Genomic DNA, 115,343 nt, shown 5'->3' with positions numbered 1-115,343 from the left:
CGGCGGACCAGGAGACCCTCATGAGACTGATGACCGGAACGGAGGGGGCCGCATGAACGACATCACCCCCCTGTCTCGATTCCCCGGGGCCGTGGTCACCCTGATACGGAACAACGCCCGTCAGTACGGCATGGTCATCGCTCTGGTGGCGATCGTGGTGCTGTTCGGGATCCTGACCGGTGGACTGCTCCTCACACCGCTCAACATCACCAACCTGATCATGCAGAACTCCTACGTCGTGATCCTCGCGATCGGGATGATGATGGTCATCATCACCGGCCACATCGACCTGTCCGTCGGGTCGGTCGTGGCCTTCACCGGCGCCGTCTCGGCGGTGATGCTGACCTCCTGGGGACTGCCGACCCCGGTCGTGGTGCCTCTGGCCCTGTTGCTCGGTGCGCTCATCGGCGCCTGGCAGGGTTTCTGGATCGCTTATGTGCGGGTGCCCGCCTTCATCGTCACCCTCGCGGGGATGCTCGCCTTCCGCGGGGCGACACTGGCGGTCCTGGGCGGTGAATCCATCGCCCCGCTCCCGGAGTCCCTGCGCACCATGGCCAGCGGTTTCTTGCCCGGACCCGAGGCCATGGGGTTGCACCTGCCCACGCTGGCGCTGAGTGCGGCCGGTGCGGCCGCACTCGTGTGGATCCAGTGGCGGCAGCGGGCCCGCTCGCGCAGCCATGGGTTGCCGGTCTCCTCGACCGGCGCAGCAGTGGCCGTTTCCGCCGTTCACGTCGGGGTGATCATGGTCTTCGCCCACGTGCTCGCCGGTTACAACGGCCTGCCCCTGGTCGGACTCATGCTCATCACCCTCATCGTCGGCTACTCCTTCCTGATGCGCTCGACCACCACCGGGCGCCGTGTCTACGCGGTCGGCGGCAGCGAACAGGCCGCCGCGCTGTCGGGAATCGGCACGCAGCGCACCACGTTCTGGGTCTTCGTCAACATGGGTGCGCTCTCGGCCCTGGCAGGGTTGGTCTTCGCCGCTCGGCTCAACTCCGCCACCCCCGGGGCCGGAACGATGTTCGAGCTCGACGCGATCGCCGCGGCCTTCATCGGCGGCGCCTCCGCTGCGGGAGGGGTCGGAACGATCGTCGGTGCTGTGATCGGAGCCCTGGTCATGGGTGTGCTCAACAACGGCATGTCCCTCATCGGACTGGGCGTGGACTGGCAGCAGCTCATCAAGGGTCTGGTACTGCTCCTGGCGGTCGCCTTCGACGTCCACAATAAGCGCCGAGCGCAGTCGGCCGGCGCCGCCGTGTCCCCCGTGAAGCGCCGGTGGGGGAGAGGCCCCTCACCGGAACGTCCCAGGCAATGACCGCAGTTCGGCGCAGCCGCAGGGGTGCCGCCCGGCCGTCGGGAGACGGCCGGGCGGCACGAATGCCTCCCGGGAGAACTACCCTGAGACCGTGGCCGGCAGGATCAAGGACGAAGACATCGCACTGGTGCGCGAGCGCGCCCCCATCGCCGACGTGGTCGGTGAGTACCTCCAATTGCGCAACGCGGGGGGCGGCTCGCTCAAGGGGCTGTGCCCTTTCCACGACGAGAAGTCGCCCTCGTTCAACGTCACCCCCTCGAAAAACCTCTGGTACTGCTTCGGTTGCTCCGAGGGCGGGGACGTCATCTCCTTCGTGCAGCAGATCGACAGCCTCAGCTTCACCGAGGCGGTCGAGTCGCTGGCACGCCAGAGCGGCATCCAGCTGCGTTACGAGTCCTCCGAGGGACGCAGTACCCGGCGCGACGAGAACAAGCGGCAACGGCTGCTGGAGGCACACAAGGCGGCCGCCGAGTTCTACGCGCACCAGCTCTTCCGCTCGGCCGAGGGGGTCGTCGCACGTCGTTTCCTCGACGACCGGGGGTTCGCGGGTTCCCACGCCGAACACTTCGGACTCGGCTATGCCCCTCCCGGCTGGGAGAACCTGGTCGGTCACCTGCGCCGGAAGGGTTTCAGCGACCAGGAACTCGTCGAGGGCGGACTCGCCAGCCAGGGGCGGCGAGGGGCCTACGACCGGTTCCGCAACCGTGTGCTCTGGCCCATCCGGGAGGTCACCGGCGAGGTCGTCGGCTTCGGTGCGCGCAAACTGAACCCCGACGAGGACGGTCCCAAGTACCTCAACTCCCCGGAGAGTCCCATCTTCCACAAGGGGCGCATCCTCTACGGGCTCGACCTCGCCAAACGCCAGATCTCCCGCGAGAGCAAGGCCATCGTCGTCGAGGGTTACACCGACGTGATGGCCTGCCACCTGGCAGGGGAGGCCACCGCGGTCGCCACGTGCGGAACCTCTTTCGGGGAGGACCACGTCAAGATCCTGCGCCGGATGCTCCTGGGCCGCTCCAACCAGGGCGGCAAGGTCGTTTTCACGTTCGACGGTGACAAGGCGGGGCAGAAGGCAGCGGCCCGGGCCTTCTCCGAGGAACACGCCTTCTCCTCGGAGACGTACGTGGCCATCCAGCCCGACGGGCTCGACCCCGGGGACCTCTGGCTGCAACAGGGCGGGCAGTCGATCAGCGACCTGGTCGATACCGCCGTTCCCATGTACGAGTTCAAGATCAAGGACGTCATCGACAACTACGACCTGGAGACCCCCGAGAGCCGCATGGCCGCGCTCGAGGCGGCCGCCCCCGTGGTCGCGAGCATCCGCCACGAGGGTGTGCGCAGGGGATGGGGCAAGAACCTCGACCGCTGGATCGGGCTCATGGACGAGGGCTACGTCCTGCAGCGGGTCAACCAGCACATGCGCAGCCACGGGGCCGGGCGCGACCGGGGCCGGGCGCGCCCGGCGCACACCCCGGACACCGACCGGGTCCCCTACGACCTCAACGACCCCTCGGTCCAGCGCGAACGCCAGGCCTTCAAGCTGGCCCTGAAGTATCCGAACCTGGCCCACATCTTCGACCGGTTCACCGAGGAGGACTTCACCGTCCCCCAGCACCGCGAGCTCCTGAACCTCATCGAACGGCACGGTGGTGTCGGGGCAGCCGTCCAGGATCCCCAGGGGTGGATCCACCGGTTGCGCGACGGCGCACCCGGCGATGCGCAGCGCAACCTCCTCGAGAACCTGACTGCCGAACCCCTCGAGTTCTATGGAGAACTCGACGACCATTCAGCGCGGCAAATTCTCGGCACAATCAGGACTCATTCCATCAATCGGCGTGAGGCAAACCTGAAATCGAAGCTCGCCCGTCTCGACGCGGCCGCCTCCCCCGAGGAACACAACCGCGTCTTCACCGAACTTCTCGCCCTTGGCCAGCAGAAACGTACTCTGCAGGAGGAGCTGGCCGCAGGGGGGTAGCGTAAAGGTGACAATAATGAGTCTCCCTTTACCGGGGTGATCCCGGGCACAATGTAGGTGTGGTTCCCACAGTTGTGACCCAGGAAATGCCTCCCGTCCGACAGGTACTCAGGGCGTTACCCGATGAGGGTCGGAGAACGGTCACGCGGGACGAGGTCGCCGCGGCCCTGGAACGCCTGGGCTCGTCCTCGCAGGCCCTGGACCGCGCAGTGGTCCACCTCATCCGCGCGGGGACCCAGGTCACCGACGCCGAGGAGACCGAAACACCACCGGAGACCGGCAGGCGCACCGGATCGGACCTGGTGCGCCTCTACCTCCGAGAGATCGGCCGCGTCCCGCTGCTGAGCGCCCAGGAGGAGGTCGACCTGGCCAAAGCCATCGAAGCCGGACTCTACGCCTCCCACCGCACCTCCGGCCCCGGCCACGCCACCGGGGAACTCGGCGCACTCGTGGAGGAGGGCCGCCGCGCCAAACGCCGGCTCATCGAGGCCAACCTCCGTCTGGTCGTCTCCATCGCCAAGCGATACATGGGGCGCGGGATCCTCTTCCTGGACCTCATCCAGGAAGGCAACCTCGGCCTGATCCGCGCGGTGGAGAAGTTCGACTACACCAAAGGTTTCAAGTTCTCCACCTACGCCACGTGGTGGATCCGCCAGGCCATCACCCGTGCCATCGCCGACCAGGCCCGCACCATCCGGATCCCCGTGCACATGGTCGAGACCATCAACCGCCTGGTGCGCCTGCAACACCAGCTCCATCAGCAGCTGGGCCGCGAGCCCAACACCGAGGAGCTGTCCTCGGCCACGGGCTACGGCGACGAACGGATCCTGGAGATCCAGCGCATCGCCCGCGAGCCGGTCTCCCTGCACACCCCCATCGGGGACGAGGAGTCCGACTTCGGCGAGTTCATCGAGGACTCCGACGCGATCATGCCGGTGGAGGCGGCCGCCTTCACCCTGTTGCAGGAGCGCCTGCGCAGCCTCCTGGGCGACCTCTCCGACCGGGAGCAGCGGGTCATCCGGCTCCGCTTCGGCATGGTCGACGGAAACCCGCGCACCTTGGAGGAGGTGGGGCGCGAGTTCGGGGTGACCCGCGAACGCATCCGCCAGATCGAGGCCAAGACCCTGGCCAAACTGCGCCACCCCTCCCGTGCCGGTCCCCTGCGTGACTTCTTGAACGGCGGCTGATCCCGGGCCGGGGCAGGTCCGGGAACGTATGGGGACCGCCCGGGGTTCCCATGCGGACCGATCGGCCTCATGTGGCCGTCGCGGGCAGGGGCCGGGCGCCCGGCGGCGTTTCCCCCTACGGTCGTGAGGGTGAACGCCACCCCTCAGTCGCCACCGCCGTCCCGCTCGGGACGGCGGCCACTCCTGCTCGCCCTGGGTGCGGCCGCCGCCGCGACCCTGTTGATCACCGGGTATCTGCTCGTCGGCGACGACCGTGAACCCGAGCGCCTCGGGTACTTCGCCGACTGGAACGTCGCCAACCGGAGCTTCACCGTCAAGGACCTCGAGGACAACGGTGCTGCCGCTCACCTCACCCGCCTCATGTGGGCGTTCGGCGACATCAGCCCGGAAGGCACGTGCCACATCCCCGAGGACAACCACGATCAGCCCTGGGAGCTCTACCAGCGCCGCTACGAGGCCGACGAGAGTGTGGACGGGCAGGCCGACACCTACCAACAGGACCTCGCCGGGGGCCTGAACCAGCTGCGTCTGCTGCGCGAACGCCACCCGCGTCTGGGGGCCAGCCTGTCCCTGGGCGGATGGAACTGGTCCACGCACTTCTCCGACGCCGCGCGCACCCCCGACTCGCGCGCGGCCTTCGTCTCCTCGTGCCTGGACCTGTGGCTTCGCGGCGACCTGCCCGAGTACGGGAGCGAGCCCCAAGGCGGGCCGGGATCGGCACGCGGGGTCTTCGACGGCATCGATCTGGACTGGGAATGGCCGGGCGGACAGGGCCGCGAGGACAACGTCGAGCACCCCGACGACGCCGCGAACTTCACGCTGCTGGTCGCCGAGTTCCGCGAGCAGCTCGACGCACTCTCCGTAGAGACCGGGCAGGACTACACACTCTCGGTCTCTCTGCCGGCGGGGGAGGAGCACGCCCGCGCCTACGACGGTGAGATCTTCGATCTGGTCGACCTCGCCACGGTGCAGGGGTACGACTTCTCCGGGCCCTGGAGCGAGACCACCGCGTTCCACTCCAACCTGTACGCGCCCGAGCATGCCCCCGACGCCAACAGTGCCGACGCGGCCGTACGGCGCTACCTCGACATGGGAGCCGAACCCGAGCACTTGGTCCTGGGCCTGCCCGCGTTCGGCCGAGGCTGGCAGGGGATCGACCACGCGGAAGCCGGGCCGGGACAGCAGGCGGACGGCCCGGCCGAGGACGCCTACGACGGGCCCACCGAGACCTTCACCGAACTCGAGGAACTGGGCGGGCAGCGCCACTTCGACGAGGAGGCCGGCGCCTACTGGGTCCACGACGGCGACGAGTGGTGGACCTACGACAACACCGACGTCGTCGGGCTCAAGGGCGAGTACGTACGCGAGGAAGAGCTGGGCGGCCTCATGGTCTGGAACCTGGACATGGACACCGACGGCACCTTCGTCCGCGCCATGGACGAGTCCCTGCGCGACTGACCCGCCAGAGCGCCCCTGATGCGGGGCGCGGCGGGGTTGCGGTGCCCTGACCACGCCCGGCACGCTGTGCAGCATGGCCGACTCGCTGAGCATGACCTCCCGTTCGAGCGTCGCCGAACTGCGGCACGCCCTGGAGACACGGGTGCGGGGAACCGTCTCCTTCGACCCCGGAACCCGCGCCCTGTACACCTCCGACGCCTCCAACTACCGCCGTGCCCCCCTGGCCGTCGTCCTGCCCGAGACCGTGGAGGACTGTGTGGCGGCCGTGCGCGTCTGCGCCGAACACGGGACCCCGGTGGTGCCCCGCGGCGGCGGCACCTCCATCGCCGGCAACGCCATCGGCACCGGCGTCGTCGTGGACACCTCCCGCCACCTGCGCGCCATCGAGGAGATCGACCCCCGCGCCCGCACCGCCACCGTGCAGCCCGGGGTGATCCTCGACGACCTGCGCAAGGCCACCGCGGCCCACGGGCTCACCTTCGCACCCGACCCCTCCACGCACAGCCGCTGCACCATCGGCGGCATGGTCGGCAACAACGCGTGCGGCTCGCACTCGGTGGCCTGGGGCACCACCGCCGACAACATCCTCGCCCTGGACGTGCTGTTGGCCGACGGCACCCGTATGAGGGTCGGCTCCAGCGACACCGACCAGGACTTCGCCGAACTCGCGCGCCGCCCCGGGCGCGAGGGCAAGGTCTACGCGGCCCTGGCCTCACTCGTGGAACGCCACCGCGCCGAGATGCGCACCGACATGCCCCAGTTCCGCCGCCGGGTCTCCGGCTACGCCCTGGACCGCCTGCTGCCGGAGAAGGGGCGCGACGTGGCCGCCGCCTTGGTCGGAACCGAGGGCACGTGTGTGTTCGTGCTCGGGGCGACCGTGCGGCTGGTGGAGTCGCCCCCGGCCCGGGCGCTGGCCGTGGTCGGTTACCCCGACGCCCCAGCGGCCGCCGACGCGGTCCCGGCGCTGTTGGAACACGCCCCGCTCACGGTCGAGGGCATCAACCACCGCATGGTGGCCGCTCTGGACAGCCACGGTGCCTCCGCGCGGGTACCGCTGCCCGAGGGCGGGGCGTGGATGCTGGTGGAGGTGGCCGGCGCCGACCCGGAGGAGGCCACCGCCGCGGCCGAACGGATGCTCGCGGCACTGCCGGAGCACTCCCGTCCCCAGGACTCGGCGGTGGTGACCGACACCGGGCACCAGAAAGCCCTGTGGCGCATCCGCGAGGAGGGCGCCGGCATCACCCAGCGCACCCCCGACGGCCGCGACGCCTGGTCGGGGTGGGAGGACGCCGCCGTCCCTCCGGAGAACCTCGGCGGGTATCTGCGCGACTTCGAGGCCCTCATGGAACGCCACGGCCGGTTCGGTGTCGTCTACGGCCACTTCGGTGACGGCTGCCTGCACGTGCGCATCGATTTCGAGCTCACCACCGAGGAGGGCCGCCGCGACTACCGGGCCTTCATGGAGGAGGCCGCCGAGACCGTCGTCCAGCACGGGGGCTCGCTCTCGGGTGAGCACGGCGACGGCCAGGCCCGCTCCGAACTGCTGGAACGCATGTACCCGGCCTCGCTCGTGCGCGCCTTCGGGGAGTTCAAGCGCGCCTTCGACCCGGACGGCCTCATGAACCCCGGCATCATCGTCGACCCGCTCCCGATGGACGAGGGCATCCGCGTCTCGGCCGGCAACCGCCCGCACCTGCCGCTGTTGGACGACGTGACCATGGACTACCCCGAGGACGGCGGTGACTTCGGCGCGACCCTGCGCCGCTGCACGGGCATCGGCAAGTGCCGCCGCCAGGACGGGCCCGGGGTCATGTGCCCCAGCTACCAGGTGACCCAGGACGAGAAGCACTCCACCCGCGGCCGCGCCCACCTGCTGTACGAGATGGCCAACGGTGACCTGATCACCGACGGCTGGCGGTCGGAGGAGGTGCGCGAGAGCCTGGACCTGTGCCTGTCCTGCAAGGGCTGCCTGAGCGACTGCCCGGTCAACGTGGACATGGCCACCTACAAGGCCGAGTTCCTGCACCAGCACTACCGGGGCCGGGTGCGCCCGCCCGCGCACTACTCCATGGGATGGCTGCCGGTCTGGGCCCGCCTGGCCGCGGCCGCGCCCGCCGAGATCAACCGCGCCGCGCGCCTGCCCGGGCTCTCGGCCCTGGCCAAGAAGGCTGCCGGGGTGGCGGGAGAACGCGACCTTCCCGCGTTCTCCCGTACCTCCTTCACCCGGGCGTTCCGGCGCCGCGAGGCCAAGGGGCACGGGCGTCCGGAGGGCCCGCGGGTGGTGTTGTGGCCCGACACCTTCGGCAACTACATGCACCCGCAGGTACCCGCTGCGGCTGTGAGGGTGCTGGAGGACGCCGGTTTCAGCGTGGTGCTGCCCCAGGGCCAGGTGTGCTGCGGCTTGACATGGGTCTCCACCGGCCAGCTGGACGTGGCGCGTACCGTCATGCGGCGTGCGGTCGCCGCACTGGCGCCGTTCGTGGCCGAGGGCGTGCCGGTGGTGGGTCTGGAACCCAGCTGCACGGCCGCGCTCAAGCACGACCTCCTGGAGTTGCTGCCCGGACCGGAGAGTGAGGAGGTGGCGGCCTCGGTGCACACCCTGGCCTCGTTCCTCAACCGCCACGCCCCCGACTGGCAGCCGCCGCGGGTCCCGGCCTCGGCGCTGGCGCAGGTGCACTGCCACCAGCACGCGGTGATGGGCTTCGACGACGACCGCGACCTCATCGCACGCGCGGGTGTGGACGGGGAGGTCCTGGACTCGGGCTGCTGCGGCCTGGCCGGCGACTTCGGGTTCACCGAGGGCCACTACGAGGTCTCCAGCGCCATCGGTGAGCGCGAGTTGCTGCCGCGTGTGCGCGAAGCCGACCCGGACACCCTCGTACTGGCCGACGGTTACAGTTGCCGGACCCAGATCGAGCAGGGGACCGGGCGCGGGTCGCTGCACCTGGCCCAGGTGCTCGCGCGGGGTCTCGACGCGCGCTGAGTGTTGCTCCGCGGAGCCGGCCGGCCTCAGACCCCCATCTGTTCACGCAGGGACGCCAAGGCTCGTGAGACGGCGTCGGTGAGGTGGGGGTCGGCCGCGTCCGTGCCCTCGCCCAGATGCGCCCGCCAGTGCACGTCCGTGCCGCCGGGGCTGCGACGGGCGACGAGGCGGAAACCCGAGCCCGAGTCCTCCTCCGGGTAGGGGACGAAACGGTTGACTAGGATCGTGGAGGTGACCCGCTCGGAGACGGTCTCGGCGAGCCGCCGGTAGTCGACGGCGCCGTCGGGGGACTCGGGGGAACACAGGGGGATGCTGTGGCTTCCCGCGCCCTCCTCCACGAAGGTCAGAGTGTCGGTGCTCCACCGGGCCTGGTCGATGTCGGACCAGGGAACACGGTGGCCGTCGGGAAGGTACAGGGCCTCGGTGGTGGCGGTGAGGGTCCGGTCGCCCCCGGCGCCGGCGGCCACGGGCGCGTGCGCGAGCACGCGCTCGCCCCGGCCGAGCCGGGAGCGGACGGACGCGGGGGCTCCCCGCTTGAACAGGGCCACTACTCTGCCCGGCCCTCGGGGGCCTCTCCCCGGCCGGGGCCCCCGCCGGGGGCGGAGCCGTTGGCCATGTGGGACTCCCAACGGAGGAGGTCGAGCTCCTCATCGGTGGGGCGGGCCAGGAAGTCACGCACGGACGTGACCGGCATACGCTCGACCGCTTTGTCGTAGACGGTGCGGCCCGCGTTGCCCACCTGAGCCCCGACCACCCCGGCGGCCTCTTGGACGACCGGGCTGTCGGCGACCTTGCGCGCGGTACGGACGAGCTGGTCGTAGCGTGTCCTGCCCGCCTTCGTGCCCAGGACGTATCCGATGGCGAGTCCGGCGGCGAATGTGATCCGGTAACGCATGGGTCCCTCTTTACAGGCCTCGGCGGCGATGGGCGTGATCTGTGCCCGACGTTACCCGCTCGTGTCAGGGGCCACACGGGTCGACACCGTCACGAGCACTCCGCGAACACGCTAAACTGGAGGCGTCGCCGAGGGCCGCAGGAGCGGAACCAGGCGATCTTGTGATCCCACATAGCTCAATCGGCAGAGCAATCGGCTGTTAACCGATAGGTTACTGGTTCGAGTCCAGTTGTGGGAGCGCTCGAGGGGGCCGCGCGGGTTGCCGTGAGGCCTCCGGCCCCGGGTCCGGGGCGGTGCCGGAAACGGCGTCGCGAGAACCCCGGAAAAGCGGTAGGCTGGGGCCAGCCCGGGCAGGACCGCTCGTAGGTCCGGCGGGGTACAACCATCCCACATAGCTCAATCGGCAGAGCAATCGGCTGTTAACCGATAGGTTACTGGTTCGAGTCCAGTTGTGGGAGCAGAAGGAACGAGGGTCCTTCCCGTGAGGGGAGGGCCCTCGTTTTTCGTCTCTGGGGGCGCAGGCGTCTGCAGGGAGCACCCACGGCCCCACCCGCGTCCGGCCATGGCTGCTGCCGGGGCGGTGTGGGGCGTGCGCGGTTCAAACGGATGCGAGACCGCCGAGGAGCAGGCGGCGGTTGCGTGCGGGCATCTGGTAACTGCCGTGCACCGGCGGCGTGGAGGGCAGCGGCCGCCAGTGCTGGACCTCGATGATCCCGGGTTCGTTCGGCTGCCAGCCCTGGAAGAGCCCTTCGATCTCGGCGCGCGTGCGCCAGCGCCCGGAGCCGAGCTGGTCGAGGAAGGTGCGTTCGAGCTGCTGTGCGCGCAGGGCGTCACGGGGATGGGTGCCGGGATCGGGGCGGCAGAAGTGGCTCAGGGCCATGCGGCTGCCGGGGGCCAGTGCCTCGCGCAGTACCGCGGTGCAGTGGGCGGGGAGGTCGTTGTCGTGTACGTGGGACAGGGTTCCGGCCAGCAGCAGGCCCACGGGGCGGTCCAGGTCGAGGAAGCGGCGTAGTTCCGGGTCGCGCAGCAGCGCCTCGGGGCGGGCGGGGGAGCCGTGCGCCACGGCGGTGGTCTCGCCGTCGGTGAGCATGGCCCGGTCGTGGGCGACCACGGCGGGGTCGTCGCTGATGTAGAGGACGCGGGCGTCGGGAAGGGCCTCGCGGGCGATCTGGTGGGGATCGCCGGGGGTGGGCAGGCCGGCGCCGAGCTGGAGGAACTGGTCGATGCCGTGGTCCTGGGCCAGGTGGCGCACAGCGCGCTGGAGGAAGGCCCGTTCGCCCAGGGCCAGGTCCTTGAAGCCGTGCGCGGCCCTGTCGGCGCGCAGGGCCAGGTCGCGGTCGACGTCGAAGTGGTCCTTGCCCCCGAGGTGGAAGGACGTGAGCCGGGCCAGCGTGGGGCGGCTCAGGTCCACCATGGGCGGTGGTTCGGCCCGTGCGTGGATTCCCCCTGTCGGCTTCAGGAAATCTGGGGAGGTGAAACGAGGCATCGCCGTCCTCTTGTCGTGAGGTGGGGAATCATGGTCGACCACTGGATTATATTCATCGTGGGCGGGGTTGTTAACAGAAGCGGAAAGATCAGTGGCAAAAATCCCGCGGACCTCTGTCCCCCACGTGTTTTCTCGTCTGTGTTGGGTGCACCTCGGGCGCGCTAAGGTGTATAAGTTGTATGTCCCTTATGGGTGGATTGTCGCCTGGTTCCCCTGCGAGCACGGGGGAGCGGGGGTCCTGAGCGCGGCAAGAGGAGGCGTCCCGAGCGGTGGGAGGACCCGAACACAGGTTCCGGATCCCGTTTTCCGGTGCCCGATGCCAGGAACAGGAAAATACTCGACGTAAAGCAATTACTCGGCTTTCATCACGGAGTCGCTGGTAATGGCGCCGGGGTGTCGGGAAAAGGAAGGCGGCCGGTGCCGAAATCCTTCACGGGAACGGGTCCGCGCAACACGTTCCCACGTGTGCGCCGGGACGCGCACGACCCCGCTAGCCTGGTGGGCATGGAGCGTCCCTACACCATCCTGAGCTGCGCGGCTTCGGTCGACGGCCGCATCGACGACACCACACCCGAGCGGTTGCGCCTGTCCAACGAGGCCGACTTCGCCGAGGTCGACGAACTCCGTGCCGGCTGCGACGCCATCCTCGTCGGTGCCCGGACCGTGCGGGCGGACGACCCGCGCCTGCTCGTGCGCTCGCAGCTGCTGCGTGAACGCCGCCGCGGCCAAGGACGCACCGAACACCTCCTCAAGGCCGTGGTCACCCGCACCGGGGACATCGATCCCGGTGCGCGCCTGTTCTCCACCGGTGACGCCGGGGCCGTGNNNNTCGCCGCCGGGGCCCCGCCGACCGTCGAGGCGATCCTGGCCGACCTGGCCGCCCGCGGGGTCCAACGGCTCGTCGTGGAGGGCGGCGGCCACGTGCACACGATGTTCCTGACCTCCGGTCTGGCCGACGAGCTGCGCCTGGCCGTGGCCCCCTTCTTCATCGGGGAGGAGAGCGCCCCGAACTTCGTCATGCCGGGTGCCTACCCTCACAACCCCACCGCGCCCATGAGCCTGGTCGAGGCTCGCTCCCTGGGTGACGTGGCCGTGCTGCGCTACTGCCTGAAGGCACGGACATGAAAGGCACGGACATGAGCTGCCGCTCCGGGCCCGTTCCCGGCGAGGGCGAGGCCGACGCGTACTGGCTGCGGCGCACCGTCGAACTCTCCGGGCACTGCCCGCCCTCGGAGACCGCCTTCTCCGTCGGCGCGGTCGTGGTCGCCGCCGACGGCACCGTGCTCGGGCAGGGGTACTCGCGCCGGGACGACCCGCACGACCACGCCGAGGAGGTGGCCCTGCGCGAGATCGAGGCGGACGATCCGCGCCTGGTGGAGGCCACGATCTACACCTCGCTGGAGCCGTGCAGCTTCCGATCCTCGCGCCCGCGTGCGTGCAGCACCCTGATCCTGACCACACCCGTTCCCCGGGTGGTCTTCGCCTGGCGCGAGCCGGAGCTGTTCGTCGACTGCGACGGCGCCGAACGCCTGCGCGCGGCCGGCCGTACCGTCATCGAGCGCCCCGACCTGGCCGGGGGCGTGCGCGCTGCCAACGCCCACCTGCTGGGCACGCTCTGAGCGCGGAGGGCGAAGCGCACACGCGCGCGGGGTGCGGCCGGACCCACGTCCGGGCCGGACCCCGTCGCGCTCTCAGAGCCGGTTGAGGTCCAGTACCCGTACGACCGCACGCCCTTCGGCATCGGAGGCGGGCAGGTCCACCTCGGCGTCGATGCCCCAGTCGTGGTCGCCCTCGGGATCGGCGAGGGTCTGGCGGACCTTCCACACGCCCTGGCCCTCCTCGATCCGGAGCAGGTTCGGGCCGCGCGCGTCCGGGCCGATGCCGATGACGTCGTGGTCCTCGAAGTAGGCGTCCAGCGCCTCCTCCCAGTCCTCGGCGTCCCAGTCGCCCTCGGGCTCGAGTCTGCTCAGCTCGGTGTGGGCCCCGCGTGCAGCCAGCTCCACCCGGCGGAACATCTCGTTGCGCACCATGATGCGGAAAGCCCGGGTGTTGGCGGTCACCGGGCGCACCCGTTCCTCCAGCTCCTCGGTCCTGCCCGCCTCGTCGGCGGCCTCGGGCTCGGGGTTGGTGAGCTGCTCCCATTCGTCGAGCAGGCTCGAGTCGACCTGGCGCACCAGCTCGCCCAGCCACTCGATGAGGTCGCGCAGCTCCTCGGTCTTGGCGTCGTCGGGCACCGTCTGGTTCAGCGCCTTGTACGCGCCGGCCAGGTACCGCAGGACCAGGCCCTCCGAACGTGCCAGGTCGTAGTGGCCCACGAACTCGGTGAAGGTCATCGCGCGCTCGAGCATGTCCCGCACCACCGACTTGGGCTGGAGCGGGTGGTCGCCCACCCACGGGTGGCCCTGGCGGTAGACCTCGTAGGCGTGGTCCAGGAGCTCCACGAGCGGCTTGGGGTACTCGACCTCCTCCAGCCGCTCCATGCGTTCCTCGTACTCGATGCCGTCGGCCTTCATCTGCGCGACCGCCTCGCCCCGGGCCTTGTTGAGCTGGGCGCCCAGGATCTTGCGCGGGTCGTCGAGCGTGGACTCCACGACGCTGAGCACGTCCAGGGGGTAGGTCGGGGACTCCGCGTCCAGCAGTTCCAGCGCCGCCAGGGCGAAGGTCGACAACGGTTGGTTGAGCGCGAAGTCGGCCTGCAGGTCCACGGTGAGGCGGGCGGTGCGGCCCAACTCGTCCGGTTCCTCCAGCGTCTCCACGATGCCGCCGTCCAGCAGGGACCGGTAGATCGCGATCGCCTCGCTGATGTGGCGGCGCTGCGTCCTGCGGTCGTCGTGGTTCTGGGTGAGCAGGTGCTTCATCGCGGTGAAGCAGTTGCCGGGGCGGGCGATGACGCTGAGCAACATCGCGTTGCTGACCTTGAACCGGGAGTTCAACGGCTCGGGCTCGGCCTCCACGAGTTTGCCGAAGGTCGCCTCGTCCCAGGCCACGAACCCGTCCGGTGCCTTCTTGCGCACGACCTTGCGGCGCTTCTTCGTGTCGTCGCCCGCCTTGGCCAGCGCCTTCTCGTTCTCGATGACGTGCTCGGGCGCCTGGACGACCACGTTGCCGACGGTGTCGTAGCCGGCCCGGCCCGCGCGCCCCGCGATCTGGTGGAACTCACGCGCCCGCAGACGCCGCACCCGCACACCGTCGTACTTGCTCAGCGCCGTGAACAGCACCGTGCGGATGGGCACGTTCACTCCCACACCGAGGGTGTCGGTGCCGCAGATGACCTTGAGCAGACCTGCTTGGGCCAGGCGTTCCACCAGGCGGCGGTACTTGGGCAGCATGCCCGCGTGGTGCACACCGATGCCGTGGCGCACGTACCGCGACAGGTTGCGCCCGAACTTCGTGGTGAAGCGGAAGGCACCGATCTCCTCGGCGATCTTCGCCTTCTCCTCCTTGGTGCACATGTTGATGCTGGTCAGCGACTGGGCGCGCTCGACCGCCTGCGCCTGGGTGAAGTGCACGATGTAGACCGGGGCCCCGCCGCTGCCCAACAGGTCCTCGAGCGTCTCGTGCAGCGGGGTGGTCCGGTAGTCGTAGTACAGCGGCACGGGGCGCTCGGCGGAGGAGACCACAGCGGTCGAACGGCCAGTGCGCGCGGTGAGGTCCTCCTCGAACCGGCTCACGTCACCGAGCGTGGCCGACATCAGGAGGAACTGCGCCTGCGGCATCTCCAGCAGCGGTACCTGCCACGCCCAGCCGCGGTCGGGCTCGGCGTAGAAGTGGAACTCGTCCATGACGACGGTGTTGATGTCGGCGTCCTTGCCCTCGGCCAGGGCGATCTGGGCCAGGACCTCCGCCGTGCAGCACACAATGGGCGCATCGGCGTTGACGCTGGCGTCGCCGGTCATCATGCCGACGTTCTCGGTGCCGAAGATCTTGCACAGGTCGAAGAACTTCTCCGAGACCAGGGCCTTGATCGGGGCGGTGTAGAACGCGCACTCGTCCCGGGCCAGCGCGGCGAACAGGGCACCGGTGGCGACCATGCTCTTGCCCGAGCCGGTCGGGGTGTTGAGGATGACGTTGGCCCCGGAGACGACCTCGATGAGGGCCTCCTCCTGGTGGGGATAGAGGGTGAGGCCCTGCTCCTCGGCCCACAGGGCGAACGCCTCGTAGAGGGAATCGGGTTCTGGTTCGGCCGGAAGCGCATCAATGAGACTCACGCATTCCATACTGCCTGCTCCGGCACCCACTTGGTGACGGGAGCGGGTACGGCAGTGGGCACGTCCCCTGCTGAGGGCGTGCCCACTGTGGTGCGCTCGTGCGCGTTCCGCCCGTCGGTCGGTTACTTGACCAGGCCGAGTTCGCGGACGGTGTCGCGCTCCTCGGAGAGCTCCTGGACGGAGGCGTCGATACGGCCGCGGGAGAACTCGTCGATCTCCAGGCCCTGCACGATCTTCCACGCACCGTTCTCGGACACGGCCGGGAAGGAGGAGATGAGGCCCTCGGGCACGCCGTAGGAGCCGTCGGACGGGATGGCCGCGGAGGTCCAGTCGCCCTCGGGGGTACCGTTGACCCAGTCGTGGACGTGGTCGATGGCGGCGTTGGCGGCGGAAGCGGCCGAGGAGGCGCCCCGGGCCTCGATGATCGCGGCGCCGCGCTTGGCGACGGTCGGGATGAAGTCGTCCTCGATCCAGGTCTGGTCGTTGACGGCCTTGGCGGCGTTCTTGCCACCGACCTCGGCGTGGAAGATGTCGGGGTACTGGGTGGCGGAGTGGTTGCCCCAGATCGTGAGCTTCTCGATGTCGTTGATCGACACGTTCAGCTTCTTGGCGAGCTGGGTCAACGCACGGTTGTGGTCCAGGCGGGTCATGGCGTTGAAACGCTCGGCCGGGACGTCGGGTGCGTGGTTCTGCGCGATGAGGGCGTTGGTGTTGGCGGGGTTGCCCACGGCCAGCACGCGGATGTCGTCCGCGGCGCCGGCGTTGATGGCCTCGCCCTGGGGCTTGAAGATGCCGCCGTTGGCCTCGAGCAGGTCACCGCGCTCCATGCCCTTGCCGCGGGGGCGCGCGCCCACGAGCAGGGCCACGTTGGCGCCCTGGAAGGCCGTGGTGGCCTCGTCGAAGATGTCGATGCCCTGCAGCAGGGGGAAAGCGCAGTCGTCCAGCTCCATCGCGGTGCCCTCGGCGGCCTTGACGGCCTGAGGGATCTCCAGCAGGCGCAGCTTCACCGGGGTGTCGGCTCCGAGAAGCTGCCCGGAAGCGATCCGGAAGAGCAGAGCGTAGCCGATTTGGCCGGCGGCGCCGGTGACGGTGACGTTGACGGGTGCTTTGGACATGAAATGGATCTCCTGACGACGTTGTGCGACCCGAGATGTTACCAACGGGTTCGACGCGGCGTCGGGTGCCGTCCCGCTGGGATCCGACCAGGCGCGCGCCGCACTTCACCACCCTAGACCGCAGTCGTGCGCGGACTGGGACCGAGGTCCCCCGCCAAGAGTGCCCCGAGCGCCGAGTACCCTCTCTCCACAACGGATTTACGGCGAGGAAACGCAGGAGGCACCCTGTTAGGATGACTTCGCCTTCCACGGCGGGCCGGTAGCTCAGTCGGTCAGAGCAGAGGACTCATAATCCTTGGGTCGCGGGTTCGAGTCCCGCCCGGCCTACCCCCCTTGAACAGGCGAAACCCTCCGAAGTTGAGAACTTCGGCGTCTTGTTCGCGCATTTCGGGTGTGCCCTTTCCGTGGCCTTCGGTGGCTCCTGCGCGGAATCCGGCCTCTCCGAGGGCAGTCGAATTACCGTGCTTTCTGTTCCGCCCGGCGTGCTGGGAGCCACGCTTCTGGCCGGACGGCCACGGTGAATACACGCCGGAGATATCCGGGAGCGGCCCCGGGGCCAGGTATCGGTCCCGGGGCCGACGGTGTTCCTTCCCCTGTAATGAGCGGCTTGTCGGTTTCGGGTTGCTATGGCGTACCCTCTTCGGGAACGGGGGCTCTCACGACCCGTCGGCACCGTCCCGGCGCGTGAGATGAGGATCCCGAGTCCCTGCGCACCGCGCGGGCGCGCCACCGTGCAGCCACAGCGACCGCGACGGTGCCGGTCCCCGGGATCAACGCCGTGAGCGGGAGCGGCCCGAGGCCGGCCTCGGGCCCGGTAGAGCGCAGCAATCCTTTTGTGTCGCCCCGAGGCGGTCGACGCGTTCCTCGGCTCGGGCGCGATCCCCCACACGTCGTCACTGCACCGGTCCACCTTCGACCGGCGACCTCATCGACGGTCCCGACGGGTTCCCACGACCGGACGGACGGGCGGGCGCGGGCGGTAGTGGGACGGCGACGGTCGAGACCAGTGAGTTGGAGGACGGGATGCAGAGGGGGATCCTTCTCCCGGAGGACGTCACTCCACGGCCGAGGGGCAAGGTGTTCCATCTCTCGGCAACCTCCGGTCACCCGACATCGTCCGACACGTGGCTGGAGGATCCGAGAGCCGGGGGAAGTGATTGGTGAACGGCGGCGAGACACGTGGGCCGGTACTGCCCGATGCGTGGCGACAGTTGTGGCACGGCCATCCCCGCAGAGTTCTGGCGGGGATGACCGCCCTCGTACTCGTGGTCGGGCTGCTCGCCGCGGTCACCCGAGACAGCGGGACGCAGACCCTGGCGGAGGAGGCCGAGGCGCCGATGCCCCGGTCCCATCCCTTCGAGCACCACCTCGACGAGTTCGGTGTCTCCCGTGTCGGCTCACCCACGGGCGACATCGACGGCGAGGGCAACAGTCTGCCCGCCGAGGCCCTGGCCGCGGCCGGATGGCGCCCGGGGATCCCTGTCACCCTCCTGGGCACGCAGATGCAGCTGCCCGACTACGGTCCCGGCCGGCCCGACCACCTGCTCTCCGACGGGCAGCGGGTCTCTGTCACCGAGGACGCCTACAGCAGCATGACCTTCCTGACCACCGCCACCCGCACCGACGGCGCACCCACCGGCGCGCAAGGGCGGGGCCGCATCGTCTACACCGACGGGAGCGAGGACACCTTCGACGTCGAGGTCCCCGACTGGACCGAGGGCCCGGCCGGTGACGCCGCGCTCAACCTGCCCTACGCCAACTCCGAGGACCAGGAGGAGCCCAGCGAGATCGGGGCGGTACGCCTGTACGCCCGCTCGATCCCGGTCGACCCCAACCGCGAGGTCGACCACGTGGTCCTGCCGCGTGTGCACGACGCGTCCGCCCGCATACACGTCTTCGCGATGGGCGGGCGCGCCGCCGATCACCCCTGGACGGCCACGTGGGGCCGCGCGACCTCCAGCTACGTCGAGGTCGGACCGTGGGAGGACCAGACGGTGCGCCTGAACGCGCGCACCACGGCCGGCGGCACCAACGCCCGTGTACGTCTGGCGAACACCTTCGCCCACGAGTCGGTGCGTATCGGTGCGGCCTCCATCGCCCTGCGCGGTGAGGGCGCGGGTGTGGAGGGCGCCACGGTTCCGCTCGAGTTCGGGGGCGAGAGCGAGACCGCCGTCCCCGCGGGCGGGCAGGTCTTCAGCGATCCGGTCGAGATCACCCTGCCCCCGCACAGCGACATCGCCGTGAGCCTGTACCTGCCCGAGGAGGTCTCGGCGGCACCGGTGCACTCCGCGGCCGTCGACACCAATTACGCCACGGTCGCGGGCGGGGGAGACCAGACCCAGGACACCTCGGGAGCCCCCTTCACCGAGGGCCTGTTCCAGTGGCCGTTCCTGACCGGTGTGGAGGTGAGGGAAGGCTCCGGGGCGATCGTCACGCTGGGCGACTCCATCACGGACGGCGTACGCACCACCCGCGACGCGCACGCCCGCTGGCCCGACGTGCTCAGCCGCCGCCTGGACGCGCGGGAAGGGGTCCCCAACCCCGGTGTGATCAACGCGGGGGTCGGCGGCAACCACGTGGTGCGCGACGGGTACCCGGGCGAGGGCGTCTCCAGGAACTCCACGGGTGTGGCCCTGGCGCACCGGGCCCCCAGGGACGCCTACTCCCAGGCCGGAGCCGAGACACTGGTGGTGTGGGCCGGCATCAACGACCTGCGGTGGGGCACGAGCCCAGCAGAGGTCGTGGAGGGGCTGGAAGCGGTCGGCGGCCGGGCGCGCGAGCACGGGATGCGGGTTTTCGTGGCGACCTTGGGCCCGTGCCTCGGTGAACTGCGGTGCACCGACGAGGTGGAGGCGGGCCGCCAGTACGTCAACTCGTGGATGCGCGAGCAGGCCCGCGACCCGGATTCGGTCTTCGACTCGGTGTGGGACTTCGACCAGGTGCTGCGGGATCCGGAGGAGCCGAGGCGCTTGCTGCCCGAGTACGACTCCGGAGACCACATCCACCCGGGCGATGCCGGGATGGAAGCGCTGGCCGAATCGGTGGACCTGGCACAGCTCATCGGCTGAACGCCCGGTCAGCGCGGGTGGCCGAGCTGGTGGTGCAGGACGAGGTCGGCGTAGACCCCGGCGAGGTCGTCGAGGCCGAGCACCTCGTCCGGTTCGTACCATTCCAGGGAATCGCAGGTACTGAGTACCGACCGGGTGGCGAGCTCCACAGAGTCCACGTGGAAGCTGCCCTCGCGCACCCCGTCGTCGATGATCGTGCGCACGTGGTTGCGGTAGTCGCGGTGGAGCAGGGCGAACTCGCGGTAGCGCTCTTGGCGGGCCGCGCGCAGGGACGGCAGCAGCTCACGGGCGAGTTCGAGGGCGGACCGGTGCTTCCAGGAGAGCCGCACGTGGTGCCGCACGAGCGCGCACACCCGTTCTGCGGCCGGGGCGGAGGGCCGGTCGGCCTCGAGCCGTCCCTCGACCCGTTCCCGGACGGCACGCAGTACCACCGCGTGGGCCAGGTCCAGGCGAGTGGGGAAGGCCCGGCTCAGGGCGTCCTCGTCGGTTCCTGTCTCCTCGGCGATCCGATGGGTCAGCGTGGACATGGCGAGAGAGCGCGGTCCGTGCTCGGCGAACAGGCGGGTCGCGCAGTCCAGGACGGGGCCGGTGGTCCGGAGGACATCTGGGGAGAGATCGGCTGTCATGGGTGACTGTCTTGTCGCTCGGTGCGCCGCGGGGCGGGGTGACGCGAGGGTGCTGGGATCGCTCGGTGGGAAACGGTTTCGAGGATAGCCCCGAGCGGTTGCGAATTCGGGCGGAACAGTAGAACTCATCGAAGAAATCGGGCGTGCGGGAAACCCGGTCAGGCCGGTTCCACCTGGGGCTCTTCCCTGTTGCCGCGGGTGATGGGGACCAAATCTCCCACCCGCTCGGTGGCCACGGCGTCCACGCCCATTTCCACCAGCCGTGCCATCTCCGTGAACTCGTTGGCCGCCCAAGCGGCCACAGCGAACCCCGAACCACGCATTTCGGTGATCAGTTCCCGAGTGAGCAAGGAATGGTGGATCCCGAGAAAATCGGGGCGCAAAGCGCGCACGACGTCGTCGGGCGGTGGCCCGGACTGCTCCCAGGGCATGAGCAGACGTGCCCGGCCGCTGCGCCTGCGCAGGGCGTCCAGGGTCTGGTAAGGGCCGGTGAAGACCAGCTGATCGGCGAGTCCGCGCTCGCGCAACAGGGTGTCGGCGGCCAACGCGGCCCGGGGTTCCGCGGCCTCCACGAGCAGGTTCGGCACGTCCTGCGCACGGAACTCGGCCAGGACCTCCATGAGGGTGGGCACACGGTTCTCCACGTCCTGTCGTGCTGCGGCCAGTTCCGCCAGGGACATCTCGTCCACGGGCCGCGGGGCGGCGCCGGGGGTGGCGACCAGGCGGTCGTCCGCCAGCACCGGATAGTCGTCACGGCTCAGATGGACGTCGACCTTGACCAGGTCGGTCCCGGAGCGCCAGGCTGAGCGCAGGGTCGGAAGCGTGTTGCCCGGGTGTCTTGCGGTGTCTCCGCGTAGTGCGATGGACAGCGTCATGCTCACAAGGGTCGCAAAAAGTGCGCCCGCACGTGGCGCAAACAGGAAGAACGGCGTCCCGGCCCGGCCCGACCGGCTCTGCGGGGTGGCGAGCGCGACCGGAGGGTGCGAGAGGACTCACGTTCTCTGTGCTCGGTCCGGTGGCCCCGAGCTGGGAAACTCTGTTAACGGGTGTCGTGAGAACACGGCGCCCTTGGCCGGCCCCCGACCGTGAGGCGAACGATGATCCCGGATCAGCGACGAGAGCACATCCTCAAGCTCCTCCAGGAGCGGCACGTGCTGAGTATCAACGAGCTCACCTCGATGCTGTCCGTGTCCCACATGACGGTGCGGCGCGATATCCAGTCCCTGGAGAACGACGGCAAGGTCCTGTCGGTGACCGGCGGCGTGCGCCTGGCGGCCCGGCTCAAGAGCGAGCCCTCCTACATGGCCAAGGCCCAGTTGGAGGTCCCGGCCAAGCGCAGCATCGCACGGGCCGCCGCCGACCTGGTCCGGGAGAACTTCACCATCTACCTGGACGCGGGCACCACCACACTGCAGATGGTGCCGCTGCTGACCGACAAGGTGGGCCTGACCGTCATCACCAGTGATTTCAACGTGGTCGGCCACCTCATGGAGTATCCGGGCATCGAGCTCATCCACACCGGTGGCCTGGTCTCGCACTCCGACCACTCCTCGGTGGGACGTTTCACCGCCGAGTTCCTGCGCCAGGTCAACGTCGACCTGGCCTTCATAGCGAGCAGCTCCTGGGACGCCGATCGCGGGTCGACGACGCCCTCCGAGGCCAAGGTGATCGCAAAGCAGGAGCTGCTGCGGATCGCTTCCAAGAGTGTCCTGGTCGTCGACAGCACCAAGTACGGCAAGTTCGGCACGTTCCGGGTCGCGAGCCTGGAGGAGTTCGACCTCATCATCAGCGACGACCGGCTGCCCGCCTCGGCGGTGGAGGAGCTCTCCGAACGCGACGTGCGTTTCGAGCTCGTGGGGTCCGACACGGCCTGACCCGGCCCGGCGGCCCCGCCCCTCAGGCGGGGCCGGTGCCCGTGGCGGTCTCCGGTGCGGGCTCGCCGCGCCGGTACCAGCGGGCGCGCAGGACCAGTGTGGTCGTTGCGAGCGAGACCAGACCGCCCATGGTCGCCAGGGCGAAGGCGCCCTGGTGTCCGAGGAGGTCGGCGAGCGACCCGGCCGTCATCGACCCCAGCGCCTGTCCCAGGATCAGGCAGCTGAGCACCACCGACATCGCCTGTGACATCCGCGCCGGCGGGGACGAGCGCTCCACCAGCCCGAACAGGCTCACGATGTGTGGGCCGATCGCCCATCCCAGCACGAACATCGCCACCGCCAGAGTCACGGCGGTGTGCGGCAGGTACAGGGGCAGCGTCAGCAGGAACAGGCCCCCGGAGGCCCAGCGCACCCGCGCGGTCAGCGCGAACGTCACCGGGACCGAGGCCATGAGCAGCCCGCCCATGGCGCTGCTGGTGCCCATCACCGCATACATCAGCCCCGACAGGTCGCCGTACCCGGAGGCGGAGGCGAAGGCGGTCACACCCGTGGACATCCCGCCGAAGAACAGCCCCTGGGCGAACATCGGGACCGCCGGCACCAACAGCGCGGGTGTGACCACCCGGCCGCCCCGGCCCGCCGACGGCGCACTGCCGGGAGGTGCCGTGGGGTGCAGCGCGAAGACCGCGCCGAACACACAGATGAGCACTGCGGCTCCCAGCACACTCGCCGAGGGCGACAGGGTCACCGTGAGCACACCCACCAGCGCCGGGCCGAGTACGAACGCGGTCTCGTCGAGCACTCCCTCCACCGACATGGCCGCGCCGACCGAACGTTCGCGCTCCAGGCCCCGGTCCGGTCCGCGGTCGATCAGCCCGACCCACCGGGTACGTGCCATCGGTCCCACCTGCGGCAGGCACATGCCGGCCAGGACCGCCAGGACCACGAGGGCCGGAAGGGGCGCGCCGGCGTTCACCGCGGACACCAGCGCCGCCATGAGCACGGCGTCCACCAGTGACATCACCAGTACCGGGTGACGCTGTCCGTACCGGTCGGCGAAGCGGGCGATGATTGGGCCGCCGACCACCTGGCCCATCGCGAACACCCCGCTGAGCAGGCCGGCCGTAGCGACACTCCCACTCTGGACCGTGACCAGGGTCAGCATCCCGATCAGCGACATCGACACGGGCAGACGCGCCAGGAACGCGGCCGTCAGCAGTGGCCACCCTGCGATCCGATGCATGCGTCGCAGGGTTTCCAGGGGTGACATACGCTCCTCGTCCTCGTCCTCGGCGGTGGTCTCCGTGGTTCTCCCGGACGATGGCGCACCGCAGTGGGGGGCGCGGGCGAATCGGGAGGAGAACCGTCCCATGGTAGGGCCACTCCGAGACCGCGGTCGCGTGGGGAACACTCGTGGCCTGGCCGGCTCCCACGGTGCTGACGGTCTCACCGGGAACGAGGAGGGAGAGCGCCGTGGTCGCCGACCGGATCCCTTCCCTCATGGGCACTCGCGCGAGCAGATCGCCGAGAGGGAGCGCCTCAGCGGGGGCGCCCGCCCGAAGCGCCGAGTGCGGCCTTGGGGCGGCGCAGCCCCGCCGCGCGCAGGCGTGTCACCAGCTCCCGCGAGCAGACGTGTTCGGCCCCCATCCGCAGAGCCCGTGCGTGCAGGTGTTCGGGCAGGTCGTAGTGGTCGCGGTCGAAGGCACGCGGGTCCAGGCCCAGCCGCCGGGCGAAGACGTGCAGCTCTTCGTAGGAGGTGTCACCGGCCAGGTGGGCGAACAGCCAACCGCGCGGGCCGGGCCACAGGGGGGTGTCCACGATGATGCTCATGAGTGCTCCGGGACGTGTACAGGGCGCCAGGGCACCGGGCTGGACAGGATCATCGTGCTGGAGGGGCGTCCGTGCTCGGCCAGGCGGTCGATGATCTCCTCGAAGGCTTCCATGGACCGCACCGCGATGAGCAGGACGCAGCAGTCGTCGCCGGTGACCCGGTGCACCTGCAGGATCTCCGGTAGTTCCAGGGAGGAGCGTTCGCGCAGCAGGCAGTGTGCACCGAAACACTCCATCCGGACCAGCGCGGTCACCGGGAGCCCGGCCGCGGCCGGATCGACGTGTGCGTGGTAACCGGTGATGACCCCGCGATCGGTCAGGCGCCGTACCCGTTCGGCAACGGCCGGTGCCGACAGGTTCACCCGCCGGGACAGCTCGTTGAAGGAGAGCCGCCCGTCGTGTTGGAGCTCGGCGAGGATGCGCCGGTCGACACCGTCCAGCGGCGTGTGCAGTGGTGGGGCCATGCTTTGTGTTCCCAAGGTCGATGAGCTCTTCGCCTTGTGAATCCTAGGCCAAGAGCCGGATCGGGGCGCTCGCGGCCATTCCGTGAGTGGTGTCGGTTGTTCGATCATGTGACCTGTCCGCGCACGTTCGCCGCCGAGGGGTCCGCCATGTCCACCACCGCACAGCAGTGTCCGTACTTCCCGCAGGGGGAGGAGACCGAGGCCCGGGAGCAGGGAGAGGAGGAGGGCGCGCCCTCCCTGGATTTCGAGCGCGCCACCCCTTACGTGGACTACGTGGGTGTGGACACTCTGCTCGACCTCAAACGCCCGCGTACCGACGAACCGGCCGAGTCCGCGTTCATCCTCACCACACAGGTCATGGAGCTGCTCTTCACTCTCGTGGCCGAACACTGGGAGGCCGCCCGCGACGCCCTGGAGGCCGATGACGTGCCCGGCGCGCTGGCCTGGTTGCGCCGCTCCCGCAACGCCCAGGACGTGCTCACCGGCTCCTGGGACCTGCTCGCCGACATGACCCCGAGACAGTTCAACCGGTTCCGCGACGCCTTCGGCGAGGCCTCGGGGTTTCAGTCCTACACCTACCGCCACCTGGAGTTCCTGCTGGGCAACAAGTCCGGTCCCATGGTGCGCCCGCACAAGGGCATGCCACGAGTGGCCGAACGGTTGGACTCCGTGCTGGAACACCCCGGTCTCTACGACGCGGCCCTGCGCCTGCTGGCCCGCCGCGGTCTGCCGGTGCCCGGCGGCGCGGTCGAACGCGACTGGACGCAGCCCTACGAGGAGGACCCCGGCGTCGTCGAGGCCTGGGCCCGGGTCTACGCCGACGAGCGCGACGACAACGAACTGCTGCTCCTGGCCGAGGCGCTGATGGACGTGGCCGAACGGGTCACACGGTGGCGCCACCGCCACCTCATGGCCGTCAAGCGCACGATGGGCGGCAAACCCGGCAGCGGCGGCTCCAACGGCCTCACCTGGTTGGCCCGCAACGCCGAGAAGGACGTCTTCCCCGAACTGTGGCGTCTGCGCGACACTCTGTGAGGCCCCGCCCACGCCCGGAACCGCGCAGTGGCCCCGGGGGAGCACGCATACCGCCCCGCCCCGACCCCAGGAAGCAGGACCGATGACGCCCACCACTCGCGAGGAGTGCGCCGCACTCGACGCCACCGACCCGCTGGCCCGGATGCGGGAGGAGTTCGTCCTGCCCGAGGACGTGATCTACCTCGACGGCAACTCCCTGGGCGCCTTGCCGCGCTCGACCCCCGCACGCGTGGCCGACCTGGTCGAACGTGAGTGGGGCCAGGGGCTGGTCCGCAGTTGGAACACGGCCGGATGGTGGGACAAACCCCGGACCCTGGGCGCCGCCATCGCGCCCCTGGTCGGTGCGGGTACCGACGAGGTCGTGGTCGGGGACGGCACCTCCGCCAATCTGTTCAAGACCGTGGTGGCGGCCTTGCGCATGTCCGAGCGGGACGTGGTGCTGGGCGAGGCCGGCAACTTTCCCACCGACCTCTACGTCACCGAGGGTGCCGCGGGTCTGACCGGCGCGACCCAGCGCCGTGTGGATCCCGACGGTCCCGGGTTGGCCGCCGAACTGGCCCGGGGCGACGTCGCCGTCCTGCTGCTCAGCCACGTCGACTACCGCACCGGTGTCCTGCGTGACATGCAAGCCCTGACCCGCCTGGCCCACGACCACGGGGCACTCGTGGTCTGGGACTTGTGCCACAGCGTCGGCGCCGTCCCCGTGGACCTGTCGGGCAGCGGCGCCGACTTCGCGGTCGGGTGCACCTACAAGTACCTCAACGCCGGCCCTGGCGCCCCCGCGTTCCTGTACGCCGCCCGGCGCCACCATGCCCGCGCCGACCAACCTCTGAGCGGCTGGCACGGGCATGCGCGCCCCTTCGATTTCGCCCCCGCCTACGAGCCCGCGCCCGGGGTCTCACGTTTCCTCAGCGGCTCGCAGCCGCTGGTGGCCGATGCGGCTCTGGAGGCGAGCCTGGAGGTGTGGGCCGAGGCCGACCTGGGCCAGGTACGCACCAAGAGCCTGGCCCTGAGCGACCTGTTCCTGTCCCGGGCCGCCGAGGTGGGGGTGGGGTCGCTGACACCCGCCGAACATGCCCGGCGCGGCAGCCAGGTCTCACTCGTGGAACCGGAGGAGGGCGCCGGGTACGCGATCGTGCAGGCCCTCATCGCCCGCGGGGTCATCGGGGACTTCCGCGCGCCCGACGTGATGCGGTTCGGGTTCACACCCCTGTACCTGTCCTACACCGAGGTCTTCGACGCCGGTCAGGCCCTGGTGGAGGTCGTGCGTGAGGGCGAGTGGCGCCAGGAACGTTTCCGCGCGCGTTCGCAGGTGACCTGACCGCCTGCGGGAGGTGACCCTGCTTTATCTTTCTTTTGCATGATCCGGGGTCGCGTAAATCATGTCGTCCTGTGACCTGATCATCCCTTCCGCGGGAATTTCAGGGGTGGTCGAGCGATATCGCGCCTTATGACGAGTGCCACGAAACCCCCTCGGGGTGAGTGTCGATGATGAGCGGAACCCTCTGCGGCCAGGGGGTTCCGCTGCTTGCGGGGATGGATGCGGACATTCCTCCCCGTGTGCGGGCAGACACGCCGAGTTATTTTACTTCTATGCCTGTACGCGCTTGACGAAAAGGTGGGTTAGGGTCCCTCGTGATCGGTCCGTTATTGATCCTTTGGCGAACCGATGCCGAGCCCTTGAACGTCCCGAGCGTTCCGAGGGAGTTCAGACCCCACGGGGGTCGGCCACGCGCATCCCATGCGCCTGAGCCGGAGGACCGCCGGAAACATCCGGCGCGATCATGTCCCACCCCCGCCCGCCGTCCGCAGCCAGCGACGCGGATCCCATGTCACGGCACCACAGTCCAGGTGCTCTCCACACCCGTGTTGCGTCCTGCCCTGGGTGTGCCGTGTCCACGGTCTTCTCGGCCCTGTCGTCAACCTGGCTTCCATCTCATGAGCAACGAGAACGACACACCCATCCAGTACGGCAAAGTCGACGCGACCTACTTCTGGGACGACGGTTCCGGCATGCAAGGCGACACCGGACTCCCCGCGGGCGGCGAGCCGATGCAGAAGGGCCTTTTCTCCAGTCCCAGCTGGCCCCTGGGAACCGAGGGTTACATCGAGTACGAGGGGCAGACCGCCGATTTCTTCATCGGCGACCGCGGCCCCGGAGCCCCCTCCAACGGCTGCGACGTCCTGATGGACCTCGACGGCAAGACCTTCGCCGAACTGACCGGCCAGACCTGGGACGCGGAGAACTACGTCGTCACCGGCGGCAACGGTCACCTCTACGACGTGGAGTACTACATCACCGAGTGGGGTGACGGTGCCGGCGAGGAAGGCGCGCCGCACCCTTTCCAACAGCCTGGGAACAAGTGTGAGGGCGCCGTCTCCGAGATCCCCGAGGACAAGCTCGAGGAGGAGAGCTCGGAGGAGGAGACGGCCGGCGAGAACGCCCGGAGCGAGAACGCCGAGGGTGGGGGCACCCAGGGTGAGGACGGCGGGGAAGAGGAAACCGAGGCCTCCGAGGAGGAAGGTGCCGAGGAGAAGTCCGCCGGCTCCGAGAGCTCCGATGAGTCTGCTGCCGCCGAGGAGGATGGGCCCGAGGAAGAGGAGGAGAGCGGGGTCACGGCCGAGACCGCGGCCAACGACGTCTCCGGTTTCCAGCTCACCGGTGCCGACGGCGACCTTGCGGGCGGCGGCATCCTGGTCCTGGCGATCATCCCCGCGATCCTGCTCGCGCTGGGCTTCGCCTGGTTCCGCCGCCCCGCCGGCGCCCATGCCGGCGACGCCGACACCGAAGGCAGGGGCCTCATGGCCGGCAGCGAGGGCAAGCACGGTTTCGGCTCCCTGCTGGACCGTTTCCGCGGCGGAAGGGACAACTGACCCGCCACCGTTTCCCGGGCCCGTTTCTTCCCCGGTATGCATGCGCGGCGGACCTTCCCGAGTGTCCACCGAACATGCTCTCGCGGGAGTCCGAGAAGCCAGGTGTTCCTCCCGCGCGGGCGGCCGGGACGGTTCCCACGCGGGGCCGGCCGGCACACGCCGGAAGGGTCGTGGTCGATGGTGCCCACGGCCCTTCCGTCATACCGGGTTCCGGCGGAACGGGGAGAACACGGCCCCGTACCGGCCCCGGGCGGGCCGGTACGGGGCCGGACAGGGGAGGAGCGCGGATCGCCGTTGACCCGGGCACCCTGTCCGCCCCTCAGGCACGCCGAGTACGCGTCCCCGACGCCGGCCTGATGGGCGGAGTCCGGTACCGGGGCCCCGGCCGCGCCCCAGGGGGCAGGGGTCGGAGAGCCGTTGGGCCCCGGCGAGGAACTCCATGTCTTGAATATGAAGTGAATAACCCCATATTGTCGAGATCGCAGCCCCAACGCTGGACGAACTGTTCAGTACAACAACCCCCGATCCCGAACATCCACCGCGCCCACCATGCGGACGGTATGAGGTAAGACACATGGCCGTGCGCCTGGACGACATCGATCGGCGCATCATCGACCTGCTGCGGGCCGACGGACGCATGTCCATCAGGGCCGTCGCGGAGCGCGCCCACATCTCCCGTGCCAACGCCTATTCGCGTCTGGAACGCCTGCGCAACCAGGGCGTCATCCGGGGCTTCACCGCCGTCGTCGACCCCGAGAAGTACGGCACGGCGCTGTCCGCGTACGTGTCGGTGCGCATCGAACAGCACTCCTGGGAGAGATTCCGCAGTTATCTGCGCGACATCCCCGAGGTCGATCACGCGGCCCTGGTCTCCGGCGACGTGGACCTGCTGCTCCTGGTGCGGGTGGCCGACGCCTCGGCCCTGCGCACCTTCGTCCTCGAACGCCTGCAGCGCATCCCCGAGGTCAAGAGCACCCAGACCATGTTCATCCTCGACGAGCCCCATCTGGAAGGACCGCTCCCACGGGATGCTTGACAGGACCTGCTCGGCGGAGACCTGATTACCTGCTCGCGACGGAAAGCATCCACCAAACAGGCCTTAATCTGTGAACATGCCTGAGTACCGCGTGGTCGACGCGTTCACCGACCGCCCCTTGGCGGGCAACCCCGCCGCCGTCCTCGTCCTGGAGGACCCCTACCCCGAGGTCTGGGCGCAGGGGATCGCGGCCGAGTTCAACCTCTCCGAGACCGCCTTCGCGCGCCGGGTCGGGGAGCAGGACGCCGAGTTCGAACTGCGCTGGTTCACCCCCGTCGCCGAGATCGAGCTGTGCGGCCACGCGACCCTGGCCACCTCCCACGCCCTGGCCGAACTCGGTGAACCGGCCCCGTACCGCTTCACCACGCGCAGCGGGATCCTCACCGTCGAACACCGCGACGGCCGGCTGTGGATGGACTTCCCCGCCCGCCCCGCCACCGCGGCGCCCGCCCCCGACGGACTCGCCGACGCCCTCGGCGCCCGGCCCCTGTGGACCGGGATCGGCGGCAACAACGACCTGCTCGTGGAACTGGCCGACGAGGACACCGTGCGCTCCCTGGCCCCCGATCCCGAGGCGATCCGCGCCCTGCCCGCCCGCGGGGTCATCGTGACCGCCCGCGGGGAGGAGGCCTACGACCTCGTTTCGCGTTTCTTCGCGCCGAGCATGGGCGTGCCCGAGGATCCCGTCACCGGTGCGGCCCACACCGTGGTCGCCCCCTTCTGGGCCGAACGTCTGGGGCGGAGCGATTTCCTGGCGCACCAGGCCTCCAGCCGTGGCGGGGACCTACACCTGCGCCTGCGCGGAGACCGGGTCCTCATCGGCGGCGACGCCGTGACGGTGGCCACCGGCCACCTCGACCTCTAGCACCTGTGTGACAGATGTCTTCCGCCGTTTCGACCAGTGCTGCGCTCTCGGACGGCCGTGACCGGGTGGTACCGCGCCGCATCTCCTTCGGGGGTGGCGGGCGGGGCCGGGGCCGGCGTCGCCCGGACAGGCCCGGGGCCGGCCCGGCGGAGACCATGAGCATCGACCGAACACGCCCTGGAAAGGAGGCCCCGATGGAACAGTGGGACACCAAGGAGAAGATCGCCGCCGCACGGGAGCGGCTGGAGGAGAGCCACCACGACTGGCGCCGCCCCGCCGCCTACGGGATCGGTGTGTACCGGGAGGGGACCACCGAGTTCACCCACGTCAACCAGAACGGCAGCTACCTTCCCGCGGTCGTCCTGGCGCGCGTGAGCGGACACACCCGCGGCACGTTCTCCCACCCGATGTCGGTCGGACAGCTGGAGGCGGCCGTGGAGGAGCTGAGCCCCGCCGAGGCGTGCACCGAACTGGACCACCCCAACCTGCGCCACTGGCGCGAGGTTCTGGCCGACGTGCGGGAGAACGGCGGCCAGATCGTCGCGGTCTTCGTCGGAAGCCTGTCCGACCCGCCGGCCGACGAACACGACTCCGTGCTGCGGGCCGCCCTGCGTTGAACACCGAGGCGGCGGCGAAAGTTTCTTCTCCCCCGGGTGGTCCCCTTTTCCGTGCGGTCCTCACCAGGCGGACGTGCCCGGACCCTCAGAAGTCAATTCTTCAACATTCCTACGGGTGTTACCGGTAGGAGTATGAGATTTCATCGGGTGGCTCTCGGAGAACGGCGGGCGTGCAATCCCCGTTCCGAACCGAGGAAGGTTCTTCCCCGGTTTTCCCACGCGCCTCCCGGACTTCCTGTAGAAAAGGAGGCGTGCACCACCTCTCCCCTCGAGGGAGAACGCGCGAGCCGCCGCGGCCCCGCTCTGCGAGGCCGCTTCGGGTCGGCGCCGCGATCCTGGCCGCCGGCGCCGGACCGCTCGCGCGGGATCTCCGAGAGCTCGGTGCACGGGCCGACCCCGGCCCGACGGCCGCGCGTGAGCGCGGGCCCGGTGGCGCGCGGTCGCGATGCCTCCCTTCCCCCTCCCGGGGAGGGATCGCGACCCCCGCCGCGGCCCCTGCCGACGGGCCGGCGAGGTCGGTGCGGACCGGCCCCGCCTCCCCGACCACAGCGGGGCCGGTCCGCCCTCCCCGGGGCCCGGCGCCACGGCACCGGCCCGCACACGGGAGAGCCGGTGTGCCGGAGGAACCGCCTGCCGGCGGAGTGACGGGTCACCGTCGCCCACAGTCGTTCTGCACCGGCCCGGCCGAGGTCCTAACCTGGGCGGGACAGCCAACAGACTCGAGGGGGAACCGATGGCGGAACGGCACGGCGGAGGACGCCGACACGGCGGCGGGGGCGGCGGCAAGGGCCGCAAGCCCGAGCCCGAGCCGATCCGCGGGGTCCGCGACGACGCACGCCTGGCACAGGAGCTGCTCAAGATGGACGGCGCCTCCTACGGGCGCTACAAGTCCCTCAAGGGCGACTGGGACTTCGGCGACTTCACCCTGACCGTGCAGCGCGTACAGGCCGACCCGTTCGCGCCGCCGTCGCGTATCCGGGTCCTGCGCCCCGACGCCGGTATCCCCGAGAGCGCTTGGAAGGATCCGATCCGGCGCCGGGCCACCGCCGACTACCTCGGCCGGCGGGCCCGCAAGCAACTGCGCGGGTCGCTGCTCAAGATCGACACCGGCGGCCAGGAGGTCATCGCCCGTTCCTCGCTGCAGGTCACCGAGGGCGGCGGAGTGGACCTGCGCATCGGCCTCGACATGCCCGGCCACGGCCGCCGCATCGACGGGCGTTCCGCCGAGCGTGAGCTGTGCCGGACCCTGCCCGAGCTGGTGGACGACCTCGACTGGGACGAGATCGACCAGAAGGAAGCGGTCGCCTTCGCCGACAGCGTGGCCGACACCGTCGCCCTGCGCGACCAGCTCGCCGGGCTCGACCTGGTCTCCTTCGTGGCCGACGGCGCGATCCTGCCCCGGCGCAGCGGTATCAGCGACGAGCCGATGAGCGACGGTGCGGTGCCCTTCGACTCCCCGGAGTCCCTGCGGGTGAGCGTCGACCTGCCCCACCGGGGCACCATCACCGGTATGGGGGTGGCCGAGGGCATCACGCTCATCGTCGGCGGCGGGTTCCACGGCAAGTCCACGCTGCTGCACGCCCTGGAACGCGGGGTCTACGACCACGTCCCGGGCGACGGGCGCGAGCTCGTGGTCACCCGGCCGGACGCGGTCAAGATCCGGGCGGAGGAAGGCCGCGGGGTCGAGCGCACCGACGTGAGCCCGTTCGTGCGCAACCTGCCCACGGGGGCCGACACCAGCGATTTCCGTACCGAGAACGCCTCGGGATCGACCTCCCAGGCCGCCAACATCTGCGAGGCCGTGGAAAGCGGTGCGAGCACGCTGCTCGTGGACGAGGACTCCACCGCCACCAACCTCATGATCCGGGACGAGCGGATGCAGCGCCTGGTCCACGGCGACCGTGAACCCCTGGTGCCCTTCATCGACCTGGTACGCCCGCTCAACCGCGACCACAAGGTCTCCACCGTCCTGGTCATGGGCGGCAGCGGGGACTACTTCGACGTCGCCGACCAGGTGATCATGCTCGACGCCTACCACCCGCACGACGTCACCGAGCAGGCCCGCGAGCTCGCCCACGAGCGCAACGACGCCGAGTTCCGCCTGCCGCGTGCCCGTGTGGTCGACCCCGACTCGGTCGACGACAGCGGTAACAAGGGCCGGAGCCGCATCAAGCGCCGTGACATGGACGTGCTCACCTTCGGTGAGAGCGACGTCGACGTGCGCGGGGTCGAACAGTTCGTCGACCCGGGCCAGATCATCGGCGCCGGACTGGCCCTGCGCCGACTGGTCCGGGGGCGGCACCTGGACGGCAAGCGCACCTTGCGTGAGGCGCTGGACTCCCTCGACGCGGAGCTGGCCGAGCACGGGGTCACCCTGCTCGGTGAGGACTTCGGCGGTGACTACACACTGCCGCGCCGAGCGGAGGTCGCCGCGGTCCTCAACCGCCTGCGTGCGATGCGTGTGGCCGAGATGCGCTGACCGCTTCTTCCCGCGGGCGCGCGCACGTTCCCGCGCAGCGCGCCCGCGTCTGAGGCCTCGTGCGCGGGGGTGCCACGCACGGGCGTATCGGTGGGGGAGAGGCTCCTGGAGAGTTCCCGGCGCGCGGGCGGGAACAAGCGCGTCAGGGACACGTGTTGGCATCAACGGGGCCTGCAACTGGGCCCCCGACCCCGGCCGGTGCCCCGGCCCGACGGCCCGCACACAGGGCGTCCCGGGCCGATTCGTACCGGGACACGGGGTCGGTATTGTGGACGAGCAGGGCAGGAATGCCCGAAGGGCCCCGGTTCCGTCCGCGGTGGCCATCCCCTGCCTCCCCGACCAGATGTGGAGACGAGTACCCGGTGCGTGACCCAGCAGATCTGTACGAGATCCATCCCGGTTTCGACGACGTCAAGGGTCTGGCGATGCTGGTCTGCCTGGACGGCTTCGTCGACGCGGGGCAGACCGGGACCCAGATGTCCACGGTCCTCTTCGACTCCCTCAGCGGCGAAGAGATAGCGACATTCGATATCGACCGCCTCGTCGATTACCGTTCCCGCCGCCCGAAGATGACCTTCGTCGAGAACACCTGGACCGACTACACCCCGCCCAAGATCGCCCTGTACCGGTTCCACGACCTCGACCGGCAGCCGTTCCTGGTGCTGCACGGCCCCGAACCCGACCTGGAGTGGGAGGCGTTCGGCGCAGCCGTGCAGCAGCTCGTGGAGCACTTCCGCATCACACTCGCGGTGAGCGCGAGCGGGGTGCCCATGGCGGTGCCGCACACGCGCCCGATCACCGTGACCCCGCACGCCACCCGGGAGGAGCTCGTCTCCGGGCACACCCCGTGGATCGGCCGCGTCGAAGTGCCCGCGAGCGTGAGCGCGATGCTGGAGTACCGTTTCGGCGAGAGCGACCACGACTTCGTGGGGTACTCGGTCCACGTGCCCAGCTACCTGGCGCAGTCCCAGTACCCGCGCGCGGCCATGGCCGCCATGGGGTTCGTGGCGGGCGCCACCGGTCTGGCCCTGCCGACCGACCAGCTGGAGGAGGCCGCCGGAACCACCGACGTGGAGATCGCCGAGCAGGTCGCCGAGTCCGAGGAGATCCAGCGTGTCGTGGCCAATCTCGAGCGCCAGTACGACGACATCATGACCTCGCGGGGCGACGACCCCGGGGGCCGCACGATTCTGCCCCTGGCCGACGACGAGGCGGGGCTGCCCACCGCCGACGAACTCGGTGACGAACTCGAACGCTTCCTCGCCGAGCGCGAGGGCGACGGAAACGGATGAGCGTGTTCTACCAGATTCTCTTCCGCTCGGCCCTGCGCCACCTGGACGCGGAGACGGTCCATCACCTCAGCTTCACGGCGCTTCGTGCGGCCACCGCAGTCCCCGGGATCGCCCCCGCCATGCAGCACCTGCTGGGGCCCCGTGAACCGGAACTGACCGTGCACGCGCTCGGGCGGGAGTTCCCCGGTCCGCTGGGGTTGGCCGCCGGCTTCGACAAGAACGCGGAGAGCCCGCAGGGGCTGGCCGCGCTCGGGTTCGGGTTCGTGGAGATCGGTACCGTCACCGCCCACCCGCAGACCGGCAACCCGCAGCCGCGCCTGTTCCGCCTGGTCGAGGACCGCGCGATCCTCAACCGCATGGGCTTCAACAACGAGGGTTCCGCGCTGGTGGCCGAACGCCTGCACCACCTCCAGGGCCGCCCGAGCCCGCTATTGGGCGTCAACATCGGCAAGACCAAGGTCACCCCCGAGGAGGAGGCCCCGGCCGACTACGCCCTCAGCGCCCACCGGCTGGCCGAGTACGCCGACTACATGGTCGTCAACGTCAGCTCGCCCAACACCCCGGGCCTGCGCGACCTGCAGAGCGTGGAACGGCTGCGCCCGCTGCTGCGCTCGGTGCGGCAGGCGCTGGCCGAGTCCGGGCACGCGGACCTGCCGCTGCTGGTCAAGATCGCGCCCGATCTCGCCGACGAGGACGTCGACGCCGTCGCCGACCTCGCGCTCTCGGAGAACCTCGCCGGGGTCATCGCGACCAACACCACGATCTCCCGCGAAGGGCTGGCCACCGACCCCGACGCGGTGGCCGGACTCGGGGCGGGCGGGCTCTCCGGCGCGCCGCTCAAGGAGCGCTCACTGGAGGTGCTGCGCCGCCTGCGCGAGCGCGCAGGCGACCGGCTGACCCTCGTCGCGGTCGGCGGGATCGAGACCGCGGACGACGCCTGGGCGCGTATCCGTGCCGGGGCCACCCTCGTGCAGGGGTACACCGGTCTGATCTACGGCGGTCCGCTGTGGCCGCGCCGTCTGCACCGCGGACTCGCGCGGCTGGTGCGCTCGGCCGGCTACCGGTCGGTCGCCGACGCGGTCGGCGCGGACACCGACGGGGACGCCCCGCGTGCCCGGGCGACGGCTCACACCGCGGGCGCGCCCAGGCCCCCGGGCGGATAGCTCTCGCCGGCCTCGGCGCCGCCGAGCGCCTGCGAGACCGAGACGAACTCGTAGTCCAGGGCCTTCAGCTCCTCGATGATCTGCGGCGCCGCTTCCATCGTCGTCTCCAGTGGGTCGTGCAGGAGCACGATCGTGTTCGGTGCGGCCCCGGAGACCACGTTGGCCACGATCTGCTCGGCGGGCACGCCCTGCCAGTCGTCGCTGTCCACGTTCCACAGGATCTCGGCCATGCCCTGCTCGCCGATCTCCTCCAGCACCGCGTCCGTACCGGCGCCGAAGGGCGGCCGGAACAACTCCACCGAGTGCCCGGTCTGGCGCCGCACCATCGAACTCACCGCCGCGATCTGCGCGGGGAGCTCCTCACCCTCGAACTCCTCGGGCATGTTCTCGTGCAGGTCGTTGTGGCTGGCCACCTCGTGCCCCTCGGCGTAGGTGCGCCGGATCGTCCCGGGCCGGGACAGAGCCGGGTTCCCGTTGAGGAAGAAGGAAGCGGTCACGTCCTCCTCCGCCAGGAGGTCCAGCAGCTCCGGTGTGTGCTCGTGCGGACCGTCGTCGAAGGTCAGCGCGATGCAGCGCGTCCCGTCCTCGTAGCAGTCCACGTCAGGGTCCTGGGCGCTGACCACACCGGGCACGGGCTCCGGATCCTCGGTGTCGGGGGCGGCCTCGGCCACGGTGACCTGATCCTCCTCCGACAGCGACGCGTCCCGGGCCCGCCGTCCCAGGTCGGACAGCAGTGGTTCGACCTCCTCGGCATCCAGTACCGCGGTCTTGCGCCCCGGTTCGGAGGAGGGCACGTGCCCCTCCTCGACGGGGGAGAGGTGACCGTCGTCGAACTCCACGAGCAGGTCGCCGGCGTCGTTGAACCCCATGGAGTCGTAGGTGCGCAGCACCGGGTGCAGGGTCGAGGTGTCCACGTCCTCGTCGTCGGCCAGCTGTTCGCGCACCAGGCCGTTGACGGTCTCCAGCGCTTCGTGGTCGGCCAGCAGCTCCGTGGAGTAGGCGGTGCGCCCGGCTGCGGCGTCGTACCAGTGGGTGCTGTAGCCCTCCCGGAGTCCGTGCATGTCCTCCTCGGTGCGTACCAGGCGCACGCCCAGCACGCCGGGGTCCACGGCGGTGATCTGCCAGTCGATGGTCAGTGCCACCGGGTCGCGGGTTCCGGCGCGGAAGTCCTCCACCTCGGTGTCGACCCGCTCGGCCAGCCCCTCGGAGAAGGGCTCGGCCCCCTCGAACTCGGGGTAGGCGACGGAGATGTCCACCCCCTCGGGTACGTGCGGGTGGTCCTCGAAGGAGTCGGCGTCCCCGGTCCGCACGGTCACACCTTCGCGGTCCGCGGAGCCGGAACCCTCCCCGGTGCCGTCGACCAGGACCGCCATGGCATCGGGCTCGCCCGAGGACGAGCCCTCCGTGCCGCACCCGGCCAAGGGCATCAGCAGCACCATGGCGGCCACACCGGGCAACCAGGGTCGCCCCGCCCGGCGTCCGGGTTCGGGCACGGCCTCGTTCTGGTGGGCTCTGGTCGACGACAAAACCGGACTCCTCATCCCTCGGAGCGGGCGCTCGCGCAGCTGCTGGCAGCAACATAGTGGACCCGGTCACGCGGCCCCGGGCACTGTCCACATGTGGTCAGATAACCCGGGACCGTCCGCGCCGCCCACTCACCCGTCACTGGCGTCAGCGCCCTCATCAGCATTCTCCTCATCCCCCTCTTCCGGGTCGGGGACACCGTCCATGTAGCTTTCCCCGGGCTCGGTGGAACCGAGGAGCTGAGTCACGGTGACCATCTCGACCCCGCTCGATTCCAGCTCCCTGACGATCTCCTCTGCGGCAGTGATCGTCGTGGAGTGGATGTCGTGCATGAGGATGATCGCGCCGTCATCGGCCCCGTCCAGCGCCGTGTCGGCGACCTTGTCGGCGTCCCGATGGCGCCAGTCGTTGGTGTCCACGCTCCACAGGATCTGGGCCAGCCCCATGTCCTGGGTCACGGTCGCCACACCGCCGTCGGTGGCGCCGTAGGGGGGACGCATCAGGTCCATCTCGTAGCCGGTCTCACGCAGCACCAGCGCCTGTGTGGAACTGAGGTCCATGGTGGCGTCGCCGGCGCCGATGGAGGTCAGGTCCGGGTGGTTGAGGGTGTGGTTGGCGATCTCGTGCCCCTCGGCGTAGGCGCGGCGCAGGGTCTCGGGGTGCTCCTGCACAGGGTGGCCGGTGACGAAGAAGGTCGCGCGGGCGTCGTGCTCGTCGAGGGTGTCGAGCAGCTGCGGTGTGCCGCCTCCGGGGCCGTCGTCGAAGGTCAGGGCCACACAGGTGGTCTCGGTGTCCGTGCAGTCCACACTGTCGTCGTCGGGGGAGATGGTGCCGGGCGCGGTACCGAGGGGGTCGTCCCCGGCGGTGTCGGGGGCTTCGGCGATCTCGAAGGTGTCCACACCCACCGTCGCGGCCTCGTGCGCCCGGGTGCCCAGGTCCGACAGCAACGGCTCGATCTCGGAGTGGTCGAGCACTGCATGCATCCGGTCCTGGGCGGCCGGGGCGACCTGGCCGGCGTCGAACTCCACGACCAGGTCGCCGTCGGGGCCGAATCCGATCGAGTCGTACAGGGCCGAGATCGGGTACATCCCCGAGGTGTCGGCGTCCTCGCCGACCTCTTCGCGTGCCAGCGTGTCGAGGGCCGTCAGTGCCTCCTGGTCGTCGAACAGGTGCGTGGACCCGTACACCTGCCCCTGCTCGGTGTCGTACCAGTAGGTGGAGAAGCGCTCGCGTTCTCCCCCGGAGCCGCTCTCGGTGGCCGCGATCCGTACCCCGACCAGGCCCTGCCGGGCGGCGGTCAGGTTCCAGTCGGCCTCGTAGGAGTCCGCCCCGTGGTCGGCGTCCTCGAACGCGGCCACCTCGGCGGACAGTTCCCTCTCCAGGTACTCGGTCAGCGGGTCGGCGTTGGGCAGCACCGGATAGGTCACCGATGTGTCCACCGGGCCGTCGTAGGAGAGCTTCTCCTCCTGCAACCCGGCGACCGCACCGGGGTCGACGACCGTCTGGCCGCCGGGCCCACCTTCGGCCGGTGGGAGGGCCTCCTCTTGTTCGCTTCCGGAGAGTTCGTCGGTGCTCTGAGCACTGTCGGCTGTGAGCAGGCCGGGTGGCCGGGTCGCCATGAGCAGGAGTCCCAGCAGAACCGCGAAGGCCAACGCAGCGGTGATGAGGGGGCGGTCGGGGGCCATGTTCGGAAGGGACCGCTTGTTCACCAGGAAAAACTCCACGTTCTTTGTCCTGCGTGCGCCGGGTGGAAGGGGGGACGGGTCTCCCGTGCGCGACGCTCACTTCTCGGTGCGCGGCCCGGTCCGGGCAGAGGGATCGGACGGGCTCTCGGGGTAAGTGCACACCGGGTTGTAGGGGCTGTCGGGGTCTTTCCTATACTCGCAGCCGTGGAAGGTACACATGCTGTTCCCACGTCGGCGTAGCCGGGATTTCGTGGACGGTGTGTGTCGCAAGAGGGAACCCGGTGTGAATCCGGGACTGCCCCGCAGCGGTGTATGGGAACGAAAATCGTCAACAGCACTGGGGAACGGCCCGACAGGGCACGGGAACCGGGAAGCGGCGACCAGTAGGCCGTCCGGTGTCGAGTACCGGAGATGCCCATGAGTCCGAAGACCTGCCTCCACCCGGTGGCGCAGACGCGCCTCCGGTGGTTCCGTGCCTCGAGGGAGGGCCGACGGATCGTGGGTGGCATGTGGTTCCCCTCGAGGGGGCCGTGTGCGAGGCATCCACGTTTCGCTGTCGCTTCCTCGTGGCCGGTACCCGGCTTTCGACGAGGGAGAGAAGCTTTCATGAGCAGCAATACGACCTCCTCCGGCCCGTCGGTGCGTTCGACGGTGCATGGTTACCCGAGGATCGGTCCGCGGCGTGAGCTCAAGCGCGCGAGCGAGGGGCACTGGGACGGCACCGTGAGCGCCCGGGAACTGGACGCCGTCGCCGCCGAACTGCGCGCAGGGGTGCTCGACCAGCTCCGGGAGGCCGGGGTCGACGACCTGCCCTCCAACACCTTCTCCTTCTACGACGGTGTCCTGGACACAGCGGTCCTGTTCGACCTGGTCCCGTCCCGGTTCGCCTCGCCCGCAGCGGCCGGGGACCGGCAGGAGCACCTGCGCCGCTACTTCGCGCTGGCCCGCGGCGAACAGGGCGCGCCGCCGTTGGAGATGACCAAGTGGTTCGACACGAACTACCACTACCTGGTGCCCGAACTGTCGCCGAACGTGCGCCCGCGCCTGGTCGGAGACAAGCCCCTCGCGGAGTTCCGCGAGGCCCTGGCCGCCGGTCACCACACCCGTCCGGTCCTGGTCGGACCCCTCACGTTCCTGCTCCTGTCCAAGGCCGCCGAGGAGGCACCCCAGGGGTGGCGGCCCCTGGAGCTGCTCGACCAGCTCGTGGAGGCCTACGCCCAGCTGCTGGGTGACCTGGCCGCCGCGGGTGCCACCGAGGTCCAGCTCGACGAGCCGATCCTGGCCACGGACGAGGGCCGCGCCCACGTGGCCGAGCTCGACCGGGTCTACCGTCACCTGGGCGGACTGACCGAGCGCCCGTCGCTGCTGGTGTCGGCCTACTTCGGTTCCATCGGTCCGGACGCACTGCGCGTACTCAAGGAGTCCCCGGTCGAGGCCGTGGGTCTGGACCTGGTCACCGACGACGAGGGCGTGGAGGACCTCGTCAAGATCTCCGGGTTCGGTTCCACCCGCCTGGTCGCCGGCGTGGTCGAGGGCCGCAACGTCTGGCGCACCGACGTGCCCGCCACCCTGGCCGAGTTGGGGACCGTCCTCGGCCTCACCGACGAGCTGTCGGTGAGCACCTCCTGCTCGCTGTTGCACGTGCCCCTCGACCTGGACGCCGAGACCGGCCTCGATCCGAATCTGCGCGGGGCTCTGGCCTTCGCCAAGCAGAAGGCAGCGGAGACCGCGCTGCTGGGCCGCGCCCTGTCGCAGGGCACCGTCACCGGGATGGCCGGTGGCGGAGCGGAGATCCCCTCCTTCACCGACAGCCGTGTGCGTGCCCGCCTGGAGGCCCTGGGGCCGGACGCCGTCCGGCGTCCGGAGAACCGTGGCTCCACCACCGGGGCGAAGCTGAACACCACGACCATCGGTTCGTTCCCGCAGACCCCGGAACTGCGCAGGGCCCGCGCCGCGCACCGCCGCGGCGAGCTGCCCACCGACGAGTACGAGGCGCTTCTGCGCAAGGAGATCGACCGGGTCATCGCGCTCCAGGAGGAGATCGGTCTGGACGTGCTCGTGCACGGTGAGCCCGAGCGCAACGACATGGTCCAGTACTTCGCCGAGCAGTTGGAGGGCTATGCCACCACCCAGAACGGCTGGGTGCAGTCCTACGGCTCGCGGTGTGTGCGTCCGCCCGTCCTGTACGGGGACGTCTCCCGTCCCGAGCCGATGACGGTCGAGTGGATCACCTACGCCCGGTCGCGCACCGACAAGCCGGTCAAGGGCATGCTCACCGGGCCGGTGACCATGCTGGCGTGGTCGTTCGTGCGCACCGACCAGCCGCTGGGTGAGACCGCCCGTCAGGTGGGGCTGGCCCTGCGCGACGAGGTCGCCGACCTCGAGCGCGCCGGTATCCGCCACATCCAGGTGGACGAGGCGGCCCTGCGCGAGTTGCTGCCCCTGCGCGAGGAACAGCAGCAGGCCTACCTGGACTGGGCGGTGGAGTCCTTCCGGTTGGCCACGTCCGGGGCCGCACCGACCACGACGATCCACACGCACATGTGCTACTCGGAGTTCGCCACGGTCGTGGACGGGATCGAGGCCCTCGACGCCGACGTCACGAGTGTGGAGGCGGCGCGCTCCCGAATGGAGCTCGTCCGCGACCTGGGGGAGCGGGGGTACCGCCGTTCCATCGGACCGGGCGTGTACGACATCCACTCACCGCGGGTGCCCTCGGCCGACGAGATCGAGGCCTCGTTGCGCCTGGCGGTCGATCACGTCGACGCCGCCCACCTGTGGGTCAACCCCGACTGCGGTCTGAAGACCCGCGGGTACGCCGAGGTGGAGCAGTCCCTGCGCAACATGGTCGAGGCCGCACGCCGGGTGCGGGCCGATCTGGGCTGAGCCGGACGGGCTCCGTGCCCGGTGGCCGGTGACACGGGCCCGGTACACGTGAGGGGGCCGCGGCAGTGCCGCGGCCCCCTTCCGCCGTGTGTGCGTCCCGGTCAGCTGCCGACCTGGGCGAGGGCGTCCTCGCCGGCGGCGACCATCAGGTCCTGGACGTCCTCGGGCATCGTGAAGTCCTCCAGCTCGGTCTCCTGGTCGTAGGCGCCGTGGAGCTGGTACTCGAGGCGGATGTTGAGGTTGGCCGTGCGCACCAGGAGGGTGGCCACGGGGATGTCCTCACCGGCGAAGTCGTATCCGTTGACGACGAAGTAGGCCTCGTCGCCCAGGTCGACCTCGGTCTCCTCCATGACCTCGTCGAGGTAGAGGCCGTAGTCGGACTGGCCGGTGACCTCCTCGACCCCGCGCTCGTACTCCACCGAGGCCTCGGCATCGGACTCGTTGTTGCTGTAGGGCACGGAGTAGCTGATGTCGAAGCTTCCGTAGGCATCGGAGTCGTTGCCCTCGGGCGGGTCCGCCATGCTGCTGGAGCAGGTCGAGGTGTTGTCCTGCACCGACTTGTTGCCCTCGTCGACGAGGAGGAAGTTGCTCTCCACGTCGCCGGTGAGGGCCTCGCAGGGCTCGGTCGGCACGCTGTAGGGGGCTTCGCCGGAGGCGTTGGTGGTGCCCTCGGGCTCCTCCTCCCCGCCGGTGTCGTCGGCCTGGTCGGGGTCCGTGGTGGACTCCGACGCTTCCTCGGTGGGCTCTGTGGCGACCTCGTCGCCCCCGCTGTTGTTGATGAGGGTGACGATCACCGCGACCACCAGGACGATGATGACCGCGCCACCGCCCAGTACGACCCAGAGGCTGGCCTTGCTGCCGCCCTTGCCCCCGCCGTTCTGTGGTGGGGGCACGGGGCCGCCGGGGCCGCCGTAGGGAGGCTGTCCGCCCCCGTACATCGGCTGGCCGGGCGGGCCCTGCGGGCCGTAGCCGGGCTGCCCGCCGGTTCCGTAACCGGGGGGTGCACCGGCGCCGTACCCGGGCTGTCCGGGCATGCCGCCGGGCTGGCCCGGCGGCATGGGGGGTTGTCCGCCGCTGGGGTCGCCACCCGGAGGCGGGCCGTAGGGCGGCTGCCCCTCACCGCCACCATAGGGGTTCTGCGGTGGCTGGTTGTGAGGTCCGTTATCGCTCATGGCTCCCCTCGCCCGGTATCGCTGTGACCGTTGATGACTGTCTCGCCGTCTTGTGTGGGATGTGTGGGCCCGCGTATCGGTTCCACGGGATTCCGCGTCCTCCACGTGCACGGGCGAGCGGCCGGTGTGGGGGACGGTGCGGGGCGCACGCCACGGGGTTCCGTGGCGATCCGATGGTGCACGGGGGTGCCCCCGCAACTCGGGGCCCGGTCGCCGATCACCCGCTGGCCGGCGGATGGCCGCAGGCCGGGGTCGGGGCGGGTGGACCGGGACGCTCTGCATCCTAACGCCGCGGTGGGGGTAGGGGGGTGGCCGGACCAGGAGAGATAGCCAAAATGTCGCCTATTTGTGCCATTCGTCCCGAATGACGGGACTGGCGTGACGCGATCGTGATAGGCGAGTGGCTGTGCAAGTTCCCGAGGGGCGATATCGCATCCTGCCCGATTGTATGGGCCGCCCTCGCCGGTCAGGGCGCCGGACGCCACGATGCTCACCGTAGGTGTCCATCCTGTCGGGCAGGGTCATGGTGCGCCGGCGGTGTGGCCGGAAGCGGCCAACCAGGGACGTCCTCCCGATCAGAACATCGAGATGTGCACGTGATCGAAGTGGTTCTCGGTGATGCTGCCCCGGTCGGCCATGTCGCGCCAGCCGGTGTCGCCGCGCCGCACGTCCCAGATCTGCTGGCGGTAGATGACGTACATGACCCCGAGGTCGTCGGCGTTGTCACGCGCCCACTCGGCGATCTCCCAGCCGCGGTCGATCTGTTCCTGGCTCGGCATCTGGCCATTGCCGTCGACCATGAAGTCGCAGGCGCGACCCTTGGGGTGCTCGCCCACGACCCAGCCGCCTTCCTCGCGGAAGCAGCCCACGCCGCCCACGTCGTTGCCGCGCCCGAACTTCTCGATGCCGAGGTCGCGCATCTGCTCCGTACGCGGGGTGATGTTGTCCGGCGGCTCCATGGGCTGGTCGGGGTGGTCGGCGATGAGCTGGTGGACCTCGTCGCGCCGCCCCTCCAACTCCTCCAGGTCCTCCTCGGCCGTGGCCAGGCGCTCCTCGGCGTGCTCCTGCGCCACCTCGTCGCGGCTCAGGGCCTGCTCGAGTTCGTCGATCTTGTCCTGATTGGAGCCGGACAGGTAGTCGATGACCACCGCGCGGTCCATCACCACGTCCGGTTCGGCCTCCACGAACAATGACAGTGCCGGGTCGATGCCGCCGGCGGTGTAGGTGGCCACGGCCAGCGAACGCACCTGCTCCTCGGCTTCGGCGACCTCCTCGCGTGTGCCCTCGGCACGCGTCTCGGCCCGCTCGGCCTCCTCCATGACACCCTCCATGTCACGGAGTTCGCCGTCGTACTCCTCCGCCAGGCTGTCGGAACGGTCGCGCAGCGTCTCCATGTCCTCGGTGTCCATGGGCAGCGACGCCGAGACCGGGGCCTGCGGTGCGGCGACCAGCGCGGCCCCCATCGCCACGCTGAGAGCCCCGGCACGCAGACGCCCCGGGCTCCTCGACCCGCGCAGGGCGGAGGAGACCAGTTCGCTCCAGGTCCGTTCGGGAGGGTCGGGTGCCCAGAAATCGGCGTAGGGGTCCCCGTCCGGATGGGCGGTCCGGGGACCGAACGCTCGGTCGAGGTCGTCGGACTGCACGGTGTGGTCGCTCCTTGTACCTGACCGGACCCCCGGTGGGCAGGGGTGGTGCGGGTGCGGCATCGGGTCGGCCCCCGCGCCCTCGACCTGGGGCCGTGTCTTCGCCGGAGGGCTTGCGGGCCCGGTGAGCGGGTCGTGCGCACACCCCGTGTCCCGCACGGGGCGAAGGGCGCGGGATGCAACCGAGTGTAGGCACTCCGTCGGACCGGGAGGGGAGGGAGTGGCCGAATCGGCCGGGGACACAAACTGACAATGTGTCTCAAATAACCCACACGAATGGTCGGGATCAGATGAAGTGACCGGTGTATTCGTGATTGTCTGGAAGGGTGAAGGCTCTCAGGTACATCACCATCGCACCCCACGCGGCCCCGGCGCCCCTCGCGCGCTCCGGCGGCTGTTGTCGCGGCGCGTCCTGACGAGCCCCGGGGCCGAACCCCCGGGCCTGCCCGAGCCCGTCCCACCATGGGCGGTGAGCTCGCTCTCCGGCTCCGCAGCCATCCGCGCCGCACACCAGTGCCCGCCGAGGCCGTGGGCACGGCGCGCCGCAGACGTCCGTTCCCGGCCGCTCCGTACGCTCGGGTGCGGGCGTCAACCCCATGCTGTGAGCCCCGACCCCGAGACATCCCTTTCTGGACCGGGGCCGTGGCACCACCGCTGAGATGTCGATGGGAAAACCGTGATTGACGCAGTGGGCCTGCAAAAGGTCTACAGATTGAAGAAGAAGCAGGTCACCGCACTGAACGGCGTCGACCTGCATGTACGTTCCGGCGAGATCTACGGGGTGGTGGGCCAGAGCGGTGCGGGCAAGAGCACGCTCCTGCGCTCGGTGAATCTCCTGGAGCGCCCCGATCAGGGAACGGTCGAGGTCGACGGCGAGGCACTGACCTCGCTGCACGGCGCCGGTCTGCGCGGGGCCCGCCGCCGCATCGGAATGGTCCACCAGCACTTCGCGCTGCTGTCCTCGCGCACCGTCGCCGGCAACGTGGCCTTCCCGCTGGAGGTCTCGGGGGTCGGGCGCGCACAGCGCAACGCCAAGGTCGGTGAGCTCCTGGACCTCGTGGGCCTGAACGACAAGGCCCGTGCCTATCCCTCCCAGCTCTCCGGCGGTCAGAAGCAGCGCGTGGGCATCGCCCGCGCGCTGGCCTCCGACCCCAAGGTCCTGCTCAGCGACGAGGCGACCTCGGCGCTGGATCCCGAGACCACCGAGGCGATCCTGAGCCTGTTGCGCCGCCTCCGCGACGAGCTGGGGCTGACGATCCTGCTCATCACCCACGAGATGGACGTCATCAAGCGCATCTGCGACTCGGCCGCGATCATGTCCGACGGCGAGTTCCTGGAGTCGGGCCGGGTGCTGGACCTCATCGGTACCCCCGGTTCCCTGCTGGCCCGGTCGCTCTTCCCGCTGCCCGACAACGGCGGCCCGGACACCGTGGTGGTGACCTACCCGCGCTCCTTCGACCAGCCGTTCATGTCGGAACTCACCCGCCGTTTCGACGTCGACGTGAACATTCTCGGCGGAGGAGTGGAAGAGGTCGCCGGGCAGTCCGTGGGCCGCCTGAGCGTGGACCTGATGGGCGGCCGCCGGACCGAGGCGATCGACTACCTGACCCAGCAGGGCCTGCTGGTCGAGGAGGCCGGACAGTGATGACCAACCCCGCCGATCTGCTGCTCCTCGCCTCCACGGCCGGGGTCGACCCGATCGTGGACTTCGTCCGTGAGTGGCCCGTCATGTGGCCGGATCTGTGGCTGAGCACCCAGGACACCCTCTACATGGTGTGGTGGGCGAGTTTCTTCAGCGTGCTCTTCGGCCTGCCGTTGGGTGTGCTGCTGGTGACCACCGATCGGGGCGGCCTGACCCCGGCGCCGGTCGTACGCGCGGTGCTGAGCACCGTCGTCAACATCGGGCGTTCACTGCCCTTCATCGTGCTGATGGTGGCGGTGCTGGCCCTGACCCGTCTGCTGGTGGGCACGACCCTGGGACCGACGGCCGCGATCGTGCCGCTGAGCATCGGCGCGATCCCCTTCTTCGCCCGTCTGGTGGAGACTTCCCTGCGCGAGGTGGACCGCGGTGTGATCGAGGCCGCCCACGCCATGGGTACGCGCAAGGTCAGCATCGTCGGCAAGGTGATGCTGCCCGAGGCACTGGCCGGCCTCATCGCGGGTCTGGTGATGACCGTGGTCACACTGATCTCCTACTCGGCCATGGCCGGGGCGATCGGTGGCGGCGGCCTGGGTGATCTGGCCATCCGCGAGGGGTACCAACGATTCAACGACCAGTACCTGTGGGCGACGGTCATCCTGCTGGTGATCATCGTCCAGATCGTGCAGAGCCTGGGTGACCTGGTGGTGCGCCGCCTGGCGAGCCGCTGACCCGGGCCCGTTCCCCCGCCCCTCACGAGTGCCGCCGTCGACCGGTAGGGGCCTGTCGGCGGGGCGGCGGATCGGTGCGGGTGGATGGTGGGCCGGGGCCTGTGGGTGGTGTTCGACGCTCCGACGAACACCACCCCCGGGGCCACGAGAAACCCCCCTGCCCCCGATCCCGGTCCCCTCTCCGAGGGCCTCTCTCACTGTTGACACCGGGGGAGTGGTCTGCTTCCTTGGTTGGGAGCGCTCCCAAACCCCCCACCCGGAAGGTGCGTCCGAGCAGTGAACGACAGCAACGCATTCCCCGACGATTTCCTCTGGGGCGCGGCCACCGCCTCCTTCCAGATCGAAGGCGCCACCACCGCCGACGGCCGTGGCCGCAGCATCTGGGACACCTTTGCCGAGATCCCGGGAAAGATCCTGGGCGGTGACACCGGCGACCCGGCCGATGACCACTACCACCGCTACCCCTCCGACATCGCCCTGATGCGCGACCTGAACCTGGGCGCCTACCGGTTCTCCGTGGCCTGGCCGCGTGTCTTTCCCGAGGGCCGGGGCAAGGTCAACCAGGCCGGGCTCGACTTCTACGACCGGCTCGTGGACACCCTCCTGGAAGCCGGGATCCAGCCCTGGGCCACCCTCTACCACTGGGACCTGCCCCAGGCCCTGGAGGACGCCGGCGGCTGGCCCGCCCGCGACACCGCCCACCACTTCGCCGAGTACGCCCGCACCGTTGGTGAGGCCCTCGGGGACCGTGTCACCCACTGGATGACGGTCAACGAACCCTGGTGCTCGGCCTTCCTCGGCCACCTCGAGGGGGTCCACGCCCCAGGGCGGCGCGATGCCGGCGACACCCTGGCCGCTACCCACCACCTGCTGCTGGGCCACGGCCTGGCCGCACAGGCCCTGCGCTCGACCGGGGGTCCCACGCGTGTCGGTCTCGCTCACAACCAGGCCGTCATCCGCCCCCATGGGCCCAGCGCCGAGGACGTACGCGCCGCACGCAGGGCCGACGGCGTGCGCAACCGCCTGTTCACCGACCCCGTCCTGAAGGGGCGCTACCCGGCCGACGTCGTGCGCGACCTTTCCGAGGTCAGCGACTTCTCCTTCGTGCGCGACGGCGACCTGGAGACGATGTCCACTCCCCTGGACTTCCTCGGCGTCAACTTCTACTCCCCGGAGTTCGTCGCCGCCTCCGCCGACGGCCTCGACCCCGCCCGGGTCAGCGGGGCGGGCGACGTCTGGCTCGGGGCCGGGCCCGAGGAGGTGCACGTCTCCCAGGGGCTGCCGGTCACCCACATGGGCTGGGAGGTCGACCCCACAGGCCTCTACGACGTGCTGTTGCGGCTGGCCGGGGACAGCGGCGGCATCGACCTCTACGTCACCGAGAACGGGTGTGCCTTCGAGGACACCGTCACCGCTGACGGCCGGGTGCACGACCACGACCGCCGCGACTACTACGAGGCCCACCTGAGGGCGGCCCGCGAGGCCGTCGACGCCGGAGTGCCCCTTCGCGGTTATTTCGCCTGGTCGCTTCTGGATAACTTCGAATGGGCGTGGGGATACTCCCGCAGGTTCGGGCTCGTGCACGTGGACTACGCCACCCAGGAGCGCGTGGTCAAGGACAGCGGCCTCTGGTACGCCGAGCTCGCCCGCACGGGACGTTTTCCCTGACGGTGCTCCCGGAGCCGCGAACCCCTTCCGCGGTGCGCCCCGTCACAGCAGACGAGACCGCCCCGGTCACCGCACCGGGGCGGCCTCGTCCCGTCTTCGTGTGGAGAGGAAGCCCTCAAGTGGCCAAGAGCGGCGGTCGGCAGCGCCCGACCCTGGAGATGGTGGCCGAACGCGCCGGAGTGGGGCGCGGTACCGTCTCGCGTGTCATCAACGGTTCGGCACAGGTCAGTCCACGGACCCGGGACGCGGTGCACACCGCGATCACCGAGCTGGGATACAGCCCCAACCACGCGGCCCGGACCCTGGTGACACGGCGCACCGACACCATCGCCCTCGTGGTCTCCGAACCCCGTGACCGCCTGTTCGCCGACCCCTTCTTCGCCGACATCATCCGCGGGGTCAGCTCCGTCCTGCACGAACGGGACCTGCAGCTGATGCTGACCACTGCCCGCAGCGAGGCCGAGCACCAGCGTGTGGGCGACTACCTCGCCGGGTTCCACGTGGACGGTGCCCTGTTGGTGTCCCTGCACCGCGACGACCCGCTGCCTTCCCGGCTCACCGAAGCCGGTGTGCCCGTGGTCCAGGGGGGTCTGCCGCACACCAACACCCGCGTCACCCCCTACTACGTCGAGGTCGACAACGCCTGCGGCGGACGCGAGGCCACGCGGCGCCTGTACGAGACCGGTCACCGCCGTATCGCCACCGTCAGCGGACCGTTGGACATGAACGCCGGGGTCGAACGGCTGCGCGGTTACCGGCAGGTCGTCGAGGAGACCGGTCTGCCCGACGACGACGGCCTCGTCGTGGAGGGCGACTTCAGCGCCGAGGGCGGGGCCGCGGGCATGGAACGCCTCCTGGACTCGGGAGAGCGCCCCGACGCGGTCTTCGTGGCCTCGGACATGATGGCCCTGGGCGCCATGCGGGTCCTGCGCGAACGCGGCCTGAGAGTGCCCGGCGACCTGGCCCTGGTCGGTTTCGACGACACCCTCATGGCCGAGCACAGCGACCCGCCGTTGACCACCGTCCACCAGCCCACCGTCCGCATGGGGTACGAGATGGCGACCCTGCTCACCGACGTGGCGATCCCGCGCACCGAGGCGAGCGCGAGCGTGGTCCTGGATACCCACCTGGTCGTGCGCGAGTCCGGATGAGCCCCTGCCGAGCCGGTTGGACCCCTGTGCACGCGTTGTGCCAGGCTTGCCGGAGACGGCCGAGGCGGAGCGAGGAGACACGATGCGCTGGGTGACCTACCTCTCCCCGAGCGGGGGCGGCGAACGCGCCGGTGCCCTCGACGACGGCGACGTGCTGGGCACACCCGACCAGCGTGGGTTGGCCGACCTCCTGGCAGCCGGACCGCAGGAACTGAACCGGGCACACGAGCGCGCCGTCGACGCCCCGATCGAGATCATCGTCGAACTCGAAGCGCGCATGTGCCCTCCCGTGCGCCCCACCGCCCTGGTCCCGGTCCGGGCCGGTGAGCGCCTGTGGGAGATCCCGCCGGAACAAGTCACCGGGGTCGACGACCCCGTGCTGCGCACCGCACGCGTGGCGCAGGTGGGCGTGGCCGCCGTTGCAGGCGCCGAGGACGGAAGCGCCGCCTTCACCCCCGCGTGCCTGTGGACCGACACCGATGGGCTGCCGGTGCAGTTGAGCTTGGGACCGGTACTGACCACCGCCGACGAGCTCGACGGCGCGGCGGTCGAGGTGGCGGCCTTCGTCGCCGACGACGAGGTCGCCCATGGAACGGTCGAGCCGGATCAGGGGTGGTTGGCTTCCGGGCCGGGCCGGTTGCGTGCCCTGCTGCCGCTGTCCACCCCGCCCCTGGAGGAGAACGACGAGCTCTTCGTGGAGTTCGGCCCGCTGGGGGAGTTCGAGGTCAGGGTCGGCGCCCAGGCCTGAGGAGCGGTCGGCCTCACCCGCTGTACTCCCAGTGCCAGGGCTCGAACCCTCCGCGCGCCCACTCGGGGTTGCCCCAGCCGTGGCCGGGGGCGTTGTCGAGCATCCATTCGTGTTCGGCGGCCCCGAGCTGTTCGACGCCCCCGCACAGGTCCACGGCCACACCGAGCCCGTGCCGGCTGGTGCCTGGTTCGGCTGCCATGCCCGGGCTCATCTCCTGGAACAGCCGGGCCTGCTCGTGGTACGGGCGGTAGGAGTCGGTGACGCACACGGGCCGCCCGAACTCCTCACGGAAGGCGCCGTCGAGCTCCAAGAAGGCCACGGCGGCATCGGCGCGCAGTTTCTCGCCGGCCTGGGGCAACGGGCACAGGGCGGCGTCGNCACCCGTGCCCGCCGCTGTCCACGGGTGAGAACGTCCCCGCGCCCTCCTGGCCGGGGTCCTGAGCGGAGCGGGCGGCGTCCAGGGCGTTCTCGCGGGCCTCGTCGTCGGCCTCGGGATCACGCCCCTCGGACAGCTGCTCCTCCAATCGGGTCTGTTCGGCCATGAGTTCCTGAGCGCGTTCCTCCTGTTCCTGGACGGCCTCCTCGGCGCGTGTGCGGGCGCCCTCGGCCTCCTCGGCCGCCTTCTCCCGGGCGGTCTCGGCACTCGCCGCGGCCGAGGCCAGGGTCTCGGAGACCACCCGGGAGGCCTCGGCCCGGTCCAGGTCGTCGGAACGGTGCCCGCCGAGCAGGTTCAGGTAGGCGCCGCGCTCGAGCACCTCGGCCGGGCCGCGGGGGCCGGTCCACGCGTGCACGGCGCTCAGGTCACTGCCCTTGTAGGCGGCCGCGGCCTGGCGCGCAGCGGACAGGCGGGTCCGCTCGGCGTTCTCGCCGGCCGACTCGGCTTGGCTCTCGGCGCCTTCACGGCGTTCGGTGGCCTCCTCCAGACGCTCGTGCTCGGCCATGTACTCCTGGATGAGTTCGGTGGCCTTCTCGCGGGTCTCCTCGAGTTGCGTGTTCAGTTCGGCCAGTTCCACACGGACGTCGGAGAGGTCGGCCCCGGTCCCGGTGCCTCCGTCCGGTGGGGTGGTGCTCCCTTCGGCGGCGAGGACGGGGGCAGGGGAGAGGGCCAGGGCCGCGGCCAGGCCGAGAGGGACCACAACGGTGACCGAAAAGACGCGCCCCTTCAGGGGGTTGAATGGACCGAAAAGGCCACCGTGAGAGGCGCGATCTTTACCCAAAGTAGTCACATGTGGGCATGCCGGTGGACGCATCTTTGCTCCCGGGTCGGGGCTGCATATACGTCTTGTCACGATGTCATGTCGACCGGGGGCTCCTGGGGGAAGTACTCGGTGTGTCCAAAAAGTTACCTATGCGTCCCGTGGGTTTCGGACTTGCAGTCTGACCAGGAAAATTGGTCATAATGCCGCTAAACGGGGCATGATGAGCGTTTCGTGGCGAGTGAGGGCGCCTCAGGAGGCGCAGGGCGGTCGAGGCGAGGGCTTCCCGTGCATTGGTACGCTATGGACCGCATGAGCACCGATATCCGTGCACGGTGCGATGCTCACCTCCCCAGGCGAGTCCGGTGGACAGTCTTCACATCTCCCCACATTCCACACCGCTTCCCGGTCTGGTGGGCCACGTGGCCGAACCGATGCTCCTGATCCGGTGTCGGCCCGAGCGGTAGGTAGCTCCCGGTGTTCCACAACCGCGCTCAAGCGGTGACACGAAAGGTTGCGAGGGTCCGTGTCGACACGAGCGACGAAGAACGGGGCCGGCGCGAAGAGCGAGGCAGCGCAGGCCGAAACTGCCGATGCCCCGCGGCGTCCGGCCCAATGGTGGAGGCCAAGTAACTGGCGGGTGCGCTCGCGACTGGTGGCCCTCATCGTCATCCCCACCGCTGTCGCCTTGGTGCTCGGCGGACTGCGGGTCTACGAGGGCGCGGTCGCCACTGTGACCCACGCCCACATCGTGGACCGAGCCGAGGTGGGTGTCCTCGCCGTGCAGCTGGCCAACCAGCTCGGCCGGGAACGTACCACCAGCGCCGTCTACATCTCCGACGACGCCGACCCGGATCAGCGCGCTTCGGAGCTGCGCCAGGTCATGGAGGAGGAGCGTGACAACTCCCGCGATCTCCTCAACACCCTGAACGCCAGCCTGGACGAGATGGGCGAGGCCGACGGAGAGCTCGCGCAGAACCGCCTCCAGACGATGCAGAACCAGCTCGAGAGCCTGGACTCGCTGCGCACCGAGGTCGACAGCACGCGTATCACCGTGCTGCCCGTCGTGACCAAGTACCGCACCATCACGCGGGCAATGGCCGACTTCAACCAGACCATCGCGGACGAGACCGAGGACACCGCCCTGCGCGAGAGCGTGCGGTCCCTGACCGCGCTGTCCAACGCGCGTGACCAGCTCTCCTACGAGTCCGCGCTCATGGCGCACTCCCTGGCGCGAAACTCGATGAGCGGCGGTATCTCCGAGGCCATCGACTCCAGCCGCGCCCGGTACGAGAACGAGATCGCCAACTTCACCCAGTCCGCCTCGGCGGGCCAACGCGAGATCTTCGACGAGAACTTCACCGGTCTCGAGGTCAGCCAGATCTCCACCATGCGCATGCGCGTGATGTACCGCGCCGAGCGCGGGGACAACCTGACCGGTGTGACCGCCAACGACGGTCCCGCCGAGTACCAGGAGACCGCCAACACCGCCCTGGACCGCCTGCAGTCGGTCGAGGAGGAGATCGCCGAGGGTGTGGCCGCCGACTCCGAGAACCTGCGCGACGCCGCCATGGGCCGGGCCCTCTTCGACACCGTCGTGGTCGCGGGCCTGCTCCTTGCCGTCTTCCTGCTCACCTCGTTGGTCGTGCGCTCCCTGGTGCGCCCGCTGCGCATCCTGGAGGACGGCGCCCGCCGCGTCGCCGAACGCGACCTGCCCGAGTCCATCACCCGGATGCAGGAGGGCGGTACTTCCCCCGACGACCCCGTCAAGGTCGACCCCATCGAGGTCCGGAGCAAGGACGAGATCGGTGAGGTCGCCCGCGCGTTCGACGACGTCCACCGCGTGGCCCTGACACTTGCCTCCGACGAAGCGGCCCTGCGCAGCAACGTCAACGCGATGTTCGTCAACCTCTCGCGCCGGAGCCAGACCCTGGTCGAGCGCCAGCTGCGTCTCATCGACGGCCTGGAACAGTCCGAGCAGGATTCCGACCGCCTCTCGGACCTGTTCCAGCTCGACCACCTGGCCACGCGTATGCGCCGCAACAACGAGAACCTCCTCGTTCTGTCCGGCCAGGACAACACACGCAAGTGGGCCCAACCCGTGCCGCTGGTCGACGTCCTGCGCGGTGCCGTCTCCGAGGTCGAGCAGTACGAGCGCGTCAACGTGCGCGCCCCCTCCCACATCTCGGTGCTGGGGCGCCCGGTCAACGACGTCATCCACCTCGTCGCCGAGCTGGTGGAGAACGCCACGGCCTTCTCCCCGCACGACACCGAGGTCCTGGTCAGCGCCAAGACCCTCGACAGCGGCGCCGTCCGTGTCGACGTCACCGACAGCGGCATCGGCATGGCGGCCGACGACCTCGCTGCGGTCAATGCCCGCCTGGCCGCCCCGCCCGTCATCGACGTCGCGGTCTCGCGCCGCATGGGTCTGTTCGTGGTCTCGCGCCTGGCCCACCGCCACGGCATCCGGCTCGAACTCAGCGAGGCGCACGGCGGCGGAACCACCGCCGGTGTCCTGTTCCCGCCGGACCTGCTCATCACCCCGGTCGAGGACCAGAGCGCCCTCGGCGGCAGCGGGGCCCGGCCGGAACTCACCGCGGGCGCACCGGACACCTTCGCCGATGCGGAGGCGGCCTTCGCCGCCACCCCGGCCGCGGAGGAGCCCGACTCCTGGCAGCACCAGGAGGGCGGCGAAGGTTCGGGCGACCTCAGCGGTCTGCCCAAGCGCCGTCCCGGCGGCAACCATGCCGACGAGCACCCGCCCAGCGGCCAGGACCTGTGGAACAACGCCCCGGACGAGCCCGAGCAGCCCACGTGGGAGACCACACGCGGCAGCGGTGCCACCAGTGCCGTGGACCCGCAGCAGGATCAGAACGTCGTCGACCCCTACGACTACGGCGTGGAGGAGGACGACAGCCGGCAGGAGAACACCGGCGGCAGCCTGTTCGACCCGCCCGTGCACCGTGGCAACGGCGCTGGAGAACACGGCAACCCCGTGGACTCCGGAACGTTCCGCCGGGTCGAGGAGGCCGGGACCTTCGGCTCCGACGGCGACACCTACGACGCGTTCGGCGGGCAGGGCAGCACCGGCGGTCCGGACCGGCCCGAAACGGGTCACCAGGACACCGGGACCCACCGGATGCCCGAGCCCTCCACCGGAGGTTTCCCGGCCGTCTCCGGCTGGGAGAGCCCCGAGCAGCAGGATCCGCAGTACCAGCAGCCCTCCCAGGAAGCTCCGCAGGCCGACCAGGGTGCCCGCGACGGTTACGGTTCCACCGCCTACCTCTCGCGCCGCTACGGCGGGGCCCAGGGCGCCGACAGCACCGTCGTGCCCCCCACCCCGGGCGGACAGGGCATCGACGACTCGCTGCCGATCTTCGATGCCATCGAGTCCAACTGGTTCAAGCGCCGCGCCGGCGGACCGACCGTGGACGCGACCGAGACCGGCCCGATGCCCCAGGTCGATCCCGTCGCCCAGGAACAGCCCTCCGAGAGCCGCCCCGCCCCGGAGGCACAGGGCAGCTCGGAAGAGGAGTGGGACTCCGCGGCCGACCGCGGATGGAAGGCCGCGCGTACCGCGGCCGAGCCTCTCGCGGGCGGTCTCACGACCTCGGGCTTGCCAAAACGCGTTCCGAAGGCAAACCTGGTGCCGGGGACCGCCCCGAAACCGGAGAACGTCCGGCAAGTGCCCACACGGAGCGCGGACCGGGTCCGTAACCGCTTTTCCGGGTTCCAGCGCGGGGTTCGGGAAGGCCGTAACCGGATCGACGAGGAGCCACAGGGGTGACGTTCGTGTCAACAGGCGGGCCGGGGTCCCCCACGTGCCCGGAGTCCGGATGCAATAGCATCTACCGAGTTTCTCGGATGCGTGACACCCGTCGCTCGACGAGAACAGAACACCAGACTCCCGGTCCCCCTGCGGGAGGGGCCGGGCTGTTCGCAGGGGCAGTGCTGTCACATGCCGTGCCGGCGGTAGCAGTGCCGAAAAGACCAGCCGGCGAACTTGGACAGGAGATCAGATGAGTCGACAGGTCAACGAGCTCAACTGGTTGATCACTGACTTTGCCGATCGGGTCCCGGATGTCGCCCACGCGATCGTCGTCTCTTCTGACGGCCTTCCGCTGGCGTCCTCTGCGGGGTTCCCGGCCGACCGGGCAGACCAGCTGGCGGCGATCGCCTCCGGTCTGTCCAGCCTCACGCAAGGCGCGGCCCGGGTGTTCGAAGGTGGAGCGGTGGCCCAGACCGTCGTCGAGATGGAGCGGGGGCTGATGCTCATCATGGCCATCAGCGACGGTTCCTGCCTTGCGGTCCTCGCGGCCGCGGAGAGCGACCTGGGTCTGGTCGCGTACGAGATGACCCTGCTCGTCGAGCGGGCGGGGCGGGCGCTGACACCAACGGCGCGCACCTCGGGAATCCACTGATCCACCACCGACAGGAGGAAGTGGTGGCACCTCACAGTAGAGATGCCGGGAGCGCCTCGTGGTTCGGACAACAGCCGAGCGATCCCCCCACTGGTGGGGGAACGCCGTCTGGTCCGAGCGGCGGAGATGTTCCTCGACCAATCCAACAACAGTACGATCAACGTTCCGCGCAGGCCGGTTCCCCCAGTTCGCTGGTACGCCCCTACGCGGTCACCAAGGGCCGTACCAAGCCGAAGTCGCAGCTTCCGCTGGAGGCGCTGATCTCGGCGACAGCGACAGCCCGCAACGAGTCTGGGACGCTGACGCCCGAGTGGCAGGCGATCAGCGACCTGTGCAGCGAGTGGCGCTCCATCGCGGAGATCTCCGCGTTGCTGCGTATGCCGCTCGGTGTTGCACGGGTGCTTGTGGCGGACATGTCCGAGCAGGGACTGGTCCAGATCAGGACCTCGCTCAACAACGACGCCCGTCCCAACACCAACCTGCTTGAAAGGGTGCTCAGTGGACTTCGCAAGCTCTAGCCCAGCCGAGGAAGGCGGTGCTGGGGGGAACGCGATGACGTCGGTCAAGATCGTCGTCGCCGGGGGCTTCGGTGTCGGAAAGACGACATTCGTTGGCTCCGTCTCCGAGATCGTGCCGCTGACCACCGAAGCGGTCATGACCAGCGCCAGTGTCGGTGTGGATGATCTGCAGAAGACGCCGGACAAGCAGACCACCACCGTGGCCATGGACTTCGGCCGCGTCTCCCTGGACTCGGACCTGATCCTGTACCTGTTCGGTACCCCCGGCCAGCACCGGTTCTGGTTCATGTGGGACGACCTGGTCAAGGGCGCCATCGGCGCCGTCGTGCTGGTCGACACCCGCCGTCTCGCGGACTGCTTCCCCGCGATCGACTACTTCGAAGAGGCACGCCTGCCCTTCATCGTGGCGATCAACGGGTTCGACGGCTACTACCCCCATGCGGCCAACGAGGTGCGGGACGCGCTCACGCTCAGCCCCGAGATCCCCATCGTCCAGGTCGACGCCCGGGACAAGGGATCGACCAAATCGACGCTCATCACCCTCGTCGAGCACGCCATCAGCATCGGGGACCCCGAGGGAGCTGCCGGGCAGCCCACCTCCACCGGCGGCCAGAGCTCCTGGCGCTGAGGGGACGGTCTCCTCGGAGCGTGCCGACACGGGGACCGGGCCGGGTCCCGAGAGGGAGACGGCCCGGTTTCCGCATGCCCGGAACCTGGGCCGCGGACCCTGGCATCATGGGTGACATGAGCCCTTCCCCAGACGATGCCCGAGCCATGACCCTGCGCTTTCGCGAGGTCGCCGAAAGGGTGGTCGACGCCCTCCTCGAGGCCTCACCCGAATGGGCGCTCGACGAGGGCGACACCCGCGGCGCCCACCGTCTGACCGACCACTCCGCCGAGGCCGACGTGCAACGCGCCGCGATGCTCACCGACGCCCTCGGCTCCCTCGACGCGATCGACCCCGACCTGTTGCCCCCGGGCGACCTGGTCGATCTGGAGGTCCTGCGTACCAAGGTCAGCGCGGACCTGTGGCACACCACAGAACTGCGGCCCCACACCTGGGATCCCCTCGTGCACACGCCGGGCGAGGCCCTGCTGCCGCTGGTCGAACGCGAGATCCTGCCGCTGCCCGAACGCCTGGCCGCCCTCACTTCCCGCTGCTCCGCCCTGCCCGCCCACCTGGCCACCGCGCGCACCCGGTTGTCGGAAGGACCCGGAATGCCGCGCGTGCACGTGGAGACCGCCCTGGGACAACTGGCCGGGGACCGCCACCTGCTCACCCACGACGTCCCCGCCCTGGCCGGACGCGACCCCGAGTCCGGCCCCGCCTTGGAGAACGCAGCCGGCAAGGCCCTGGAGGCACTGCAGGAGCACGAGTCCTGGCTGCGCACCGAGCTGGAGTTCGCCACGGCCGACCCCCGCCTGGGCACCCGCGGCTTCGCCGCCCAGCTCTGGTACGCCCTCGACTCCGAACTCTCGCCCGAGGCCCTGCTCGTGCGGGCCGAGAGCGACCTGCTGGCCACCGAGGAGGACATGGCCGACGCCGCCGCCGAGTACGAGGGACAGCCGCGCAGGCCCGGCCAGGTCGCCGAGGTCCTGGCCGCCCTGGCCGACGACCACCCCGTCACCGGCGAGAACCTGCGGAGTACCGGAGAGCAGGCCCTGGAGCACCTGTACCGGCGCACCCGCGAGAGCGGCGTCGCCACCGTGTACGAGGACCCCGTCCAGGTCGTTCCCATGCCCGAGTCGCGCCGCGGCGTGGCCGTCGCCTACTGCCAACCGCCCGGCCCCCTGGACCCGCACGCGAGCGAGCTGCCGACCTTCATCGCCGTCTCCCCGCCGCCCGAGGACTGGTCCGAAGAACGCCAGGACTCCTTCCTGCGCGAGTACAACGGCGCCATGCTGCGCAACCTCATGGTCCACGAGGGCGTGCCCGGCCATGCCCTGCAGCTCGCCCACGCCGCCCGCCACGAGGGCCCCACCCGTGTCGGCAAGCTCTTCATGAGCGGCACCTTCGTCGAGGGATGGGCGGTCCACGCCGAGGAGGTCATGGCCCGCCACGGCTGGAGCGGGACCGAGGACGCGCAAGGCCGCCGCCAGGACCTCGCCCTGCGCCTGGTCCGTCTCAAGACCCGCCTGCGCATGATCCTCAACGCGATCCTCGACGTGCGGGTCCACACCGGCGACATCACCGAGGAGGAGGCGCTGACCCTGCTGACCGAACGCGGTCACCAGGAGGAGGGCGAGGCCGTGGGCAAGTGGCGCCGCGCCCAACTCACCAGCGCCCAGCTGTCCACCTACTACGTCGGCCACACGGAGATGTCGGCCCTGGCCCGCGACCTCGCCGAGGCCCGTCCCGACCTGTCCCAACGCGAGCTCCACGACCTCATGCTCGCCCACGGTTCTCCGCCGCCGCGCCACCTGCGCACGCTCTTGGAACTGTGACCGCGCGGCCGGACGGGTCGCGTGAGACGGGCCCGTCCGGTGCCGTTGGCGCCCGTACCCTCCTATGCTGGATCGCAAGAGCGACAGACCGGACGGCCGACCAGAGACGGACCCACCATGCGCGGTGACAACGACCCCGAACAGGCACAGCAGCAACCGCCCGGGGCCGGAACCGGCAACCCCGACGGTTGGGAACGCCTGTGGACACCCCACCGCATGGCCTACATCAAGGGCGAGGGCAGACCGACCGGCCCCGGCGCCGGCGAGGACTGCCCGTTCTGCCGCGCTCCCGGCCTCAGCGACCCCGAGGGACTCCTGGTCGCCCGGGGCGAGCACACCTACGCGGTGCTCAACCTCTACCCCTACAACAGCGGTCACCTGCTCGTGTGCCCCTATCGCCACGTCTCGGAGTACACATCGCTGACCGGCGAGGAGACCGCCGAGCTCGCCGAGCTCGCCCAGGCCGGCATCCGTGCCCTCAACGAGGCCTACGGCCCGCACGGCTTCAACGTCGGTATGAACCTCGGTACGGTTGCCGGAGCGGGTATCGCTGCGCATCTGCACCAGCACATCGTGCCCCGCTGGGGCGGTGACACCAACTTCATGCCCGTCATCGGACACACCAAGGTGCTGCCCGAGATGCTCCGGCAGACGCGCGAGAAGCTGGCCGAGCACTGGCCGTCACGGTAGGCCCGACGACACCCGCGCCACCCCCACCGGGTCCGGTTCCCCACCCGGGAACCGCTTCCGTCCTACGATCACAAGAAGACATGCTGAGAATCCTTCGCCCCATGATCTCCCGGGTCACCGCTCCGCTCGGCCGGAGCTTGGCCCGCATCGGCCTCACACCGAACCTCGTCACCATCATCGGCGCCACGGGTGTCATCGCGGGAGCCCTGTACTTCTACCCCCGCGGCCACCTCTACGCCGGATCGGTGGTCATCACCGTCTTCGCGCTCTTCGACATGCTCGACGGCGCCGTCGCACGGGCCAAGGACAGCGCCAGCGAGTTCGGTGCCTTCCTCGACTCCAGCGTGGACCGCATCGCCGACGCCGCGCTCTTCGCGGGGCTCATGTGGTGGTTCATCGCCGACGGCGACGATCCCCTGCTCGCCGGGCTCACCCTCTTCTGCCTGATCAGCGGCTTCATGGTCTCCTACCTCAAGGCGCGAGCCGAGGGGCTGGGCGTCAACTGCGACGTGGGCGTGGCCGAACGGACCGAACGCCTGGTCGTGGCCCTGCTGGCCATCGGGCTCGGCGGGCTGGGGGTGCCCTACGTGCTCGCCGGCGGACTCTGGCTCCTGGCCGGCATGAGCCTGCTGACGATCCTGCAGCGGCTCGTGGAGACCCGCGCGCGCCTCGAGGACCGCGCCGGGGAAGGACAAGGATCCCGGGACGACACCGCCCGGGACGCCTGAACACACGCCGAGGACGGGGAGGACGAGGTGGACGAACGCACGGCCGACCTGGCCTACGCCGCGGGGTGGGCGATGCTGCGCCGCTCACCCGACCGGGCGGGGCGAGCGCTGTTCCGGCAGCTGGCCGACCGGTCGTGGCGCGCCCGCGACGGGGGCACCCGCGGACTCGAACGCAACCTGCGCCGCCTGCTCGGCCCCGGCGGCACCGACGCCCAGCTGCGGGCGTTGTCCAAGGCCGGGATGCGTTCCTACATGCGTTACTTCTACGAGATGTTCCGCCTTCCCGCGATGGAGCGCGAGTACGTCCTCGCACACACCCGTGCCACCGGCGTCGACGTGCTGCAGGAACACGTGAGCGCCGGCCGCGGGGTCGTCGCGGCCCTGCCGCACATGGGAAACTGGGACCACGCCGGCGCCTGGATCACCATGCAGGGCACTCCGCTGACCACCGTGGCCCAACGGCTGGATCCCGAGTCGCTCTTCCGGCGCTTCACCGCCTACCGGGAGTCCCTGGGCATGGAGGTGTTGCCGCTGACCGGAGGGTCCGGAACCGTGGGCACCCTCGCCCGGCGCCTGCGTGAGGGCGGACTCGTGTGCCTGCTCGCCGACCGCGACATCAACGGCACCGGCCTCGAAGTCGACTTCTTCGGGGAGAAGGCACGTATGCCCTCCGGCCCAGCGGCGCTGGCCCTCAACACCGGTGCCGCGCTCATGCCGGTCTCCCTCTGGTACGACGGGCCGTACTGGAACATCCGTGTGCACGAGGAGGTTCCCGTCGCCCCCGGCCTCTCGCGCAGCCACCGCATCCACGACACGACGCAGGCGCTGGCCCGTGTCCTCGAAGGAGCCATCGCCGAGCACCCCGAGGACTGGCACATGCTGCAGACCGTCTTCAGCGCCGACCACGACGAGGACCGGGCCCGCCGTCGCGAACAGGAGTACCGGGCGCTGGTCCACACCCTGGAACGCGACCGTGGACGCGAGTACGCAGGGCGGTCCGGGTGAGTCTGCGGATCGGTCTGGTCTGTCCCTACGCCTGGGACGTGCCCGGCGGGGTCCAGCAGCACGTGGGTGACCTGGCCCGGGCGCTCATCGCCCTGGGCCACCACGTGTCCGTGCTCGCCCCGGTCGGCGACCCCGATGCCGACCTGCCCGAGCACCTGGTTCCGGCCGGGCGCCCCGTTCCGGTGCCCTACAACGGTTCGGTGGCCCGGCTCAGTTTCGGCCCGCGCACCGTACGCAAGGTGCGGCGCTGGATCGCCACCGGCGACTTCGACCTCCTGCACATCCACGAACCTTCCGCGCCCAGCACGTCGCTGTTGGCCTGCTGGGCCGCCGAGGGGCCCATGGTGGCCACCGTCCACACCGCCAACCCGCGCTCGCGGGCGATGGCGGCGAGCTCGGGTGCGCTGCGCTCGGCCATGGAGAAGATCCACGGGCGCATCGCCGTCTCCCAGGCGGCCCGCCGCACCCTGGTCGAGCACATCGGCGGCGACGCCGTGCTCATCCCCAACGGGGTGGACGCGGCTGCCTTCGCCGGGGCCGAGCCGCTCCCGGGGTGGCCCGGAGAGGGCGGTGCCCTGGGCTTCCTCGGCCGGGTCGACGAGCCCCGCAAGGGCCTGGCCACCCTCCTGGAGGCCTTCACCCACCTGGCGCCCGACCACCCCGGACTCCGGGTGCTGGTCGCGGGGCCCGGCGACCCCGGGCCCGCCCTGCAGGCGGTCCCCGAACACCTGCGCGAGAGGGTCGTGTGCCTGGGGCGGCTGGATGAGACCGACCGCGTGCGCGCCTTCCACTCAGCGGACCTCTTCTGCGCCCCCAACCTGGGCGGGGAGAGTTTCGGCATGGTCCTGACCGAGGCGATGGCGGCCGGGGCCACGATCGCCGCCAGTGACCTCCCCGCGTTCGAGGCCGTGCTCGACGGGGGCCGGGCCGGACAGCTGTTCGCGACGGGCGATGCGAGCGACCTCGCCCGGCGGGCCGCTGACCTGCTGGCCGACCCGGGGCGACGCGCACACCTGGCCGAGGCCGCCCGCGAGGCGGTCCGGCCCTACGACTGGGTCACTGTGGCCGCCGAAGTGGTGCGTGTGTACGAGACCGTGCTGCACGGCGAGGAGCCGGAGGGCCGAGGCGGGGTCCGTGTCGCCTCCGGTCCGAGCCCGGCCGCGCTGCTCCGGCGCGGGGCGGGTCCCAGGCCCGGCGACCCCCGCCGTGGCCGGACCGGTTCCGGGCGCGGGCGGCGCGGCCCCTACGGGCGTGCCGGGGGACGGGGTGAGCGCTTCTGAGCGGGGACGCCGCACTCCTGGCCCTGGTGGCCGCACTCACGCTCATCCTGGTGCTCACCGGTTTCTACCTCTCCTGGCGGGCCACCCGCCTGGACCGGCTCCATCACCGGGTGGAGACCTCCTGGGCCGCCCTGGACGCCGCGCTGCTGCGGCGGGGCGCCGCCGTGTTCTCCCTGGTGGCGGCCGATGTGCTCGACCATCAGGCGTCCCGGGACCTGGCCGGGGCCGCAACAGCCGCCCGGCGGGCGGGTTCGGCCGAACGCGAGTTCCTGGAGAGCCGTCTGTCCCACGTGATGCGTACCGAGTTGGAACGCCCCGACCTGCCCGCGCAGGCCCTCCCGTCGGTCGCGGAGATCACCGAGGCGGCGAAGGGGGTGCACATGGCCCGCACCTTCCACAACGACGCCGTCGCCGATACACGCCGGGTCCGGCGCTCGCGGCTGGTGCGCGCTCTGCGCCTGGCGGGGCACGCGGCCCTGCCGGACTTCTTCGAGATGGACGACCGCCCGCCCCGTCCCGCCGGTGCCCAGAGCCGGGCGGACTCGGGTTCTGAGAAGGGTGTTACCGGCAGGAATGCCGAGCCGGGTGACAACACCGACAGGGCGGACGACTAGTGTGGGGCGCCGGTAGAGCCGGGACCGGGCCACGAAGCGAACCCGTGTACCCGTCCGGGCCGACTGTCGATGAAGAGACGGGATCCCACCACCGTGGTCAAGAACGCAACAACTACGATCGACAACGCCGTCGGTACCCAACGTGTGAAGCGGGGCATGGCGGAGCAGCTCAAGAACGGCGTCATCATGGACGTCGTCACTCCTGAGCAAGCTCGCATCGCCGAGGACGCCGGCGCCGTGGCCGTGATGGCCCTCGAGCGCGTCCCCGCCGACATCCGCAAGGACGGCGGCGTCGTCCGAATGTCCGACCCCGACATGATCGACGGCATCGTCTCGGCGGTCTCCATCCCGGTCATGGCCAAGGCCCGCATCGGACACTTCGTGGAGGCCCAGGTCCTGGAGTCCCTCGGTGTCGACTTCGTCGACGAGTCCGAGGTCCTCACCCCCGCCGACGAGGCCAACCACATCGACAAATGGGCCTTCACCGTGCCCTTCGTCTGCGGGGCCACCAACCTCGGCGAGGCCCTGCGCCGTATCGCCGAGGGCGCCGCCATGATCCGCTCCAAGGGCGAGGCCGGCACCGGCAACGTCGTGGAGGCAACCCGCCACATGCGCGCCATCCGCACCGACATCAAGCGCCTGAGCACCCTCGACGAGGCCGAACTCTTCGGGGCCGCCAAGGAGCTGCGTGCCCCGCACGATCTGGTCGCCGAGGTCGCCCGCGCCGGCCGCCTGCCCGTACCGCTGTTCTCCGCCGGCGGTGTGGCCACGCCCGCCGACGCCGCGCTCATGCGCCAACTCGGGGCCGAGAGCGTGTTCGTCGGTTCCGGCATCTTCAAATCCGGCGACCCGGCCAAGCGCGCCGACTCCATCGTGCAGGCCACCCTGCACTACGAGGACCCCTCCGTCATCGCCCGCGTCTCCCGCGGACTGGGCGATGCCATGGTCGGGATCAATGTCGACGACCTGTCCGAGGCCGAGCGCTACGCCGGCCGCGGCTGGTGACGCTGGGAGCAGAGCTGTGACACCGCCCACCATCGGGGTCCTCGCTCTCCAGGGCGACACCGCCGAGCACAGGGCCGTGCTGGACGGACTGGGGGCGCGTACCGCCGAAGTGCTCGCTCCCGAGCACCTGGACACCGTGGACGCATTGGTCCTCCCCGGCGGCGAATCGACGACCATGGGCAAACTCGCCGTCCGGTACGGTCTTGTCGAACCGCTGCGCGCGCGGATCGCCGCGGGAATGCCGGCATTCGGCACCTGCGCGGGAATGATCCTCCTCTCCGACCGTGTTGTCGGGGCCGCGGCCGACCAGACCACCGTCGGCGGGATCGACATGACGGTGCGCCGCAACGCCTTCGGGCGCCAGACGGAGTCCTTCGAGACGTGTGTCGCTGTCGACGGCATCGGTGAGCAACCCTTCGACGCGGTCTTCATCCGGGCACCCTGGGTCGATTCGGTCGGCCCCGAGGCCAGTGTGCTCGGTCGCCTCCCGGCCGAGGACGGGCCCGGTAGGATCATCGCCGTACGCCAGGGCGGCCTGATGGCGACGTCCTTCCACCCCGAACTCACCGGCGACGCGCGCGTGCACCGCCTCTTCGTCGACATCGCGAAAGGACATTCATGAGCGGCCACTCCAAGTGGGCCACCACCAAGCACAAGAAAGCCGTCATCGACGCCAAGCGCGGCAAGCTCTTCGCCAAGCTGGTCAAGAACATCGAGGTAGCGGCCCGGACCGGTGGCGGGGACCCGGAGGGCAACCCGACGCTCGAGGACGCCATGCAGAAGGCGCGCAAGAACTCGGTGCCCGCCGACAACATCGAGCGCGCCCGCAAGCGGGGGTCCGGCGAAGAGGCCGGCGGAGCCGAGTGGCAGACCATCATGTACGAGGGCTACGCCCCCGGTGGCGTCGCGATGCTCGTCGAGTGCCTCACCGACAACCGCAACCGCGCCGCCTCCGACGTGCGCACGGCCGTCAACCGCAACGGTGGCAACATGGGCGACGCCGGCTCGGTCTCCTATCTGTTCACCCGCAAGGGCATCGTCATCGTCCCCAAGGAGAACACCACCGAGGACGACGTGACCCTCGCCGTGGTGGAAGCCGGCGGCGAGGAGATCCGCGACCTGGGCGAATACTTCGAGGTCGTCTCCGAGGCCGGTGACCTGGTCGACGTCCGCACGGCCCTGCAGGAGGCCGGCATCGAGTACGACTCCGCCGACACCAACTGGCTCCCGAGCGTCGAGGTCCCTCTCGACGCCGAGACCGCCGCGAAGGTCCTGCGGGTCGTCGACGCCCTCGAGGACGCCGACGACGTGCAGAACGTCTTCACCAACGCCGACTTCCCGGCCGAGGTCCTGGCCGAGCGGTGATGCGGGCGGGCGGTGTCCGGGCGGCCGAGGACACCGTCCGGCTCCGTTCCGGGGTATGCCACCGACAGTGCACACGCGCTCGGTAGGATGAGGGGCAGCCGTCCGCGCGCGGCACACTCCCGCGCGGGCCCCATCCACGACAGTTGACGAGGACCGGACCATGAGCAATCCCCCCGAGCAGCCCTACGACCCGTCCCAGTACTACGGCCAGCAGCCCCAGCAGCCGTACTACGGTGGTGGCTACGGCGCCCAGGGGTACCAGCAGGGCCCCGCCGGTCCTGGCGGGATGGCCCCGCAGCAGTCCGCCCCCGGCGCCCGTACCGGTTTCTTCGGTGCGCTCTTCGACTTCTCCTTCAAGAACTTCGTCACCAGCCGAGTGATCCCGATCGTGTGGATCCTGTGGCTGGTGGGCATCGGCTTCGGGACCCTGAGCGGGGTGATCGCCTCCTTCTTCGCCATGGGCGGGGAAGCCGGGTTCCTCGGGTTCTTCATGCTGATCCTGACGTTGATCAGCGGTGCCATGGGTGTGCTCTTCTCGCGCATCATCATGGAGGTGCTCATCGTGCTCTTCCGCATCAGCGAGGACCTCACCGCCATCCGCGGGCGCGGCGGCATGTAGGAACACGTGCGGGAACGCTGCGAGCCCGCCGGCGCGTCCAGGAGGGACGGCCGACGGGCTCCGTGCTGTCCGGGCTCCGCGGTGGGCTCACGCGACCATGTCCATCTCGGCGATGATCTTGGTGGGACGGACCCGTACGACCAACGACCCGGGCGCACCGTTGCGCCTGCCGAACTCCTCGGCACGCTCACTGCCCATGTACCGTGCCGCGATGGCCGTGGCCGTGCGCAGCAGTTCCGAGGGCTCCTCCGACAGCTGCGCCTCACCCTGGACCTGGACGAACGCGAACGGAGGCTCCTCCAGGTCCACGCTCAGGGCCAGTCGCGGATCCCGCGCCAACGAACGGCCCTTGGCGGTGCGCGCACCCGTGTTGAAGACCAGGTCGCCTCCGTCGAGGACGAACCAGATCGGCGCCACCAGGGCGCGTCCGTCGGATGCGGTGTAGGCGACCTTGGCGGTGCGTGTGCCGTACATGAGGAAGTCCCGGACCTCCGGGTCGTCGAATGAGCTCATGGCCCCATGTTGGCCCGCGCCTGTCTCGAACGGGCCCCGACACGCGCGGCCCGCGGTGCCCCGGACGTCACGCGCCGCGCGGCTCGGGCCCGACGGATGTCCGTACCGGGCGTTACTGTGGCCCCGGCGACGGTGGGGCCCAGCTAGCATGGTGTGCGAACTGGCGTTCGAGAGAGGTGGGGCGTGTGCGCGTGGTGGGGATCGATCCCGGTCTGACACGGTGCGGTGTCGGTGCCGTGGAGGGCTCCATCGGCCGATCCCTGGAACTGCTCGGTGCCGACGCGGTCCGTACCGGCCCCGACCAGGACCTGCCGGAGCGCCTCGTCGCGATCGAACGCGGCATCGACGCCTGGATCGACGAGCACCGGCCCGACGCCGTGGCCGTCGAGCGCGTCTTCGCCCAGCACAACCTCAGCACCGTCATGGGGACGGCCCAGGCCAGCGGCATCGCGCTGGTCTGCGCCGCCCGCCGGGGCCTTCCCGTGGTGCTGCACACCCCCAGCGAGGCCAAGGCCGCCATCACCGGGAACGGACGCGCCGACAAGAAACAGATGGGCGCCATGGTGGCGCGTATCCTCGGACTCGACACACCGCCCCGGCCCGCGGACGCCGCCGACGCGGTCGCCCTGGCCATCTGCCACATCTGGCGCGGTGGGGCCAAGGCCCGGGTCGCCCAGGCACAACAGGACTTCGCGCGCAAGGTCGAACTCGCCCGCCGCGCGCGGCGCAGCTGATCCCCGCTCCCAGGAAGGAGACGGGCGCCCCCACGGCGCCCTGCACCAGATGATCGCGTTCCTCACCGGCCGGGTGGCCGCACGTGGCGCGGGCAGCGCCGTCATCGATGTCGGCGGGGTCGGCATGGCCGTCCAGTGCACCCCCGCGGCCCTGTCCGCGCTCCGCGTGGGGGAGGAGGGCACCGTCTCCACCAGTCTCGTGGTCCGCGAGGACTCCATGACCCTGTTCGGGTTCCGCGACGACGACGAACGCCACATGTTCGAGCAGCTCCAGACCGCCTCGGGCGTGGGTCCGCGCCTGGCCCTGTCCATGCTCGCCGCGCACACCCCCGACGGACTGCGCCAGGCCGTGGCGACCGAGGACACCGCCGCCCTCACCCGGGTTCCCGGTATCGGCAAGAAGGGGGCCCAGCGCATCGTCCTGGAGCTGCGCGGCAAACTGGAGGCACCCGTCCTCACCGACGGCACCCTGCCCGATACCGAGGCGGAGCAGACCTCCACACCCGACGGTGCCTGGCGCGGCCAGGTCGTCTCCGGCCTGGTCAACCTGGGATGGTCGGCCAAGGACGCCGAGCAGGCCGCCACCGCCGTGGCCGCCGAGGCCGAGACGACCACCGACGTGACCGTCCTGCTGCGCAGTGCTCTGCGCAAGCTGAGCCGCGCCTGAGCCCGCGGCCCCCGGAACCAGGAGGAAGCACCCCATGCACGAGCCCGACCCGGGCGCCTACGAGCGGGAGGCGGTCTCACCCGAGGCCGACTCGGACGAACAGCAGGTCGAGCGGGCCCTGCGTCCGAGCGTGCTCGACGACTTCGTCGGACAGGAACGGGTGCGCGAACAGCTCTCCCTGGTCCTGCACAGCGCCCAGCGCCGAGGCAGAGCCCCCGACCACGTGCTCATGTCCGGCCCGCCCGGGCTCGGCAAGACCACGCTGGCCATGATCATCGCCTCCGAGCTGGGCGCCCCGCTGCGCATCAGCTCCGGCCCGGCCATCGAACGCTCCGGCGACCTCGCTGCGGTGCTGTCCACCCTCCAGGAGGGCGAGGTGCTCTTCCTGGACGAGATCCACCGCATGGCCCGCCCCGCCGAGGAGATGCTCTACGTCGCCATGGAGGACTTCCGCGTCGACGTCATGGTCGGCAAGGGCCCCGGCGCCACCGCGATCCCGCTCGACATCGCGCCCTTCACACTGGTGGGGGCGACCACCCGGGCGGGCCTGCTGCCGGCCCCGCTGCGCGACCGGTTCGGGTTCACAGCGCAGATGGATTTCTACGACGCCGAGGAGCTCGAGCGCATCCTGCACCGCTCCGCGCGGCTGCTCGAAGCGCCCATGGACGCCGACGCCGCCACCGAGATCGCCCGGCGTTCGCGCGGCACTCCGCGTATCGCCAACCGCCTTCTGCGCCGGGTGCGCGACTACGCCGAAGTGCGCGGCGACGGGACCCTCACCCTCGGCACCGCCCGTTCGGCCCTGGACCTGTACGAGGTCGACGCCTCCGGTCTGGACCGTCTGGACCGCGCCGTCCTGGACTCCCTCATGACCAAGTTCCGCGGCGGCCCCGTGGGGCTGTCCACGCTCGCGGTCTCGGTAGGGGAGGAGCCCGAGACGGTGGAGGCCGTGGCCGAACCCTTCCTGGTCCGGTCGGGTTTTGTGGCCCGTACCCCGCGTGGCCGGGTGGCAACGCCCATGGCCTGGGAACACATGGGCCGGACCCCGCCCCCGGACGCCGCTTTCGGGGCCGGGATCGAGACCGACACCGACGAGTCGGTCACCCCCTGAACCGGGCCTTGCACCCTCTGTGTTCGGGTGCTGACAGATGTCGCCGATCCGGGCACAATGAAACGGACACGGGTGTGTGTCGGTTCCGAATCGCCGACCGTTCGGAGCGGATGCCGAGGAGCGCTCATCGCGGTCGCCGCCTACTCTGGAGCGAACGCGGGATGCGGGGGCGCGGCCTCTCGTTCGGTGCTCTTCGACACCCGTTGGAACGCCGACGCGTCCTCGCGCGTTGTAGATGCTGGGCGCCGTGCCGGGACTCTGTTCCGGCCCCGCCCGGTGGACCATGGCCGATGCGGTGTCCGACCACCGTCGGCCAAGAGCAGACTTCAGGAAGGACGCCCCGTGCAGGAGGGCATGTACACACTCGCGGACGCCGCCTCCCAAGGCGGCAGTCTGATGAGCACCTTCATCATGTTCGGCCTCATCCTTCTGGTCTTCTGGCTGCTGTTCTGGCGGCCGAACCAGAAGCGCCGGCAGCAGGAGACGCAGATGCAGACCTCCCTCGGTCCCGGGACCGAGGTCATGACCAAGGCCGGCATCTTCGGCACCGTCGTGGAGGTCCATGACGATGACCTGCTTCTGGAGATCGCGCCGGGCACCCGTGTCCGGATGCTCAAGGCCGGCATCGCCCAGATCAACAGCCCCCAGGTGGACGACACCCCGGTGGAGGACCGCCCCGACTTCGGCGACGACGACAAGCCCAAGGACTAGGGTCCTCGGGCCGGCGGGCCCGACCTCGGCGCCGGGTAGAAGTGTGTCCGGCGCCCTCCGGAGCTGTTCTCCACGGCACCGCAACCCCTGTGGCCACCGGCCGTAGGGGCGTCCAAGTCTCACGGCGCCGGTCCCGGCAGCCCGGGGCCGGCGCCGCAATGTTCTCCAGCAGAAGGCACCACCGTCCATGTCGCACGAGACCACCACCGACACCGAGCGCTCGGCCCTGGCCGAGCTGCTCCTCGCGCAGATCCGGGACATCCCGGACTACCCCGAGCCCGGGATCCTGTTCAAGGACATCACCCCTCTCCTCAACGACGCCGTCGCCCTGCGCTCGAGCGTCGAGGAGATGGCCGCCCCCTACCGGGGCATGGCCGTCGACCACGTCCTCGGGCTCGAGGCGCGCGGGTTCATCTTCGGGGCGCCGATCGCCATGGAACTCGGCGCGGGGTTCGTGCCGGCCCGCAAATCCGGGAAACTGCCTGCGGAGACGATCGAGCAGTCCTATGATCTGGAGTACGGCACCGCGGCCGTCGAGATCCACTCCGACGCGCTCGCCCCGGGCAGCCGTGTGCTCATCGTCGACGACGTCCTCGCCACGGGCGGTACCGGCAGGGCCGCGGTGGATCTGGTGCGAAGGGCGGGTGGTACGGTCGTTGGATTCTCCGTCCTGATGGAGCTCGGAGCGCTCCGCGGGCGCGAGAAGATGCCCGACGTGGAGCCGCACGTCCTCCTCTCGGTCTGACCCGGCGCGCGTCGGCGAGCGACACCCGCTCGGGAATGCACCGGGTCCCGTCACCGTTGATCTGTGCCAACACCCGACGGCACCAGTAGCACGGCCACCCCAGGCGACGTGGCTGGGCAGGTGCCCCGACGGTCGGTCCGGAGCCACGCGGGTGACCGCCCGAAGAGACCGCGAAGGTCCCTAGACTGGTGGGGGAGACAGCGTGGCGGTCACGTCAGCGACTGGCCCTGATGACACGCAAGTGCACCGGGGGAGCCGGCGGACACACCTCTCCGCGCTTCCACCGGGCGGATCCGCGGGAGGTAGGCATGCCGAGCGAAGTGGCCTCGACCGGGGCGGTATCCGCGAGCGGGCAGCAGGGAGAGGGTCAGGACTCCGCCGACCACCAGGACCGGTCCGACCGGTCCCATGTGCCGACCACAGACGAACAGCAGAGCCCGGAGGGCGCCGCGAATCAGGCGGCGCCCTCCGGTGCATCCGGTACGGAGCGCGAGACCTCCCGGTCCACGCCGCCGGCCACGACGCCCTCGACCGTGCGGGTCCGCAGGAAACTCGCTCGACTCGGCGCCCAGCGGGGAGTGACGATGAACCCGGTGCTCGAACCACTGATCAAGACCGTTCGTGCCACCCACCCCAAGGTGGACGTGCGGCTCATCGAGCGCGCCTACGAGGTCGCCGCGCACTACCATCGCGACCAGAAACGCAAGAGCGGTGACCCCTACATCACGCACCCGCTCGCGGTCGCCACCATCCTCGCCGAACTGGGCATGCAGGAAGCCACCCTGGCCGCCGCCCTGATGCACGACACCGTCGAGGACACCGAGTACTCACTCGAGGAGCTGCGGTCCGACTTCGGCGACGAGATCGCCGAACTCGTCGACGGCGTCACCAAACTCGACAAGGTCAAGTACGGCGAGGCCACCCAGGCCGAGACGGTCCGCAAGATGGTCGTGGCCATGGCCCGCGACATCCGTGTGCTCGTCATCAAACTGTGCGACCGTCTGCACAACATGCGCACGCTGCGCTACCTGCCGAAGAGGGCCAAACGAGAGAAGAAGGCCCGCGAGACCCTCGAGATCTTCGCCCCGCTGGCCCACCGGCTGGGCATGAACACCATCAAGTGGGAGTTGGAGGACCTGGCCTTTGCCACCCTCTACCCCAAGCGCTTCGACGAGATCGCCCGCATGGTCTCCGAGCGTGCCCCCCGCCGCGACGTGTACCTGCAGGAGGTCATCGAGGCGGTCTCGGCCGACCTTCGCGAGTCCAAGCTCAAGGCGACCGTGCGCGGACGGCCCAAGCACTACTACTCGATCTACCAGAAGATGATCGCCCGCAACTGCGGCTTCGACGAGATCTACGACCTCATCGCCGTGCGGGTCCTGGTGGACAGCGTCCGTGACTGCTACGCGGCCCTGGGGACCATCCACGCCAGGTGGAACCCCGTGCCCGGGCGGTTCAAGGACTACATCGCCATGCCCAAGTTCAACATGTACCAGTCGTTGCACACGACGGTCATCGGTCCTTCGGGCAACCCGGTGGAGTTGCAGATCCGTACCCGCGCGATGCACCGCCGCGCCGAGTACGGCATCGCCGCGCACTGGAAGTACAAGGAGGACCGGGGCTCGGGCGGCGAGCCCAAGGGCAAGGCCACCACCGACATGCAGTGGCTGCGCCAACTCATCGACTGGCAGCAGGAGACCAAGGACCCGGGCGAGTTCCTGGAGTCGTTGCGCTTCGACCTGTCGGTGCAGGAGGTCTTCGTCTTCACCCCGCAGGGCGACGTCATCTCCCTGCCCCAGGGCGCCACCGCCGTCGACTTCGCCTACGCCGTGCACACCGAGGTCGGCCACCGCACCGTCGGCGCCCGCATCAACGGCCGTCTCGTGCCGCTGGAGAGCGAACTCCAGAACGGCGAGGCCGTGGAGATCCTCACCTCCAAGGACCCCAGCTCCGGTCCCAGCCGCGACTGGCTCAACTTCGTCAAGAGCGCCCGCGCCCGCAACAAGATCCGGCACTGGTTCACCAAGGAACGCCGTGAGGCCGCGATCGAGCAGGGCAAGGACGAGATCGCCAAGATCATGCGCAAGCAGGAGCTGCCCGTCAAGCGCATGTTCAGCGGAGAGTCCATCATCGCCCTGGCCCACGACCTGCGCTACCAGGACGTGGAGGCCCTCTACGCGGCCGTCGGCGAACGCCAGGTGAGCGCCCAGAGCGTGGTCTCCAAACTCGTGGACGCCATGGGCGGCATCGACAGCCACGAGGAGGACATCGCCGAACAGGCCCTGCCCTCCAAGGCCGCACGCGCCCCGCAGAGCCGTACCGGCAACCCCGGGGTCGTCGTCCAGGGCGATTCCGACGTGTGGGCGCGCCTGTCCAAGTGTTGTACGCCGGTGCCCGGTGACGACATCGTCGGTTTCGTGACCCGTGGCAACGGGGTCTCGGTACACCGGGCCAACTGTGTCAACGCCCAGACCCTGGAGGATGCCCGCAAGGTCGAGGTGGCATGGTCGCCCACCGAGGACTCCATGTTCCTGGTGGCACTGCACGTGGAGGCGCTGGACCGTTCCCGTCTGCTGTCCGACATCACCCGGGTGCTCTCGGACCAGCACGTCAACATCCTGTCGGCGACCGTGCAGACCAGCCGCGACCGCGTCGCCCAGAGCCGCTTCACCTTCGAGATGGCCGACCCCGCACACCTGGGCAGTGTCCTGCGTTCGGTGCGCGGGGTCGACGGTGTCTACGACGTCTTCCGGGTCCGCAACTGAGCGGGTCCGCTCGGCGGAGGCTCCTGGCCGTCCGGTCAGATCCGGATGCTCGTGGACCGCACCACCTGGAAGACCGGGTGGCGGTCGGCCTCGGCCTCGAACGACTCCACCGGAGCCCCGGGAGAGGCCTCGAAGTAGGGGGCCACGACCACCGAGCGCGGGTGGTCCAGGTACTCGCACAGCAGCGGCGCCGCTTCTGGCAGCTCCACCTCGCGCACGCTGACCAGCTCGATCCAGCCGCCCCGGCGCAGAGTCGCGAACCCGTCGGTGCGCAGATTCCGGACCCAGTCGGTCTCACCGTAGGGCGAGACCAGGAAGCGGCCACGCTCGCTGTCCAGGACACTGAGCGGGACGCTGCGCAGGAAACCCGACCTGCGCCCGCGCGTGGTGAGTAGATGCAGCTCGTCCGGGCCCACGCCGTACTTGACGAAGCCGCTGACGGCCGCGTTGGCAGTCCGCCACAGCCGTGTCATCTCGAACCGCTTCGTCGGTTCGTTCCCCATGTCGGCAACTCCCTCGGTCGGATGCCTTCCATTGTGGCGGGTGCCGCCGAGCGACGGCACCCGAGGGGCGGACCCGTGTCAACGGAAGGCGGAGATCCCTGTCACGGCCTGTCCCAGGCTCAGCGCGTGGATGTCCTCGGTGCCCTCGTAGGTGGCCACCGTCTCCAAGTTCACCAGGTGCCGCATCACCGGATACTCCAGAGTGATGCCGTTGGCGCCGTGCAGGCCGCGCGCGGTGCTCGCCACCCGCTGGGCGGCGGCCACGTTGGCGAACTTGCCGAAGCTCACGTGGTTGTGGTGGGCGCGCCCCTGATCCTTGAGCCGGCCCAGGTGCAGGGAGGTCATGGCGGCGTGGTTGACGTCCACGACCATGTCGGCGAACTTGCGCTGGCTCAGCTGGAACCCCGCCAGCGGTCTGCCGAACTGCTCACGGTTCGAGGTGTAGTCCAGGGCCGCCTCGTAGCAGGCCCGGGCCGCCCCGGCCGCGCCCCACACGATCCCGTATCGGGCCTCGTTCAGGCAGGACAGCGGCGCGCCCAACCCGCGTGAGGCCGGCAGCAGCGCGTCGGCGGGCAGGCGCACGTCCTCCAGCACCAGCTCGGAGGTGATGGAGGCTCGCAGCGACAGCTTCTTGTGGATGACGTTGGTGCTGAACCCGGGGGTGCCGGTGGGCACCACGAACCCGCGCACGCCGTCCTCGGTGGCGGCCCAGACCACGGCCACGTCGGCCACGGAGCCGTTGGTGATCCACATCTTGGTGCCGTTGAGGATCCAGTCCGGGCCGTCCTTGCGCGCGCGTGTGCGCATCGATCCCGGGTCGGAACCGGAGTCGGGTTCTGTGAGGCCGAAGCAGCCGATCGCGTCGCCGGCGGCCATACGCGGCAGCCATGTGTTCTTCTGTTCCTCGGACCCGTATCTGTGGATCGCGGTCATGGCCAGCGACCCCTGCACCGACACGAAACTGCGCAGACCGGAGTCCACGGCCTCCAGCTCGCGGCAGGCCAGACCGTAGGCCACCGCACTGGAACCGCCGCAGCCGTACCCCTCCAGGTGCATGCCCAACACCCCCAGGTCGCCGAAGGCCTTGGCCAGACCGCGGGGGTCGGGCAGGGTGCCGGCCTCGAACCAGTCGGCCACGTGCGGGGTCAGTTCCTTGCGGGCGAAGTCGCGGACGGCGTCGCGCACGTCGCGCTCGGTCTCCTCCAGGCCGCCGTCCACGTCGAGGAAGTCGTGCGGGTCCGGGGCGGCGGGCTTGCGGTTCTCACTCATGGTGCGGTGTCCCTTCGTGGTGTCCGGCCGGGGCGGGCTGGTGGGCGGCGCCGCGCTCGACCATGGCCGCGACCTGGTCCTCGGTCAGGCCCAGTTCGGTGAGTACGGTACGGGAGTGCTGACCCAGCAGCGGCGGTGCGGTCAGCGGGGCAGGGGAGCCTTCCAGGCGAAAGCCCGCCCGGACCTGTTCCAGGAGCCCCGCCGTCGGGTGCTCGACGGTCCGGAGCAGGTCGTCGCCCTGGGCCTGGCCGGTGCGCAGGGCGTCCAGGACCCCGCGCACACGCCCCACCGGTACGCCCGCCTCCACCAGGACCTCCATCCAGTGGCCGGCGGTCCGGGAACCCAGGGTCGCCGACAGTTCGGCGACCAGTTCCCCGCGGTGGGCCACACGGTCGGGGTTGGTGGCGTACCGGGGGTCCCGGCCCAGGTCGGGGCGGTCCAGCGCTGTACACAGACGTTGGTAGAGGGCGTCGTTGCCGGCAGCCACCACGATCTCGGAATCGGCGGTGGGGAAGGTCTGGTACGGCACGATCGTGGTGTGCGCGTTGCCGGCCCGGCGCGGTTCCTCACCGGTGACCAGGGCCTGCTGGGTGAGGTTGACCAGACCCGACAGCGTCGAGTTGATGAGGGAGGCGCTGATGTTCTCCCCCTGCCCGGTGACCCGGGCCCGCATGAGGGCGCCCAGGATCCCCACGGCCGCGTTGAGTCCGGTGAGCACGTCGGTCAGGGCGACCCCGACCTTGCTCGCGGGCCCCTCCGCGGGCCCGGTGGTGGCCATGAGTCCGCTCTCGGCCTGCACGACGATGTCGAAGCCCGGGCGGGTGCTCGGCTCGTGCTCGGGACCGAACCCGCTCACCGAGCAGTACACGACCGCGGGGTTGGTGCCGGAGACCTTCTCGTACCCCAGACCCAGCCGTTCGGCCACACCCGGGCGGAAGTTCTGGATGACCACGTCCGAGCGGGAGCAGAGTTCCTGGACGGCCGCGAGACCGTCGGGGTCCTTCAGATCCACGGCCAGGCTGCGCTTGTTGCGGTTGACCGACAGGAAGTAGGCGGCCTCCCCCGGGGTGTCCTCGTCACCGCCGGCGTGCGGCGGCCCCCAGGAACGGGTGTCGTCGCCGCGTCCGGGCTGTTCGACCTTGACGACCTCGGCGCCCATGTCGGCCAACAGCATCGTCGCGTAGGGGCCGGCCAGGACGCGGGACAGGTCGGCGATCCGCACCCCTTCCAGGGGCAAGGGGGACGGACCTGCGGCGGGGCCGGTCGGGCTCATCGGGTCACCTCCGGGGCGGTGCAGCGGCGGGGGCGGATGCGAGCACGCATGTGTTCCTTCCTTCGGCGGGGTGGTCCTCGAAAGGCCCGGCGGCACTCAGGCGCTGCCGTCGGGGAGCTGGTGATCGCTCTTGAGCTGGGAGTAGGTCTCCAGGCAACGGCGCAGGGCCGTGGTGAGCGCGGCGCCCGACTGGCCCGCGTACCGGGTCTGCACGCGTTGGATGAGCTCGGCGATGTCCTCGGTGACCGAGGCGCCCTCGACCAGGGCCCGGAAGAAGTCCTTGGCCAGGTCGGTCAGGAGTGTGGTGTCGGCGGCCATGATCCGCCCGTCGGCCGTGTCCACCGCGAGGATGACGCCGAGGCGCTGGTACTGGGAATGGCTCGCCACCGAGTCGGGGAGCCGGGCATACCCCGACACCAGGACCACACGGGGGTTGCGGAAGAGCTGCTGGACACGGTCGTCGCCGTACAACACGTTTACCTCTCGTTCGCGGGCACACGAAAACTCCGTCGCACTGGAGTCTCGCGTCTGGAGGGCGGCCGGGGGACCGAACACCCGCGACGTGAGGGCAGGCAAGGGTCTCAGTATGGCGCAGCGGCGGTGGAGCATGTCAAGCAGCAGGAGCCGAGCGCCGCGAATCCGGGGACCTCAGGCCGGGGGGACCTTCGGCCCGGAAGGCCCTTGATCCCGATCCCGGAAATCCGTATACCGCAGGTCATCACAAAGGGCTCAGAAGGTCACATTTCGTTGTTCGGTGTGCTGGGTATCACGTCGGCAACCTGTAGCATCGGGCCCTGATGGCATGGCGCGGTGCCGTCGGGGCCCGACCACCGGTCCCGCGGACTCGAACCTGCCTCCCGCGAGCGAACCGGCTGGGGGACGAGATTGACCTACGCGCGAGAACACCAGGTGCAGCCCGCGACCGTGCTCGACGACCAAGGGCCCTCGTCCCGGGTCCCACCCTCCCGCGGACACGTCGTGCACCTGGGCGGACGCCGCCAGCACACCGCGCCCGCGCAGCCGCCCGCCCGTGACGCCCGCGCCCACCAGGCCTTCCTCGGCCGGGTCATCGACTACCTCAGCACCGACCGCGGGGTACGCCAGTTCATCGACTGGGGCTGTCCGGTCCCCGGTACCGCCGAGCGCATACGCCACGCCCACCCCGACAACACCGTCGTGCACGTCGCCCCCCATGGCACCGTCGGGATGCTCTCTTCCCCGGACACCCCCGTCCTCTCCGGCGGATCCGAGAACGCCGACGCCCCCCTGCGCCGACTCACCACCTGCGGGCTCGTCGACTTCGGCGAGCCCGTCGCTGTTCTCATGACCCGCCCCTTCAGCGGGGGCGTTCCACCGTCCGGCCTCGCCCAGCTGCACTCCCTCCTGCGCGGAGGTGGTTATCTGGCCCTGGCCACGGAGGCACCCGAACGTGCGGGCGAGAACGTCTTCGCCCCCTTCGTCCCCCTCGAGCCGGGCCTGGCCGATCTGCGATGGTGGCCCTACCCGGACGAGGACGTGGCCATGGAGGGCACCGGAGTGCTCGGGGGCCTCGGGCGCACCAACAGGAACTGACGAACACCCCCGGGGGGAGCAGGGGCATGGCAACACCGATGGCGCTGAACTGGCCCGCCGAGATCCTGGCGCAGGGCGAGTTCTACTGGGACTTCTCGCTGTGGTCCCGCCTGGAGGGCCTCACCGACACCGAGTTCTACTGGGAACCAGCACCCGGCGCCTGGACCGTGCGCCGTCTGCCCGACGGCCGGCACGCACCCGACAGCGCGGTCCCCGAGCCCGAGCCGCCCCCCGTCACCACCATCGCCTGGCGGCTGGGCCACATCGTCGTGGACGTGCTCGAGACCCGCATCAACTGGTACTTCGGGGACCGCACCCTCAGCCGGGAGACCGTCGATTGGCCCAGCGGCGCCGACGAGGCCAAGCAGCGCCTGCGCATGGCGTTCCACACCTGGAGCGAGCACATGCACGAGCTGGGCGAGGACGACTTCGCCGCACCCCTGAGCGCGGCCGAGTCCACCCAGTGGGAGGACCTGCCGCTGGTGGTGCTCGTGCTCCACCTGCAGCGCGAACTGATCCACCACGGCGCGGAGGTCTCGCTCCTGCGCGACCTCTACCGCGCCCGCGCCTGAGAGCCCTCCTGCGAGCGGTCCCCGCGCGCTGACGCGGCGTCCACACCGTTCCGGGAACGTCCCCGTGCACGGACGGGGCCTGCCCGTGTGGGCCTCGGGAGCGTGCCGGGCACAGATGCCGGGGAGCCGGGCACGTGCGTGGGAGGCTCCCCCCGTGGAACCTCGGGCGCGTGTGCCGTGTGTGCGCAGCGCGACGGGAGCGCGTGGCCCGGTCCGCGGACGGGTCAGATCACGTGGAGCGGATCCACCCGGACCTGGGCGAGGTACTCGTCCCCACGGGCACTGCGTGCTGCCGCGGCGACCTTCAACGCATGCGTGAGCGCGCCGATCCGGTTGCGCGGCACCCGCAGCAGGGCACGCTCCGACGCCCGGCCCTCGCCGGTGCCGTCCGGGCCGGGCTGTTCCACCGGGACCGGCCCCAACAGGTCTGCTTCCGGGGGCAGCTCCACCTGGTCGAGCAGTTCGCGCACGTGCTCCGGGCCGCCGGTGACCGAGGCCATCGACACGGCGGGCGGAAAACCCAGCTCCTGCCGCTCGGCCAGCTCCCGCTCGGCGTACCCGCCCGGGTCCCAGCGCACCAACGACTGCACGGCCGGCATCCCCGCGTCCGCCGAGACCACGACCGCGCCCTCGGCACGCACCAGGGCGGCGGCGTTCAACCACCGCCGCAGCGCCTCCTCCGACGCGCGCAGGTCCATGCGGTTCAGCAGCGCCCACCCGTCCAGCAGGACCGCCGCCGCGTAGCCCTGCTCGGCCACCGGTTCGGCGCCCGGCGTGGCCACCACGATGCAGGGCCGGTCCGGGACACGCCCGAGGACCTCGTCGCGTCCCGAGGTACGCACCGTCAAGGACGGGAAAGCGCGGCCCAGTTCCTCGGCAGTGCGGCGCGCACCCACCACCACCGCGCGCATGCGTGTGCCTGCACACTCCGGGCAGGCCCAACCGCCCGACACCCGACCGCACCACCCGCACGAAGGCATCGCGTGCGAGCCCCGCACCGCCAACGGTCCGCGGCACTGGTCGCACCGGGCCGGTTCCCGACAGCTCGCACAGGCCAAGGTGTTGAGGTAGCCCCGGCGCGGGACCTGGAACAGGACGGGACCGGTACGGGCCGCTTCCCGGGCCGTGCGCAGCGCCAGGCTCGGCATCCGCGCCGACCGGGCCGCCTCGTCGCGGGCCAGTTCCCGGTCGTCCCCGGCCGCCTTGACGACGGGCGCGTACTGCCGGAGCGTGCCGCGGTCGGCCACCAACGGGTGTGCCCAACCCGCCTCCACCAGCAGCTGCGCGTCCGTGGTGCGCGTGTACCCGCCGATGAGCGCACCCGCGCCCTCGCGGTGTGCGCGCATCGCCAACACCGTGCGGGCGTGCGGGTAGGGGGCGTGCTGGTCGGCGTGCACGTCGTCGCCGTCGTCCCACAGCACGACCAGGCCCAGGTCGTACACGGGCGCGAAGACCACCCCGCGTGTACCCACGACCACGCGAACCTGACCGCGCAGCACCTTCAACCAGCGCCGGTAACGCTCGGCCGGGCCCAGGCCGGCGGTCAGTGCCACGTGCCGTCCCTCGCCCAGTTCCTCGGTGAGGGCGGCGTCGACGGCGGCCACGTCGCGCCCGTCGGGTACGGCCACGACAGTGCCGCGCCCGGCTGCCTCGGTGGCGCCGGCGGCCACGGCGACGGAGTGTGCCCAGTCCTGGCCGGGCAGGGCGTTCCACACCGCGCGGGCGGGCCGGCCCTCGCGCAGTGCCCGGAGGAACGAAGGGCCCTCGGGGTAGTTCGCCCACGGGCCCGGAAGGACCGGTGGCGCCTCCGTGGCTCCCGGCACCCCGGTGTCCTGAGGGCCGGGCTGGGGAGCGTGGGCCTCCGGCGGCACCGGGGGGTGCTCGGCGCTCTCGCCGGTGGGGGCGGCCGCGGCCCGCGGGTCCGCCGCCTCCGGGCCCCTCACGGCCCCCTCCTCGGCCGCCGCGGTCTCCTTCTCCACACGGCCGTGCCGCGGGGGTACGGCCAGCCGCAGCACGTCGTTGAGCGTGCCCGCGTACCGCTCGGCCACTGCCCGCGCCAGGTCGAGGATCTGTGGGGCCAGCACCGGCTCGGGTGAGACCACCGAGTCGAGGTAGCGCAGCTGTCCGGGGAACTCCGACTGCTCCACCCGCTCCACCAGGAACCCGTCCAGTTTCCGGTTGTTGAAGTAGACCCGCACCCTGCACCCGGGCACGGCCTTCTCGTCCATGCTCGCGGGCACCCGGTAGTCGAAGGGCCGGTCCAGGTGGGGGAGCGGGGTGTCCACGACCACTCGTGCGACCGGGAGGTGATCGGCAGGGCGTTTGGCCTTGGGCCGCTTGGCCGTACGCGCCTTCGTGCCCGCTGCGGGGGGGTCGACGGGTTCGGGAAGAGCGAAGAGGGCCTCGGACGGATCGGGGCGCGTTGCCATGTCACCTCCGGTCCTCGAGTGCCTCCCGTGGCCGGAACCGGGACCCGGTCCGACCCTCCGGCCGGGTGGGCGCCGCACCTGACGGTCGTGGCTGCTTCCTGGGCCGGGCGAGCACGGGGTCTCCACGGGTCGGCGCGGATCCCCACCCGCGCGTGAGTCCGCGTGACTCTCACGGACAGCACTCAACGTACCACCGCCACAGGAAGGGCCTCCGCCCCTGCACACAGGGGCCTGCGCCGACGCGCCGGCCCTCGGATCGCCGACAGTCCCCGTTCCGGGCCCGAGAACAGCGTTGCCCCCGACCCCGCTGATAGAACTGGGACACCGACAGACCAGGACGCGGGTGGAGGGGACACCACACATGAAGCTCGTCTTTGCCGGAACACCCGAGGTGGCCGTACCGTCACTGCGGGCGCTCCTCACCTCCGACCACGAGGTCGCCGCCGTGGTCACCCGCCCCGACGCCCGCGCCGGACGCGGACGCAAGGTCTCCGCCAACCCCGTTGCCGAGGTCGCCGAGGCCGAGGGCATCGAGGTCCTCAAACCGGCCAAGGCCCGCGACCCGGAGTTCCTGGCCCGTCTGGCCGAGATCGCACCGGACTGCTGCCCCGTCGTGGCCTACGGCGCCCTCCTGCCCCAGGCCGCACTGGACATCCCCCGGCACGGGTGGGTCAACCTCCACTTCTCCTTGCTCCCGGCCTGGCGCGGCGCTGCCCCCGTGCAGCACGCGCTGCTGCACGGCGACGACGTCACGGGCGCCTCGACGTTCCGGATCGTCGAGGAACTGGACGCGGGCCCGGTCTTTGGCACCCTCGCCGAGACCGTCCGCCCCACCGACACCAGCGGTGACCTCCTGGAGCGTCTTTCCGTCTCCGGCGCCGACCTCCTCGTGCGCACCCTCGACGGCATCGAGGCCGGCGTCCTCGAAGCGGTGCCCCAGCCCGAGGCCGACGTCTCCTACGCCGCCAAGCTCACCCCCCTGGACGCCGAACTCGACTTCACCGTCCCCGCCCGGCGTGTGGACCGGGTGGTGCGTGCCTGCACCCCCGCACCCGGAGCCTGGACCCCCTTCCGCGGGAGCCGCCTCAAGATCGGCCCCGTGCGGCCCGTCACCGACGCCGACACCCCTGCTCTCGAGCCCGGGCAGATGCACGTGGAGAAGAAGCGCGTGCTCGCCGGGACCAGCACCCACCCCGTCGAACTCGGTCAGGTCCAGCCCCAGGGCAAGAAGGCCATGGGCGCGGTCGACTGGGCGCGTGGTGTGCGTCCCACCGAAGACGACCGCCTGGGCCGCTGAGCTGCCGTAGGCTCGGACCCGGCGGCGCCCGGCCGCGCGACACGTCCCCGGATTCGTTGAGGCAGAACCCACGTTGAGCGAGCAGCACCGTTCCCAGAACCGCCGTCCCCGCAAGGGGAAGAAGCCCGCGAAGGGTGGCGCGCAGAACGGTTCCGGGCCGCCCGGGCCCCGTGACCCCGCGCGCAGGGTCGCCTACGACGTGCTGCGGGCCGTCGACCAGCGCGACGCCTACGCCAACCTGCTGCTGCCGGCACTGCTCAACGAGCGAGGTATCAGCGGACGCGACGCCGCGCTCGCCACCGAACTCACCTACGGCACCCTGCGCCTGCAGGGAACCTACGACGCGGCACTGGAGGCTTGCGTGGACCGCACGCTGGCCTCGGTGGACACCGAGGTGCTGCCCCTGCTGCGGTTGGGCGCCCACCAGCTGCTGTCCACGAAGATCCCGTCGCACGCCGCCGTCAGCGCGACCGTCGACCTGGCCCGCAAGGTCGTGGGACACCACCGCTCCCGCTTCGTCAACGCCGTGCTGCGACGGGTCGGTGCGCGGAACCTGGAGGAGTGGACCGCCGTCGTGGCGCCCGAGCGCGAGCGCGATCCCAGCGGGTACCTGTCGGTGGTGCACAGCCATCCGCGCTGGATCGTCAAGGAGCTCGCCCGGGCCCTGGGGGAGCGTTCCGGCGGCGGACTGCCCGAGACCGAACGGCTGCTGCGCGCGCACAACGAGCGTCCCCGCGTGACCCTGGTGGCCAAACCGGGCCGCTCCACCGTCGCCGACCTGACCGCCTCGGGCGCGGAGGCGGGCACCTACTCACCCTTCGCGGCCCACCTCAACGAGGGGGACCCGGCCGCGATCCGGGAAGTGCGCCAGAACCGGGCCGCCGTCCAGGACGAGGCCAGCCAGCTGGTGGCTCTGGCGTTGTCCCGGGTCGATCCCCACGGACAGGACACCCGCTGGCTCGACATGTGCGCGGGCCCGGGCGGCAAGGCCGGACTGCTCGCATCCCTGGCCGGGCGCCGGGAGGCCCGCCTGTTGGCCGCCGAGCTCCAGCCCGCACGGGCCGGACTGGTCGCCACCGCAGTGCACCGGGCCCCGCGTGACGCCGGCCGTGTGGTGGCCGCGGACGGTACGGCGCCCGCGTGGCGTCCGGGCGCCTTCGACCGGGTGCTGGTCGATGCCCCTTGCACGGGTCTGGGAGCGCTGCGCCGCCGCCCCGAGTCGCGTTGGCGCCGCACCGAGGCGAGCGCGAAGGAGCTGGCACCGCTCCAGCACGACCTGCTCGCCAGCGCTGCCGAGGCCGTCCGCCCCGGCGGGGTCATCGCCTACGTGACGTGCTCGCCGCACCTGGACGAGACCGACGCGGTCGTGCGGGGTGTGCTGGCGGAGCGCGGCGACCTCACGCTGTTGCGCGCCGCCGACTTCTTGGACGAAGTGCCCGACCTGGCCGCCGGCCCGGACGGCATGTACGCCCAGTTCTGGCCGCACGTGCACGGCACCGACGCCATGTTCCTGGCCTTGCTGCGGCGCGAGGAGCAGTGATCCGGGCCGCCCCGTACGCGCATCCGGCCGGGAAGGGTCAGGCGGGGCCGGTGGGGACGACCACGCAGATCATGCACGAACCGCCTGCCACCCGCAGCAGGTAGCGCCGGCCCTCGACGAGGATCTCCTTGCCGTCGGAGGCGCGGGCGGCCCGCCGTACGTCCACCCACACCAGGTGCTCGGTGAGTTCCTCCACGCCGCGCAGCTCCAGCACCAGCTCGGCCACGCCCCGCTCCTGATAGCGCCGGGCCGCCCCGCCCAGGGTCGCCTTCAACTCGCCCGGGGCGGACAGGGCGAGGGTGGCTTCCTCTCCGACCACACACACCGGATAGGTGTAACGCGCCGCGACCCGGTCGAGGTCGCCCGAGACCAGTTCTCGTCCGTAGGTGTCGAGGAAGTCCTGTAGTTCGTCCCGGTCGAGCAACGTCGCCCTCCTCAGCGTGGGGCCCGGCGAACGGCCGGGCGGGTCCGATCATGGGGGCTCTGCCCGCGGCGGGAGCTGGCCACACCCGAGCGGGCCCTGCGGACCGTGTCCTCGCTACACTCGCTGACGTGGCAATTCAGATCTCTCCCAGCATTCTCAACGCCGATTTCGCCCATCTGGCCGATGAGGCGGCGGCGGTATCCCCGAACGCGGACTGGCTGCACGTGGACGTGATGGACAACCACTTCGTCCCCAACCTCACGCTCGGCCTTCCGATCGTGGAGTCCCTGGTCAGGGCGGCGGACACACCCTTGGACTGCCACCTGATGATCGAGGACCCCGACACGTGGGCCCCGGGGTATGCCGAAGCGGGAGCGGGCAGCGTCACTGTCCACGCCAAGGCCGCCGACGCCCCGGTGCGCACCCTGCGCGAGATCCGCAAGCAGGGTGCCCGGGCCGGCCTGGCGCTCAACCCCGTCGAGCCCGTGGAGCCCTACGCCGACCTCGTGGGTGAGATGGACATGCTCCTGCTCATGACGGTCGNCGAGCTCCTCGACAGCCGTGAGGCCTCGGTGTGGCTGCAGGTCGACGGCGGGGTCAGCAGCGAGACCATCGAACGTGCTGCCGAGGCCGGCGCCGACGTGTTCGTGGCCGGATCGGCGGTCTACGGTGCCCAGGACCCGGCCGGGGCGGTCGATTCCCTGCGCGCGCAGGCGGCCTCGGCGAGCGGGCGCGGATAACGATCCTTGTGCGGCTGCCCTGTGCGGCTGGTCACACAGGCGACGCGCGCCTTAGGCTACCGCCCGGTAGTCGTTGATTTTCGCTTGGTCGCGGCTCCGTCTTCCCCTGCGTCTCGGCGCCCGGGGGAGCGGCGCGGCGTGAGTGCGTAACCAGGCGCGGACCCGTGGAGTGCGGTTTGAACGCTTGGACGACCGGCCCTCTCGCCATGGACGCGGTGTGGGGCGCCGAGGCCGACGCCATCCAGTGGCTGCAGAAACTGGGCGAGTGGCTCTCCCTTCCGCTGCTGGCCGTCACCGAACTGGGGTCGCACACCGTGGTCGTCGCGGTGCTGGCCCTGGTCTTCTGGAGCGTGCACGCCCGCACCGGCGCGCGCCTGTTCGTGCTGGTGCTGGCCTCGGGCGTGGTCAACTCGCTGCTCAAGGCACTCCTGTACGGCGCACGCCCGTACTGGCACTCGGGGCTGGTCGTGGGCCACGCCGATGAGACCACGTTCGGGATGCCCTCGGGCCACGCACAGGGCTCCACGGTCCTGTACGGCTACCTCGGGATCGTCTCGGGCCGCCGCGCCTGGTTCTGGGGCGCGGTGGGGCTCATCGCACTCATCTGTTTCTCCCGCATCTACCTGGGGCTGCACTTCTTCAGCGACGTCGTCGTCGGCGTGCTCCTGGGGGTGGCCCTCCTCCGGGCCTTCCTGCGTTGGGAACGCCCGGTGCTGCGCTGGTGGCGTGCGCTGGGCATCCGGGCCGCGGCGGCCTACGCACTGGCCGGTTCCCTCCTGCCGTGTGCGGTCGCGGCCTTCTGGACCCTGGTGGTGCGCGGCCCCTGGAGCGCCCCCGAGACCGACGTCGTCGGGCGCGTGCCCCAGGACCCGGTCGGCGACAGCCTGACCGGGCTCTTCCTGGTCTCGGGCGCGCTCTTCGGCGGCCTGGTCGGACTGACCCTGCTGGCCGAACGGGGCTGGTACAGCGCGCGCGGCACCCTCACCCAGCGCGCGGCCCGGTTCGTGCTGGGGATCTCGGTGGTGCTGGTCGTGCAGATCGTCGCCGACGTCTTCCTGCGTGAGCTCTCCGGACTGGCCGAGGCGGCGCCCACCTACCTGCTCTACGCCGCCATCGCCTTCTGGGCGACCTACGCCGCCCCGCGCATGTTCCTGAACGGGGGACTGGCCCCACACCCCGACGCCGCACCGGAAACGGATCCGGACGAGGCGGACGGGTCCGACCGTGGCCCTCGTGTGTGATGTCCGACACCTCGGCTATGCGCCCGCGAGCCGCAGAGGATAGGATCCGGACACGAAGACACAAGTCGTTTACGCGTGCTCCGGGGTCGGTGCAAGTCCGAACCGGCGGTGACAGTCCGCGACCCGGCCGAAGCCATCGGCCGGTTGAACCGGTGGAATTCCGGTACCGACGGTGAGAGTCCGGATGGGAGGCAGCGCGCGTGGGCGGGTATGGCATCGCGCCGAATCTCCGGCGCCACGGTGTACACGCCCGCTTTGCGGTGGAAGACCCCTTCCACGTCCGTCCCCGGAGCCCGTCGAGGTGAAGGGATGCCGGACGTGTTCACCGGAATCATCGAAGAAATCGGCGAGGTCCTCTCCATCGAGCCCGCCGGCTCCACGGGTGAGGCCGCCCTCCTCACGGTGCGCGGCCCCCTGGCCTCCTCCGACGCCTCCCACGGCGACTCCATCTCGGTCAACGGCGTCTGCCTGACCGTCGTCGGCCTCGACGGGCACACCTTCACCGCCGACGTCATGAAGGAGTCCCTGGAGCGCTCCTCCCTCGGTTCCCTCACCCCCGGATCCCGCGTCAACCTCGAGCGCGCAACCCGCGCCGACAGCCGGTTGGGCGGGCACATCGTCCAGGGCCACGTCGACGGCACCTCCCGCCTGCTGAGCCGGAACCCCGGTGAGAAGTGGGACGTCCTGCGATTCGGCCTGCCGCCGCAGCTCTCCCCGTACGTGGTCGAGAAGGGTTCGGTGTCGGTGGACGGCACCAGCCTCACCGTCTCCGCCGTCAGCGCTCCCGGCGCCGACGAAGAGTTCTTCGAGGTCAGCCTGATCCCCGCCACTCTGGAGGCCACCATCCTGGGCGCGGCCGGGACCGGCACCGTCGTCAACATCGAGGTCGACGTCGTCGCCAAGTACGTCGAGCGCATCACCGCCGTCACCACCGCCCGCGCGGGCGCCTGACCCACAGTTCACCGCGGGGGCGCCGCCTGTGGCCGCCACCCGTCACTCACCATCCACAGACCACGGACTTTCAGGGAGCGGGTATGACCGTCACCGACACCACCCCGGCCGCCGACGACTCCGAGCCGAACGTCGTCCTCGACCGCATCGAGGACGCCATCGCCGACTTCGCCGCCGGACGGGCCATCGTGGTGGTCGACGACGAGGACCGGGAGAACGAGGGCGACATCGTCTTCTCCGCCGAACTGGCCACCCCCGAGCTGCTCGCGTTCATGATCCGGTACACCTCGGGTGTGGTCTGCGTGCCCATGGAGGGCGCGGACCTGGACCGCCTCGACCTGCCGCTGATGACGGCCCGCAACGAGGAGAGCCTGCGCACCGCCTACACGGTCACCGTCGACGCGCGGGAGAACGTGACCACCGGGATCTCCGCCGCCGACCGCGCGCACACGGTCAACCTGCTCGCCGGCGCCGGCAGCGACCCCGCCGACTTCGTGCGCCCCGGCCACATCCTGCCGCTGCGCGCCCGCCCGGGCGGTGTCCTGGCCCGCCGCGGCCACACCGAGGCCTCCGTCGATTTCGCCCGCCTGGCCGGACTGCGCCCCGCCGGTGTGCTCGCCGAGGTCGTCAACGACGACGGAACCATGGCCCGCCTGCCGCGCCTGCGCGGGTTCGCCGACGAGCACGGACTCACCCTCGTCTCCGTCGAACAGCTGGCCGCCCACCGCGAGGCCCTGGGGGAGCGGCTCACCGAGGAACAGGCCGACCCGCCCCTGATCACCCGCACCGTCGAGACCCGCCTGCCCAACCAGCACGGCGAGTGGCGCGCGGTGGGTTACACCGGCGCGGCCGACGGTGCCGAACACGTGGCCCTGGTCATGGGAGAGATCGGCGAGGGTACCGACGTCACCGTCCGCTTGCACTCGGAGTGCCTGACCGGTGACGCCTTCGGATCCCACCGCTGCGACTGCGGCGCCCAGCTCGAGGCGGCCATGGTCGAGATCGCCGCCCAGGGGCGCGGCGCCGTCGTCTACCTCGGCGGGCACGAGGGGCGCGGTATCGGCCTGCTGCACAAACTGCGTGCCTACAGCCTCCAGGACGCCGGTGCCGACACCGTCGACGCGAACCTGCGCCTGGGTCTGCCCGCCGACGCCCGCGAGTTCGGGGCCGGTGCCGAGATCCTCCAGGACCTGGGGATCTCCTCGGTGCGTCTGCTCACCAACAACCCCGACAAGTCCGAGGCCCTGGAACGCCACGGTGTCACCGTGCGCGAGCGCGTTCCCATGCCCACTTTCGTCACCGACGACAATGTCGCCTACCTCCGCACCAAGCGCGACCGCATGGGTCACGACCTGACCGGCGTCGCGCAGTAGTTCCCACCCGTAACAACAGGAGAGACCCATGAGCGGCGAAGGACGCCCAGAGCACAACGGCATCGACGCCTCCGGCCTGTCCGTCGGCATCGTGGCCACCGAGTGGAACGCCCCGGTCGTCGAACCCATGCTGGCCAACGCATTGAGCGTGGTGAAGAACTCGGGCGCGGCCGAGCCGGTCGTGGTGCACGTGGCCGGTGCCGTCGAGATGCCCGTGGTCGCGCAGGAGCTGGCCCGCAAGCACGACGCCGTCATCGCGTTGGGGACGGTCATCCGCGGGGGCACCCCGCATTTCGACTACGTGTGCCAGTCGGTCACGCATGGACTCACCGAGGTGGCCCTGCGCGAATCCACCCCGGTGGGTAATGGTGTCCTCACCTGTGACACCCTTGAGCAAGCCCGGGACCGCGCCGGTCTCCCCGGCAGCGTGGAGGACAAGGGCGCGGAAGCGGCCGCGGCAGCGCTGGGGACCGCTGTGTCCCTGCGTGGTCTGCGCCGCTGAGCCCGGACACGACGGGTCCGGGGGCGAACAGGAGAAGTGGAGCAGTCGGTGCGGCCGAAGGAAGAACCGGTGGACGAGGCAGTGAGCACGCCCGAGGTGCCGCACACGTGGCGCCCGCGCACGGTGCGGATGGTCGCCTACGGTCTCGGGTTGTTGATCGTGGTCACCTTCGCCGTCATGGCAGTGGTCCTGCCCATGGACTGGCGCACCTGGGACCGGGTGATGCTGGTCGGGTTCGGGGTCCTCGTCGCGGGCGGGCTGCACCTGCTGGGCCGGCCCCGTCTGACCGCCGAGGAGAACCGGGTCCTGGTCGTCAACGGCATCCGCACCCACGTGCTCTCCTGGCAGGAGATCCTCGACATCCAGATGCCCGAGGGAGAGCCCTGGCCGTGTGTGGACCTCTCCGACGGCACCAGCCTGCCGGTCATGGGCGTCCAGAGCACCGACGGCCAGAGCGCGCGGCAGGCCGTGGAGGACTTCCGGGTGATGCTGCGCCGCGGAGAGGCCGAAGAACCCGACCGTTCGTAGACATCGACGAACATCGTGCACGGGGAGTCATCCGTTCTTGATGGAACGGGGGCTCCCCCGTGTTGTCCGCGCCACATAACTTGGTACCAGGGACCACTTGACTGATGTGGAATGAGGTGCCTCGTGCGCGATGTACGTACGACCCTGTCCGAGCTCTACACCTCGGGAGAGACGTTCGCGTTGGCCACGGTCATCGACACGTCCAAGAGCGCGCCGAGAGGGCCGGGCGCGTCCATGCTGGTGAGCGCCTCCGGTGAGGTGACCGGAAGTGTCTCCGGCGGGTGTGTGGAAGGTGCCGTCTACGAGGAGGCGCTCGAGGTCATCCGCACCGGGGTCCCCGTGCGCCGCACCTACGGGGTCAGCGACGAGGACGCGTTCAGTGTCGGACTGACCTGCGGCGGGACGCTGCACATGTTCATCGAACCCGTGGGCCGGGCCTCCTTCCCCCAACTCGGCTCGGTCCTGGGCGCGATGGAAGAACACCAGCCGGTCGCGGTGGCCACGGTCGTCTCCGACCCCTCCGATGCCGACCGTGTGGGGCTGAGGCGCGTCGTCTGGCCCGGCCACGCCGAAGGCGTCCTGGGCTCGGACGGGGACCGCCTGGCCGATGCGCTCGACGACGACGCGCGCGGCATGCTCGCCCAGGGCAGCACGGGGGTGCTGCGCTACGGGGCCGACGGGCAGCGGCGCGGCGACGAGATGGAGGTCTTCGTCGCCTCCTTCGCACCCGCGCCCCGCATGCTGGTCTTCGGTGCGATCGATTTCGCTGCGGCCGTCGCGGACCTGGGATCCTACCTCGGTTACCGCGTCACGGTGTGCGACGCACGCCCGGTCTTCGCGACCGCGCGGCGTTTCCCCACGGCCGAGGAGGTCGTCGTGAAGTGGCCGCACGTGTACCTGGAGGAGATCGCCGAGCACATCGACGAGCGCACGGTCGTGTGTGTGCTCACCCACGACCCCAAGTTCGACGTTCCCGTGCTCAAGGCGGCGTTGGGGACGCGGGCCGGCTACATCGGGGCCATGGGGTCGCGGCGCACGCACGAGGACCGGTTGGAGCGTCTGCGCGAGGCGGGCGTGGGCGAGGGGGCGCTGGAGCGTCTGCACTCGCCGATCGGCCTGGATCTGGGGGCGCGGACCCCGGAGGAGACCGCCGTGTCCATCGCCGCGGAGCTCATCCAGACCCGGTGGGGCGGCAGCGGGCGGGCGCTGAGGGAGACCGAGGGGCCCATCCACCGGGACAGCGAGCCCGCGGGCCTGTTGCGGCCTGATTCGGTCGGCTCCCAGGACGAACCGAAAACGGTCCGGTGATGTCTGTACTGGTGGGAGTGGTGCAGAGCGTTCACACGACAAATGCACCGGACGAGTCTGTCCAAGTCGCCCCATGAGTTCCCCTCCCGCGTGGCATGATCGGCCCATGGGTACTGGGTACGCGCACGGCGGACAGCCCCACGGGGCGGGACAGGTGGCCGGACTGCTCCTGGCGGCCGGCTCGGGAAGCCGGTTGGGTCGGCCCAAAGCACTGGTGGAGTTCGGGGGCGAACGCCTCGTCGACCGCGGCGCGCGGACCCTGCGCGAGGGCGGGTGCGCCCCCGTCATGGTGGTGCTGGGGGCCGCCGAGGCCGAGATCGACGGGGTGAGCACCGTGCGCAACCCCGAGTGGAGCAGCGGCATGGGATCGTCGCTGCGCGCCGGCCTGGACGCCCTCCCCTCGACCGTCGACGCCGTCATCGTCGCCCTGGCCGACCAGCCGTTGATCACTCCCGACGCGGTACGCCGTCTCCTGGAGACCCGGGAGCAGGGGGCCCGCGCCGCCGTGGCCACCTACCGCGGCAACCAGCGCAACCCCGTACTGCTGGGACGCGAGCACTGGTCGACCGTCTACGCCCTCGCCGTCGCCGACGTCGGGGCGCGGCCGTTCCTGCGGACCTACTCGCACCTGGTCACGTCCGTGGAGTGCCAGGACGTGTCCCGGCCCGACGACATCGACACCCCCGAGGACCTCGAGCGGCTCACCGGCATCCTCGAAGGAACTTGAGCTGTCGGGCCGGTTCCAGTGGGTGGCCTTCGTCGGGGCGTCGAGCCGAAACGACATCGGACGTGTTGTCAGGCGAGGCGGGTGGCATGGTCGGCGGTGATCCCGAACGTGTGCCGGGTGGAGGATCCCGGGGCGAGCCGGATCAGGTCGACACCGCTGTTGAACGCGTCGGGCGGGCACGTCATGGGCTCCACGGCCAGGTGCGCGCGGTGGTCACCGCCATCCAGCGAGTCCGCGCTGAACAGCTGCAACCATGCGAAACTCCGGTCGCACCACAGGCCGACACGGTGCTCGGGCCCTGTGAGCCATACCCACGCCCGCCCGTCCCCGTCGCGGCCCAGGTCGGTGAACGCGGTGTCGAGCACCGTCCCGCCCAACGCGCGCCCGGGCGGCCGCAGATCGAACGTGCCGCCCTCGACCGGGACCGGGGCCCCGACCGGAAGCAGGTGGTCGTCGACCGGCTGGTACGCCCCGGCCGGGACCGACAGATCCGCCTCACCCCGCGCGGCCAGGTCCCGCAGGGGCGCACCGAGCGTCAGGTACGGATGGAAGCCCAGACCGAACGGCGCGGGACCCGTCCCGGTGTTGGTGGCCTCCGTGGTGACGGTGAGTCCGTCCGAGCCCAGCCGGTAGCCGATCTCCAGCCGCAGGGGGAACGGGTATCCCTCGCCACTCGGAACGTCCACCCCGAGCCGGACCTCGTGCTCGGCCACCGCGACCGGTTCCCACACCAGGCCGTGGACCAGCCCGTGTATCGCCGCCCCGGTCCCCGGTTCGGCGGTCGGCAACCGGTACTCGCTCCCCTCGAAGCGGTACCGGGCGCCGCGCAGCCGGTTGGGCCACGGGGCCAGCACCTGGCCCTGGAACGCGCTCGGACGGCCGCTGTAGGGCCACACCAGGTCCCGGCCCGCCCACGTCAGAGACCGCAGGGCCGCGCCGGTGGGGTCGACCGCGGCGTGGTGATCGCCGTTTCGGAGCTCGAGGACCTCGGACACGTGGACGCCTTTCCGGATCGGTTGGTCCGGCGCCTCGCCGAACCGGGCGATCATAGCTCAGACCGGCATATCCCGTGGCAGGGACCGAGGCCTCAGCCGAGCAGTCCGTCCAACGGAATGAGCACACCCGACCCGAGGGCCACCAGGCCCGACGACAACAACACGACCAACATGAGCACCGACCCCACGGCCGCCATCCGGAACGCCGCCAACCGGCGCCGCGCCTTGGTCGCGTGTTTTCCGGCCACCCGCACCATCCAGAACAGTGCCAGCGACAACACCACCGGCAGCCACCAGGCCGCACCGGACTCTCCGGGCAGCAACCCGGTGACCGACCCCGTGACCTCGGCGAGCCAGCCGAACAACGCACTGTCGCTCAGGTCCAGCAGTCCCGTGTACGCGTCCACGACCGGTGCGCTCTCGGGAAAGAACCCGCCGTCCGGACGCAACGCCCGTCCCAGGCCGTCCACCAGGCCCAGCAAGGCAGCGGGGATCGCGAAACGGCGGCACCTCCCGGCGGACTGCGCCCGCTCGATCTGGTGCATGGTGCGCTCGACCTGCCGTTCGGACTTCCGACGGCGCCGCTCCTCCCGGGCCGACCGCCGGCGTTCCTTACCGGTCGCGGGTTCCTGAGGGCGGGTCGGGTCGGCCGTCGGCTCGGCGTTCCGCTCGGGAGCAGTGGGGGCNCTCGCGCGCCGACCCTGCCAGTGCCGCCCACCGGTCCTGGCGGCGGGCACGTCCGTCGGCGCGCTCGCGCTCATGCACCAGCGCGCCGACCCGTACCGCCTCGGGCAACAGCAGCAGCGCCCCGACCACGGCCGCCCGTGTGGCGACGGTGTCCCCGGATTCCCGCAGGGCCAGGCGCCGTTGCTCCGTCCACCACGGCGCGTGCGGGGCGGTACTGCGTTGCGAAGGATGCCAGGACTGGCGCCGCAGCAGCGAACGGTGCTGTGAAGCCACCTCCGGTTCGAGTACCAGCTCCACCGCCCGCGCCCAGGCCGTGTCGATCTCGTGCCGCTCGGGGCGCCGCGGTGCGTCGGGGCTCCCGTCGGCGGCCGCGTCCACGGTCGCGCGCACCTGCCGCATGATGAGCGGAACCTGGTGCTGCACCCGCTCCAGCAGCGCGCACCGTCCCGAACCGCCGGAACGGCACTCCGGGTGCGGGCACCAGTGCTGCGCCCCCAGACCCACCGCCCCGGCCTCGACCGCCTCGTGCACCACCGCGTGCCGGCTCGCGTCACCGGAGGCCAGGGACAGCAGCCCGTCGGCGCTGATCTCGTGGCCCCGGAACCGCGGCGGCATCCCGGGCACGTACCGCGCGGCCAGCGCACTGATCGCCACGTGCGCACGTTCGGGGGACTCGTCCAACCCCGTCAGGTACGCACGGTCGAAGGTGTAGTCGTTGACCTCGCGGTCCAGCCACGTGCGCAGTTCCTGCCAGTGGGTCCGCAGCCACATCGCCCCGGTCTCGGAACGGTCCAACAGGTCGAAGGCCAGGCTCGGCGGGTCCTCGTGGTTGGTCCCGGCGAAGGAGAGGGGCCTCCGGGGCCGCACCGTGCGGATACCGGGGCGTTCTCCCGCCAACCACGCGGCCACCTCCTCGTGGCCCCACCGCGCCGCGGGTGCGGGGGTGAGCAGACCGCGCGCCAGCAGACGCCACCGTTCGTCGGTGACCGCGGAGATGTCGACCTCGGTGTGGCGGGCGGTCAACCAGTTCCCGCCCCGCTCGGGTCGGCGTCCGGCCACGAGTTCGTGCGCCATGATCCCCAGGGACCACCATGCGGCCGGGGCCTCCCGGCGCCCCTCGATCACCTCGGGCGCCGCGTAGTCCTCGGTGACGGCCACTCCGCCGTAGACCCGGCTCATGGTGGCGCGTACGGCCCCGCCGAAGTCGGTCAGGGCCAGCACCGGCGGGTCCATGGACCGCACGAGCAGGTTCTCGGGTTTGACGTCGGTGTGGTTGTGCTGCAGTTCGTGCTGCCAGTGGTGCAGGCACTCGGCGACGGCGGCGACCACGGCGCGGGCCTGTTCCCCGTTCAGGGGCGCCTGGTCGATGACCTCGCGCAGTGATCCCCGGTCGAAGTACTCCTGGGCCTCCCAGGCCAGGTCCTCGCCCCAGGAACTGGTGGCACTGCCGTACCCCTGGATCGCAGGGGTGTGCGGGGAGGAGGTTCCGCGGGCGCGAAGCCGGTCCAGCAACTCCCGGTTGATGTCGTGGCCGGGGCGGTAGACCTTGAGCGCGAGCCGGCGCCCGGGTTCGTCGACGGGTTCGGCCAGGTAGACCACGGCCTCGCCACCGGAGCCGATCCGGTTGAGGATCTGGTACCGCTTGCGCAGGTCGGTGGGGACGGCGTAATCCAGGTCGCTGGCCGGTCCGACGACCACACGCGAGACCAGGTGCGTGAGCCACGTGAGGAGGGGGCCCAGGAGCTTCTGCCACCACCGGTGCCCGCCACCGCCCGTGGCCGGGGGGTGCTGTGCGGGTGCCTGCGCGGTCCGATCGGCAGCACCGGCTCCGGCACCGGTACCGGCCCCGGGCAGGACGCTGGTGCGGTCGGCCCCCGGCGTGATCACGTCGGTGCGGCCGTCCCCGCCGCCCGGGGGCACGACCGTGGTGGAGTCCTCGTCCCCGTCGCTCTTGGCGCCGGGCCGGAACACACGCGTGACCCAGCGTGTGGCCGCGGCGCGGGCCGGGATCCGGTTCGTGGGCGGGGTCGGATCGATGTGCCGGGTCGGTGCGTTCTCGTCGGGGTCGGGCGTGCCCATGGAGGGTCGGTCCACCCTTCGGCTCGTGGTCGGGTCGGTCCGGGGGAAGGAGGCTCGACCCACACTAGATCTTCCCGTTCCGCAGATGGTTTCCACGGACGGTGTCCACGGTCGCTGCCGTACGGGTGTGGACCGTGTGGGAACTCGCTCTCCCGTGCGTGGTTGGACTCCGGTGGACGGTTCCCGGTTCACGTGGCGTGGGCCATGGGCGCGACGCAAACGTAAGGACCCTCGCGGGCCGGGACGGAGGTGGGCGGCAGGGGCGCGGGGGAGAGGTCAGTCTTCCCCGCGCGGGGTGAGACCGAGCTCCTTGCAGGCGCGCCGGTACAGGTCGACGACCTCGGAGCGGATCTGGGGACGCTCGGTCAGCGGCTTCGACCAGGGGATCCGCACTGCTCGCTCGCCGGAGCCGACAGTGACGGTGTACTCGCCGGCTTGCCCGTCCAGACCGGTCATTCGGGCCGCGGTGGCATCGGGCACATCGCCCAGCGCGCGGCAGATGAGGAGTGTGTCCTCGGGATGGTCGTCGTTCATGTGCCTGGTAACGGCGTTGACGACCTCGGGAGAGAAGGGGCTCGGGGACACGGTTCCTCCTGGTCTGCTGGGCACACAGAAAACGGGGGAGGGCGTGTGTGCCCTCCCCCGACGACGATATCGGAGGCCGTTGCGCAGCGGAGGATGTCGCTGCGAACCGGCTGGTGACCGTTCCCCCGATCGGTCACGCTCGCCATCGCCGTGTACCGGGAATCTCCCCCAGGTTCCCGGTGGGACCCCGAGTCCGGGAGCGGGAGGTCGTCCCGCAGGCCGGGCGTGGCCGCGCTCAGCCGGAGTCAGCCGTCCTGGCGGGTGAACTCGGCGTCGATCTGGATGGTGATCCGGTCGCCGACGACCACACCGCCGCTGTCCATCGGCGTCTCGATGTCCACGCCGAACTCCTTGCGGCTGATCTGCGTGGTGGCAGCGAAGCCGGCGCGGTCCAGCCCGTAGGGGTCGACCGTGGAGCCGTTGAACTCGAGGGCCAGCTCGATCGGGTGGGTGTTGCCCTTGATGCTCAGGTCACCCTTGAGAACGAAGTCCTCGCCCTTGGCCTCCAGGCCGGTGGAGCGGAAGGTGAACTGCGGGTGGTCCTCGACGCTGAAGAAGTCGGACGAGCGGATGTGCGCGTCGCGGTCACTGTTGTCGGTGTTGATCGAGCCGGCGTCGATGGTCGCCTCGATCGAGGCCTGGGTGGGGTCCTCGGGCACCGTCAGGGTCGCGTCGAACTTCTCGAAGCGGCCGCGGACCTTGCTGACCATCATGTGGCGGACCGAGAAACCGACGATCGAGTGTGTGGCGTCGATGCTCCAGGTACCGGGCTTGAGCTCCTGTGCCATGGTTCTGCTCCCTTGAAGTCTTCTTCGGGCCGGTGGCTCCGGACCCTGCTTGCTGTCCAGTAACAAGGTACCTTAGAAGTATCTTCCTGGGAAGTTATTATTTGTGGTGCTCGTCACGGAGGCGGGGCGCCCCGAGTTCGCGGGCGAGGGCGGGGCGGTTCGGCCTCACCAGCGCATGGCGGCCGGAGCCTGCACCTGCGGCAAGCGGTCCCCCCGTCCGGGGCCGTCCTCGCCCCCGAAAATGGCCCCGGTTGGGGGGAGCGATCCACCAAAGCCCGGTATCAGTGCTCTTACGAGCACCAACACCGGCCTGTAGTGCTATCAGGAGCACTGTCAATGCTCGGGCGGAGCCCGAAGCCTTTCCAGAGGAGCGCACACGCCACTCGCCCCCGGCCTCAATGCCGTCACCGGGAGTGCCGGGGCCAGGCCGTTGCCTTACGCAGGAGGGCTTCCGCAGGAGCGAACCACCACGCACACGCCGCAAGCGGTGGTCGCAATGCCGCCACCCGAGGGGGTTTGTCTTTGGCACCCCCGCTTCTTCGGCGGATGAGGGGGCCGGCCGGTGGGTGTTCGGCGGCGAGAGCGGAACAGCCCGGCGTCAAGGGGCGGACCGCACACCCCGAGGCGCCCCACCCCAACCAGGTAGGACGCCGCCACCATCCCCACCCGGGGAAAGGTGTGTGGGGGTGGTGCCGAGGGGTTGCGGGGAGCCCCGGCCGGGCTAAGCTCGACGCTCCGACGAACACCACCCACACCAACCTCAAGCCCTCAAGCCCTCAAGCCCTCAAGCCCTCGACCCATCACCCACCAGAACCGGTTCAACGGGCTTCAACCGACGTCCCTGCCTCCGTCTTCCGTCTTCCGGACCCCACCTCCAGCCCCGACCCCGCCCCCACCTCCCGCCCCCGGCCCCGCCAACGGTCCGGCTCCGCCCATCTTCGACCCAGGCCCTGGCACTGTGCCAGTCGGGTTCTGCCCGTCAAAGAGCTTCGCGACGGGGTGAACCTCGGCTGATGCGGCATTAGTATCGGAGCCATGGGGACAGGACGGCTCGACGCCGGTGAACAGCAGGTCTGGCGCGCGTTCCTGAGGACCAACGCGTGGATCTACGACGAGCTCGAACACGACCTGCGGGACCGCAACAACCTCAGTCTCGTCGAGTACGGGATCCTCGTACACTTGTCGGAGGCGCCGTCCCAGCGCATGCGTATGCGCCACCTCGCCGACAGCGTCATCGTGTCCAAGAGCCGTCTGTCCCACCAGGTCGCCCGACTCGAACGCGACGGCCACGTACGCCGCGAGCACTGCGACGACGACCGGCGCGGGTTCTGGGCCGTACTCACCGAGGACGGCCACAAGGCCCTGGCGCGAGCCGCCCCCGGGCACGCCGACCGCGTCCGCGACCTGCTCTTCGACCGCCTCACCCCCGAGCAGGTCACACAGTTGAGCGGTATTCTTCACTCTCTCGGCGGCGACGAGCCCATCGACACATCCTGAGCCCCCGCAGGGGCGGACGGCCTCCCGGCCCGTGCTCCGCGAGCACCGCCGCACGGGCCCGCCGAATTCCCCGCCCTCCCCACCCGGCACGGCCGTCAGCGGTAGAGTCGGGCCCCGTGAGCAGACCATCCATCCTGGGCGCCCAGAACTTCCGCGACGACGACGGCAGCGCCGATCCCGGTGTCGAGGCGCGCCTGCGTGAACACTCCGAGGGCGAGGTCGGGGACCGCCAGGTCCTGATCGCGCTCGGCGCCTCCCGCGTGCTCGTCCCCGTCGTCGCCGACGCCACCGAGACCGAACAGGGCGCGGGAGGGCTCACCAAGGACAAGAACTCCGAGGTCACCGTTCCCGTCATGACGGGCCGGGACGGACGCCGGGGCCTGCTCGCCTTCACCTCCGTCGACGCCGTGCGGCGCTGGCGTCCCGACGCACGTCCCGTGCCCTTCACCACACAGGACGCCTGCCAGGCGGTCCTGGACGAGGACGCCGACGCCCTGGTTCTGGACGTCGCCGGTCCCGTGCCCTACACCGTGCAGGGCCGGTTCCTCACGATGCTCGCCGAACACGGCGCCGTGCCCGAACCCCCGGAGGATCCCCAGGTCCTCTCGCTCATCTACCGCGTCACGCACACCGAGTTCGGCGTCGAGCGGGTCCGGATCCACACCCCCGAGAAGGGGGAGATCGGGATCCGGCTCGAACTCGACGAACGCGACGACACCGCTTTGCAGCGCATGGCCGAACGCCTGCGCGACGAGCTCGGTCCCGTCCTGCCCGGTGGGATCGAGCTCAGCGCCGTGGTGCGTGCCCGTCGAGAGGACCCGCCCGCCGCGGACGCCTGAGGCATCCGCGCGCACGCGCCTGGGCACACGTGCGGGCGCTCCGATGCACCCGGTCGTTGTCCACGACCTCGGCGAGGTCCTGTTCGTGGAGCCCTCCACGGGGTAACTTTCCGAACATGCTCCTCCCCTCCGAGCTCGCCCCCGTCCTGGACACCGTGACGGCCCTGGCCGCTCTCGCGTTCGGTGTGCTCGGGGTCCTGCTCGGCCGCGTCTGCGGACGCCTGGTCCCTCTCTTCGGACCTGCCCGCCCCACGCCGGCCGTACCCCGTTCCGCCGTGCACGTCGACGGTGTTCCGTCCGCGCTCTCCGACCGGTCCGCCCCCGAGGACGAGGGGCCGCCCCCTCCCCGGTGCCCGCACTGCCGCACCGACCTGCCCTTCCCCGCGTTCCTGGCCGCCCTCACCGGACCGGGGGCGTGGTGGAGCGGTGCATGCCCGCACTGTCGCGCCACGGTCCCCGGCCACGCCGCCGTGCCCGCCGTCACCGGTCTGCTCTTCGCGGCCGCCGGTGCCGTGGCCGTGCAGCAGCAGTGGGCGCCCACCGACCTTCCGCCCGTGCTCTGGCTCGTCGCCTTCGGCGTGCCCCTGTCCGTGGTCGACCTGCGGGTCATGCGCCTGCCCGACCCCGTCGTGGGCGCTGCCTACCCTGTGGCCGGGGCTCTGCTGGCCGCCGCCGTGCTCTGGCCGTCCGAGGACGGGCTCCGGCACGGGGCCGAGGCGCTGGTGAGCATGGTCCTGATCACGGTCCTGTACTGGCTGCTGTGGCGCGTGCAGCCCTCCGGCCTCGGGTTCGGCGACGTCAAACTCGCCGGGATCACCGGCCTCTACGCGGGCTGGGCGGCCGGGGCCGTCGGCGCCCTGGCCGCCGCTTTCTGGGCCTTCGCGGCCTTCTCCGCCGTCGGGATGGTCCTGCTCGCCCTGCGTCGCCTCACCCGAAGACAGCCCTTCCCCCTGGGGCCGTTCATGCTCGGCAGTACACTGCTCACCGTCCTGGCCGGTGCACCCCTGCTGCCCTGACCCGGGGCCGCGTTCCACGGTGGGCGCAGATCCGTGGGATGATCGTCGACATGTTGCGTTGGCTGACCGCGGGGGAGTCCCACGGACCGGCACTCGTCGCGATTCTGGAGGGCCTCCCGGCCGGTGTGTCCGTCACCTCTGACGACATCGCCGCCGCGCTGCTCCGCCGCCGCGCCGGGTACGGCCGGGGTGCCCGGATGAAGTTCGAGAAAGACCAGGTCTCCGTCATCGGAGGCATCCGGCACGGCCGTACCCAGGGCGGTCCGGTCGCGATCGAGGTGGGCAACACCGAGTGGCCCAAGTGGGAGAAGGTGATGTCTCCCGATCCCGTGCCCCAGGAGGAGCTGGACGGCCTGGCGCGCAACGCGCCCCTGACCCGTCCCCGTCCCGGGCACGCCGACCTGGTCGGCATGCAGAAGTACGGGCACGAGGAGTCCCGTCCGATCCTGGAGCGCGCAAGCGCACGCGAGACCGCTGCCCGTGTGGCGGTGGGCGAGGTCGCCCGCCGCTTCCTCGAACAGACCGTGGGCGCGCAGTTGCTCAGCCATGTCGTGTCCATGGGTCCGGTCGCGGTGCCCGAGGGCGCGGCCGAGCCCCGCCCCGAGGACCTCGAGGCGGTCGACGCCGACCCAGTGCGCTGCTTCGACTCCGAGACCAGCGCCCGCATGGTCGAGGAGATCGATGAGACCAGGAAGGCCGGGGACACCCTCGGCGGGGTCGTCGAGGTGCTCGTCCACGGACTTCCGCCCGGCTTGGGCAGCCACGTCCACTGGGACCGCCGCCTCGACTCGCGCCTGGCCGGAGCGCTCATGGGCATCCAGGCCATCAAGGGTGTCGAGGTCGGTGACGGTTTCCGCACCGCCGCCCGCCGCGGTTCGCAGGCCCACGACGAGATCGAGCCCGGCCCCGACGGTGTGCGCCGCCGTACCAACCGCGCCGGCGGTGTCGAGGGCGGAATGTCCACCGGGGATCCGCTGCGCGTGCGTGCGGCGATGAAGCCCATCGCGACCGTGCCCCGCGCGCTCGACACCATCGACACCGAGACCGGTGACCCCGCCCAGGCCCACCACCAGCGCAGCGATGTCACTGCGGTGCCCGCCTCCGGGGTGGTCGCCGAGGCGATGGTGGCACTGGTCGTGGCCGAGGCCGTCGTCGAGAAGTTCGGCGGCGACTCCGTCGACGAGACCGCACGCAACGTCCGTTCGTACCTGGACTCGCTCGAGATCCGCTGACGCATCCGGGCCGGCCCTGCACCCGGGTCGGCCCGCGCAGCTGTTCCTTCCCGCCGCAGCTGAACCCCGCAGCTTCCCGGGCGCAGGAACCGTGGGAACACCACCGATCGGCCGGGACGCCCCTCCACAAGGCCCTAGACTGAACTGTGCGGACGCGCCCCCGGGCCGCATCCGCTTGCGACGGCTGACCGCACGGCCGCTCCCTCGGGACCGGCCCCGATCCCATTCAGTGAGGCAGAAGCATGGCAAGAGCGATCGCGGTGCTCATCGGCTCCCCGGGCTCGGGCAAGTCCACCGTGGGTGAGGCCCTGGCCCGCCGACTCGGCGCGGACATGCTATGCACCGACACCGAGGTCGAGAAGCGTGCCGGCAAACCCGTCGGCGACATCTTCGTCGAGGACGGCGAGGCCCACTTCCGTGCCCTGGAACGCGAGGTCGTCGCCGAGGGTCTGCATTCCTGGGAAGGTGTGATCGCCGTCGGTGGCGGCGCGGTCCTGGACGAGGACACCCGCGCTGATCTGGACGCACACCACGTCGTCTACCTGCAGGTGGGGTTCGGCGAGGCCGCCAAGCGTGTGGGCATGGACGTGGCCCGGCCCCTGCTCACCGGGAACCCGCGCACCAAGCTCCGCCAACTGCTCAACGAACGCCTGCCGATCTACGAGGGCCTGGCTTCGGTCACGGTGGAGACCACCGGTTACCACCCCGAGGAGATCGTCGACGAGATCATGCCGACCCTCGACGACGCCGGGAAGGCCGAGAAGTGACCGTCACCCGTATCGGGGTCGGGGGGCCCGCCGAACGTTACGACGTCGTGGTCGGCACCGGGGTCCTCTCCGAACTCCCCGGCCTGGTGGGCAGCGCCGAGAAGGTCGCCCTCATCCACCCCGAAGCGCTGCGCGAGCTCGCCGGCCGCGTTGTCGGCGCCCTACGGGAAGCCGGCCACCACGTCTTCCCGATGCCCGTCCCCGACGGCGAGGCCGCCAAGACCGCGGACGTGGCCGCGGACCTGTGGTCGCGCCTGGGACAGAACAACTTCACCCGCAGCGACGTGGTCGTGGGCCTGGGAGGGGGAGCCGCCACCGACCTGGCCGGCTTCATCGCGGCCTCCTGGTTGCGCGGAGTGCGTTCGGTCCTGGTCCCCACCACCCTGCTCGGCATGGTCGACGCCGCCGTCGGGGGCAAGACCGGCATCAACACGTCCGAGGGCAAGAACCTGGTGGGCGCCTTCCACCCTCCAGCCGGTGTGCTCTGCGACCTCGAGACCCTGCGCACCCTGCCCCGGGCCGACTACATCGGCGGTCTCGCCGAGGTCGTCAAGGCCGGTTTCATCGACGACCCCGCCATCTGCGACCTCATCGAGGCCGATCCCGGGGGCGCCACCTCACCCGAGGGCCCCCACAGCCGCGAGCTCATCGAGCGTGCGATCCGGGTCAAGGCCGACGTGGTCTCCGGCGACCTGCGCGAGGGCGGACGGCGTGAGATCCTCAACTACGGGCACACGCTCGGCCACGCGATCGAACGTGCGGAGCAGTACACCTTCCGGCACGGATACGCCGTGTCCGTGGGTATGGTCTTCGTCGCCGAGCTGGCCCGCCTGGACGGGCGCATCGGCGAGGACCTCGTGCGCCGCCACCGCACGCTGCTGTCCTCGGTGGGCCTGCCCGTCGCCTACGACCGCGCCGCATGGCCCGACCTCTTGGCGGCCATGAGCGTTGACAAGAAGACCCGCGGCAACACCCTGCGTTTCGTGGTCCTGGACGGCCTCGCCGAGCCGGTGATCCTCAGCGGCCCCTCACCCGAGCAGCTCGGTGGGGCCTACCGAGCGATCACGGGCGGAGCCTGAACCCGGGAGACCACCGGGACCTTCCGACAGGCACCCTGCCCTGCCGCGCGACGGACGGCGCCCGAGTTCCCAGCAACCACTAGACTGGAACCGGGCGAGCTGCGCGGCGAGCAAGACCGTGCCTCGCTCCGCCGACCGATCCACCGGGCACCCGCCCGGTGCCCGATGTGTCCACACCCCTTGGAGAGACGACCGAAGTGGCCTCGACGAACGACATCAAGAACGGCACGACCCTGAAGCTCGACCACGGCGTTCTGTGGAACGTTCTGGAGTTCCAGCACGTCAAGCCGGGCAAGGGCGGCGCGTTCGTCCGTACCAAGCTGAAGAACGTCACGACCGGAAAGATCGTCGACAAGACCTTCAACGCCGGAGCGAAGATCGAGTTCGCCAACGTCGACCGCAGTGAGATGGAGTACCTCTACAACGACGGCGAATCCTTCGTCTTCATGGACACCTCCACCTACGACCAGATCCCGGTCCCGGATACGGTCGTCGGCGACTACAAGAACTTCCTCCTGGAGAACACCAAGGTCACCGTCGCCACCTACGAGGAGAACCCGCTCTACATCGAGCTTCCTCCGGCCGTCGAGCTCGAGATCATCGAGACCGCCCCGGGCGTGCAGGGCGACCGCTCCACCGGCGGCACCAAGCCCGCCACCGTGCAGACCGGTGCCACCATCCAGGTTCCGCTGTTCATCACCACCGGCGAATCCGTGAAGGTCGACACACGCACGGGCGACTACCTCGGGCGAGTCAACTGATGAGTGGAGCACGGCGCAAGGCCCGACGGCGCGCGGTCGAGGTCCTCTACGAGTCCGAGGTGCGGGCGATCTCGGTCGACGACGTCATCGCACGCCGCCGGGCCCAGCCCGAGCCGCCCATCAACGAGTTCACCGAGAGCCTGGCCCGCTCCATCGACGAGCGGCATGAGCGTATCGACGAGTTGCTCGACGCCTACGCCATCGGTTGGACCCTGGAGCGCATGCCCGTCGTGGACCGCAACATCCTGCGGATGGGCGCCTACGAGCTGCTGTGGGACGGGGGCATCCCGGACGGGGTGGCGATCGCCGAGGCGGTCGGTGTGGCGAAGGAACTCTCCACCGACGACTCGCCCAGCTTCATCAGCGGGCTCCTGTCGAGGCTCATGGAGAACAAGTCGACGCTCGCGCTCTGAACCGCCGACACCGTGCAGGAGCGAGCACAACTAGTGAGGGGACCCAGGTGACGGACAAGGCCGGCACGACCGCGGGCGGAACGACCGGTCCGGCCCGGGCGGCCAACGCGGCCCGGACCGTGGTGGTGTGGGAGGCCCTGCAGGAGCTGTTGTCCCACTTGGGTGAGGGCCCCCTGGAGATCGTCGACGCCGGCGGCGGCACCGGTGGCGCGGCCGTTCCCCTCGCCGAGCTCGGCCACCGGGTCACGGTCGTCGAACCCAGTCCGGATTCCCTGGCCGCGTTGGAGCGCCGTGCCGCCGAGAGCGGCGTGGTCGTTCGCGGTGTGCAGGGGGAGACCCGCGATCTGGGATCGCTCTTCGAGAAGAGCAGCGCCGACCTGGTTCTGGTGCACAACGTCCTGGAGTACGTGGACGACCCCGCGGCGGCGCTGCAGGACGTCGTCGGCATCACCCGCTCGGGCGGAGCCGTCAGTGTCCTGGCCACGAACGCGGTCGCGGGCGCACTGCACCGGGTCCTGGCTGGGCAGGTCACGGAGGCCCAGCACCTGCTCGAGGATCCCGAGGGCCGTTGGGGAGAGAACGACCCGATGCCGCGCCGTTTCACCCGTGGCCGGCTCCAGCAGCTGCTCACCGATTCCGGGCTGACCCCCACGAGCGTGCGCGGCGTGCGGGTGTTCGCCGATGTCCTGCCCGGGCAGGCCTGGGAGGGCGACGCCCAGACCGGCCAGAACCTGGTCGACCTGGAGCGTGCGGTGGCCCAGCATCCCGAGATGGTGGGCATCGCCACCCAGTTGCACGTCGTCGCCTCCAGTGGCTGAGGCCGGCACGGTCGGGCGTGGGACGACAGTGGAGCGCGGGCGGTCCCGTACCCGGGTGGGATCCCCGCGTCGACGGACGTAACCTGAATTCATGAGCCGACGTCAACTCGAGCGCGGTGCCGCGATGCGGGGCAGGGTCTCCGCCGAGGGCATCGTGCCGCTGGGCGCGGAATTCCCCCCGGACGGTTCAGGTCCGGACGCCGACTGCCACATCCTGCACATCGACATGGACGCGTTCTTCGCGAGCGTCGAACGCCTCCACAACCCCGAGGCCCGGGAGCGCCCCGTCATCGTCGGCGGGACCGGCCCGCGCGGGGTCGTCTCCTCCGCCGATTACCTGGCCCGGCGGCACGGCGTGCACTCGGCGATGCCGATGGTACGCGCGATGCGCCTGTGCCCGGAGGCGCTGGTCTTCCCGCCCGACGGGCCCGCCTACCGGGAGGCTTCCGAGGCGGTCATGGACATCCTCAGATCCGTCACACCGCTGGTGCAGCCGCTGTCGTCGGACGAGGCCTTCCTGGACGTCTCCGGGGCCCGACGGCGGCTGGGCGGACCGGTGCGCATCGCCGCGACGATCCGGGAGCGGGTACGCAAGGAACAGCGCCTGACCTGCTCGGTGGGCGTGGCCGCGACACGTTTCACCGCCAAGCTCGGCTCCACCCACTGCAAACCCGACGGTCTGCTGCTGGTGCCCACCGAACACGTGCACGGTTTCCTCGATCCGCTGCCCGTAGGGGCCCTGCCCGGGGTGGGAGACAAGACCGAGAAGGCCCTCACCCGGATCGGGGTGCGCACCGTGGGTGACCTGGCACGCGTCGAACCCGACCTGCTGCATCTGGAACTGGGGGACAAGGCCGGTACCCGCCTGGCCGAGCTCGCCCGCGGGGTGGACCGGAGCCCGGTGACACCCGAGAGCCCGGACAAGAGTGTGGGGGCCGAGGAGACCTTCGACCGCGACGTGTCCGACGTGGAGGAGATCCACCGCGAATTCCTGAGGCTCTCGGAGAAGGTGGCCCGCCGTATGCGTGCGGCGGCTCTGGTGGGGCGCACGGTGAGCGTGAAACTGCGTCGCGCGGACTTCACCACCATCAGCCGCTCCCGCACCCTGCAGGAGAGCACCGATGTGGCCCGGGAGATCAACACCGTGGCCCGGGAGCTCTACGACGCATCGGGAATGGAACGGACCCGGTTGCGTTTGATCGGAGTGAGGGTCGAAGGGGTGGAATCCGCCGAAGGGGCCCACCGCCAGCTGGCCCTCGGGGAGGAGGAAACGGGCTGGCGGGACGTCGAACGGGTGATGGACCGAGTGGCGGATCGGTTCGGTCCAGGGGCGATACAGTCGGCCGTGTTGGCCAAGCGGGACGAAAACGACGTATGATACGGCAACTTCCGGGCCTTCCCGAGCGTTCTCATGGTGGGACCGGTAAGGCGGGTAGAAGAGAGGCATGGCAGCCGGTGTTTGCGAGACAGGGCGCGGGTACCGTGACCGTGGTGGGTCAGGTACACACGCAGCTTTTCTTTCCACCATGCGCTAGCACATCGTATTCTGGGCATATCACCGAAGAAGAGACTGTTCATCAGTACCCGTCCCCCAGCGCGGGGACTGTCGTAGGGAGGCGCCGTGCCGCTCTCTGAACACGAGCAGCGCATGCTCGACCAGATCGAGCGGGCGCTGTATGCCGAGGATCCGAAGTTCGCGAACTCAGTTCGACACACGAATCCCGCGGTCCACTACAAGCGCCGGATCGTCAAGGCCGGGGTCGGCTTCGTCATCGGGGTCGTCCTGCTGCTGACCGGTCTGCTCCTGGGGGAGATCGTCCTGCAGGTCGGGGTCAGCGTTCTGGGGTTCGTCCTCATGCTGGCTTCCTTCCTCTACGGGGCCAGTGCCTGGCGCAGGGCCGCCGGCGGAGGCGGCGAGGCAGCCATGGTCGCCGAGGAGTCCGAGAGCAAACAGAAACGCAAGGGCGGCGGGGGCGGCCGTCCCGGGATGATGAACCGTTTCGAGGAACGGTGGCGTCGTCGCCAGGAAGGTGACGAGTAAGTAGTCCTCCGCGGTACCCGGCACGGCCCCGGACGCGGCTTCGCCTCCATACCCACAGCGCTTCTGGTGCCCCGTTCACCGTCGAGAGCCCCTGGTTCTCCCGGGTGAGCGGGGCACACTGCTGTCCGGTCCCTCGCGTGAGTCGTTCGGCTCGGGAGAGCTCCTCGAGGACGGCGCCCCGTGTGAGGCGGAGCTCAGGTGGCGGGGAGCGGCTCCGGACGCGGACGTTTCCAGGGCACGAGGGAACGCGGCAGGACCGCGGCCCGCAGACGCGTCGATCGGCCCGCGGAGGCCGCCAGGGCCGCGTGCACCGTGCGCAGGTCCTCCCGCGGCTTCCCGTCCGCGACCGGCTCGGGCGCATAGCGCGCCGACTCCTCGGCCAGCGCCAGACGCCACAGCGCCCCGCGCGCCTCGGCCGGCAGCTCCAGGCGTGCGGCCGTCGCGCGCGGGCTCTCCGACAGATCCCACGGCAGTCCGAGATCCACGCAGGTATCGCGCACCTCGCGCCAGGCCGCGTGTGCGGCCGGGCCCGGGGCACGGGCCAGGGCCGAGCGCCGGGCGGCGCGCACCCAGGCGCGCACCAGGGCAGGCAGCGCCAACAGCAGCAATGCCGTCAGAACACCGCCGGCGTGGACCAACCACGACAGATCCGGTCCGCCCGAGGAATCCGTCCTCGCGCCGCCCGCCTCGGTACCGAGGTCCTCGTCGGCCCCGGGCGGGGCGCTCTCCTCGTCCGGTCCCTGCGTCTCCTCCTCGGGGGCCTCGGAACCCTCCGGGGACGAGGGCGACTCGGAGGGGGAGGGCGACGGCGAACCGGAGTCCCCGTCCAGGCCCTCACCACCGGAGGGATCGGTGTGCTCGGGTGCGGAAGCCGAACCCTGGCCGCCTCCGGAGGACGGTGTGGGCTCGAACCGCACCCAACCCGAACCCTCGAAGTACAGCTCCGGCCACGCATGGGCGTCACCGGAGGTGACCACCCACCGGTCCCCGTGGGCGCGCTCACCCTGGGTGTAACCGACAGCCACCCGCGCGGGGATGCCCGCCTGGCGCGCCATGAGGGCCATGGCCCCGGCGAACTGTTCGCAGTAACCGATCCGGTCCTCGAACAGGAAATGGGTCAGCGGGTCGCTCCCCGCGGGTACCTCCGGCGGCCGCAGGTCGTAGGAGAAGTCGGCGAAATGGTCCTGGATCGCCACCGCCCGCTCGTACGCGGAACCGGTGTCCTCGGTGAGTGAGTCGGTCAGGTCCTGCACCGACGGGTCCACGTCCCGCGGCAGTTCGAGATGGTCCGTCGGCAGCGAGTGCGGGCTCCCGGCCTCCTCCAGATCCCCGGTGCCGGGGGCGCGCCGGTTGCTTTCCACCGTGAAGCTGAGCCCCGTGGGCGGGCGCCCGGTGGTGAAGACCGTGTGGCTGTCCTCGTCCACGTGCCACTGCCCGCTCACGTCCACCGATCGCGCCCAGTACGGCAACGGCAGGAACTCCTGGCGCGGTGCGGAGGAGCTGAACGACACCTGTGTGGTCGTGGTCCCGCCCGGGGCCTCGGTGTCCCACCCCGTGGGCAGGGGAAGGTCGTCGCCGGCCACGTTCTCGCCACTGGCATCGACCGGGTCCATGGTCCAATTCTCGCCGTCGAACCGGTTCAGGACGTAGGTACGCAGGTAGTCGGGGTTCTCGGCCTCCGTCTGGTAGGTCAGCACGGTGCTGTCGGAGTCGGAGTTCAGCTCCCGCCGCATCGACACCAGAGGGTGGGTCGTGCGCACCACGTTCTCACCGAACCCCGGATGGTTGCCGTCGGCCAGATCGTAGAAGGCGTCCGTGCGCAGCGAGGGCACGGCCGTCGGCAGCGTCACGGCCATGAGTACCGCCGCGGCTCCGGCCAACGCAGCGGTGCCTGCCCGGCGCATCCCGCCCAGGGCACGGTCCCCGGGGACGGGGGAGGGCACGGGGGCGCCCCATGCACGGCGGCGCATCCACGTCTCCACCGCCAGCAACGCCACGTAACCGGCCGCGCACCACAGGGCCTGCCACAGAGCCAGCCCGCCGGGATCCACGACCAGCGGTACGGCCATGAGGATCAGCAGGAGTCCGCCGACCATCCCCGCGCACCGCGCGGTGACCGCGAGGAAGTCCGCCACGATCAGGAACACCGCGAAGGTCAGGGCGATGACGAAGGTGACCCCCGAGTTCGCGCTCACGGGCACGACGCCGTCGTTGATGCTCGCCACACCCTGCTCGAAGACCTGCACCAGGTAACCCAGCGACGCTTCCGTGGGGATCACCCCCAGCGGCGCGGTGTGCGCGGCGAACAGGGGCGTCACCAGCAGGAGCACCACCAGCACCTGCAACAGCGGCACCGGTGCGGGGGTCCGGCCCGTCAGCCGGTACAGCGCAGAGGTCCCCGCGGCCGCCGCCATGAGCACGAGTCCGGGCACCCACCAGGTGCCACCGCTGACCAACGGCGCCAGCAGCGGTACCGCCAACGCCAGGCACACGAAGGTGGCCAGAGGCATCAGTGCTCTCACAGCGGGTCCTCCGGGAAGACACGCGGCGCGCCGGCGGCGAGGGGTTCCTCACCGGCCGAGTGCCACAGGTGGGGGAGTCGGTCGGGGTGGGACAGCCGCAGCACACGCCAGCCGCCCGAGGCCAGCACACGCTCGACACCGTGCATCGCCTCGGCGGAGGGCCAGGGCGCCCCGGTGCACAGGACCGCCACGCGCCGGGCCCCACTGCCGACACGGGCGAGCGCGTCGGCCTCGTCGGGACCGATCGCACCCAGCACGGCGGTGAACAGGCCGGGGGAGGGGCCGTGCCCCGTGGAAAGCGCAGAGATGCCCGCGTGCAGGCCGGTGCTCTGGGAGGTCTCGGCGACGGCGAGCCCGTCGAGCACACCGGGGACCCCGGACACGGGCAGGTGGCCGTCGGCTCCGTACAGGCTCAGGTCGTGACCGCGTTCGAGTGAACGCACCGCCACCGATGCCGCCGCGGTCACCGCGGTCTCCAGGGACGAGTCGGCCTGTTCGCCCCGGTGCGCGCCGGCCCGGGTGTCCAACAACAAGGCACTGTGCTCGTTCTGTTGCTGCTCGTCGCGGCGCACCATGAGTTCGCCGTGTTTGGCGGTGGAACGCCAGTGCACCCGCCGCAGTTCGTCGCCGTACCGGTACTCGCGCGGAACCGGGTCCTGTTCCCCGCTCCCGCTCGCCGTCCGCATCGGGGTGTGTTCGCCCTGCGGCCCGCTCCGCACCTCCGCCGGGGCCAGGGGCAGGACGCGCGGGGTGACCAGCAAGGAGACGGGTGCGTCCACCTCACGGGTGACACGTACGCACCCCAGCGGGTCACCGATGATCACCCGCAGCGGTCCGATCGGGTAGCGGCCACGCACCTGCGGGCGCACCAGATAGCTCACCTCGCGCACCGAACGCGCACCCAGATGGCCCACGTCGAAACGGGGCTCCTTACCCAGCAGAGCCGGCACCGTGTCGGCCAACGCCACCGACGGCACCGGCCACAGGGACGAGGAGTTGCCGACCCGCACCATGACCCGCGCGGCCCGGCCGGCGTGCACCCGCGCCGGGTGGACCAGACGGCTGTGCACCACACGCGCTCCCGCACCCAGCAGGGCCAGGGCGGACAACGGCGGCACGGAGATCAGGAACACACCGACGGCCACGAGCTCGAACTGCTCGACGACCAGGCCCGCCACGAGGGCGGCCGGGCCGAAGACCAGCATGCAGACGCCTCGTGCAGTGAGGGTTCGTTGCTGACGCATGGACCCTCTCTCGGGGGTGGTCGGGCGGTGCGGCGCATCGGCGCCGGTGGCTATCGGGGGCCGGGGACCGGCAGGCGCGCCACGATGCGGGACACGATCTGTTCCGGGGTCAGGCGTTCCATCCGAGCCTCGGGTCCGGGCAGCAGGCGGTGGGCCAGTACCGGGACGGCCAGGGCCTGCACGTCGTCGGGCACCACGTAATGGCGGCCGTCGAGGGCGGCGTGGGCGCGTGCTGCGCGCACCAGATGCAGGGTGGCGCGGGGTGAGGCGCCCAGATGCAGTTCGGGGGCGGTGCGAGTGGCGTTGATCAGGTCCACGACGTAGCGGCGCATTCCGGGGGCCACGTGCACCTCGCACACCCGGTCGGCGAGGGCGCGGAGCTGGGCCGCGCTGGTCACCGGGGCCAGCGCGTCCAGCGGCGAACCGGCGCTGTGGGAATCGATCATGTCGAGCTCGTCCTGAGGCGCCGGGTACCCGACCGAGACACGGGCCATGAACCGGTCCCGCTGCGCCTCGGGCAGGGCGTAGGTGCCCTCCATGTCGCCCGGGTTCTGCGTGGCCACGACCATGAAGGGCCGCTCCAACGGGCGGGTCCGGCCGTCCGCGCTGACCTGCCGCTCCTCCATGCACTCCAGGAGGGCCGACTGGGTCTTGGGCGAGGCGCGGTTGATCTCGTCGCCGAGCACGATGTTGGCGAAGACCGGGCCCGGGTTGAACTCGAACTCGTGGCGGTCCTGGTGGTAGATGCTCACCCCGGTGATGTCGCTGGGCAGCAGGTCGGGGGTGAACTGCACCCGCTGCACCGAGCAGTCCACCGCGCGGCCCAGGGCCTTGGCGAGCATCGTCTTGCCCACGCCCGGCACGTCCTCGATGAGCAGGTGCCCCTCGGCCAGCAGCACGGTCAGGGTGACGCGCAGGACCTCGGGTTTGCCCTCGATGACCGTCTCGATGGCTCCGCGGATGCGTTCGGCCACGGTGACGACTTCGCGGACCTCACTGTGGACGCCACCCCCTTGGCCGTCGTGTTGTGTGCCGAGTGACACGAGACCCCTCCCGCTCCCTGTGGCTCCGCATGGCGGGTAACCGGTTCTTCACGAACCGAGGCTAGGCCGGATCCGGTCGTTTGCAAACCACGATTGCCGGAATTGGCCGCTGTTGTGGCCCGGGAAGGACAAAGGCGAACGAAGGGGTTCGGCATGCCCCCGTGGGTGCTCCTGTACTCCGATGTCCGTCGTATGCGTGTGCATCCGCACGCCCGGCCGGGCGCTCCCTGGCATGGCACCGCTTTGACCTGCGGAAATGCTGAATCGGTCGGGCTGTACGTGCGAGAATAACTGTTGACCGTGGAGCGGAGTGGAGTAAGGTGGAGCAACGTGGGGGAGGAGGTTCCCCACATACAGGGACGAGGAGGTGAGTGCGTGTTTCTCGGCACTCATACGCCTCGTCTCGACCCGAAGGGGCGCCTGTTCCTTCCGGCGAAGTACCGCGACGAACTGTCCGGGGGCCTGGTGATCACCAAGGGCCAGGAGCACTGCCTCTACGTCTTTCCCGTCGCGGAGTTCGCCCGCCTGACCGAAGCCCTGCGCGAGGCTCCGGTCACCGACAAGGCGGTGCGCGACTACAGCAGGATCCTCTTCGCCAGTGCCTCGGACGAGTCGTGCGACAAGCAGGGGCGGGTCACCGTCCCGCCCCAGCTCCGCGCCTACGCGGGACTGGAACGCGACTGCGTGGTCATCGGGGCCAACACACGCCTGGAGATCTGGTCCTCCCAGGCCTGGGCCGACTACGAGGCCGAACAGGAGCCGGTCTTCGCCCGTCTGTCGGAGGAGGTGCTGCCCGGGGCGCTGTGAGGCCGGCGGGACCCACCCACCGAACGCACGGCCCCAACGTCGACTCCCTTGCAAGCCGAGGCCGGCCGGGCCTCGCCGAGCACGGCACACACGAGCTGGCGCGACTTCCCCGGTGCCAGGTCGTGGGCGCCTGACCACCGAAAAGGTGGACAATGGCGGCCGTGATCGGTGGGCTCGGCCGGGTTCGGTCGGGCCGCGCGAACACATCGGCCGCGCCGTCCCGGACGGACGCGGCCACCGACGGTGAAGACGGCACGAAGCGTGGAGGAACACCACCGCATGGGGGAGACCCGGCAGCACGACCGTCCCGACGGGGACGACTCGCGAAACGCCCACACAGGCAGCAACACACAGAGCTCTGATCTCGCCGACCGCGTCCGCGCGGCCAGGGAAGGGCTCGATCCCCTCCACGTGCCGGTCATGCTCGACCGCATCGTCGAACTGCTCGCCCCCGCCCTCACCGAACCGGGAGCCGTCCTCGTCGACGGCACCCTCGGACTGGGCGGGCACGCCGAGGCACTGCTCAAGGCCTGTCCCGAGATGCGCCTGGTCGGGGTGGACCGCGACACCAGCGCCCTGGAACGCAGCGCCGAACGCCTGGCGCCCTACGCCGACCGCACCCACTTCGTGCACGCGGTCTACTCAGACATCACCGATGCCCTGGACGAGGCGGGGATCACCGAAGCCCAGGCCGTCCTGCTCGACCTGGGGGTGTCCTCGCCGCAGCTGGACGAGACCGACCGCGGTTTCGCCTACGCACACGAGGCCCCGCTCGACATGCGTATGGACCGCACCCAGACACTGACCGCCGCCGACGTGGTCAACACCTACCCGGTCGCCGACCTCACCAGGGTCCTGCGCGTGCACGGTGAGGAGCGTTTCGCCTCCCGCATCGCCCGCGCCATCGAACGCCGCCGCGCCCAGGGGCACCTGGACTCCACCAGTGAACTCGCCGACCTGGTCCGCGAGGCGATCCCGGCCGCGACCCGGCGCACCGGCGGGCACCCCGCCAAGCGCACCTTCCAGGGTCTGCGCATCGAGGTCAACGCCGAGCTGTCCATNCCCTGGAGGACCGCATGAGCAAACGCGCCCTGGCCGCCCTGGCCAAGGACACCCCCCCCGCCGACCTGCCCGTACTCCTCCCGGACCGGCAACCCGAGATCCGCCTCCTGACCCGGGGAGCGGAACTCCCAACGGACGAAGAGAACGAACAGAATCCGCGCGCCCGTTCGGCTCGGCTCAGGGCCGCCGAACGTGTGCGGGAGCCGTCGCGGTGACAGGGAGAGCAGATGAGCACGAGGACCAGGACGCGCCGTAGCCCCACACGCGGTGGGCGGTCCGCGCCGCCCACCCGGAGCAGGCCCCCGCGCCCGGGGACCGAACCGGTGACCGGAGGCAGGGCGGTGAGCCGTGCACGGGCCCCGCGTATCCCCTTCGTCCTGCTCGTGCTGTGCCTGATGGTGGCTGCGCTGGTGAGCCTGCTGGTACTGCGCAGCGTTGTGGCCCAGGAGGCCTACACCATCACGAGCCTGCAGTCGCAGAACCGAGGGCTGTCCTACCAGGAGCAGAAGCTCCAGGACGAGGTCGCGCACCTGGAGAACACCGACAGGATCGCCGAGGAGGCCGAGGAGATGGGTATGGAGCAGGGGGAGGCCCCGCTCTTCCTCGACCCGGACGAGGGTGAGGTCATCGGCGGTCAGGGAGGCGCCGAGTGAGTTCGTCCCGCGACCGGCGCCCCCGTGACCCCCGCAGGCCGGGAGCGGCGAGCCGGTCGGGCTCGCGCCCCGGCAAGCGTCCCCAACGCGAACCGCGTCGCCCCGACGGCGGCACTCGGGGACGGGCCTCCGACCGCGCGGGCGCCGACCGCACGGGCGCGCGAGAGCGCAGGGGAGGGACCGCGCGCAAGTCGGCCCCGCCGCCCCCGCCACCGCTGCTGCGCCGCACGTTCCGGCGCGGGGACCCGAAGAAGCGCCTCAAGGCCGGCGGGGTGCTCATCGTGGTGATCCTGGTGCTCTTCGCCGGCCGTCTGACCCAGATCCAGGGGTTCGAGGCCGAGG

At 70.6% G+C, this 115,343-nt stretch carries 99 protein-coding genes, 3 tRNA genes, 2 pseudogenes and 2 riboswitches (2 of these 106 only partly in view); of the genes and pseudogenes, 75 read left to right on the top strand and 29 right to left on the bottom strand.

Annotation, left to right across the window (positions count from 1 at the left end; genetic code table 11):
• From D473_RS0105815 to D473_RS0105790, 6 genes are all read left to right on the top strand, one after another.
• Positions 1–56: the end of a sugar ABC transporter ATP-binding protein gene (locus D473_RS0105815; protein ID WP_017608145.1), read on the top strand. It extends 1,525 nt beyond the left edge of the window; only the last 56 of its 1,581 coding nucleotides appear in the window; its start codon lies off the left edge, out of view; the stop codon is at positions 54–56.
• A complete protein-coding gene (mmsB, locus tag D473_RS0105810) occupies positions 53–1,315 on the top strand; it encodes a multiple monosaccharide ABC transporter permease (protein ID WP_017608144.1) in 1,263 nt (420 codons plus the stop codon). Before D473_RS0105815 ends, mmsB begins: the two co-directional genes overlap by 4 nt.
• 91 nt (positions 1,316–1,406) lie before the next feature.
• A complete protein-coding gene (dnaG, locus tag D473_RS0105805) occupies positions 1,407–3,290 on the top strand; it encodes a DNA primase (RefSeq protein WP_017608143.1) in 1,884 nt (627 codons plus the stop codon).
• Positions 3,291–3,376: 86 nt separating this feature from the next.
• Positions 3,377–4,477 carry an RNA polymerase sigma factor RpoD gene (gene rpoD, locus D473_RS0105800; RefSeq protein ID WP_033352717.1) on the top strand — a complete coding sequence of 367 codons (1,101 nt, stop codon included), beginning with the start codon at positions 3,377–3,379 and terminating at the stop codon, positions 4,475–4,477.
• 129 nt (positions 4,478–4,606) lie between these two features.
• Positions 4,607–5,935 carry a glycoside hydrolase family 18 protein gene (locus D473_RS0105795; protein ID WP_017608141.1) on the top strand — a complete coding sequence of 443 codons (1,329 nt, stop codon included), beginning with the start codon at positions 4,607–4,609 and terminating at the stop codon, positions 5,933–5,935.
• A gap of 73 nt (positions 5,936–6,008) precedes the next feature.
• On the top strand, positions 6,009–8,918 hold the full coding sequence (locus D473_RS0105790) for an FAD-binding and (Fe-S)-binding domain-containing protein (protein WP_017608140.1): 2,910 nt from the start codon (positions 6,009–6,011) through the stop codon (positions 8,916–8,918).
• Between the two features lie 26 nt (positions 8,919–8,944).
• Here the strand turns inward: D473_RS0105790 and D473_RS0105785 are convergent, their stop codons facing one another.
• Entirely contained in the window at positions 8,945–9,466 is a 522-nt protein-coding gene (locus D473_RS0105785) for a hypothetical protein (RefSeq protein ID WP_017608139.1), read from the bottom strand.
• Positions 9,466–9,813: a hypothetical protein gene (locus D473_RS0105780; RefSeq protein ID WP_017608138.1), complete on the bottom strand. Its 348-nt coding sequence runs from the start codon at positions 9,811–9,813 to the stop codon at positions 9,466–9,468. Before D473_RS0105780 ends, D473_RS0105785 begins: the two co-directional genes overlap by 1 nt.
• A gap of 165 nt (positions 9,814–9,978) precedes the next feature.
• On the opposite strand from D473_RS0105780, the gene D473_RS0105775 reads away from it, so the two are divergent.
• Both D473_RS0105775 and D473_RS0105770 read left to right on the top strand, forming a co-directional pair.
• Positions 9,979–10,051: transfer RNA gene (locus tag D473_RS0105775), tRNA-Asn, on the top strand.
• A 147-nt stretch (positions 10,052–10,198) separates the two neighbouring features.
• Positions 10,199–10,271: transfer RNA gene (locus tag D473_RS0105770), tRNA-Asn, on the top strand.
• Between the two features lie 140 nt (positions 10,272–10,411).
• On the opposite strand, the gene D473_RS0105765 is transcribed toward D473_RS0105770, so the two are convergent.
• The gene (locus D473_RS0105765; protein WP_026126638.1) at positions 10,412–11,299 is read right to left on the bottom strand and encodes an SAM-dependent methyltransferase; all 888 of its coding nucleotides are present in this window, start codon (positions 11,297–11,299) and stop codon (positions 10,412–10,414) included.
• Between the two features lie 504 nt (positions 11,300–11,803).
• Between D473_RS0105765 and D473_RS0105760 the strand changes: the two genes are divergently transcribed.
• Both D473_RS0105760 and D473_RS0105755 read left to right on the top strand, forming a co-directional pair.
• Positions 11,804–12,424 carry a RibD family protein gene (locus D473_RS0105760; RefSeq protein WP_026126637.1) on the top strand — a complete coding sequence of 207 codons (621 nt, stop codon included), beginning with the start codon at positions 11,804–11,806 and terminating at the stop codon, positions 12,422–12,424.
• A complete protein-coding gene (locus D473_RS0105755) occupies positions 12,421–12,918 on the top strand; it encodes a deaminase (RefSeq protein ID WP_017608135.1) in 498 nt (165 codons plus the stop codon). The genes D473_RS0105760 and D473_RS0105755 overlap by 4 nt, the downstream gene beginning before the upstream one ends.
• Before the next feature lie 72 nt (positions 12,919–12,990).
• Here the strand turns inward: D473_RS0105755 and D473_RS0105750 are convergent, their stop codons facing one another.
• Together D473_RS0105750 and D473_RS0105745 are read right to left on the bottom strand one after the other, a co-directional pair.
• Positions 12,991–15,516: a DEAD/DEAH box helicase gene (locus D473_RS0105750; protein ID WP_017608134.1), complete on the bottom strand. Its 2,526-nt coding sequence runs from the start codon at positions 15,514–15,516 to the stop codon at positions 12,991–12,993.
• A 113-nt stretch (positions 15,517–15,629) separates the two neighbouring features.
• Positions 15,630–16,622: a malate dehydrogenase gene (locus tag D473_RS0105745; protein WP_017608133.1), complete on the bottom strand. Its 993-nt coding sequence runs from the start codon at positions 16,620–16,622 to the stop codon at positions 15,630–15,632.
• A gap of 253 nt (positions 16,623–16,875) precedes the next feature.
• Between D473_RS0105745 and D473_RS0105740 the strand changes: the two genes are divergently transcribed.
• Positions 16,876–16,949: transfer RNA gene (locus tag D473_RS0105740), tRNA-Ile, on the top strand.
• Between the two features lie 920 nt (positions 16,950–17,869).
• Complete coding sequence (locus D473_RS0105735) at positions 17,870–19,690, top strand: GDSL-type esterase/lipase family protein (RefSeq protein ID WP_017608132.1); 1,821 nt, start codon at positions 17,870–17,872, stop codon at positions 19,688–19,690.
• Between the two features lie 8 nt (positions 19,691–19,698).
• On the opposite strand, the gene D473_RS0105730 is transcribed toward D473_RS0105735, so the two are convergent.
• Both D473_RS0105730 and D473_RS0105725 read right to left on the bottom strand, forming a co-directional pair.
• The gene (locus D473_RS0105730; protein WP_017608131.1) at positions 19,699–20,316 is read right to left on the bottom strand and encodes a TetR/AcrR family transcriptional regulator; all 618 of its coding nucleotides are present in this window, start codon (positions 20,314–20,316) and stop codon (positions 19,699–19,701) included.
• 158 nt (positions 20,317–20,474) lie between these two features.
• Positions 20,475–21,191 (bottom strand): glycerophosphodiester phosphodiesterase, encoded by a 717-nt coding sequence (locus D473_RS0105725; protein ID WP_017608130.1) that lies wholly within the window; start codon positions 21,189–21,191, stop codon positions 20,475–20,477.
• 222 nt (positions 21,192–21,413) lie between these two features.
• Between D473_RS0105725 and D473_RS0105720 the strand changes: the two genes are divergently transcribed.
• Positions 21,414–22,190: a DeoR/GlpR family DNA-binding transcription regulator gene (locus tag D473_RS0105720; RefSeq protein ID WP_017608129.1), complete on the top strand. Its 777-nt coding sequence runs from the start codon at positions 21,414–21,416 to the stop codon at positions 22,188–22,190.
• A 22-nt stretch (positions 22,191–22,212) separates the two neighbouring features.
• Here D473_RS0105720 and D473_RS0105715 read toward each other — a convergent pair whose 3' ends face one another.
• From D473_RS0105715 to D473_RS0105705, 3 genes are all read right to left on the bottom strand, one after another.
• Entirely contained in the window at positions 22,213–23,460 is a 1,248-nt protein-coding gene (locus tag D473_RS0105715; protein WP_026126635.1) for an MFS transporter, read from the bottom strand.
• 269 nt (positions 23,461–23,729) lie between these two features.
• Positions 23,730–24,020 (bottom strand): DUF4031 domain-containing protein, encoded by a 291-nt coding sequence (locus D473_RS0105710; protein WP_017608127.1) that lies wholly within the window; start codon positions 24,018–24,020, stop codon positions 23,730–23,732.
• Positions 24,017–24,484: an Lrp/AsnC family transcriptional regulator gene (locus D473_RS0105705; RefSeq protein ID WP_017608126.1), complete on the bottom strand. Its 468-nt coding sequence runs from the start codon at positions 24,482–24,484 to the stop codon at positions 24,017–24,019. The genes D473_RS0105710 and D473_RS0105705 overlap by 4 nt, the downstream gene beginning before the upstream one ends.
• A 147-nt stretch (positions 24,485–24,631) precedes the next feature.
• Between D473_RS0105705 and D473_RS0105700 the strand changes: the two genes are divergently transcribed.
• From D473_RS0105700 to D473_RS0105660, 9 genes are all read left to right on the top strand, one after another.
• Complete coding sequence (locus D473_RS0105700) at positions 24,632–25,519, top strand: tryptophan 2,3-dioxygenase (protein ID WP_017608125.1); 888 nt, start codon at positions 24,632–24,634, stop codon at positions 25,517–25,519.
• Positions 25,520–25,601: 82 nt separating this feature from the next.
• On the top strand, positions 25,602–26,840 hold the full coding sequence (gene kynU / locus D473_RS0105695; RefSeq protein WP_017608124.1) for a kynureninase: 1,239 nt from the start codon (positions 25,602–25,604) through the stop codon (positions 26,838–26,840).
• A 617-nt stretch (positions 26,841–27,457) separates the two neighbouring features.
• Positions 27,458–28,393 (top strand): hypothetical protein, encoded by a 936-nt coding sequence (locus D473_RS0105690; protein ID WP_017608123.1) that lies wholly within the window; start codon positions 27,458–27,460, stop codon positions 28,391–28,393.
• A 574-nt stretch (positions 28,394–28,967) separates the two neighbouring features.
• Positions 28,968–29,429 (top strand): Lrp/AsnC family transcriptional regulator, encoded by a 462-nt coding sequence (locus D473_RS0105685; protein WP_017608122.1) that lies wholly within the window; start codon positions 28,968–28,970, stop codon positions 29,427–29,429.
• Between the two features lie 76 nt (positions 29,430–29,505).
• On the top strand, positions 29,506–30,294 hold the full coding sequence (locus D473_RS0105680; protein ID WP_026126633.1) for a PhzF family phenazine biosynthesis protein: 789 nt from the start codon (positions 29,506–29,508) through the stop codon (positions 30,292–30,294).
• Between the two features lie 194 nt (positions 30,295–30,488).
• Positions 30,489–30,911, top strand: coding sequence for a hypothetical protein (locus tag D473_RS0105675; RefSeq protein WP_017608120.1), 423 nt, complete (start codon positions 30,489–30,491; stop codon positions 30,909–30,911).
• A gap of 733 nt (positions 30,912–31,644) precedes the next feature.
• Positions 31,645–33,390, top strand: coding sequence for an ABC-ATPase domain-containing protein (locus tag D473_RS0105670; protein ID WP_017608119.1), 1,746 nt, complete (start codon positions 31,645–31,647; stop codon positions 33,388–33,390).
• A 362-nt stretch (positions 33,391–33,752) separates the two neighbouring features.
• Complete coding sequence (locus D473_RS0105665; RefSeq protein ID WP_017608118.1) at positions 33,753–34,682, top strand: proteasome assembly chaperone family protein; 930 nt, start codon at positions 33,753–33,755, stop codon at positions 34,680–34,682.
• Entirely contained in the window at positions 34,679–35,845 is a 1,167-nt protein-coding gene (locus D473_RS0105660) for a quinone-dependent dihydroorotate dehydrogenase (RefSeq protein ID WP_017608117.1), read from the top strand. The genes D473_RS0105665 and D473_RS0105660 overlap by 4 nt, the downstream gene beginning before the upstream one ends.
• On the opposite strand, the gene D473_RS0105655 is transcribed toward D473_RS0105660, so the two are convergent.
• Positions 35,809–37,371 carry a polysaccharide deacetylase family protein gene (locus D473_RS0105655; protein WP_017608116.1) on the bottom strand — a complete coding sequence of 521 codons (1,563 nt, stop codon included), beginning with the start codon at positions 37,369–37,371 and terminating at the stop codon, positions 35,809–35,811. The two genes, D473_RS0105660 and D473_RS0105655, sit on opposite strands and share 37 nt — an antisense overlap.
• A gap of 129 nt (positions 37,372–37,500) precedes the next feature.
• The gene (locus tag D473_RS0105650; protein WP_033352771.1) at positions 37,501–39,054 is read right to left on the bottom strand and encodes a polysaccharide deacetylase family protein; all 1,554 of its coding nucleotides are present in this window, start codon (positions 39,052–39,054) and stop codon (positions 37,501–37,503) included.
• Between the two features lie 237 nt (positions 39,055–39,291).
• A riboswitch (cobalamin riboswitch) is annotated at positions 39,292–39,507 on the top strand.
• Between the two features lie 153 nt (positions 39,508–39,660).
• Here D473_RS0105650 and metE point away from each other — a divergent pair.
• Positions 39,661–41,940: a 5-methyltetrahydropteroyltriglutamate--homocysteine S-methyltransferase gene (gene metE, locus D473_RS0105645; protein ID WP_017608114.1), complete on the top strand. Its 2,280-nt coding sequence runs from the start codon at positions 39,661–39,663 to the stop codon at positions 41,938–41,940.
• Between the two features lie 101 nt (positions 41,941–42,041).
• Here metE and D473_RS0105640 read toward each other — a convergent pair whose 3' ends face one another.
• Together D473_RS0105640 and D473_RS0105635 are read right to left on the bottom strand one after the other, a co-directional pair.
• Complete coding sequence (locus D473_RS0105640) at positions 42,042–43,112, bottom strand: hypothetical protein (protein WP_026126631.1); 1,071 nt, start codon at positions 43,110–43,112, stop codon at positions 42,042–42,044.
• Between the two features lie 575 nt (positions 43,113–43,687).
• Positions 43,688–44,755, bottom strand: coding sequence for a coiled-coil domain-containing protein (locus D473_RS0105635; protein ID WP_017608112.1), 1,068 nt, complete (start codon positions 44,753–44,755; stop codon positions 43,688–43,690).
• 688 nt (positions 44,756–45,443) lie between these two features.
• On the opposite strand from D473_RS0105635, the gene D473_RS0105630 reads away from it, so the two are divergent.
• From D473_RS0105630 to D473_RS0105610, 5 genes are all read left to right on the top strand, one after another.
• A complete protein-coding gene (locus D473_RS0105630) occupies positions 45,444–46,400 on the top strand; it encodes a methionine ABC transporter ATP-binding protein (RefSeq protein ID WP_017608111.1) in 957 nt (318 codons plus the stop codon).
• Positions 46,400–47,125 carry a methionine ABC transporter permease gene (locus D473_RS0105625; RefSeq protein WP_017608110.1) on the top strand — a complete coding sequence of 242 codons (726 nt, stop codon included), beginning with the start codon at positions 46,400–46,402 and terminating at the stop codon, positions 47,123–47,125. The genes D473_RS0105630 and D473_RS0105625 overlap by 1 nt, the downstream gene beginning before the upstream one ends.
• Before the next feature lie 276 nt (positions 47,126–47,401).
• Positions 47,402–48,793: a GH1 family beta-glucosidase gene (locus D473_RS0105620; protein WP_017608109.1), complete on the top strand. Its 1,392-nt coding sequence runs from the start codon at positions 47,402–47,404 to the stop codon at positions 48,791–48,793.
• A 119-nt stretch (positions 48,794–48,912) separates the two neighbouring features.
• A complete protein-coding gene (locus D473_RS0105615; RefSeq protein WP_017608108.1) occupies positions 48,913–49,944 on the top strand; it encodes a LacI family DNA-binding transcriptional regulator in 1,032 nt (343 codons plus the stop codon).
• An 82-nt stretch (positions 49,945–50,026) separates the two neighbouring features.
• Positions 50,027–50,692, top strand: coding sequence for a hypothetical protein (locus tag D473_RS0105610; protein WP_017608107.1), 666 nt, complete (start codon positions 50,027–50,029; stop codon positions 50,690–50,692).
• A gap of 13 nt (positions 50,693–50,705) precedes the next feature.
• Here the strand turns inward: D473_RS0105610 and D473_RS28515 are convergent, their stop codons facing one another.
• Positions 50,706–51,011, bottom strand: a complete 306-nt coding sequence (locus tag D473_RS28515; protein ID WP_017608106.1) for a D-alanyl-D-alanine carboxypeptidase family protein — start codon at positions 51,009–51,011, stop codon at positions 50,706–50,708.
• Positions 51,012–52,528: 1,517 nt separating this feature from the next.
• Here D473_RS28515 and D473_RS0105600 point away from each other — a divergent pair.
• The 14 genes from D473_RS0105600 to D473_RS0105535 all read left to right on the top strand — a co-directional run bounded on the left by D473_RS0105600 (position 52,529) and on the right by D473_RS0105535 (position 66,578).
• Positions 52,529–55,675: a sensor histidine kinase gene (locus D473_RS0105600; protein WP_026126630.1), complete on the top strand. Its 3,147-nt coding sequence runs from the start codon at positions 52,529–52,531 to the stop codon at positions 55,673–55,675.
• A 232-nt stretch (positions 55,676–55,907) separates the two neighbouring features.
• Positions 55,908–56,309 carry a roadblock/LC7 domain-containing protein gene (locus tag D473_RS0105595; RefSeq protein WP_014909276.1) on the top strand — a complete coding sequence of 134 codons (402 nt, stop codon included), beginning with the start codon at positions 55,908–55,910 and terminating at the stop codon, positions 56,307–56,309.
• Between the two features lie 20 nt (positions 56,310–56,329).
• The gene (locus D473_RS0105590; protein WP_241474711.1) at positions 56,330–56,827 is read left to right on the top strand and encodes a DUF742 domain-containing protein; all 498 of its coding nucleotides are present in this window, start codon (positions 56,330–56,332) and stop codon (positions 56,825–56,827) included.
• A gap of 34 nt (positions 56,828–56,861) precedes the next feature.
• On the top strand, positions 56,862–57,455 hold the full coding sequence (locus tag D473_RS0105585) for a GTP-binding protein (protein ID WP_017608103.1): 594 nt from the start codon (positions 56,862–56,864) through the stop codon (positions 57,453–57,455).
• A 146-nt stretch (positions 57,456–57,601) separates the two neighbouring features.
• A complete protein-coding gene (locus D473_RS0105580; RefSeq protein WP_017608102.1) occupies positions 57,602–59,272 on the top strand; it encodes a DUF885 domain-containing protein in 1,671 nt (556 codons plus the stop codon).
• 117 nt (positions 59,273–59,389) lie between these two features.
• Entirely contained in the window at positions 59,390–59,962 is a 573-nt protein-coding gene (locus D473_RS0105575) for an HIT family protein (protein WP_017608101.1), read from the top strand.
• A gap of 101 nt (positions 59,963–60,063) precedes the next feature.
• Positions 60,064–60,690 carry a phosphatidylinositol phosphate synthase gene (gene pgsA, locus D473_RS0105570; protein WP_017608100.1) on the top strand — a complete coding sequence of 209 codons (627 nt, stop codon included), beginning with the start codon at positions 60,064–60,066 and terminating at the stop codon, positions 60,688–60,690.
• A 27-nt stretch (positions 60,691–60,717) separates the two neighbouring features.
• On the top strand, positions 60,718–61,695 hold the full coding sequence (locus D473_RS0105565; RefSeq protein ID WP_017608099.1) for a phosphatidylinositol mannoside acyltransferase: 978 nt from the start codon (positions 60,718–60,720) through the stop codon (positions 61,693–61,695).
• Entirely contained in the window at positions 61,692–62,975 is a 1,284-nt protein-coding gene (locus tag D473_RS0105560) for a glycosyltransferase family 4 protein (RefSeq protein ID WP_017608098.1), read from the top strand. Before D473_RS0105565 ends, D473_RS0105560 begins: the two co-directional genes overlap by 4 nt.
• 26 nt (positions 62,976–63,001) lie before the next feature.
• Positions 63,002–63,589: a hypothetical protein gene (locus tag D473_RS0105555; protein ID WP_017608097.1), complete on the top strand. Its 588-nt coding sequence runs from the start codon at positions 63,002–63,004 to the stop codon at positions 63,587–63,589.
• Between the two features lie 69 nt (positions 63,590–63,658).
• The gene (gene pdxS / locus D473_RS0105550) at positions 63,659–64,594 is read left to right on the top strand and encodes a pyridoxal 5'-phosphate synthase lyase subunit PdxS (protein ID WP_017608096.1); all 936 of its coding nucleotides are present in this window, start codon (positions 63,659–63,661) and stop codon (positions 64,592–64,594) included.
• Positions 64,595–64,610: 16 nt separating this feature from the next.
• Positions 64,611–65,216 (top strand): pyridoxal 5'-phosphate synthase glutaminase subunit PdxT, encoded by a 606-nt coding sequence (pdxT, locus tag D473_RS0105545; RefSeq protein WP_017608095.1) that lies wholly within the window; start codon positions 64,611–64,613, stop codon positions 65,214–65,216.
• Positions 65,213–65,959 (top strand): YebC/PmpR family DNA-binding transcriptional regulator, encoded by a 747-nt coding sequence (locus D473_RS0105540; RefSeq protein WP_017608094.1) that lies wholly within the window; start codon positions 65,213–65,215, stop codon positions 65,957–65,959. The genes pdxT and D473_RS0105540 overlap by 4 nt, the downstream gene beginning before the upstream one ends.
• Positions 65,960–66,119: 160 nt before the next feature.
• The gene (locus D473_RS0105535; protein WP_017608093.1) at positions 66,120–66,578 is read left to right on the top strand and encodes a DUF4282 domain-containing protein; all 459 of its coding nucleotides are present in this window, start codon (positions 66,120–66,122) and stop codon (positions 66,576–66,578) included.
• An 87-nt stretch (positions 66,579–66,665) separates the two neighbouring features.
• On the opposite strand, the gene D473_RS0105530 is transcribed toward D473_RS0105535, so the two are convergent.
• On the bottom strand, positions 66,666–67,091 hold the full coding sequence (locus D473_RS0105530; protein ID WP_017608092.1) for a PPOX class F420-dependent oxidoreductase: 426 nt from the start codon (positions 67,089–67,091) through the stop codon (positions 66,666–66,668).
• Between the two features lie 185 nt (positions 67,092–67,276).
• On the opposite strand from D473_RS0105530, the gene ruvC reads away from it, so the two are divergent.
• The 6 genes from ruvC (at position 67,277) to D473_RS0105500 (ending at position 73,824) form a co-directional block, all read left to right on the top strand.
• Positions 67,277–67,825 carry a crossover junction endodeoxyribonuclease RuvC gene (gene ruvC, locus D473_RS0105525; RefSeq protein WP_026126627.1) on the top strand — a complete coding sequence of 183 codons (549 nt, stop codon included), beginning with the start codon at positions 67,277–67,279 and terminating at the stop codon, positions 67,823–67,825.
• 49 nt (positions 67,826–67,874) lie between these two features.
• The gene (gene ruvA, locus D473_RS0105520) at positions 67,875–68,492 is read left to right on the top strand and encodes a Holliday junction branch migration protein RuvA (protein WP_017608090.1); all 618 of its coding nucleotides are present in this window, start codon (positions 67,875–67,877) and stop codon (positions 68,490–68,492) included.
• 34 nt (positions 68,493–68,526) lie between these two features.
• Positions 68,527–69,603 (top strand): Holliday junction branch migration DNA helicase RuvB, encoded by a 1,077-nt coding sequence (gene ruvB / locus D473_RS0105515; RefSeq protein WP_017608089.1) that lies wholly within the window; start codon positions 68,527–68,529, stop codon positions 69,601–69,603.
• 354 nt (positions 69,604–69,957) lie between these two features.
• Positions 69,958–70,314, top strand: coding sequence for a preprotein translocase subunit YajC (gene yajC, locus D473_RS0105510; RefSeq protein WP_033352765.1), 357 nt, complete (start codon positions 69,958–69,960; stop codon positions 70,312–70,314).
• A gap of 187 nt (positions 70,315–70,501) precedes the next feature.
• The gene (locus tag D473_RS0105505) at positions 70,502–71,059 is read left to right on the top strand and encodes an adenine phosphoribosyltransferase (RefSeq protein WP_017608087.1); all 558 of its coding nucleotides are present in this window, start codon (positions 70,502–70,504) and stop codon (positions 71,057–71,059) included.
• Positions 71,060–71,643: 584 nt separating this feature from the next.
• Positions 71,644–73,824, top strand: coding sequence for a RelA/SpoT family protein (locus tag D473_RS0105500; RefSeq protein WP_026126626.1), 2,181 nt, complete (start codon positions 71,644–71,646; stop codon positions 73,822–73,824).
• A gap of 35 nt (positions 73,825–73,859) precedes the next feature.
• Here the strand turns inward: D473_RS0105500 and D473_RS0105495 are convergent, their stop codons facing one another.
• The 4 genes from D473_RS0105495 to D473_RS0105480 all read right to left on the bottom strand — a co-directional run bounded on the left by D473_RS0105495 (position 73,860) and on the right by D473_RS0105480 (position 77,340).
• Positions 73,860–74,327: a nitroreductase/quinone reductase family protein gene (locus tag D473_RS0105495; RefSeq protein WP_017608085.1), complete on the bottom strand. Its 468-nt coding sequence runs from the start codon at positions 74,325–74,327 to the stop codon at positions 73,860–73,862.
• A 78-nt stretch (positions 74,328–74,405) separates the two neighbouring features.
• Positions 74,406–75,596: an acyl-CoA dehydrogenase family protein gene (locus D473_RS0105490; RefSeq protein WP_017608084.1), complete on the bottom strand. Its 1,191-nt coding sequence runs from the start codon at positions 75,594–75,596 to the stop codon at positions 74,406–74,408.
• Entirely contained in the window at positions 75,589–76,869 is a 1,281-nt protein-coding gene (locus tag D473_RS24250; protein ID WP_017608083.1) for a CaiB/BaiF CoA transferase family protein, read from the bottom strand. Before D473_RS24250 ends, D473_RS0105490 begins: the two co-directional genes overlap by 8 nt.
• Before the next feature lie 96 nt (positions 76,870–76,965).
• The gene (locus tag D473_RS0105480; RefSeq protein ID WP_017608082.1) at positions 76,966–77,340 is read right to left on the bottom strand and encodes a DUF3870 domain-containing protein; all 375 of its coding nucleotides are present in this window, start codon (positions 77,338–77,340) and stop codon (positions 76,966–76,968) included.
• A gap of 414 nt (positions 77,341–77,754) precedes the next feature.
• On the opposite strand from D473_RS0105480, the gene D473_RS0105475 reads away from it, so the two are divergent.
• Positions 77,755–78,441, top strand: a complete 687-nt coding sequence (locus D473_RS0105475) for an SAM-dependent methyltransferase (RefSeq protein WP_017608081.1) — start codon at positions 77,755–77,757, stop codon at positions 78,439–78,441.
• Between the two features lie 38 nt (positions 78,442–78,479).
• Positions 78,480–79,013, top strand: coding sequence for a DinB family protein (locus D473_RS0105470; RefSeq protein WP_017608080.1), 534 nt, complete (start codon positions 78,480–78,482; stop codon positions 79,011–79,013).
• Positions 79,014–79,237: 224 nt separating this feature from the next.
• Here D473_RS0105470 and D473_RS0105465 read toward each other — a convergent pair whose 3' ends face one another.
• Entirely contained in the window at positions 79,238–81,442 is a 2,205-nt protein-coding gene (locus tag D473_RS0105465; RefSeq protein ID WP_017608079.1) for a primosomal protein N', read from the bottom strand.
• Positions 81,443–81,803: 361 nt separating this feature from the next.
• On the opposite strand from D473_RS0105465, the gene fmt reads away from it, so the two are divergent.
• Positions 81,804–82,739 carry a methionyl-tRNA formyltransferase gene (gene fmt, locus D473_RS0105460; RefSeq protein ID WP_017608078.1) on the top strand — a complete coding sequence of 312 codons (936 nt, stop codon included), beginning with the start codon at positions 81,804–81,806 and terminating at the stop codon, positions 82,737–82,739.
• A gap of 73 nt (positions 82,740–82,812) precedes the next feature.
• Positions 82,813–84,279, top strand: a complete 1,467-nt coding sequence (locus D473_RS0105455; protein WP_017608077.1) for an RsmB/NOP family class I SAM-dependent RNA methyltransferase — start codon at positions 82,813–82,815, stop codon at positions 84,277–84,279.
• Positions 84,280–84,316: 37 nt separating this feature from the next.
• Here the strand turns inward: D473_RS0105455 and D473_RS0105450 are convergent, their stop codons facing one another.
• On the bottom strand, positions 84,317–84,703 hold the full coding sequence (locus D473_RS0105450; protein ID WP_017608076.1) for a hypothetical protein: 387 nt from the start codon (positions 84,701–84,703) through the stop codon (positions 84,317–84,319).
• Between the two features lie 128 nt (positions 84,704–84,831).
• Between D473_RS0105450 and D473_RS0105445 the strand changes: the two genes are divergently transcribed.
• The 8 genes from D473_RS0105445 to D473_RS0105410 all read left to right on the top strand — a co-directional run bounded on the left by D473_RS0105445 (position 84,832) and on the right by D473_RS0105410 (position 92,073).
• Entirely contained in the window at positions 84,832–85,443 is a 612-nt protein-coding gene (locus tag D473_RS0105445) for a ribulose-phosphate 3-epimerase (protein ID WP_017608075.1), read from the top strand.
• 176 nt (positions 85,444–85,619) lie between these two features.
• Positions 85,620–86,684, top strand: a complete 1,065-nt coding sequence (locus D473_RS0105440; RefSeq protein ID WP_241474709.1) for a phosphatase PAP2 family protein — start codon at positions 85,620–85,622, stop codon at positions 86,682–86,684.
• 71 nt (positions 86,685–86,755) lie between these two features.
• A riboswitch (FMN riboswitch) is annotated at positions 86,756–86,886 on the top strand.
• Between the two features lie 116 nt (positions 86,887–87,002).
• Complete coding sequence (locus D473_RS0105435) at positions 87,003–87,635, top strand: riboflavin synthase (RefSeq protein ID WP_026126625.1); 633 nt, start codon at positions 87,003–87,005, stop codon at positions 87,633–87,635.
• Between the two features lie 83 nt (positions 87,636–87,718).
• The gene (locus D473_RS0105430) at positions 87,719–89,008 is read left to right on the top strand and encodes a bifunctional 3,4-dihydroxy-2-butanone-4-phosphate synthase/GTP cyclohydrolase II (RefSeq protein WP_017608072.1); all 1,290 of its coding nucleotides are present in this window, start codon (positions 87,719–87,721) and stop codon (positions 89,006–89,008) included.
• 28 nt (positions 89,009–89,036) lie between these two features.
• Positions 89,037–89,510 carry a 6,7-dimethyl-8-ribityllumazine synthase gene (gene ribH / locus D473_RS0105425; protein ID WP_017608071.1) on the top strand — a complete coding sequence of 158 codons (474 nt, stop codon included), beginning with the start codon at positions 89,037–89,039 and terminating at the stop codon, positions 89,508–89,510.
• Between the two features lie 69 nt (positions 89,511–89,579).
• Positions 89,580–90,038 carry a PH domain-containing protein gene (locus D473_RS0105420; protein WP_026126624.1) on the top strand — a complete coding sequence of 153 codons (459 nt, stop codon included), beginning with the start codon at positions 89,580–89,582 and terminating at the stop codon, positions 90,036–90,038.
• A gap of 123 nt (positions 90,039–90,161) precedes the next feature.
• Positions 90,162–91,346: an XdhC family protein gene (locus D473_RS0105415; RefSeq protein ID WP_017608069.1), complete on the top strand. Its 1,185-nt coding sequence runs from the start codon at positions 90,162–90,164 to the stop codon at positions 91,344–91,346.
• Between the two features lie 154 nt (positions 91,347–91,500).
• The gene (locus tag D473_RS0105410) at positions 91,501–92,073 is read left to right on the top strand and encodes a nucleotidyltransferase family protein (RefSeq protein ID WP_017608068.1); all 573 of its coding nucleotides are present in this window, start codon (positions 91,501–91,503) and stop codon (positions 92,071–92,073) included.
• A gap of 68 nt (positions 92,074–92,141) precedes the next feature.
• Here D473_RS0105410 and D473_RS0105405 read toward each other — a convergent pair whose 3' ends face one another.
• The 4 genes and pseudogenes from D473_RS0105405 to D473_RS0105390 all read right to left on the bottom strand — a co-directional run bounded on the left by D473_RS0105405 (position 92,142) and on the right by D473_RS0105390 (position 97,207).
• Positions 92,142–93,122, bottom strand: coding sequence for an aldose 1-epimerase family protein (locus tag D473_RS0105405; protein WP_017608067.1), 981 nt, complete (start codon positions 93,120–93,122; stop codon positions 92,142–92,144).
• Positions 93,123–93,160: 38 nt separating this feature from the next.
• Positions 93,161–95,834, bottom strand: a pseudogene (locus D473_RS25520) (protein kinase domain-containing protein).
• 276 nt (positions 95,835–96,110) lie between these two features.
• Positions 96,111–96,419 carry a DUF2470 domain-containing protein gene (locus D473_RS0105395; RefSeq protein WP_017608064.1) on the bottom strand — a complete coding sequence of 103 codons (309 nt, stop codon included), beginning with the start codon at positions 96,417–96,419 and terminating at the stop codon, positions 96,111–96,113.
• A gap of 245 nt (positions 96,420–96,664) precedes the next feature.
• Positions 96,665–97,207 carry a YceI family protein gene (locus tag D473_RS0105390; RefSeq protein ID WP_017608063.1) on the bottom strand — a complete coding sequence of 181 codons (543 nt, stop codon included), beginning with the start codon at positions 97,205–97,207 and terminating at the stop codon, positions 96,665–96,667.
• Positions 97,208–98,242: 1,035 nt separating this feature from the next.
• Between D473_RS0105390 and D473_RS0105385 the strand changes: the two genes are divergently transcribed.
• The 11 genes from D473_RS0105385 to D473_RS0105335 all read left to right on the top strand — a co-directional run bounded on the left by D473_RS0105385 (position 98,243) and on the right by D473_RS0105335 (position 107,670).
• Positions 98,243–98,704, top strand: coding sequence for a MarR family winged helix-turn-helix transcriptional regulator (locus D473_RS0105385; RefSeq protein ID WP_017608062.1), 462 nt, complete (start codon positions 98,243–98,245; stop codon positions 98,702–98,704).
• A gap of 116 nt (positions 98,705–98,820) precedes the next feature.
• On the top strand, positions 98,821–99,543 hold the full coding sequence (locus D473_RS0105380; protein WP_017608061.1) for an SseB family protein: 723 nt from the start codon (positions 98,821–98,823) through the stop codon (positions 99,541–99,543).
• A 116-nt stretch (positions 99,544–99,659) separates the two neighbouring features.
• On the top strand, positions 99,660–100,559 hold the full coding sequence (locus D473_RS0105375) for a prepilin peptidase (RefSeq protein WP_017608060.1): 900 nt from the start codon (positions 99,660–99,662) through the stop codon (positions 100,557–100,559).
• A 50-nt stretch (positions 100,560–100,609) separates the two neighbouring features.
• Positions 100,610–101,791, top strand: a complete 1,182-nt coding sequence (gene aroC / locus D473_RS0105370; protein ID WP_026126623.1) for a chorismate synthase — start codon at positions 100,610–100,612, stop codon at positions 101,789–101,791.
• A gap of 260 nt (positions 101,792–102,051) precedes the next feature.
• Positions 102,052–102,558: a shikimate kinase gene (locus D473_RS0105365; protein ID WP_026126622.1), complete on the top strand. Its 507-nt coding sequence runs from the start codon at positions 102,052–102,054 to the stop codon at positions 102,556–102,558.
• On the top strand, positions 102,555–103,637 hold the full coding sequence (gene aroB / locus D473_RS0105360; protein ID WP_017608057.1) for a 3-dehydroquinate synthase: 1,083 nt from the start codon (positions 102,555–102,557) through the stop codon (positions 103,635–103,637). Before D473_RS0105365 ends, aroB begins: the two co-directional genes overlap by 4 nt.
• Positions 103,638–103,834: 197 nt before the next feature.
• Positions 103,835–104,398, top strand: coding sequence for an elongation factor P (efp, locus tag D473_RS0105355; protein WP_017608056.1), 564 nt, complete (start codon positions 103,835–103,837; stop codon positions 104,396–104,398).
• Positions 104,398–104,811 (top strand): transcription antitermination factor NusB, encoded by a 414-nt coding sequence (gene nusB, locus D473_RS0105350; protein ID WP_017608055.1) that lies wholly within the window; start codon positions 104,398–104,400, stop codon positions 104,809–104,811. The genes efp and nusB overlap by 1 nt, the downstream gene beginning before the upstream one ends.
• 47 nt (positions 104,812–104,858) lie before the next feature.
• Positions 104,859–105,629, top strand: a complete 771-nt coding sequence (locus tag D473_RS0105345; RefSeq protein WP_017608054.1) for a methyltransferase domain-containing protein — start codon at positions 104,859–104,861, stop codon at positions 105,627–105,629.
• Positions 105,630–105,753: 124 nt separating this feature from the next.
• Positions 105,754–107,007: a DNA polymerase IV gene (gene dinB, locus D473_RS0105340; protein ID WP_017608053.1), complete on the top strand. Its 1,254-nt coding sequence runs from the start codon at positions 105,754–105,756 to the stop codon at positions 107,005–107,007.
• A gap of 243 nt (positions 107,008–107,250) precedes the next feature.
• Positions 107,251–107,670, top strand: coding sequence for a DUF3040 domain-containing protein (locus D473_RS0105335; protein ID WP_026126621.1), 420 nt, complete (start codon positions 107,251–107,253; stop codon positions 107,668–107,670).
• A 194-nt stretch (positions 107,671–107,864) separates the two neighbouring features.
• Here the strand turns inward: D473_RS0105335 and D473_RS0105330 are convergent, their stop codons facing one another.
• From D473_RS0105330 to D473_RS0105320, 3 genes are all read right to left on the bottom strand, one after another.
• On the bottom strand, positions 107,865–110,180 hold the full coding sequence (locus D473_RS0105330; RefSeq protein WP_017608051.1) for a transglutaminase TgpA family protein: 2,316 nt from the start codon (positions 110,178–110,180) through the stop codon (positions 107,865–107,867).
• 8 nt (positions 110,181–110,188) lie between these two features.
• A complete protein-coding gene (locus D473_RS24240) occupies positions 110,189–111,397 on the bottom strand; it encodes a DUF58 domain-containing protein (RefSeq protein ID WP_017608050.1) in 1,209 nt (402 codons plus the stop codon).
• A gap of 89 nt (positions 111,398–111,486) precedes the next feature.
• Entirely contained in the window at positions 111,487–112,479 is a 993-nt protein-coding gene (locus D473_RS0105320; protein WP_017608049.1) for an AAA family ATPase, read from the bottom strand.
• 375 nt (positions 112,480–112,854) lie between these two features.
• On the opposite strand from D473_RS0105320, the gene mraZ reads away from it, so the two are divergent.
• From mraZ to D473_RS0105300, 4 genes and pseudogenes are all read left to right on the top strand, one after another.
• Positions 112,855–113,286 carry a division/cell wall cluster transcriptional repressor MraZ gene (gene mraZ, locus D473_RS0105315; RefSeq protein WP_017608048.1) on the top strand — a complete coding sequence of 144 codons (432 nt, stop codon included), beginning with the start codon at positions 112,855–112,857 and terminating at the stop codon, positions 113,284–113,286.
• Between the two features lie 279 nt (positions 113,287–113,565).
• Positions 113,566–114,563: pseudogene (rsmH, locus tag D473_RS25515) on the top strand (16S rRNA (cytosine(1402)-N(4))-methyltransferase RsmH).
• 126 nt (positions 114,564–114,689) lie between these two features.
• Positions 114,690–115,001, top strand: coding sequence for a hypothetical protein (locus D473_RS0105305; protein WP_017608047.1), 312 nt, complete (start codon positions 114,690–114,692; stop codon positions 114,999–115,001).
• Positions 114,998–115,343 carry the 5' end (the start) of a peptidoglycan D,D-transpeptidase FtsI family protein gene (locus tag D473_RS0105300; protein ID WP_026126619.1) on the top strand. The gene runs 1,622 nt beyond the window's last position, so 346 of the gene's 1,968 nt are visible here — the first part of the coding sequence; it begins with the start codon at positions 114,998–115,000; its stop codon lies off the right edge, out of view. The genes D473_RS0105305 and D473_RS0105300 overlap by 4 nt, the downstream gene beginning before the upstream one ends.

Origin of the sequence: Nocardiopsis xinjiangensis YIM 90004 (assembly GCF_000341145.1) — a bacterium.
Lineage (GTDB): Bacteria > Actinomycetota > Actinomycetes > Streptosporangiales > Streptosporangiaceae > Nocardiopsis > Nocardiopsis xinjiangensis.
The sequence above is the reverse complement of the archived record's forward strand: the minus strand, read 5'-3'. Positions and strand labels throughout refer to the sequence as shown.

Excerpts from the sequence above, each read along its gene's own strand:
- D473_RS0105670 (WP_017608119.1), top strand. The coding sequence starts at position 31,645 with ATGGCGGAACGGCACGGCGGAGGACGCCGACACGGCGGCGGGGGCGGC.
- D473_RS0105710 (WP_017608127.1), bottom strand. The coding sequence starts at position 24,020 with ATGAGCATCATCGTGGACACCCCCCTGTGGCCCGGCCCGCGCGGTTGG.
- D473_RS0105780 (WP_017608138.1), bottom strand. The coding sequence starts at position 9,813 with ATGCGTTACCGGATCACATTCGCCGCCGGACTCGCCATCGGATACGTC.
- D473_RS0105730 (WP_017608131.1), bottom strand. The coding sequence starts at position 20,316 with ATGACAGCCGATCTCTCCCCAGATGTCCTCCGGACCACCGGCCCCGTC.
- pgsA (WP_017608100.1), top strand. The coding sequence starts at position 60,064 with ATGATCTCCCGGGTCACCGCTCCGCTCGGCCGGAGCTTGGCCCGCATC.
- D473_RS0105700 (WP_017608125.1), top strand. The coding sequence starts at position 24,632 with ATGTCCACCACCGCACAGCAGTGTCCGTACTTCCCGCAGGGGGAGGAG.
- D473_RS0105750 (WP_017608134.1), bottom strand. The coding sequence starts at position 15,516 with ATGGAATGCGTGAGTCTCATTGATGCGCTTCCGGCCGAACCAGAACCC.
- D473_RS0105580 (WP_017608102.1), top strand. The coding sequence starts at position 57,602 with ATGACCCTGCGCTTTCGCGAGGTCGCCGAAAGGGTGGTCGACGCCCTC.
- D473_RS0105735 (WP_017608132.1), top strand. The coding sequence starts at position 17,870 with ATGACCGCCCTCGTACTCGTGGTCGGGCTGCTCGCCGCGGTCACCCGA.
- D473_RS0105640 (WP_026126631.1), bottom strand. The coding sequence starts at position 43,112 with ATGAGCGATAACGGACCTCACAACCAGCCACCGCAGAACCCCTATGGT.
- D473_RS0105530 (WP_017608092.1), bottom strand. The coding sequence starts at position 67,091 with ATGAGCTCATTCGACGACCCGGAGGTCCGGGACTTCCTCATGTACGGC.
- D473_RS24240 (WP_017608050.1), bottom strand. The coding sequence starts at position 111,397 with ATGCTGGTCTTCGGCCCGGCCGCCCTCGTGGCGGGCCTGGTCGTCGAG.
- D473_RS0105685 (WP_017608122.1), top strand. The coding sequence starts at position 28,968 with ATGGCCGTGCGCCTGGACGACATCGATCGGCGCATCATCGACCTGCTG.
- D473_RS0105495 (WP_017608085.1), bottom strand. The coding sequence starts at position 74,327 with ATGGGGAACGAACCGACGAAGCGGTTCGAGATGACACGGCTGTGGCGG.
- D473_RS0105715 (WP_026126635.1), bottom strand. The coding sequence starts at position 23,460 with ATGTCACCCCTGGAAACCCTGCGACGCATGCATCGGATCGCAGGGTGG.
- D473_RS0105405 (WP_017608067.1), bottom strand. The coding sequence starts at position 93,122 with ATGATCGCCCGGTTCGGCGAGGCGCCGGACCAACCGATCCGGAAAGGC.
- yajC (WP_033352765.1), top strand. The coding sequence starts at position 69,958 with ATGTACACACTCGCGGACGCCGCCTCCCAAGGCGGCAGTCTGATGAGC.
- metE (WP_017608114.1), top strand. The coding sequence starts at position 39,661 with ATGAGCAGCAATACGACCTCCTCCGGCCCGTCGGTGCGTTCGACGGTG.
- kynU (WP_017608124.1), top strand. The coding sequence starts at position 25,602 with ATGACGCCCACCACTCGCGAGGAGTGCGCCGCACTCGACGCCACCGAC.
- D473_RS0105720 (WP_017608129.1), top strand. The coding sequence starts at position 21,414 with ATGATCCCGGATCAGCGACGAGAGCACATCCTCAAGCTCCTCCAGGAG.
- D473_RS0105725 (WP_017608130.1), bottom strand. The coding sequence starts at position 21,191 with ATGACGCTGTCCATCGCACTACGCGGAGACACCGCAAGACACCCGGGC.
- D473_RS24250 (WP_017608083.1), bottom strand. The coding sequence starts at position 76,869 with ATGAGCCCGACCGGCCCCGCCGCAGGTCCGTCCCCCTTGCCCCTGGAA.
- D473_RS0105690 (WP_017608123.1), top strand. The coding sequence starts at position 27,458 with ATGAGCAACGAGAACGACACACCCATCCAGTACGGCAAAGTCGACGCG.
- ruvB (WP_017608089.1), top strand. The coding sequence starts at position 68,527 with ATGCACGAGCCCGACCCGGGCGCCTACGAGCGGGAGGCGGTCTCACCC.
- D473_RS0105610 (WP_017608107.1), top strand. The coding sequence starts at position 50,027 with ATGCGCTGGGTGACCTACCTCTCCCCGAGCGGGGGCGGCGAACGCGCC.
- D473_RS0105705 (WP_017608126.1), bottom strand. The coding sequence starts at position 24,484 with ATGGCCCCACCACTGCACACGCCGCTGGACGGTGTCGACCGGCGCATC.
- D473_RS0105490 (WP_017608084.1), bottom strand. The coding sequence starts at position 75,596 with ATGAGTGAGAACCGCAAGCCCGCCGCCCCGGACCCGCACGACTTCCTC.
- aroC (WP_026126623.1), top strand. The coding sequence starts at position 100,610 with ATGTTGCGTTGGCTGACCGCGGGGGAGTCCCACGGACCGGCACTCGTC.
- D473_RS0105430 (WP_017608072.1), top strand. The coding sequence starts at position 87,719 with ATGACCGTCACCGACACCACCCCGGCCGCCGACGACTCCGAGCCGAAC.
- D473_RS0105465 (WP_017608079.1), bottom strand. The coding sequence starts at position 81,442 with ATGGCAACGCGCCCCGATCCGTCCGAGGCCCTCTTCGCTCTTCCCGAA.
- D473_RS0105675 (WP_017608120.1), top strand. The coding sequence starts at position 30,489 with ATGGAACAGTGGGACACCAAGGAGAAGATCGCCGCCGCACGGGAGCGG.
- ruvA (WP_017608090.1), top strand. The coding sequence starts at position 67,875 with ATGATCGCGTTCCTCACCGGCCGGGTGGCCGCACGTGGCGCGGGCAGC.
- D473_RS0105575 (WP_017608101.1), top strand. The coding sequence starts at position 59,390 with ATGCGCGGTGACAACGACCCCGAACAGGCACAGCAGCAACCGCCCGGG.
- D473_RS0105470 (WP_017608080.1), top strand. The coding sequence starts at position 78,480 with ATGGCGCTGAACTGGCCCGCCGAGATCCTGGCGCAGGGCGAGTTCTAC.
- D473_RS0105330 (WP_017608051.1), bottom strand. The coding sequence starts at position 110,180 with ATGCCTCTGGCCACCTTCGTGTGCCTGGCGTTGGCGGTACCGCTGCTG.
- D473_RS0105790 (WP_017608140.1), top strand. The coding sequence starts at position 6,009 with ATGGCCGACTCGCTGAGCATGACCTCCCGTTCGAGCGTCGCCGAACTG.
- ribH (WP_017608071.1), top strand. The coding sequence starts at position 89,037 with ATGAGCGGCGAAGGACGCCCAGAGCACAACGGCATCGACGCCTCCGGC.
- D473_RS0105745 (WP_017608133.1), bottom strand. The coding sequence starts at position 16,622 with ATGTCCAAAGCACCCGTCAACGTCACCGTCACCGGCGCCGCCGGCCAA.
- D473_RS0105375 (WP_017608060.1), top strand. The coding sequence starts at position 99,660 with ATGCTCCTCCCCTCCGAGCTCGCCCCCGTCCTGGACACCGTGACGGCC.
- D473_RS0105625 (WP_017608110.1), top strand. The coding sequence starts at position 46,400 with ATGACCAACCCCGCCGATCTGCTGCTCCTCGCCTCCACGGCCGGGGTC.
- D473_RS0105765 (WP_026126638.1), bottom strand. The coding sequence starts at position 11,299 with ATGCCTCGTTTCACCTCCCCAGATTTCCTGAAGCCGACAGGGGGAATC.
- D473_RS0105595 (WP_014909276.1), top strand. The coding sequence starts at position 55,908 with ATGAGTCGACAGGTCAACGAGCTCAACTGGTTGATCACTGACTTTGCC.
- D473_RS0105505 (WP_017608087.1), top strand. The coding sequence starts at position 70,502 with ATGTCGCACGAGACCACCACCGACACCGAGCGCTCGGCCCTGGCCGAG.
- D473_RS0105585 (WP_017608103.1), top strand. The coding sequence starts at position 56,862 with ATGACGTCGGTCAAGATCGTCGTCGCCGGGGGCTTCGGTGTCGGAAAG.
- D473_RS0105660 (WP_017608117.1), top strand. The coding sequence starts at position 34,679 with ATGAGCGTGTTCTACCAGATTCTCTTCCGCTCGGCCCTGCGCCACCTG.
- D473_RS0105540 (WP_017608094.1), top strand. The coding sequence starts at position 65,213 with ATGAGCGGCCACTCCAAGTGGGCCACCACCAAGCACAAGAAAGCCGTC.
- D473_RS0105535 (WP_017608093.1), top strand. The coding sequence starts at position 66,120 with ATGAGCAATCCCCCCGAGCAGCCCTACGACCCGTCCCAGTACTACGGC.
- D473_RS0105500 (WP_026126626.1), top strand. The coding sequence starts at position 71,644 with ATGAACCCGGTGCTCGAACCACTGATCAAGACCGTTCGTGCCACCCAC.
- D473_RS0105385 (WP_017608062.1), top strand. The coding sequence starts at position 98,243 with ATGGGGACAGGACGGCTCGACGCCGGTGAACAGCAGGTCTGGCGCGCG.
- D473_RS0105390 (WP_017608063.1), bottom strand. The coding sequence starts at position 97,207 with ATGGCACAGGAGCTCAAGCCCGGTACCTGGAGCATCGACGCCACACAC.
- D473_RS0105755 (WP_017608135.1), top strand. The coding sequence starts at position 12,421 with ATGAAAGGCACGGACATGAGCTGCCGCTCCGGGCCCGTTCCCGGCGAG.
- D473_RS0105650 (WP_033352771.1), bottom strand. The coding sequence starts at position 39,054 with ATGGCCCCCGACCGCCCCCTCATCACCGCTGCGTTGGCCTTCGCGGTT.
- D473_RS0105680 (WP_026126633.1), top strand. The coding sequence starts at position 29,506 with ATGCCTGAGTACCGCGTGGTCGACGCGTTCACCGACCGCCCCTTGGCG.
- nusB (WP_017608055.1), top strand. The coding sequence starts at position 104,398 with ATGAGTGGAGCACGGCGCAAGGCCCGACGGCGCGCGGTCGAGGTCCTC.
- dinB (WP_017608053.1), top strand. The coding sequence starts at position 105,754 with ATGCGGGGCAGGGTCTCCGCCGAGGGCATCGTGCCGCTGGGCGCGGAA.
- pdxS (WP_017608096.1), top strand. The coding sequence starts at position 63,659 with ATGAAGAGACGGGATCCCACCACCGTGGTCAAGAACGCAACAACTACG.
- rpoD (WP_033352717.1), top strand. The coding sequence starts at position 3,377 with ATGCCTCCCGTCCGACAGGTACTCAGGGCGTTACCCGATGAGGGTCGG.
- fmt (WP_017608078.1), top strand. The coding sequence starts at position 81,804 with ATGAAGCTCGTCTTTGCCGGAACACCCGAGGTGGCCGTACCGTCACTG.
- mmsB (WP_017608144.1), top strand. The coding sequence starts at position 53 with ATGAACGACATCACCCCCCTGTCTCGATTCCCCGGGGCCGTGGTCACC.